Here is a 115,343-nt window from a genome sequence, read left to right as displayed (position 1 = left end):
TACGCACTTCTTCCGCAAAAGCTGCCGTAGTTGGAGGAAGAAGAATATTAGAGGATGCGAGGATTGGCTGACCACCCAAGCAGGTTGCTGCAGTGAGAACTGTGGCAAGTGTGCTCAATGACACCTTGCGCATGGTTGCATACGCAGAAGATGAATCAACGTTTTTAAACGAGCTCTCAACTTGCTCGCGTGCATGCTTTTTGCGGTTGTTATTTGCCATAATAATCCGTAATCCTTTATTCTTGTGCTTTTTAATTTAGCGTTCCCTAATGTGCGTCGTATATAAACGTGTGTCTAGTTCTTCTTCAAATACTAATTCTGTGTTTACATAAAGCAACGGTAGACAATAAGTACGCTTATACACATGCTGCATAATATTATATCGTATTTTTGCTATTTTGTCGTAATTTTTTTATTGTTAAGTATTCCATAACTGTAAAATTTCCTGCCGGGGGGGGGGTGCTCTATGTATAAAATATTGTCATAACGACGAATTATTTAAAATTATCTAAAAGTTTATCGTTTTATAGTAATTTATTCGTATATGAATTAATCACGCTTGTAGCGTTTCTTGTGCACATGCTTAAGCAGGTCGTAGCGTGCGTAATTTTCTGGCGTTTGCTGTCGTTTTTGTAGTTTTGGAAAACATTTGCCGGTGATTTTTCGGCGTTTGCTACTGCAGTAAAAGCGCGTAAGTGATTGTTGATTTAAATATATTTTATATAAGATTTTATATAGTATTTTTGCGTAGAACATAAAAAAGTATGTATATGTACTAAAAGTAGGTGTGTATGATTGCAGGAATAGGGCACGACTTGGTAAACGTTGCGCAGTTTGCTGAGCAGATGCAGGATGGCAATGGTTGGCGTGCGCTGTTTTCTGTGCGAGAGCTTCGACAATGTGATCTTCGTGCGCAAGTGAAGAATGATGAGAGAGCTTTACATATTGCAGCACGCTGGGCTGGCAAAGAAGCTGTGATTAAAGCGTGGTCCGAGGCATTATGCACAATAAATAACCCTTATCCATATACTCTGGATAACATGCCATGGGTGAGTATTGAGATTCTTAACGATTCCCATGGTTGCCCACGCATTATTCTCAGCTCAGATGTGCATTCGCAACTTGTAAAATCGCTTTTCAGTGCGTCCAGCGAGTGTGTAGATAGTAGTGAGTACATAGATAATATTCGTTGGCATATTTCGCTTAGTCATGACGGATTATTAGACGATAATTCAGCTTTTGCATCAGCTGTTGTAATGCTTGAAGTCTTATAAGAAAAGCTACATTATAAGAAAAATATGTTTTGTGCACTTGTGTCGATGTCACAAGCATCTGTATACTTGAACGAGTCGATATTTGTGCGTGAATATTTCGTGCAAATATGGTGCGTAGTTGCGGACGTAGCTCAATGGTAGAGTCTCAGTCTTCCAAACTGATTACGCGGGTTCGATTCCCGTCGTCCGCTCCATTTTTTATTTTTGCTTTACGTTTTGCAATTTTCTTTTTAATGGTTTATTTATTTCAGTTTTTTGTGAAAATCACATGTTTTGCATATTGTTTTCACATTTTCATTGAATTTATGCTTGCTATTAGGGTGCTATTGCTATGGTAATAGCGGAGAGACACGTAAAAAACATGTCTGGAGGACTCGTGGGACAGATTATCGTACGTGTATTAGCTGGATTAGTGTCGGCTGCTACTGCTTTCACTATGAATGTCGTTGCGCCGCAAAAATCTTCATCGATTGAACATGTGCATGCAAATGTGCGTGCTAATGTGTATACCAATGTGCATACTAAAAGTGTTGTTAAACCTATTATTCAATCACATTCTGGCACTGTGTATCAAAGCTCGTTTATTGATAATGAGTATGGTGCGCATTGGAGCGATGCTGATGGCACTACGGCTTTTATTGATGGAAATGATGATGTGTTCGTTAATAACGCTAAGGCGGTTATTGATGTTTCTGAGCATCAAAAAGAAATTGATTGGGATGCTGTAAAAGCTTCTGGAGTAGATGGTGCGATTATTCGTATTAGCTATGGCTGGGATAATGGATATGACAAGCAAGCTTTGCGCAATATTAGCGAATGCAAGCGTCTTGGTATTCCATTCGGCATTTACATGTATTCCTATGCTGAAAAAGCTGAAGATGGTGCTGCTGAAGGTGCCGACATTGTAAATCTTTTGCAGGGTGCTGGAGTAAGTCCTCAAGATTTAACGTATCCTGTTTATTATGATTTGGAAAAGTGGAGCTGGAGTGGTCATAAACCACCAACATCACCATACGTTTACCAGGATATTGTTGCTTCCTGGTGGAATCAGTTAGTTTCTGCAGGCTACCATAAGCTCGGCGTTTACTCTTATGCAAATTATTTGAGAGGACCATTAAATTCTCAGTATATTCACGAGCGTACAAGCTGGGTTGCTAGCTACGGTTCTCGCGTAGGCTTCCCTATTTCTACAGCATTGCGCGGATGGCAGTACACTTCCGACGGCAGCGTTGACGGAATTGATGGTCGCGTCGATTTGAACGCATTCGGCATGGCTGGTGGCGGCGAAATCAATGGTGTTTCTGAGTTTGGTAGCACTATTACTAAGCCTAATTCTTCTAAGCCTTCTGGAGAAACGCGCAACTATGGTAGCTGGACTGTAAAGAGTTCTGGTCGTCGTGAAGTATGGACTAATGGAGACAAGAAGTTTGTGCTCCAGTACGAGCTTCGCGATTCATATTATGCTCATGGCGGTCCTGGTCGTCTTGGTGCTCCTGTTGCTGATGAGGAGAATTTGGGTGCTGGCTGGTGGCGTCAGCACTGCCAGCACGGCGATGTGTTTACGCAGGGTCGAGATAAGAAGTACGTAATCCAGTACGAATTGCGTGACTCCTACTACAAGCATGGTGGTTATGGTCGTCTTGGTGCTCCTGTTGCTGATGAGGAGAATTTGGGTGCTGGCTGGTGGCGTCAGCACTGCCAGCACGGCGATGTGTTTACGCAAGGCCGAGATAAGAAGTACGTAATCCAGTACGAATTGCGCGACTCCTACTACAAGCACGGAAGCTATTCGCGACTTGGCTCGCCTATTTCCGACGAGGAAAACATGGGTGGCGGCTGGTGGCGTCAGCACTGCCAGCACGGCGACGTCTGGACGCATGGCAGAGACATTAAGTACGTGATTCAGTTTGAGTTACGCGACTCTTACCAAGGACATCGTGGTGCTGCTTGGCTTGGTGCTCCTGTTGCCGAAGAGGAAAGCATGGGCGGTGGCTGGTGGCGTCAGCGTTGTCAGAATGGTGATGTTTGGACGCATGGTAAGGATAAGAAGTTTGTTATCATGTTTGCTCTTCGTGATTCTTACTATAGGCATCGCGGTGCTGGTTGGCTTGGTGCTCCTGTTGCTGATGAGGAGAATTTGGGTGCTGGCTGGTGGCGTCAGCGTTGCCAGAATGGTGATGTTTGGACGCATGGCACAGACAAGAAGTTCGTTATCATGTTCAATCTTCGCAAGGATTATTATGCGCGCGGTGACTTTAAGAAGCTCGGCGCGCCTATTGAAGATGAACACAATGATGGCAATGGCTTATGGCATCAAAAGTGCCAGAATGTTGTGTTAGAAGCCCACTGATAGCATTTGGCTCCATGCAATAAAAGCATCTGGATTCGTGTATTGTATTTCATTCGCAGCTTCTGTGTGATTTGCAAATACAAGCAAGAATCCTAATACTATCGTTAATGTAGTGCATGCAACGATTAGAGTTTGAGTAGACATTTGGTTCCTATTCAATTCGATATTGTTGCATGCATTTTCTTTATCTAATTGCAACTGCGCATCTTGATTAGCTGAGCAATTTCTTCTAGCAAAACCAATAGATGCAATAATCATAAGAATTATTATTGAATCGCAATAATAACGGTAAAGGCTGCCGCCTAAGCAGTAGTTTACGTAGATTAACATAATCGAGAATGTTATTCCGCTTAAGCACATTATGTATTCGATTTTTTGCATGTACTTGCGTCTTATTAAGAAAATGCCCCAAATAAGTGGTATTGATAGCAGACCAAATGTCATGTGATTAAAGAAACTATTTCCATAATCCGAAATGTTTGAGCTGTTTATTGTAATATACGGGAATTCCGTATCTATGCTTGGTGGCTTTATAAAGAAGTTTATTAACAAGTCTTTGATTTTTAGAGGGTCAAATGCTATACGATTAAATCGCAAGTCAAAATTTGTTAATTGTTCTTTGTTACCAAAGTTAAAGAATGAACCAAAACGCAAGTAGTTATATACTAAGATTCCGGCAAACCCAGCTATTGCAGGAGTTAGGAAGCTTAAAGCTGCAGATACTTTATTTACTACGCTTCTGGAGTTGTTAAGCAGTAAAGCAATAAACAGTGGAGCTATAAACGCAACTGTGGAAATGCAAGAATTTGGTCTACAACCGCATTGCAAAGCTAAGCTTAATCCAGCTAAAGCAAATAGGGCGTATTGTGCAACGCTGTTTTTAAGTCTTACAGCTTTTAGTGATGCATACACAAATAGTGTTCCAAATAGCATTGCGCTTACCATAGGCATGTAGTAAATCGATGCAGATGCTTGCAGATAAAAAACAAGGCATCCAAATGGTAAGGCTGCTCCTATAAGCAGCATTGAGCAGTAGTTTATTCGTATTTCAAAGAATGTTATTATTTCTTTCCACAATGCAAATAATGCTGGTATTGTAATTGCTGCAAATAATGTTGTGACCATTATTGCGCTCGGCATCCAAGCTGGGAACAAAGCGTTAAACGGCAAATAAGTTAAAATAAACGGTACTATTCCAAAGTAGCAATAATATTTGCCATTATGCAGCACAACATCCCATATTGCAGGAGTTCCCTCGCGCACTAATTGCATTCTTTTGCCAATGCTAAATGGGTTTGTTGAATGCAATAAGCCATTTGGTGGGTCTTGTAGCAAAGATAGCGATCCTTGTTTCCAGGCTTTTAACTGCTCTGTATATGGGTTTCCGTCTATAAAATCGTATTTATCGTAGGAGAGTGGAACGCGTATTCGATTATAAGTGTTTAATCGGAGCCAAATATACAGTGAGAATCCGGTTACTATTGCGCACAAAGCCCAAAAAATTATGGTTTGAGCTCGATCTCCTTGAATATAGGCTATTTTGTGCCATTTTTTCTTACGTATAGTTATAATCGCGGATCCAAAAACGAATAATATAGCCCATTTCGCATAGTTTATGTGCAACTTGTATTTTGGATTAATTGTTATATTTTTAACAACGATTCCGTTTGGCGTTTCATTAAAGTGTAATTTTATTTTGTTTAGTTTTCCGTGACTTTCTAAACGTACTTTAGTTGTATTGAATTTTCCTGTTGTTATTTTAAATTGGCTAGCTAAAGCGTATCCAGGAGCTACACCAAAGTCTTCTAATTCTACGCTTCCAGTTACGTAATAAACTGGTTTTGTTTGTTGTAGCGAAATCTCTAATGTTTTGCTGTACGTGTTTAAGTTTGTGAATTCTACATCTGCGCCATTTTTAGATATATGTACGCCGTCATTTTTGTATTTTGCATATATTTCATCACGGCTTGCGTTTGTAGAGTCTTCTGCTTGTTCAGCTTTTACTTCTTTTACTGTGTTTAAATTTATGCTTTGTGTTTTAAATCCTAATTCGGATGCTTGAAATAAGTTACTAAAAAACATTAGTGTTATTAGTCCGCTTATAACAAAGCACACTATATATGGCAAATAAGTTTTTAGTTTAAGATTGTTTTTTATGACGGCTCGCACAGGTTACTACTTTCTATTTCTTTTTATGTAATCAAAAAGGTTTACTTGTTCTATAAAACGTTTGCGCTCATTTTTGGCTAAAATCTCAAGAATAATTCCGGAAATAAAGAATAGTAATCCTGTAATAATTAGCATTACAGCACCAATTAGAGTAGGGAAGCGTGTTACTAGGTGTGTGCGCCAAAATTCTATGAATGGAAGCATGCATGCTCCTACTCCGCACAGTGTTATTATTACGCCAAGTGTTCCAAAGAAAGGCATTGGTTTGTATTCGCGAATCATGTGAAAAATGGTTGAAAGCACTCGAATACCGTCTCCAACTGTGTCTAGCTTGCTAACTGATCCTTCTGGACGGTCACGATACTGAATTGGCATTTCATACAATTTAACATTGTTGTTGAGTGAATGAATAGTCATTTCTGTTTCAACTTCAAATCCGCGCGAAAGTACAGGATAAGTCTTTACGAATGAAAAAGAAAAAGCGCGGTAGCCTGTCATAATGTCAGTTACTTTTGCGTGGAAAAGCGTGTTGATTGCGTCTCTAACTAAGCGATTTCCAAAATTGTGGAATGGTCGCTTATTCTCTTGGAAATACGTAGAACTTAGACGGTCGCCAATAACCATGTCGTAGCCTTCAATAACTTTGGCGACCATGTTTGGTGCCGCTTCAGCGGGATATGTGTCGTCGCCGTCTGCCATTACGTAAACATCTGCGTCTATGTCTTGGAACATTGCACGAATCACATTGCCTTTGCCTTGTCTAGGTTCTTTGCGAACTACAGCACCTGCTTCTTTGGCTATTTTTGCAGTATTGTCCGTTGAGTTGTTGTCGTACACGTATATTGTTGCTTCTGGAAGTGCCGCCTTAAAGTCTTTAACAACTTTTTCAATGGTGATTGCCTCGTTATAGCACGGCAGCAGCACTGCGACAGAAGTCATAATATGTCCCTTCATAATGGCGAATGGTGCGCATGGAATGAGCAGTAATGTTCTTATACTATGTGCATATCACTGTTATCTTACCTATTGTTGTGGATTGTAGTGCAACAATCTATTTGCGTTTATGTGGCAGTGTGCAGTACTGTGCGTAGTACTTGCGCATATAGTCTGCTATACTGCGTGGCAAGTGTTATGTAATTTTTTCAAGTTATGTAATGAATGTGAGTATTAAGAATAGTTATGGTGCCATGCAATACGTATAAAAGTGTATGCTGCAAACAGTGTCAAATGTTCAAAATAAACTAATAATAATTATTTTTGAACACCTTTGTGCATACTATACTAATGCAACAAAATGTATAGAGTCATCATTATGCACCTCGGCTAGTGCATGGAGACACTGTTATGGAAGCATATTCAGCATTAACTCATAACGAATTTGCTGTAATATCAGCATTGCAACGTTTGCCAGGAAGTAATCAACGTACTATAGCTGAGCATACGAAGCTTTCATTAGGCACAGTAAATAGTGCGTTACGCGATGCTATTCAGCATGGGTTTGTTGTTAATGGTGAAGTTACATCAAAAGGTCTTACCGCACTCGAACCGCATCGCGTCCACAATGCGGTGATTATGGCAGCTGGCCTTTCCTCCCGCTTTTCCCCGATTTCTTACGAATTGCCAAAAGGTTTACTCACTGTGCGCGGCGAAGTGCTTATTGAACGACAAATTCGTCAATTACAAGCGGCAGGAATTAACGATATTAGCGTAGTAGTTGGATACAAGCAGGAACGTTTCTTCTATTTGGAAGACAAGTTTACTAAAGGCGATTTTTGCGTAAAAATCGTGCCAAATAAGGAATATCGTGAGCGCAACAACAACAGTTCAATCATGGCTGTTGCTCACCTTTTAAGTAACACGTATATTTGTTCTTCTGACAATTATTTCGACGAAAATCCTTTTGAACCATACGTGTGGAAGGCTTACTATTCTGCGCAATATCAACGGGGCCGCACTAAAGAGTGGTGTATGAGTGTAGGTGCGCACGATCGCATTACTTCGGTAACTATTGGTGGCAGTGATGCGTGGTACATGATTGGTCACGTATATTTTGACAGCGAATTTTCGGCTAAGTTTGTGCGAATTTTGCATGCTGAATATGATTGGCCGCAGACTGCTGGCAAGCTGTGGGAAGATATTTTGATTGAGCATTTAGATGAGCTTGATATGCGCATGCGTCGCTACGATACGCCGATTATTCACGAGTTCGATTCGTTAGATGAGCTTCGCGAGTTTGATCCGCTGTTTTTGGAAAATGTTGACAGTGAAGTTTTTGACCGCATTGTTAAGGTGCTTGGTTGCAAAAAGTCGGATATTCGAGACGTTTACCCGTTGAAAAATGGTTTGACGAATCTTTCTTGCCATTTTATGGTTGGTTCTAACGAGTATGTGTACCGTCATCCGGGGGTTGGCACGGATGTGTTGGTGAATCGCCAGGCTGAGGATGAGGCTTTGCGTGCGGCGCAGCACCTTGGTTTGGACGGTACGTTGGTTGCGGATGATCCGAAGTATGGCTGGAAAATTTCGCATTTTTTGAAAGGTTGTCGTACCGCTGATTTTCACGATTCTTGCGATTTGCGCGAAGGTATGCGTCTGATTCGTAAGCTTCACAACAGTGGTGCTACGGTGAGTAGATGCTTCGATTTTTATGAGGAATCTCAGCGTTATTTGCGCGATTTGCGCGCTCGCCGTGTTGCGTTGCCTGAGGGTGCTGACGCTTTGCTTCATAAGGTTGATTGTTTGCATGAGTGCGTGAGTAAAGATGCTTGTCAAAAAATTTGCTTGGCGCACAACGATATATTGGGTGCGAATGTGCTTGTGGATGTTGCTGGACGCTACCATCTGATTGATTGGGAGTATGCGGGGATGTCGGATTATGCGCAGGATTTGGGTACGTTGTGCGTGTCTGACGCGCTTAATGAGCAGGAATTTGACGCGGTTCTAGCGGAGTATTTTGAGCGCAATCCTACTTGTGCTGAACGTCGTCATTGCATGGCGTACGTTGGTTTTGCGGGGTGGTGTTGGTATTTGTGGTCGTTGGTAAAAGAGGCTGAGGGGGAGCCTGTAGGCGACTGTCGTTATTTGTATTACCGTTATGCGAAACGTTATGTCGACCGCGCTTCGAGCGAATATGGTGCCGTATCCGCTGAATCCTCTGAATCTGCTGGTTGTGACGGGTCTGCAGGCTCTGTGGCAAAGGCGTGATTTTATGAAATATTCCTTAATAAGCGGACTGTTTTGGGGACTTGATACTGCTTTGCTTGCGGTATTGGTTGCGTTAGCTGTTCATGGCTTAACACCTTCTGCAGTATGGTATGTGGGAGTTGTGGGCGCTTGCGTTCACGACGTTGTGTGTGCTGTAATATTGTGGATTTATATGGCTTGTCGTTCAAAGTTGCGCGAAACTGTTGCTCTTTGCAAACGTACGAAATTGATTGTGCCTATTGTGTTGAGTTCGCTTCTTGGAGGGCCAATCGGTATGACCGGTTACGCTATTGCGGCAAGCAATATTGGTGCCGGTTACGCTGCTGCGATTTCCGCACTGTACCCGGCTTTTGGCATAGTGCTTTCTTCTATTGTGTTGCGCGAACGCTTAAGTGCGTTGAAATATTGTGCTTTTGCTGTAACGCTTATTGCGGTAGGAGTGCTTGGCTACTGTTCTTGCGTGGAATCTTCAACCGCAACTGTCTTCTCTCCGGGCAGCATAGTCTTAGGTTTGATTGCGGCTATTTTCAGTGTTATTGGTTGGGGAAGTGAAGCCGTTACTTGCGCGTGGGCTACCAGAAAGCAAAGCGTGGACGACGAAGTAATGCTGCACGTGCGCGAAACTGTTTCCGCACTGTCGTACGCCTTACTCATTGTGCCGTTGTGTACGATACTGCCGGTTTTTAGCGTAAAGATTATGCAATCAGCCGGCTTTATTGCGTTAGCTATATTTATAGCGTTACTTGGTGCTGCTTCCTACTTGTGCTACTACCGCGGTATTGCTCAGGTTGGTGCGACGCGCGCTATGGCTGGAAATATTACGTACGCGGTATGGAGCATGATTGCAGCAGCGTTACTTTCTCAAACGATTCCGCCGCTTATTGCGTGGGCTTGTTGCGTGGTGATAATTGCGGGGACGGTAGTGGTGGCTTCCGAAAAATAATCGCAACGGAGTATGATAAACCTGTATTGCATTGTGGCAACAGTTTATAGCAGTACGCTATAGCAAGTATGTTTTTAAATAATGAGGGAGTAATGAACTTATGGTTTCGCAGTTACGTCGCATAGTGAGTTGGATAATAGGCAGACTCCCTTCGTCAAAACGCTCTATTGTGGAAGTGCGCGAGCAGCTGAGTGCTATTCAAACGCAAATTTCTCGATTGCAAGAATGTGTCGACGCTCGCTGCGCTCATCTTGAGGTTGGGCAGTATAACGTTGAGAAGTCGTTGCGTGCGGAGATTTTGACGAATCGTGAGCAGTCTTCGATTATGGCTTGGTCAAACTATAGGAAAGATGGCGAAAGTAGCGTGGATGCGCATAAGCGTTTCTTCCTTAGTTTGCCGAAAGCTACAGGTTCTATGCGCGTTATACAACGGGGTTGCGCGTCGCTGCTGAGTGAGTTTGCGCAGATTGCGCAGCAGCATAATCTTCAGTATTGGGCTGATTTTGGTACGCTGCTCGGTTGCGTGCGTCATCGTGGGTTTATTCCTTGGGATGACGATGTTGACTTGGGTATGATGCGAGAGGATATTGATAAGCTGCTGACAATGTTGCGCGAGGATGCCGCGTTGCGCGCGCGCTACCGTGCGGTGCTCGTGTACGATCCGTACGTGTGCTGCCGTCAGTTGCGGTTCCGCTACGCGAATAATAGTAATCCTTGTTTTTTGGATATTTTCTTCTACGATTACGCGCCTGATTTGACGCCTGAACAGCGTCAGAGTTTTGTGTCTTTGCGTAAGGATTTGCAGCAAGAGTTGCGTTCGCAGACTTTTTTCAACGCGTGGCTTGACCGCGGTTATGTTGAGCAGGGCGGCGAATACACTGCTGATATTGAACAGATTTTTCAGAGTTTCCAAAAGAAGGCTGTAAACCAGGGGCTTGTGGTGAGTAAGTCTTGCGCGCGCAACGTGGTGTACGGTTTGGATAATGTTGATGCTGAGAATTTGTACCTTGCGCAATGTAGCGAAATGTTTCCAGTAAAAATGGCAACTTTTGAAGATTTTTCTGTTGCTATACCGCAGTTATCGGAAAATATTTTGGAACGCGTGTATGGTGATATTTATCAGCTGCCGTCGGATATTATTACGCACTTCCGTCATGTCGACTGTGAATCGTTGCATAGCAGTCATACTGACGATGTAATCGAGCAGGATATTCGTTCAAATCCGTATGCTCTCGGTTGCGGCAGGCTTGAGTGAAATTACGTAACTCTACAAAACAGTAACGTTAAGAATGGCAATAGTACGAAGGAATTAACAGGTGTGTATATGGGCGATACGAGCAATAGTAACGGTAATGCGACTGCTGTAAATGATGTGGCGGCAGAAAGAAACGTAACGATGGCTGGTAGTGCAGTAAGTAGCACAATAAGTGGTGCAATAAGCAGTGCGATACAGTGCAGTCGCGATTGTGCTCGCGCTATGCGTTCTGTTTTACGACGCATATCGCTAATTATGCCGCTTATTATTGTGCTTCTGCTGGAACTTGTATGGTTCAACTTTCCGGCAATCGAATCGTCAGGATTCAAGCCAACTCCTGTTCAGAGAGTTTCAACCGGTGCAGGTTTGATGCGTCACGGCGACGTGTACACAGTTACCGGCAAAAACGATCAATACATACAATTGCATTACGCTCAGCCTTCTCAAATAAATAATATTTACGTCGATACGCGTTCGCCTCACACTCGCACACTCGATATTGCTGTGTATGTGTTGGATGGTGGCAACAGTGCTTCTTATATTCAAGTTGCGTCTCAGCCTGTTACGTCGAATGTGAACGATACGAAGTATGTGCGTGTGCATGCGGTTGATAAAGTTGCGGGCTTGCGTTTGAGTACGAAGCTTCAGAAAGGTGATTCTTTTACAATTGCTAATCTTGCGTTGAATCAGCGTAGGCCGTTGCATATTTCGCTTGTTCGCGTCGTGATGTTGTTGCTTATTGCTTATGCGATATACGTGTTGGCTCCGCGTTCGCGCATTTATAAAGAAGCGCTTGATTTGCGCGTGCGTAAGCAGCAGTTGTGGCTTGTTGCGTTAGTGCTAGTGCAGTGCGCAATACTTATTGGAGTAACGAAAGTTACTGGTACTCAACACATGTTTACAGCTGGTGTGTGTAATAACGGCGGCTTTATATGTGACGCCAACCAGTACAATCACCTCGCCAACAGTCTGCTCAAAGGTCACCTGTACTTGGATCTGCCGGTTCCTGACTGGCTGCCGAATATGAGCAACCCTTACGATGCAGGCGCGCGCTACGCCATGTCGATAAAAACTGGTCAACCAACTTACTGGGATTATGCGTTCCACGGAAGCCACTACTTTACTTACTTCGGCGTACTTCCGGCACTGTTACTTTTTGTGCCGTTCAAAGTACTTACCGGTCATGATTTGCGTACAGATTACGCCGTCGCCTTCTTTGCTGTCGCTTTCGCAATTGCTTCTATCTATCTTATGGTGCAATTACTTCGACGCTTCTTCCCAAAGCGATCCTTCGGTTTCCTCGTGCTGTCGCATCTCGTTATGCTCATGTCCAGTGGAGTGCTAATTCAGGCGTATCTGCCGCAAATCTACTCGCTTCCTATGCTGTCATCATTGTGTTTCACCTGCTTAGGACTGGGATTGTGGCTACAGGCGCGAACTACTCAAGATACTCTTTCTAAAACCCCGTACTTACGGAAGTCACTACTCATTCTGGGAGCAGTATGTATTGCACTAAACCTAGGGTGTAGGCCGCAATTTATTCTGGCGTCATTGTTTGCTTTTGTAATTTTTAAGGAAGAAATCGTAAAGTACCGTCTATTTTTTGCCTTCAAACGGAGCAGCGTAATCAATACTATATGCGTAATCGCACCAATGATTCTTATAGGCTTAGCCGCCTGCTGGTACAACTACGCGCGTTTCGGTTCTCCACTCGATTTTGGTGCAACCTACAATCTCACCGGTTTTGACATGGTTCACCGCTCCTACTCTTGGGCGCGAATCCCATGGGGAGTATGGATGTACCTGTTCCAGCCTATTACTATTACGCCAGTTTTTCCGTTTATGGAACAATCCGTGCTGCCGTCAATGTTCCACGGGCAAATCATTATGGAGCCATTCTTTGGAGGCCTACTCGCTTACTCTCCTGTATGCGCAGCCGTAGTACTGTACCCGGTAGTAAAGCAACAATTACGCAAAAAGCAGCTTGCTGGATTCTTTACGCTCGGCTTAACGTTGTCGATACTGCTTATGGTATTAGATGCGGAAGTGGTAGGAATTTCCAGCAGGTACTTTAGTGATTTCGGCTGGCTGCTAGCGTTGTGTGCAATTATGGTGATTGCAAGTCTTATAGACAAAGTCTCGTCTTGTGTGCACATGGTTGACGTTCCTTCTGATTGCGTCAACGAAACAGGCGAGGAGTTGCCTTCTAAAGCCAACCTTAAGTTAATGCACAAAGTTCTGATTATTCTGGTGATTTCCAGCGTGAGCTTGTGTTCCTTAAACCTCCTTGCTAACGGACGATACTCAGACCTTCAAGGTACTAGGCCGAGCATATACAGAAGTATCGAATCCTGGTTCTCGCCACTTACGTAACAGACGAATCAGTTGCAATTTGGTTACTATTAGTAAATTACAATTCAGATAATTTGAAGAAGAAAATTTTGAAGAAGAAAAATATGGTAGTAGAACAGAAACAACCAGCGCAAAAAGTAGCGTGTTCTGCACAAGCTCAAGCGGTATTACAATCGAGCAAAGACCTGCAAAATGGCACGCAAAAAGACCTGCAAGTTGAAGTCTTGCGAATTATTGCAATGCTTATGATTGTGGCCTGCCACATGATCATACATTTGAACATTCGCGAGCACAGTTTCAATATGGAACTTTTGCCGGCTCCAGGCTTGCGTTCAGCACTTAAATTCTTAGTCGTACAATACGGTCAAGTTGGTGTCTCAACCTTCTTTATTATTTCCGGCTACTTTTTATGTCGCAAAACCTTCCGCTACCGACGCGTTTTTGCAGCGTGGGTGCAAATGTTCTTCTACTGCATTATCGTGCTGGCAGTAACCTTCGTAGCAGACTGCTTTGGCTTACTTCCGGAAAATTTGAGCAACTTACTTCACGGAAAAGAACTTGTCTACACGCTGTTGTGGAATGTGACGCCATTTACTTACCGAAGCTATTGGTTCATGAGCGCGTACTTAATCATGCTCATGTTCATGCCTTTTATCAACATTCTTATAAGTCACATGACTCAGCGCAATCATGCTATGCTGCTGGTACTTCTTGCGTCAATCTCACTTATTCCGCTATATTTTGGCAAAAATTATACTTGGAACGATATTATTTACGCAATTTTTGGATATTTAGCCGGAGCTTTTATTGCGCAGTACGGTAGCGGAATAAAAAAACTTACTACGAAGCGACTTTGTGCGTGCGTAGCAATATCTACTGTTCTTATGCTCGCTTTCGACTATGTTGCTTCGTCCGGAAATAAGTTTGTGCGAGTTCTTACGTGGGATCAGCAGGTCCACGGCGGCATTGGAATACTGCCAATGATTATTGCAATGTGTATTTTCATTCTCGTACACCGAATAAATATGTTGCGAATTAAAGGACTAGCAAGAACTGTAATTTTGCGCGTTTCCAAAGCAACTTTCGGAGTGTACCTTCTTCACGAGCACATGTTTATTTTCATAGCGTTGTGGACGTTCGTGGCGTGGATGCTTCCTACAACTTCCTCAAGCGCACTCATAGTGCTACTTTACGCAATTACTTTAATTTGTACGTACGCAGCACTTTCAGTTGTTGCAGTTGTAATAGATCTCGTTATCAAACCAATTTCCAACCGAATTGCGCTAACTTTGGAGCATGTCGCCAATTGCGTATGTTCTGTGCATAAAACGGATTCGCAATCCAAAATGGAGTAAGTAACTGGTAAACTATATATCTTGTGAAAAACATTGTAGATAAGTTGCGCGCAAGATACCACTATTCGTGGGTGGTTCTTAAGGAGCTGGTGAAAACTGATTTCAAATTGCGCTACCAAGGGTCTTTCTTGGGAGTTGCGTGGTCGGTTTTGCGACCGCTTATGCTGTTTTGCGTAATGTATGCAGTGTTTGCAAAGTTTTTGCGAATGTCGGATGGCACGCCCACCTATCCAGTTGTGCTTTTGCTTGGCATTAGCGCATGGCAGTTCTTTGGCGAGGCTACTTCGATTGGTTTACGTGCGGTGGTAGACCGTGGAGATTTGCTGCGTAAAATCCATTTTCCTAACTATATTGTGGTGGTTTCGGCAACTGTTGGCGCGTTAATCAGTTTTGCAATAAATCTTGTGGTAGTAATCATTTTCGCCATCTGCTCAGGCGTGCAATTTACGTGGTGGGTGCTATTAGTTCCTTTGAATTGTATACAGTTGTACGCATTAGCATTAGGCGTAACGCTGCTGCTAGCAACTATGTACGTGTATTTTCGCGACATTGCGCACTTGTGGGATGTTGTTCAACAAGTGCTGTTTTACGCAATGCCAATTATTTACCCTCTAAGCATGGTGATTGGTAATAATTCTTTAGGAAGATGGGGAACGGTTATTGCAAAAGTGCAGTTACTTAACCCTATTGCACAATGTATTCAAGATTTGCGCCACAATCTTGTAGCACCTCTTACTCAGCCTACTGTGTGGAATTTAGTAGGGTCTCCTTTGCTGATGATGGTTCCGGTAGTATTAACCGTAATCTTGTGTGTGCTCGGCGTCGCAGTGTTCCGCAAGTGCAATCGTAAGTTTGCTGAGGTGATGTAATGAGCGAGATTGAGTTGACAAATACTGAAAAAGAAGAGTTGCAACCAGTCGTACTTTCAGTAGAACACGTAGGCAAATACTTTAAGCTACCAACTGAGCAAGCAAGCGGTTTGAAACAAGCGTTTATTAATTGGACACGTGGTATCAAAGGCTACAAAGAACAGCACGTTCTGCGCGATATCAACTTTGAAGTACGCAAAGGCGACTTCTTCGGCATCGTAGGACGCAACGGAAGCGGCAAATCAACCCTACTCAAACTCATCTCTGGAATCTACGTACCAGACTCCGGACGCATACACGTCAACGGAAAACTCGTGCCATTCATTGAGCTTGGCGTAGGCTTCAATCCAGAACTAACCGGTCGCGAAAACGTGTTTTTAAATGGAGCACTATTAGGTTTTACGCGCTCGCAAATTGAAAACATGTATGACGATATAGTGCATTTTGCAGAACTTGAAGAGTTTATGGATCAAAAGCTTAAAAACTACTCTTCTGGTATGCAAGTGCGTCTTGCATTTTCAGTTGCAATTCAAGCTCAGGGAGATATTCTCGTACTTGATGAAGTTCTTGCAGTTGGAGATGAAGCTTTTCAAAGAAAATGCGATGAATATTTTGCAAAGGTTAAAAAAGACGTAAGTAAAACAGTTATTCTTGTTACGCACGATATGAACGCAGTAAAGCGTTATTGCAATAAAGCTGTTCTTATTAAGAATGGCGAAGTGATTGTTAACGGAGATAAAGACGATGTTGCAAATCGTTACACCCTAGAAAATCTTTCTAGCCAAAATGGCGGAGAAAGTGAAGATGGTTATGCTGTTGGTTTGAATGAGCGAGTGCCATTTATGCGCATTGTTCCTTTGAGTAAGCAGTTGCTTAGTTGTAAAGAAAAATTCCGTTTTGCTATTGAATATGAATTCAATGAGCCTGGAAAATATTTTATAGCTGTAGCAATGCACGATATAAAACGTGGAGGAATCACGTATGATTCTGGAGCAGATAAAATTGAGCTAGAAGGAACAGGAAGACAAAAAGTTGAATTTGAAGTGCCTCTTAAAATTTTAAATAATGGCGAATTTAAGCTGGTTGCCTCTCTTCGTACTAGAAGCAAAACTGATCCTGAATTAACAGATATGGTTGCGTTTACTAACGACAGTAATTCGTGCATGTTTGCTGTAAGAGATAGTCGAAACCGTGAGTATGCACTCTTAAATGACAATGCAATGACTTTTACTTGCTTAAAGCATTATAAATGCTAGCTTTATTTATTGCTGGTTTTATATGTGTTAAAGGCTAAAAATAAGGGTGTTTTAGTAATGAATTTCTTTAATCTAGATGTTAATGCAAAAGCTTATATAGACTCTTTAAGCGAGCGTCAACGCAGGCTTATTGTGGGCGCTATAAATTATCATTCCCTAACAGCTCCATCTAGAACTTTGCAATATCAAGTTTACATGGGTCAAAAATGGCAGTATCCGCGATTGGCTGATTTTTCAGTTTTTGACGGTGCTTGTACAAAAAACGAAGGATTAAAACCAATCGCAACTTTTAGTGCACAATCAACTGTTAAAACTAATAGCGAATACACAAAAGAATTTTGGAATGAAGGCAAACTGTTTAAAGATAATGGCGTTAGGTATTTGTTGCTGACACCAGATGATGCAACCGACGATGATGTGATGTCTCACTGGGCTTCTGATACGTTAAAGCAGCACATTTACAAAGAGTGTGAGTTACACGCACCTTCTATGTTTGATGTTGTTAGGGAAGTAATGCGCAAAAAACGCGAGTGTGATTCGAAGAAACTTGTTGAAGCGTATTGTCCTTGGAATAAAAAGAAGTTTGATTATGTTGCAAATGCTCACCAAAGAGAAATTGCAAAACAAGAAAATTGGGATTTATCAAATATAAAAGATGCTAGATTGGACTGTATTTCTCCTGCTAAAAGAGTTGAAGGAGCTAAAAAAGCTATTATTATAGGTTTGCATTGGTTGCAAGCTGGTGGTGCAGAAAGATGGGCTGTAGAAACAATAAAACTTGCCAAAAAAGCTGGTTTTGTGCCAATTGTTATCACAGATAGAGACGGTCACCAGCCGTGGATCACGAAAGATTTCTGTGATGATGCACTTGTGTTACCACTTACTCCACCAATTAGAGAATATTGGGCGGATGTTCCACTTTTAAGATCTTTGTTTGAGCAATTTGACATTAAAGCAATAGCAATACACCATTGCCAATGGCTTTACGACCATATTTGGTGGGTTAAACAATTCTTCCCAGAAACACATATTATTGATTCGCTGCATATTGTTGAATACATAAATTGTGGAGGATATCCGCATGAAGCTGTAACGCACGATAAGTGGATTGATTTGCACCATGTTATTTCTCCACAACTTGAAAATTGGTTGCATGATGTGCATGGTATTGAATCTTCCAAGATTGTTGACGCTCCACTTATTGGTCTTACTGCTGAAATTGGAAACGATTGCGTATCGCCGAGAAAAAATAAAAATGTTCTGAATGTTACTTTTGTTGGAAGGATTGCAAGACAAAAACGTCCAGAAGCGTTTGTTCTTGTTGCAAAAGCTTTAAACAAAAAATATCCAGGAAAATTCCACTTTATTTTGCATGGAGATGGCGAATTAGACACATTTGTTTCAGAACTTATATCTAGGTATGGTCTTGAAAACGTTATTGAGCGCAGATCTATGAAAATTCCAGCTCAAAAAACGTATGATGATGCGGACGTGCTACTTATTAGCTCTGTAAACGAGGGTATTACGCTTACAACTATTGAAGCGCTTTCTAATGGAGTTCCAGTAATTTCATCGGATGTTGGATCGCAAAAAACTGTTATAGCAAAAAGTGCGTTATTGCCAAGAATGACTTCTAGTTTTGTTAAAGCGTCTGTAAAGGAATTGTTTAAGATTATGGAGAATGATTCATATCGTTCATTATTGTTAAAAGAAGAAGTTGAAAAATTGCGCAATTTTGCAAAACTCGAATCTGCAGAAACGTTATTTACTAAGTTATTTGAAGAATGGAGCAAGTAATGTCAAATGCTCAAGTAGTGAATGCTAATAAATCAAAAGATAGCGTTAATGTTGCGGCTGTTGTAGTAACTTTTAACAGGTTAGAGAAACTAAAAACCGTATTGGCTTCGTTAGAATCTCAAACGCGACTTCCAAATCAACTAATCATTGTTAACAATGCCTCAACTGATGGCACAGATAAATATTTGGAAGAGTACACTCGCGATTTTGCGAATGGTCATTTGGGGAATCGAGTAAATCTTACTGTTGTAAATTTGCCAGAAAACGTTGGCGGTGCAGGCGGTTTTAGTGCTGGTATGCGTAAAGGGTACGAGCTTGGCGCAGATTTCGTGTGGATTTTTGACGACGATGGCTACCCTCAGCCACAAGCTTTGGAAAAGCTTCTAGATGGATTTAATGCTGCCGTAGGTGAGCTTGGTGCGGATGTTCCGTATGCTTGCTCAATGGTGAAGTTCGTGGACGGATCGATTTGCGAAATGAACAATCCAGTACCAACGTGGGATTGGGGAAGGCTTATTGCTAAAGGATTTAACAATCTCGTTATGGTTACAAGCTGTTCGTTTGTGTCGGTGCTTATTCCTCGTTGGGTTATAGAAAAGTACGGATTGCCATTTAAAGAATACTTTATTTGGTTCGATGATGCCGAATATACACTTCGTATTACGCGTGTATGCCCGGGCGTGCAGGTTCTCGATAGTGTAATTATGCATGACATGGGAGCAAACAAGGGTGTGAACTTTACAATGATTGACAAAAAGAATGCTTGGAAATTCGCATACGGCGTGCGTAATCAAGCATCTTACCGTTTGCATCACGAAGGTAAAGCAAAATACTTGCTTTTCTGCGCAAATGTAGTTCGTCAAATGCGAAGAGGGCATGTTGAGAGAAAGTTGCGCCGCAAAATGATTGGTCAAATGCTAAAAGCGATTAGATTTAATCCAAAAGTTGATTTTCCTAAAAATAAGTAGCGCAACAAGCGAAATGCTAGGTTAATAACTGGAATAGCTTAATAACGGGAATATATAAAGCATAATTTCAAAATAGACGTATCTTATAAAGGAATAAAATGTACGAAAAAGCAAAATCAGCAACTTACCCAGATTTAGTAGTTGTTGGAGCAGGATTGTTCGGCTTAACTGTAGCTCAGCAAGCAGTGGAGCATACGGGCGCTCGCGTTGAAATTATTGACGTTCGAAATCACATCGGTGGAAACGCTTACTCGTATTTTGACGAGCGCACAGGAATCGAAATTCACAAGTACGGAGCGCATCTTTTCCACACAAGCAACAAGCGCGTGTGGGATTATGTGAATCGTTTTACGTCGTTTACTAACTACGTACATCGCGTGTACGCAACGCACGACGGCGAAGTGTATCCGCTGCCAATCAACTTGGGTACAATTAACCAGTTCTTCCACGCGCACTACACGCCAGAGGAAGCAAAGGCTTTGATTGCAAGCCAAGCGGGGGAGTTGGCTGGCAAAGATCCGCAAAATTTGAACGATAAGGGCATTAGCTTAATTGGTCGTCCGCTTTATGAAGCGTTTATTAAAAACTACACGGCAAAGCAGTGGCAGACGGATCCTTCCGAGCTTCCTGCTGGAATTATTAAGCGCTTGCCTGTGAGATTTAACTATAATAATCGCTACTTTAAGGACACTTGGGAAGGCTTGCCTACGGACGGCTACACGGCTTGGATGCAGCGCATGATTGACGATCCGCGTATTCACGTTTCGCTTGGTGTAGACTTCTTCGACGAATCTCAGCCGTTTAATAAGCGCGCGCTGGCGGAAGCTGGAGTGCCGGTTGTTTATACCGGTCCGGTTGATAGGTATTTTGACTACGCTCTTGGCGAGTTGAAGTGGAGGACTGTGGACTTTAAGGAAGTGCGTTACGAGGAGAGTGACCACTTTGGCTGCCCAGTTATGAACTATTCGGATGCTGACGTGCCGTTTACGCGCGCGATTGAGTTTAAGAACTTTAATCCAGAGCGCGAGGAAGTTGGCGGAGAGGCTAGTGGCGATGCTGACGATTGCGCAACTTTCGTGCCGGGCAAAAGCGTGAAAGCTGGGGAAACTGTAGTGTGGCAGGAGTATTCTCGCGCTGCAACTCGCGACGATGAGCCTTACTATCCTGTGAATACTGATGCAGATAAAGCCTTGTACGCGCGCTATGCGGAGCTTGCTGCGGCTGAGCCTCGCACAGTTTTCGGCGGTCGCTTGGGAACTTACAGCTATTACGACATGCACAACGTAATCGACATGGCTTTGCGCGCTTACGAATCTCAAGTAGCGCCGTTGCTGGCTTAGGTGGTTTGGTGGGCGTTCTTGCGATTAGCCGCCGCGCGCGTAACCTGAAAGCACGTAACCTGAGCGCGCGCTAAAACGGCAATCAGGGACACGGATGCAGTTTGCTGACTGCGCGAGTGTCCTAAAACAAGCAAAATTCGACCCTAATGTAGAACGCAATCTGCGCGAGTGTCCCCAAAAAGGTTGTCGGCGCGCGCGAGTTTGCAATATCCGCGATTCGTGGTATTCTATTTAAGTTGTTTGCTTGGCAAGCAGTTTGATTGCTAAGTTAGCAGTTTGGAGAATTCGCCTAGTGGTCTATGGCGCACGCTTGGAAAGCGTGTTGGTGTAACAGCCTCACGAGTTCGAATCTCGTATTCTCCGCGCCTAGGGTTTCTAGCCAATCGCTAGAAGCCCTTTTTTCATGCCGAAAACCCGATTGCCGCTTACCCGACGTCGCGCATGTTACGCTCTAATCACTCATGCAGGTCGTCGAGCGCAATTTCGTCACGCAAATTCAGTGCCCTAATTCAGCGTAATGCTGCTCGACTTGCGCTTTAATAGGCTTCCATAAATCAGTGTGAGAGTCGTACCACGATATTGTTTCTTGCAATTCTTGCTTCAAATTATCGTGCTTAGGCTCCCATTTTAATTGTGTTCGAATTTTCGTAGTATCTAGTGCGTAACGCCTATCCTCGCCTATTCTGGGATTTACATACGTTATATTTGATTCTGGCACGCCCATGAGTTGCATCAAAATCCGCAAAATATTTATGTTGTTAACTTCACAGTTAGCGCCAATATTATATGTTTCACCGATTGTTCCACGCGTTAGAACATGCCATATTGCGTCGCAATTATCTTCAACGTGAATCCAATCGCGTATCGAATCTCCTACGCCGTACAATTTTGCTGGCATATTGCACATAATATTTGTAATTTGGCGAGGAATAAACTTTTCAATATGCTGTCGTGGCCCGTAATTATTGCTGCTATTCGAAATAGTTGCGCGCAAACCGTAAGTTCTACGCCATGCTTTTACCAAGAGATCGCCTGCAGCTTTGCTTGCAGAATATGGACTAGATGGACAATATGGGCTTGACTCGTTGAATTTAAGCACGCTGTCAATAGGAAAATCTCCGTAAACTTCATCGGTACTTACTTGGTGGAAGCGAATATTATATTTGTGTGCAAATTTAATGAGTGTATGCGTTCCTAAAATATTTGTGCTTATAAACGGGTCAGAAAACTCGATTGCATTATCGTTGTGTGATTCTGCAGCAAAATTTACGATTGCGTCTATAGCAGGAAGTGTTGTTCCTTCTGCAGTTTTAATTGGATTATGCGGATCTAATAGCTGATCAACTATATTTTCGTCTCGAATATCTCCGCGAATAAAAGCGTATCGGTTGTTTGCAAAATCTTGAGGTAAGTCGTAAAGATTTGCCATATTCCCAGCGTAAGTAAGCAAATCAAGTACCGTAACAGCAACCGTTACATGATATTTAGCTATGTAATGCACAAAATTAGATCCAATAAAACCTGCGCCGCCAGTAACTAAAATGTGGTGTGGTTGAAAAATATTACTGTTTGATGCGTAGTTGTGCATGTTTCCGCCTTCATATGACTAGTGCGTTGGTTTATGGCTTAAGTCACGTTGTTATTTTGGTTTATTTCGTTGATTTTATTGTTTAATGCGCGCGTTTTGAATTGTAATTTTTTAATACTATACATTTCTTTCGTGTGTGCAAGTAGAGTATGTTTTTCTAAAGTGTTGTTTACCAGCAAATTAGTTGAGTAGATGTGCAATAATTACTGCATGTTTGCTTGTTTTGGGGATGCGAGGTGAATCTAATAATGGTTAAGTTTTCTTGGCGCAGCAGTGCGCGTGATTTGGATTCATCAAATATTGATTCCTCTTCAACAAAAAAGCAACAATCTTCAAAATTGCAATCAACAGGTTCAAAGACTTTTGACACATCAAAATCTGCAACAAAAGCAATCGAAGGTACTCCAAATAAACCTAATCCAGCGTTAAATCATTCTACAAACGCTATTCTTGTAGGAATATTTTTAACTCTTTTAGGTGGCGCATTTTGGGGTGCAAACGCAACAGTTTCGAAAATCCTCATGTCGACGTATCACGTATCTCCTTTGCAAATCGCTTGCGTTCGTCAAATTGCTGCTGGCATGTTATTTGTCATTACTGCTGCAGCTTGCACTCCTAAGCAGTTAAGTGGTGCTGTGAAAACTGGTCGTACTTGGATTTCAATGGCTATTACGGGAATTGTGTGCGTTCTTCTTACGCAAGTTTCGTATTTATGTACTATTGATTGGACTAATTCTGGCACTGCTACTGTGCTTCAAAGCCTTAACTTACTGTTTGTTTTGGTTTATGCGTGTTTCCACACTCGCCGCGTGCCAACTATGCGCGAAACTATTGGAGTTGTGCTAGCTTTTGCAGGAACTGCTTTAATGGCTACAGGTGGTAATCTTTCTTCACTGTCTTTGCCTGTTATGGGTTTGCTTTGGGGGCTTGCAGATGCTGCGTCTACAGCGGCGCTTGCTATTATGCCTGTGAAATTGATTGCAAAATGGGGAAATCTGACTGTTAATGGCATTACGTTTATTATTTCTGGTTGTATTATGCTCCCGTTTGTGCGACCGTGGGAAACGATGCCTGCATTAGATTTGCGCGCTATGCTGCTTTTTGCTTTTACCGTTATTGCTGGAACTTTTGGAGCATATTGGCTGTTCTTAGAGGGCATTATGCGAGTAGGTTCTGTTCGTGGCACTTTGCTTGGAGCTAGCGAGCCTGTTACTGCTGCAATTACTGCTGTTATGTTTACTGGAGCTGTTTTTTCATGGGCAGATTTTGTGGGATTCGGGCTTATTTTCGTAATGATGATTTTGCTTTGCAAGCGTAGTTCTTAATGATTTTAAAGTAACGCGCTAAAATAAAACGCTTGTTGTGTCGTACGAGGCGCACAAGCTGCTAAAATAGAAAGCGACTATGTCGCGCAACACCAGTTTGCAAACGGGAAGGCAATTATGTCAACAATTCTTGAAGGCAATCCAAAAAAGCAGATGATGTTAGTTACGGGTCGCGCATACCCAGAACTTGCTAATGAGACTGCACAGTATCTTGGTATTGATGTGCTTGAGACTACTGCCTACGATTTTGCGAATGGCGAAATGTATGTGCGCTTTACTCAGCCTGTTCGTGGTTCGGATGTGTTTGTGCTTCAGGCACACACGAATCCTATTAACAATTGGATTATGGAACAGCTGCTTATGGTCGATTCTTTGCGACGCGCATCTGCTCGCAGTATTAACGTGGTTGCACCGTTCTTTGGATATTCTCGCCAAGATAAGAAGCATCAGGGACGTGAGCCTATTACTGCTCGACTCATGTTTGACTTATTCCGCGCTGCTGGTGCCACGCGCATTTTGACTGTTGACATGCACGCAACTCAGGAGCAGGGTTTCTTTGACGGGCCTGTTGACCATTTGACTGCGATGCCTGTGCTTATTGATTATGTGCGAAACTCTATGAAGCTCGATAATGCAACTATTGTGTCTCCTGATGCTGGTCGCATCAAAGTCTCTGAGCAATGGGCTGCAAAACTCGGAGATTTACCTCTTGCTTTTATTCATAAAACGCGCGATATTACGCGCCCTAACCATGCTGAAGCTCACGGCATCATTGGTGAGATTAAAGGACGCGATTGCATTGTTGTAGACGATATGATCGATACTGCTGGCACTATTTGCGAAGCTGTACGTACTTTGCGTGAGGCTGGAGCAAAATCTGTTACTTTGGTTGCAACGCATGCTTTGCTTTCTGGACCTGCTGTTGAGCGTTTGAAAGCTGCTGGAGTTCGCGAGATTATTGTGACGGATACAGTTCCTGTGCCTGAAGAGAAGCGTCTTGATAATATGACGGTTCTTTCGATTGCGCCGCTTCTTGCTGCTGGCATTCGTTCCGTGTTCCGCTCTGGATCGCTTGTGTCGCTTCGCAACGCACTTCCGGAAGATATGAAGCAGCATAATATTTACGCATAAAAAATGTATAAAAGCGCATAAAGCGCATAAAAACGTATGATGTGTAAAATTGAAACAAATAACCGCATAATTTGCGTTAATGCATAAACTTTATGCATTAACATGCGGGTTCAAAACGGCAGGAGGCAAATATGGTCGCCAATAACACAACAGCAGTTGCAGAGAATAATGAATCGCAAGAAGCGTTGCAATCTGATGCTTTCAGGGCGATTATTACCGTTGTCGGCTGCGATACCGTTGGTATTATTGCAAAAGTTACTTCACATGCTGCCGAGCATAATGTAAATATTTTGAATATTTCTCAAACAATTGTCGACGGATTCTTCAACATGATGATGATTGTTGACGTGTCTACTGTTGATTGCGAATTTGGCAATTTTGCTGCAGGATTAGAAACGCTAGGAGACGAAATTGGCGTGCGTATTCGCTGCCAGCGTAGCAATATTTTCACTGCAATGCACAGAATCTAAAATCCGCAGCAATCTAAGTAAACGTAAGGAAGTACATAATGCTCAACCTGATGGAAGTAAGCGAAACTAATTCGATGATTGAGCAAGAACAGCTCGACGTTCGCACAATCACCATGGGAATCAACCTACTAGATTGCGCTTGCGAAAACGTGCAGGACGTTTGTTGTAAAGTTGAAGCAAAAATCACACGTCTTGCGAAAGATTTAGTAAAAACTGGCAACGATATTTCGCGCGACTACGGAATTCCAATTGTAAACAAGCGAATTACTGTAACTCCGATTTCGCTTGTTGGAGCGTCATCTTGTAAAAAGCCTGAAGATTTTGTGCAAATTGCGCACGCATTAGACAGAGCAGCACACACTGTTGGAGTTGATTTAATTGGTGGGTATTCTGCGCTTCCAGCAAAGTCGATGACTGCAGCAGACCGCATGCTTATTGAGTCGCTTCCGCAAGCTTTAAGTGAGACGGAAATTGTGTGCTCGTCTGTGAATGTTGGCTCAACACGAACCGGTATAGACATGGATTGCGTAGAGCTGCTCGGACGTACGATTAAAAAGATTGCTGAAGCTACAGCTGGAAACGATTCTTACGGTTGCGTTAAATTCGTGGCTTTTTGCAATGCTCCGGACGACAACCCGTTCATGGCAGGCGGCTTCCATGGTGTAACTGAAGGCGATGCTGTGATCAATGTTGGCGTGTCTGGTCCTGGCGTTGTTTCGAGTGCACTCGATGCTGCTAGAGGGAAAGACTTTGCTTTTCTGTGCGAAACTATTAAGCGCACTGCGTTTAAAATTACTCGCGTAGGTCAGTTGGTTGCGCAAGAGGCTTCTCGCAGGCTTGGTGTGCCGTTTGGAATTATAGACTTGTCGCTTGCTCCAACTCCTGCAGTTGGCGATTCTGTTGGCGAAGTGCTTGAGAAAATCGGTTTGGATCAGGTTGGTGCTCCCGGCACAACTGCAGCGCTCGCTATGCTGAACGATCAAGTTAAGAAGGGCGGCATTATGGCAAGTAGCTATGTTGGCGGTCTTTCTGGAGCGTTTATACCCGTTTCGGAAGATGCAAATATGATTGCTGCTGCGAAGTCTGGCTGCTTGACTATTGAAAAGCTTGAAGCAATGACTTGCGTTTGCTCAGTCGGTCTTGACATGATTGCAATTCCTGGAAACACTTCCGCTGCAACGATTTCTGGCATGATTGCGGATGAATCTGCAATCGGCATGATTAATCAAAAAACTACCGCTGTGCGAATTATTCCAGTAATTGGAAAAGGTGTAGGCGAAATGGCGAACTTCGGCGGATTAATGGGATATGCGCCGATTATGCCAGTAAACCAAACAAGCTGCGAAGCTTTCGTAACTCGCGGTGGACGTATTCCTGCTCCAGTACACAGCTTCAAGAATTAGCGTGCGCTTTGACCGAGCTTGAAATCACAGGATTTCAAGCTCCTTCAAAGCGGAAACTCGCTTAAGTTGGAAGTCCGGGGGACTTCCAACGCGAGTTTCGTAGCGAGCGCGTTACCCGCGCGAGCGTCACCGTTTTTTCGTTACTGGTGCAGTCGTCAGCGCAAATGCCGGAGAACATGCGCGCAATTGGGGACTTACACCCCACATAAGTCCACAAAAACGAGCGCAGCGCTTCGGCAGGTCGTCGCACGCATAAATCCTACTGCACATTAATGATCACTGGCTCGCTGTGAAGCCCTGGCACGCGCTTATGCTCAAGCCGCGCAACGTATGTGCCGCGATCCACCTTCGGTAAATCGTCATCTGCAACACAGCCTTTTCCGACGGTAGTATTGGTATTCCAAGTGATTTTCTTTTCGAAATGATCACCCTTCGCCATAAGCAGCGGCTTTAATGCAGTGTCACAACTATCAGAACGCCATACTGCATGTGATAAGTAGTCAACGCTCTTACTTGCGTCTTTAAAGTCTTTGTTGTCTTTATTATCTTTCTTTTTATTATCTTTAGTTTCTTGCTTACCTTGCGTAACTTCTTCACTACTATTAATAGTTAGAACAGCATTCATATCCGATGCGTCAATAAGGCAAGAAGAGTTTCCTTCGTGCACAAATCGTTCTGTCAACTCAACACTACCGCCCATAGGAACAGTTTGTGACTTAGTAGAAAGCTCAAGACGAATATCTTTATCAGTGCAATGAGGTGTTAATCCAACAGGACGGGGGTCTGGCACTGAATGACGAACAATGGTAACTTCATGACCAGCAATCGCTTTACTAATAGCGGCAATACCCTTGCTCAAGCTAATAACACAAAATATTGCCAACATAATCAAAAGCAACAAAGCAATACCGACAACAATTCTGCGACGACGATACATTCTTCGTTTTGCTGCGCTCATGTTACGTACGGTCTTACGCACGGGTTTGCGCATCGGGTTGCGAACCGATGTTGCACTCGCATTGCGATGCGGCTCACGTGGTGACGTAGTTGGCATTGACATATTTACCATTGTAATACATAAGTCGATGAGATGAACTGTACTCACTACACAAGGTAGACTCTCATACAAAGTAATTAAGCTGTTAATTAAAGAGTTACAAAAGCAGCGTAATGAGTTAGTTACTTAAGGTAATGCTAAAGTGCCATCTGGCAATATAGTGATAAGACTGTCATGATCGAGCGAAGCAATGCATTCGCCAAGTTGTGTTTGATTCGACCATAAATTATTGATCTCGCAACGTTGCAATACCTGCTGTTTTTTATGTGCTTCACGCAATGCCTGCAAAATAATGCCGCGCACTTGCCGATTAGTGCCGGCAAAATGCTGCTGGGGGCGGGTATGGCGGCCAAGACCTGGAAATCCAGCAGCTTTGAAACGGCACCATGTTTGCAAAGGACATGCAGTGCATTGCGGAGATCGTGCTGTGCAAATGGTAGCACCAATTTCCATAATTGCCTGATTCCAAACGGATGAAGTGCAGGTAGTGTTGGTGGTGTTAGTAGCGTTAGCAGTGGCAGCAGTAACATGATTATCTTCTGGCAATACTGCGGCAGCAAGCTCGCGGTCAGATTGCGTTGTGCTGCCACCATGCGATTCAGTTCCAGTAAAAGCGCGCATAAGTACGCGGCGAATATTTGTATCAATCACCGCAATGTGCTTGCCATAAGCAAAGCTGAGTATTGCACTTGCTGTGTAATCGCCTACACCTGGCAAGGCAATAAGTTCTTCATAGGTGCATGGCAGCTTATTGCGATATCTTGTTGCTACAACTTGAGCACAAGATTGTAAACGTAACGCGCGTCGAGGGTAGCCGAGGCAACCCCAAGCTGTAATAATTTCAGCACTCGTAGCGTGAGCTAGTGATTGTGCATCTGGCCAAGTTTGCATCCAAGTGAGCCAATAGGGTACAACACGGCTCATTTGCGTTTGCTGGCTCATTACTTCACACACAAGCACACCCCAAGGGGTAGTGTGCCCAAACCTCCAAGGCAAATCGCGTGCGCAACTATGCCAAAAAAGTGCAACATTATCGCGCGTAAGTGTTGCCAATTCGCGCAATGGCTGAGAAGTTTCTTCGGTGAGATGTTCTTCGGGGAGAGATTGTGAATCTTGTTGCATGCTTAATTATGTAAACGTCGTATACTTTTGTGATTACTTTCCGCCTGTAAAACCGAGTTGTCTCCACGCTTCATACACTGCAATAGAAGCGCAATTTGTAAGATTCAAACTACGAAGTGACGGGCGCATAGGAAGACGCACCTGCTCTGCCACGTGCGGGCCTGCCATAACATCCATTGGATCAGGAATATCTCCTGGTTCTGGTCCAAAAAGCAGAATATCGTTCGGCTTATATTCAATTTCAGTGTAAAGTTTCGTAGCATTCGCAGTAAACGCAATAATTCGCGAATTTGGCATTGACTCAACTAAATTCTCAAAATTTGGGTGCAAAACAACGTGAGCCATATCGTGATAATCCAAGCCTGCGCGACGTAATTTAGTATCGTGCAAATTAAAACCAAGCGGCTCAACCAAGTGCAAAATAGTGCCAGTTACAGCGCAAAGTCGAATTGCGGAACCTGTATTTCCTGGAATACGAGGGGAGTAGAAGCAAAGGTGAGGAGTGTGCGTTTCTGCGCGCGCTGCGTCGTCGGCGCTGAGCATTGCGTCCATAACGCTAATTGGATTTCCGTGAGCGTCGGTTACAAGCTCGTCTGGGCCATAATTTGATTTGCGGTAGCCGTACTCGTACATTTGCTCTACGCGGCTTGCTGCTGCTTTGTGTGCTTCTGTTTGCTTTTCGGTTTTGGCTGCGGCTTCTTGCGTATTCTCGCTGTTATTCATGCTATTCCTTAGCTTTTTAAGTATCTTTACGTAACTTCGTAATCGTAACGTATTTAGTTTACTCGCAACTTGTATCGTTTGCCGTGGCGCGAGTTTTGGGGGATTTCTCTCCTCGCATGTGCTACGACCTGCTTGAGCGCAGCATTGTGCGCGCGAAAGCAACTCGGAGCGTGAGCTTGCTCAAGTTGAAAGCACGGTGTGCTTTCAACGCAAGCTCAGTAGCGAGCGCGCTTTGCGCGTGAGCGTTCCTTCGTCGCTCTATTCTTAAACTTTTTTAACGATAAGCTCGCGTTTTATTACGCTCGCTTGCGAAACTCGCGTTGGAAGTCCACTGGACTTCCAACTTTAGCGAGTTTCCGCATTGAAGTGCCTCCGCGCACTACGCTTTAAGCGCTCCGGCAAGTCAATGCGCAGTCCTCTTTTAGTGCTCGTAAAGAAATCCCCCAAACTCTGCATGCTAATTCGTTAATAACCGTGCCTTATCGCAGAGATTTTTCGATTTTTCTTCTTCACTCGGCGAATCAGCAGCCTACGGCTCTGACGTTCGCCTCGCTCAGTGCGAAAAATCTCAAATCTCACCACACGAATATTCGTTCCACTGAAGTAGAGAATATTAAGCATCCCAGAAATTGCAAGCGCTAGAGCGGACTTTTTTTATTAATAAGGAAGTCTTTAGTTTTTGGTAAAGTAGAGGTTCTGTGTAAGGTGTGTCATATAGCGGGCATGCTCATGGAACCGAAGAAGGCGCCCGCGCATCGCAACTTGCTTATTTGGCAGTTTCGTTTGCCGCGATTTTCTTTAGTTTTTCAAAGATTAAATAGTTAACTAGCGAGTGATAAAGGAACGTCCATTGGCTGCTGAACAAGCTATGACGAGCACCACGAAAGTCATCGCACGTGCTGACGAACATGATATTAAGTTGCATAAAGCGTCAGATCGTGTGAATTTTGGCTCCATTTGTGAGCCTATTGATGTGCCATACCTCCTCGGCGTGCAAACCGACAGCTTTGATTGGTTGATCGGCTCTGAACGCTGGAAGAAGCGCGTTGCAGAAGATGAAGCAAACGGAACTCACACCGTGCCTCATGTTTCTGGTCTCGATGAAGTCTTCCAGGAGATTTCCCCAATTGAGAACTTTGCTGAGACAATGAGTCTCACATTCTCTGATCCATACTTTGAAGAGCCACGCCACACTGTGCTCGAGTGCAAGGAAAAGGATTACACCTATTCTGCTCCACTTTATGTGAATGCTGAGTTTGAAAACGGCGAAACTGGTGAAATTAAGAGCCAAACTGTTTTCATGGGTGATTTCCCACTTCAAACTCCACACGGTACTTTTATTATTGGCGGCACCGAGCGAGTAATTGTTTCGCAGCTTGTGCGCTCTCCAGGCGTGTATTTTGATCGCACGCAGGATCGCACTTCCGACAAGGATGTTTTCGGTGCGAAGATTATTCCAAGCCGCGGTGCATGGCTGGAATTTGAGATCGACAAGCGTGACGTTTTAGGCGTTCGCGTTGACCGCAAGCGTAAGCAGTCTGCAATCGTATTCCTTATGGCTATTGGCATGACGAAAGACGAAATTGCCGATGCTTTCCAAGGATACCCACTTGTTTTGGATGCGCTCGCAAAAGAGCCTATCGAAACGCAAGACGATGCACTTACCGATTTGTACCGTAAGATTCGCCCTGCAGATACTGCAACTCCAGAAGCTGGTCGCAACCTTCTCGATTCCTTCTACTTCAACACAAAGCGTTACGATTTGGCTCGCGTTGGTCGCTATAAGATCAACCGCAAGCTCGGTATTGAAGCAGATTACAGCGATCGTAGCTTGAACCGCGAAGATATTATCGCAACTATTAAGTACTTGGTAACGTTGCATTCCGGCGAAAAAACCTTCCCAGGTAAGCGCGACGGTCAAGACGTGCAGTTGCGCGTTGACGTTGACGATATCGATCATTTCGGCAACCGTCGTATTCGTCAGGTTGGCGAGCTTGTGCAGAATCAGCTTCGTACCGGCTTAAGCCGCATGGAGCGCGTTGTGCGCGAACGTATGACAACTCAGGATGCAGAGGCAATTACTCCTCAGTCCTTGATTAACATTCGTCCAGTAAACGCAACTATTAAGGAATTCTTCGGAACTTCCCAGCTCAGCCAGTTTATGGATCAAAACAATCCTTTGGCAGGCGTTACGAACAAGCGTCGTCTTTCCGCACTTGGTCCTGGTGGTCTTTCTCGCGATCGCGCTTCTATGGAAGTTCGAGACGTGCACCCATCCCACTTCGGACGTATGTGCCCAATCGAATCCCCAGAAGGTCCAAACATTGGTCTTATCGGTTCTTTGGCAACCTTCGGACGCATCAACCCATTCGGCTTCATCGAAACCCCATACCGCAAGGTTGTGAATGGTCACGTAACTAACGAAGTTGAATACATGACTGCAGACCGCGAAGCCGAGCACGTTATTGCTCAAGCAAACCAGGAACTCGACGAAAACGGCAACTTCGTTGGCACTCAAGCACTTGCTCGCGTGGACGAAGAAGAAGCAGTCGATGTGCCTGTAAGCACTGTAGATTACATGGATGTTTCCCCACGTCAGATGGTTTCCCTTGGTGCTTCCTTGATTCCATTCTTGGAGCACGATGAAGGTCACCGTGCATTGATGGGTACGAACATGCAGCGTCAGGCTGTGCCGCTTATTAAGTCGGAGCGACCACTTGTTGGTACCGGTTCTGAATGGCGTGCAGCAGTTGATTCTGGCGACGTAATCTTGGCTGAAAAGCCGGGCGTAGTAACTTACGTTTCTGCAGATATTATTCGCGTTATGAACGACGATGGAACTCAGTCCAGCTACAAGCTTTCAAAGTTCCAGCGTTCTAACCAGACTACTTGCTACAACCAAGTGCCGCTTATTAAAGATGGCGAGCGTGTTGAAGCTGGTACTGTTTTGGCAGACGGTCCTGCAACCGAAAAGGGCGAACTTGCATTGGGTAAGAACTTGCTCGTTGCATTCATGCCTTGGAACGGTTACAACTACGAGGATGCTGTGATTATTTCCCAGCGTCTTGTGCAAGATGATACGCTTTCTTCTATTCACATTGAAGAATACGAAATCGACGCTCGTGAAACCAAGCTTGGTTCCGAAGAGATTACTCGTGACTTGCCAAACGTTGGTGAAGATGCGATTGCAAATCTTGACGAGCGCGGCATTATTCGCATCGGCGCTGAAGTCGAAGCCGGCGATATTTTGGTTGGTAAGGTAACTCCTAAGGGCGAAACCGAGCTTACTCCAGAAGAGCGTTTGCTTCGTGCAATCTTCGGTGAAAAGAGCCGCGAAGTGCGCGATACTTCTTTGCGCGTGCCACACGGTGAGACTGGTACTGTGATTGCAGTTAAGGAAATCACTCGTGAAGACGCTGAAGACGACGGTGACGAGCTTCCAAACGGCGTGAACCAAATGATTCGCGTTTACATTGCTCAGCATCGTAAGATTACGCAAGGCGATAAGCTTTCCGGTCGTCACGGCAACAAGGGTGTTATTTCCCGCATTTTGCCAGAAGAAGATATGCCATTCTTGGCTGATGGTACTCCAGTTGACATCATGCTTAACCCGTTGGGTGTGCCTTCTCGAATGAACTTGGGTCAGGTGCTCGAGCTTCACTTGGGTTGGATTGCTCACGCTGGCTGGGATATTAACTTGGATCCAGACTTGGAAGCAGCTTGGAAGAAGTACGTGCCGCAAGGTGCTGAGCATGGCGATCCATGCACTCCAGTTGCAACACCAGTATTCGACGGCGTGCGCCCAGAAACTTTGAAGGGCTTGCTTTCTACAACACTCGCAAATCGCGATGGTGACAAGCTTGTTGGCTCCGACGGTAAGGCAACCTTATTCGACGGTCGTACTGGTGAGCCATTCCCGAAGCCAATTTCTGTGGGCTACATGTACATTTTGAAGCTGCATCACTTGGTTGATGATAAGATTCACGCACGTTCCACTGGTCCTTACTCCATGATTACCCAGCAGCCGTTGGGTGGTAAGGCTCAGTTCGGCGGTCAGCGCTTCGGCGAAATGGAAGTGTGGGCGCTCGAGGCTTATGGTGCTGCTTACACATTGCACGAAATGATGACTACGAAGTCTGATGACGTCGACGGTCGCGTGCGCGTGTATGGTGCTATCGTCAAGGGCGATAACCTGCCACCAGCTGGCATTCCTGAATCCTTCAAGGTGTTGCTTAAGGAAATGCAGTCGCTTTCCCTTAATGTTGAAGTGTTGAACGCTGAAGGCGTTGCAATCGACATGAAGGATGAAGAGGACGACCCAGTTTCATCTTCCGACGATCTTGGCTTCAATATTGGCGCTCGACCAGATTCGTCCGCCAAGGAAGATCAGATTGCTGTTGAACCTGAATACCAGTGATTCGGTAACGAACACACTTTAAGAAATTAAGAAACATTAGAAAACAATTTCATGAGACAGGACGATAAGAGTGCTGGACGTCAACGCATTTGACAAACTGAGGATTGGACTGGCCACCGCCGAAGATATCCGTAGCTGGAGCCACGGCGAAGTAAAGAAGCCAGAAACCATTAATTACCGTACCCTAAAGCCAGAGAAGGACGGTCTGTTCGGTGAGCAGATCTTCGGTCCAACTCGCGATTGGGAGTGCGCGTGCGGCAAATATAAGCGCGTGCGCTTTAAGGGAATCGTGTGCGAGCGATGCGGCGTGGAAGTTACCCGCAGCCGCGTTCGCCGCGAACGCATGGGTCATATTGAGCTTGCAGCTCCGGTAACGCACATTTGGTTCTTCAAGGGTGTGCCAAGCCGTTTGGGCTACTTGCTCGACATTGCACCTAAGGATCTTGAAAAAGTAATCTACTTCGCAGCCTACATGGTTACGAAAGTCGACGAAGAACAGCGTCATCAAGATCTTCCAGATTTGCAAGACGAATTCGATACCGAAATCGGCAACCTTCGCAAGCGCCGCGATAACGAAATTGAAGCGCGCGCAAAGAAAGTTGAAGAAGACTTGCACGAGCTGGAAGAATCTGGCGAAAGCAAAGGTGCTGCAAAATCTAAGCTGCGCGCTAGTGCAGAACGCGAAATGTCTGCTATTCGCACCCGTTACGACGAGCAGATTCAGCGTTTGAATGCCGTGTTCGACCGCTTCAAGGGCTTGCGTGCCGGAGACATGGAAGGCGACGTTGACTTGTGGCGCGAGATGGAAGATCGCTACGGTGACTACTTCGAAGGCTGCATGGGTGCTGAAGCTATTAAGAAGCGTTTGCAGGACTTCGATTTGAAGTCTGCCGCAGAGGAGCTTCGCGCAGAAATCGACAACGGAACCGGTCAGCGCAAGGCTCGCGCTTTGAAGCGACTGAAGGTTGTAAACGCATTCTTGACTACTGGAAACAAGCCAGAAGCTATGGTTTTGGACGTAATTCCAGTAATCCCACCAGATTTGCGACCAATGGTTCAGCTCGATGGTGGTCGTTTTGCAACTTCCGATTTGAACGATTTGTACCGTCGCGTAATCAACCGTAACAACCGTTTGAAGCGACTTATTGAGCTCGGCGCTCCTGAAATCATGCTTAATAACGAAAAGCGCATGCTTCAGGAAGCAGTCGATTCGCTCTTCGACAACGGTCGCCGCGGACGCCCAGTAACCGGCGCATCCAACCGACCATTAAAGTCGCTTTCCGACATGCTTAAGGGTAAGCAAGGTCGATTCCGTCAGAACTTGCTCGGTAAGCGTGTTGATTACTCCGGCCGTTCCGTAATCGTCGTTGGTCCAAGCCTTCGCATGCATCAGTGCGGTTTGCCAAAGCCAATGGCATTGGAGCTGTTTAAGCCGTTCGTTATTAAGCGTTTGGTAGATCAGGGCTTCGCTCAGAATATGAAGAGCGCAAAGCGTTTGGTTGACCGCGGCGACTCCGAAGTTTGGGGCGTCTTGGAGGAAGTTATTTCCGAGCATCCTGTGCTTCTTAACCGCGCACCTACACTTCACCGCTTGGGTATTCAAGCATTTGAGCCAATTTTGGTTGAAGGTAAAGCAATCCACCTGCCACCACTTGCCTGCGCAGCATTCAACGCAGACTTCGATGGTGACCAGATGGCAGTGCATCTTCCGCTTTCTGCAGAAGCTCAAGCCGAAGCACGCACTTTGATGATGGCTTCCGACAATATCTTGAAGCCAGCAGACGGTCACACCGTTACAATGCCTTCTCAGGATATGATTCTGGGTCTTTACTACTTGTCTACCGTAATTGACGGAGCAAAGGGTCAGGGTCGTATTTTCTCCTCGCTTGCTGAAGCTGAAATGGCTCTCGACAAGCATGAGATTGACATGCAAGCTAAGGTGCTGATTCGAGTTCCTGCAGACTTCGTATTGCCAAAGAATTGGGAGCCTGCTGAGCTTAAGGTTGTCGACCCTGAGCCAGGCAGCCCGGACGTTGTGCGCGAAGAGCGTTTTAAGGACGGAACTGTACTGTTTGCAACTTCTTGCGGACGCATTTTGTTCAACGGAACTTTGCCAGTCGACTATCCGTTCGTAAACGAGCAGGTGCCAAAGGGCGTACTTTCTAAGATCGTCGACGAAATTGCAACCCGCTATTCTACAGCTCAAGTTGCAGCAACACTCGACGCTTTGAAGGATCTCGGCTTTACTCGCGCTCCTTGGTCTGGCGTAACGATGGCATTCTCCGACATTGTGCTTCCTCCAAATCGCGAACAAATCGCGCAAGATTACGAGGATCAGGCTGCAAAAATCAACTCCCAGTACGATATGGGTCTTCTTACCGACGAAGAACGTCGTCAAGAGTTGATTAACTTGTGGACTGAATGCACCGACAAGGTTGCAGACGCAATGCGCGAAAACTTCCACGACGACAACAACGTGAACATCATGGTTCAGTCAGGCGCACGTGGTAACTGGATGCAGATTCGCCAGATTGCTGGTATGCGAGGCCTCGTGGCAAACCCTAAGGGCGAGATTATTCCTCGACCTGTTAAGTCAAACTACCGCGACGGCTTGTCTGTGTTGGAGTACTTCATCTCCCAGCACGGCGCTCGTAAGGGCCTGGCAGATACCGCACTTCGTACGGCAGAATCTGGCTACTTGACTCGTCGTCTTGTGGACGTTTCGCAGGAAGTAATCGTTCGCGAAGAAGATTGTGGCACTAAGCGCGGTCTTATGATGAAGATTGCTGATCGCGACGAAAACGGCAATTTGACGCTTGTTAAGGCTGCTGATGGCGGTCCATACTCGCGCTTGCTTGCTGCAGACGTGCTCGATCCTGCTGACGGCACTACAGTTTTGGCAAAGTGCGGAGATGCGCTTTCTATGGACGTTTTGCGCGATTTGGTTGCGCACGGCGTTGAGGAAGTTAAGGCGCGTTCTGTGCTTACTTGCGAATCTAAGCGCGGCGTTTGCGCAAAGTGCTACGGATGGTCCTTGGCTACGAGCCGACTCGTGGATGTTGGCGAGGCTGTTGGTATTGTTGCAGCACAGTCCATTGGTGAGCCTGGTACGCAGCTTACGCTTCGTTCCTTCCACTCTGGTGGCGTCGCTTCGGCTTCTGATATTACTCAGGGTCTTCCTCGTGTTACGGAGCTTTTCGAGGCTCGTACTCCTAAGGGTGAGGCTCCAATCGCTGAGTTCCCAGGCGTTGTGAAGGTTGAGGATACTGACCATGGTCGTCAGGTGACTTTGACTCCAGACGACACTACGGTTGAGCCAATCGTTTACCCTGTGACGCGTCGTGCGCCAATGCTGGTAAAGGATGGCGAGCATGTTGACGTTGGTACGCAGCTGATTGAGGGTTCTGTGGATCCTAAGAAGATTTTGCGAATCCTTGGTCCGCGCGCAGCTCAGGTGAATATTGTGGAAGAAGTTCACAACGTTTACCGTTCTCAGGGCGTTGATATTCACGACAAGCACATTGAAGTTATTGTGCACCAGATGCTTCGCCGTATTACGGTGATCGATTCTGGCGATACGGATCTTCTTCCAGGTGAGCTTGTGGATCAGGCAAAGTTCCGTGAGGCAAACTTGGCTGCCGTTAAGAACGGTGGCAAGCCTGCTGCTGGTCGACCAGAGCTTATGGGTATTACCAAGGCTTCTTTGGCTACGGATTCTTGGCTTTCTGCAGCATCGTTCCAGGAGACTACGCGCGTGCTTACTGAGGCCGCCTTAAGCCAGAAGGAAGATGACCTCAAGGGCTTGAAGGAGAACGTGATTATCGGTAAGCTCATCCCAGCTGGTACCGGTTTGGCGCGTTACCGCAACGCTAACGTGGAGCCGGATCCTCAGGTGCGTGACTCTATTTATCCGAACTTTGGTTTGGGTGGTGCAGATAGCACGCCTTCGAACTTCGGTGAGAGCGATATGGGCGATGTTGACTTCTCCAACATTGATTTTGGCGACATGAAGCTCGGCGACGACTTTAATCCAGATGATTACCTTGATGATCAGGGTGGTCAGGGTGATTACGGCGACGAAGCTGAGTGACGCTAGTCTGATATAAAAATGGGGCTTCAAGCTTTCGGGCTTGAAGCCCCATTTTGTTACTGGCACAGTATGCTTTCTGCGTTAATAACGTATAATGCCGTTTTTTCGTTACTGGGCAGCGTGACGACCTGCTTTCGCGCATAGAGCGTAGCGCGCGAAAGCAATTCGGAGCGGAAACTCGCTTAAGTTGAAAGCACAGTGTGCTTTCAACGCGAGTTTCGCAAGCGAGCGCGCAATCTGCGCGAGCATTAACTGCGTGCGTGTCTGATTTTGCTTGTTTTGGGACACTAGTGCAGTACTGTTTCTGCGTGCGTGTCTGATTTTGCTTGTTTTGGGACACTAGTGCAGTACTGTTTCTGCGTGCGTGTCTGATTTTGCCTACTTTCGGACACTGGCGCAGTCGGCTTACTGCATGAGTAACACATGAATCGTACTACAACACCTTTTAACCACAATGTTATAAATTTATTGTCTATTCATCGTATTCTCAAATAACTTCAGTAGTATGCCTAAAACTAACAACGAAATGATACGTATGATAAGAGACGCTGAAATAGAGCATAGATGCATCCTACCTATTAATTCAGCTCAAAAACTAATAAATCTACGCACGATGTTGTTTATTTGTTGCTGGCGCAGTTGATTTAAAAAAGTTACGCAGTAAAAGTTACGCAGTACGTGGCGTATTGGGAAAGATATTTAGATAATGTTGGGGGCATTATGGCAGAAGAGAAGAAAGAGATTGTGATAATAGATGAAACTACGATTAAAAGTAAGATTCACTATATAAGAAATCAAAAAGTTATGCTTGATTCGGATTTAGCTGAAATTTATGGATACTCTACAAAAAGATTTAACGAACAGGTTAAAAGGAATATTGAAAAATTTGATGACGATTTTATGTTTCAATTAACCGGTGAAGAAGTATATGAACTTTCAAGGTACCGTTTTGGCACCTTGAACGATGGGCAAGTATATGAACGTTCAAGGTCGCATTTTGCGACCTTGAACAAAGCGCAAGGCAGAGGCAGTAACATTAAATACAAGCCATATGTTTTCACAGAACAGGGCATCTATATGCTTATGACTGTATTAAGGGGAGAACTGGCAGTTAAACAGAGCAAGGCTTTAATACGAATGTTCAAGCAGATGAAAGACTTCATTGTTGAAAATAGAGACTTTCTTAGTTCAAAAGAAATGACGCAACTGTTATTGCAAACAAGCCAAAATACAAATGATATAATGCAGCATTCAAAAGAAATAGCAAATATAAACGATAAAATTAGCACTTTGGCAACAAAAGAAGATTTGAAAAAGGTAATGGATAATTTTATAGATAGTAACACCTACAAGCATTTTCTTTTGCTGAATGGAGATAAGATAGAAGCAGATGTTGCCTATACAAAAATATATAAGTCAGCAAAGAAAAGCATTTATGTTATAGATAACTATATAGGGCTTAAAACTTTGGAACTTTTAAGGGCTGCAAGAGATAACATACAAATCATAGTTTTTAGCGATAATGTAAGAAATAAAGATATGCTTACAAAAAATATTTTAGATGATTTTAGAAAAGATTATCCTAATATAGACCTGAATCTGAAGGTATCCGATAAAAAATACCACGATAAATATATTGCACTAGATTTTGGGACAGAAAATGAAGTCTTTTATCTTTGTGGAGCATCATCAAAGGATGCGGGAAATAAAATATCAAGTATTACTCAAATAGAAGAATCATCTAAGGATATGTATCATACAATGTTTGCTGGAATGTTAAACAATAAGAATTTGAAAATTTAATACACAAAGAGCAAAGTAGGAAGTTGTATGAACTTTAAAAGGCGGTAGAAGCGAAAATCTATCGTCTTTTTAATTACTGCAAATTAGAGAGCGCGTGTTTTCTGCGTTAGTGTCTGATTTTGCTTGTTTTGGGACACTGGCGCAGTACTGTTTCTGCGTTAGGGTTGCTGGTTGCTTGTTTTGACAAGATGTATACAAGCGATTATGCTATATATAACATAAGCAGGGGGTTGTGGAATTGTTTGATGTGATTTTTTACAGTGATAAGGATGGTGATAAGCCAGTACGCGAGTTTATTAAAAGTTTAGATGTCAAGTTGCGCGCGAAGGTGGTTTCTGATTTGCATCGCTTGGAGATGTTGGGAAACGATGCGAGGGAGCCGCTTAGTAAGCATGTTGGCAACCATATTTTTGAGCTTCGCACTATTTTAGGTAGCAACATAGTGCGTATTTTATACTTTTTTGATGCGGATAAGATCATTGTTGCCACCAACGGATTCGTTAAAAAGCAGCAGAAAACTCCGCGTAGTGAAATATTGGTCGCTATGCAGAGAAGGGCTGAATATTTTAATAGAAAGATGGGCTTGTGATGGAAAAGCAAGAGTTGCAGGGAACGTGCGTAGTGCAGGAAAAGCAAGAGTTGCAGGGAACGTGCGTAGTGCGAGGAACGCGAGTAATGCAGAGAAAGCAAGAGTTGCTGCGAACGTGCGCAGTGCAGGAAATGCACGTAGTGCGGGGAACACGAGTAATGCAGAGAAAGCAAGAGTTGCGGCGAATGCGCGCAGTGCAGGGAGCGCGTGCAGTGCAGGAAACGCGAATGAATGATTTGCATGAACTCACGGACGAGCTTATGAAGGATCCCGAGTTCAAGAAAGAGTATGATGCGCTTCAGCCGGAAAGAGACTTGACTATGTCGCTTGTGATGGCGAGAAAAAGGGCTGGTTTGACTCAGGCTGAGCTGTCGGAGAAGACGGGTATAAGTCAGTCGGATATTAGCAGGTTGGAAAATGGTTCGAGGAATCCGACTATTGCGCTTTTGAATCGTATTGCAAATGCTTTGAACGCGACTTGTAGGATTGAGTTTGTGCCGAATGCGCGTTGACGTGTTTTAGCGCTGCGATTTAGCGCTCAACTTGCCTTGTACTTTCCAAACGAACTTGTTGGAAATTCCGACAGGTTGACTTTTCGTTAGGAATATAAAGAAAGCACAATCGTGTGCGCGCTTGCGTGGAAAGCCCAGCATAATTTCTAAAGCACAGCCACACTAGCCTGCCCTGCCTTCGTCTTTGTTGACGAAGGCAGACCTCGCTTGCGTTGAAAGCACACTGTGCTTTCAACTCTGAGCAAGCTCGGCGTTCCGAGTTGCTTTCGCGCGCTAAATCGCTGCGCTCAAGCAGGTCGTCGCGCGTGGAAAGCCCAGTGGGCTTTCCGCATTATGCAAGCGCTACCGCATTGAGCTTGCTTGAAGCGCGCAATGCAGCTTCAAGCAAGGGCAATGCGACACGCCGATGGTTTGAGTTTTGAGAAAAAATAAAAAACGCAAAAAACAAAAAGAGCTGGTTATTTGACACCCCTCAAACCCGTTGTTTTTCAACGATTTTTGTACCGGGGGGGGGGGGGTAGATGCTCAGAAACATAAACATTTGACTGTGTTATACTACATCTCATTTTTCGTTTAAATATCGATTAATATTATATGTACTCACGGTTGAGCGTTATCGCGCAATTTGCGAAAAATAGCTAAATGATGAAAGTTTGCAGTTGTATTTCTGCGTTCGCATCTGTGTGTTTGCACTGATGCTGTCGTCAATGCAATTGTCAGTATGTCATAACGACACAATTGTTAATATGTCATAACCTTTTGTTTAGCTTGTAACCTGCTGTTGAGCCTAAATAAAGATGTAAGACGATTAGTTTACTTATTGAAGAGAGGAAATATGCGTCTACAGACTTCAAAGTTAAAACGCGCCGTGGCACTCGTAGCTGCCTCCTGCACGCTCGGTACCTGCTGCATCGCTGGATCCATCGCATGGGCGAATAGTGAACAGGGTAAAGATGGTGCAAATGTTGGAAACATCGATGATACTAAAAAAGACAATGGTACTTCTATAACCATTCACAAGTACCAAAGTCCTGCAACTGATACTAGATCTGATGGATCTGATCAGAGTAATCTTGTTAAGGATAAGAAGCCAGTTAAGGGTGTTGAGTTCAAAGTTTGCAAGGTCACTCTTAAGGAAGGCAAAGATGCTGATGCCAAGAAGATTGATTTGTCTACAGCTGAAGGCTGGAAGAAAATCAAAGACATCCAGGAGCTTGACCCTTCTTCTGCTACGAAGAATGCAGCTTCATTCCTCAAAGGTGATAATGCTAAATTCGTAACGGTCGATACTGATTGCAAAAAACAAACAACTGGTGAAGATGGTTCCACAAAGTTTGATAAGCTTGCCGAATCGCTTTACTACGTTGAAGAATCTGACACAAAGGGTGCTCAAATTAAGGATGCTCAGGGAGTGTGGAAGCCTGTAACTGTTACCGGTAAGGTTGATCCATTCTTCATCACAACGCCTTTGCCTCACAAGACTGCAAATACATGGGAATGGTTGTACGACGTCAATGTGTATCCAAAGAACGACACCAGTGACGACGTTGCTCGTAAGACGCCAAAGACTCCAACCAAGCTTTATACTGATGATGGAGACGCTATTATTCCATGGGATATTTCTATGCCTTTGACTCCTCCTTCTGACAATAAAGCTTATAAGAAGATTGGATTCGTCGATTCTCTTCCTGAAGGTTTGACGTATGATAGCTTAGCTGAAGTTAAGCTTGTTAAGAAAGGGAAAGCGACTGGTTCTACAGCAAGTGATGTATCTCTTACCGAAAATACTGACTACAAGGTTGAGACTGGTACCGATAAGAAAAAAGTAACGTTTAGTCTTTCTGACTCTAGGCTGAATACGCTCTCTGAAGATTTCAGTAGAAGTACTTATGTTCTGAAAGTTACTTTAAAGACGAAGGTCGCTAAGGATACCAAGAACGTTACCAACTCGATTAACGGCTGGATTGATGACAGCAAGATTGGTGATGACGGTGATCCGGAGCATCCATGTGTTCCAACTAAGGAAGATCCGAAGAAGTGCGATAAGAACCCTCACGGTACTTCGCATTTTGCTACCTTGAAGATCACCAAGGTTAATGATGCTGCTGATAAAGCTAAGGGCAAGAAGCCATTAAAGGGTGCAGAGTTCACTGTTTACCCAGTTAAAGAAGGTACAAAGTTTACCGATGTTTCAGGTAAAAATGTAACTAAGGAAACTATTGATGGAAAGCTTGATAAAGGTACAAACGATGCCAACGCTATCAAGCTTAAAGCAACTGATGATAATGGTGTAACCACTGCAAACTTGTTCATTGGTACTAATGATGTTGCTTCCAAGATTTACTGCGTTGTTGAGACCAAGGCTCCTGCTGGCTTCAAACTGAATGAAACCCCAACTTGCTACGAGGTTAAAGTAGAAACCAAAGAACAGGCAGCAGCAGGTCTTAATAATAACAACGCTCACGAGATTGTCAACTCCCAGGCAACCGAACTCGACAAAATCCTTAGCAACTTGCCAATGACCGGTGCTCGCGGCTTGGTGATTTTGACAGTTTGCGGCATTGTTGGCATCGCTGGCACGCTCTTCTACGTTGTGATGAAGCGTCGCAAGGAGCAGGAGCAAGAGTAAAACTCGCTCGTTGGCTGAGTGTTTTGAACGATTGTTCCAGCTGATTTGCTCTGCCGGTTGCGCAGTTTGGTTTCGAAACAAGCTGTGCAGCCGGTTTGAGCTGATTAGCTGCGCGGTCAGGTGTAGCGCAAACGCAAGAAATTCTCCGGCAAATGTTCCCAAACAACGCAAAAACGACAACAAACGCCGGAAATTCCTCAGCAAATGTTTCCGAAGCTTTGCATCAGTGCTCTGCTGAAGTTGCTTCTGTAGCTTTGCATCATTGCTTTGCAAACGAAGATTCTGAAGCTTTGCGCCAATGCTTCTGCGAAAAGTGGTTTTGTAGCTTTGCAGTTTTGCTCTGCTGAAGTTGCTTCTGTAGCTTTGCGCCAATGCTTTGCAAACGTCGATTATTTATTGATTAGCGAACTTTAGCATTAATGCTCTGCGGACGTTGAGTATTTATTGCTTAAAGAACACTAGCGTCATTGCTACTGCGCACATCACATCAAACACACTCACCATCAACCCATCCGCAGCTTAATTGCGCGACTCTAGTTGCACTTAGTAAACCACGCAGTTGCGTAACTTTTGCACGAGTCTATGAGTTTTGTGTTGGCATTTAGTATGTTGAGAGGCTGGAAAAATTGTGTTCAGCAATAAAAGAGGACTGAGGAAGCTACGTTCTTTTAAGAACAAAGCAGACAGTAAAGCCTTTAACAGCCAAAGCGACGAAGGACGGGAGCTTGCGCAAACACAAATTTTCCAGCCTCATCAAGCCCAAAGAACAAGAACATCAGCCAAAACTCATAGACGATACCCAAGAATATCGAAAATAAACTCGTGCAACAACGACAAAAACTGGCACTTCTCTAAATCCTGCATAGTCCCTGCTTTGCTGTTGCTTGCATCGTTTGCGTCGCTTATTTATCCGCACGCCGCCATGTGGCTAAGCCAATACCACATGTCGGAAGTTGCTGCTGAGTACGCGAAGCTTATAACTCATGCTGTTCCTGCTCCGCATGAGCAGCTCCGCCGCGCTCGTGAGTATAACAGTCAGCTTTCGTCGGGTGCTATTTACGAAGCAAATACTAACATACCGACTTCTCACGGAGTTACTTCCGATGCGAGTCAGGATTATTGGGATCAGTTGAAAGTGAACGACGACGGGTTGATGGCTCGTTTGCGAATCAAAAAAATTGATCTTGATTTGCCTGTGTATCACGGCACAGAAGATGCCACTCTTCTGAAAGGTCTTGGTCATTTGCGTGGAACTTCGCTTCCGGTTGGCGGCAAGGGCGCGCGCTCTGTGATTACGGGGCATCGCGGTTTGGCAAGTGCGGAAATGTTCACAAGGCTGGACGAAGTTGGAAAAGGTGACACTTTTACAATTGAGGTTTTCGACGAGATTCTCACCTACAAGGTAGTTGACAAAATCGTTGTGAACCCTGATGAGACGAAGAAGATTGCAGCTGTTCCTGGCAAGGATTTGGTGACACTTATTACTTGCACGCCGCTCGGCATTAACACGCAGCGCATTTTGGTGACTGGTGAGCGAGTTGTGCCAACGCCTGCGGCGGATAAGGCACTTCGTGGCAAGAAGCCGGATGTTCCGCGATTTCCGTGGTGGGTTTTGGGCTGCTTTGGTAGTTTGTGCGTTGTGGGCGGCTACGTTTGGTGGGCTGGTCTGCCGGTTAAGAAGAAAAAGAAGGAAGACGAAGAAGATAGTGCGAAAGATAGCGCGAAAGATAGTGCGAAGGATAGCGAGTCAAGTAGTGCTGCAAGTAGCGAAGAAGATAGAGAGTTAAGTAGCGCGAAAGATAGTACTGTACGCAGAGAAGATCTTGCGCGTGAGGAAGCTAAGGCGATTAAAAATCGTCCGAAAAAACGACCGAAAGTCAAAAAGTCTAGTTCACGCAAGAAATGCAAGCGGAGTGGTCACGGCGAAAAGACTTTCGACTGGCTTATAAGCATCCTTGGTTTATGAGCGATTGCTTATAGGCAATAACAAAACTTAATAGAAAAACTTAATAACAAACTTGTGGTGCCGTGGGGGCGACGCAAAGCAGTTTAAAACAATGCAAAACAGGTGGAAACAATGAAGAGTATTTGGACGATTATGCTAAACGTTCTTGTTCGTATAGGTCAATTGACTCAATGCGCAACTCGTGTAGCTAAACGTACGACTCAGAATATGTACCGTGTGGCTAAGAGCGCGGCTGAGCGTTTAGCTAGTCGTGTGTCTAATCGTTTGGATGATCGTATAGCTAATTGCGTGAATAAACGCTCATCTAAACGCGAGTCTGTTTTTGCATATCGTGCGTTCAGTAGCTCTTTTGCCACTGCTCTTAAAACTGTTCTTGTTTGTTCTCTTTCGGTAGCAATGTTGCTACCTATTTGCATTACTGCTGAAACCGCAGTTGCTTTGGATAGTGCTAATAATTCCGCAAATAATTCCACAAAGTCTGATCCAAAGTCTGATTCTAACTCTAATTCTAATAATCCAGACTCTAATCCAGACTTATCTGCATCATCTCAGTCTTCTGCGTTACAGAGTTTCGACAATTCACAAGGATCTGTAGATTCAGGGAATCTACTCTCTCGATCTTTTAATCCTTCTGCAGGCTCTGGCGCAGGCGTGCCGTTTGCTTCTCCGTTTGCTTCTCAATTTGATTCTCCATTTGGTTCTCCATTCGGATCTCAACCGAAGTCACTTTTTGAGCGCGCTGCAGAAGAAGAAAGAGCAAAAGCGCAAAACCGCGACGCTAAGAATTACTCAGCTCGTGAATCTTACGAAGTGTATCGCCCTGGATGTAACAAGGATTACGCTTTAGGCGCATGCATTACTACTGACGGCGATGGTGCTGGTTTGCGCGCTACGAACGGTCACGATTTGGATGTTAATAGCCTTGGATACAACTTGGAATCTAGCGACCAATTTGCTAGTGCAGCAACGAGACCTCGCGGCCACTACGAAAACGGTTCTGTACCTGAAGATCCTTCTGGCACGGATCATTACGGCGCAACTTACTTCACTCCGTATCCTAAGGGCACTTTTATTATGGGTCGTTTACGCAACATGGCCTTTAACTATAAGGGTTCCGGCGTCGACAGAATTAACTTGCCTATAGATGACACTGCAGATTTCGTGTTTGTAAAGCGCACCCCTAAGCTTTCCGGTGGCGGCTTCGTGTGGGATATTATTTTTAACGCTGGCGGCCGCACTCAAGGCGCTGGTGCTGCTCTTGATTACTTTACGATTCCAAAAGGTCAGATTCTAGACAAGGGTAGCGAAGGCGGAAGGCAGTATATTCAGCGTGTTCTTTACAGTGGCAGGGAAGCTACTGCTTTGTATAAGAAGAATCAAGGCAATAATAATCCTCCTCGCGAAACCTGCTCATTCTCGTGGGATAATCCTAACGGTTTATGCAGCATTAAAACTGACGGTAACGATTTTGATTCTGGAGATGACTTAGTCGCAGCTTGGAATAAGATGCGCGGCACTGACGACAGTAAGAATGGCAATTATTCTAGGATCCTTCCGGATGCTGTAACAACTGAGGATTTGGGTAGTTCTGACGCTATTGGTTGGTGCCGTGATGGTCAAGGTTTGGACTGCATTAGATCCAGTAGCTATGGTGCTTTGGATGAAGGCGATCTTAAAGTTGTTCCTAAAGTTGAAGGAAGCTATAACAGAGGCTATAGTCCTGCTTATGTTGCTCTCGTGCAAAATCTTTATAGATCTATAAAAGATGACACGCAGCGCGTATTTAGTTTTGTGAACAATATTAAGTCTGGCGAGATTGCTTATACGTATAAGATTCACTTCACTACTACAACTTCTACGACTAAAAACAACTCATATTGCTCTTCTGATAACGTGGGTGATAGCACGGGTTGCGAAAACTTTTCATTCTTCTACGCTGCAGGATCTTACTATGGTAAGAGACAGAGCAAAGGTTTTTATGGTGCTACTGACCCGTTTGGTGTTACTAAAGCCAGTAAATATTCCATGACTAATTTTGGTCGTGACGCTAACTTCTACATGTACACTGTAATGCATCAGCAGTGGTATGGTGCGCCGCGAATTATGGATATTCAGGCTCCTAGATACCACTTCCTTAAGGGTACTGGTTTGGGTCCGTACAACAGTGACAGTGGTAATTATCTTGAGCACAGGCATATTTCATTCTCTAGTGTGTTGCTTGGAATAGTAAATCAGCCTTTGGGAACTTCATATCTTATGAACGAGAACCAAGATATACGCTTATTGCCTGATTATTATTCCCCGAATAACGGCTATGCTCGAGGTAATCAGTGGTTCCGTAATCCTGGTATGAACGACCATAATACGAAGGATTCAGAGCCTGGTAGGCATAAGCTTGAGCTTAGATATAACGATAGAACGTATCATATGAGTGAAACTCAGGATTTGTGGTATAGGGTTATTACGCAAGCAGACGTGTTTAAGCCTTTGCAAACTGAGGAATATGACGAAAATAACAAGACTCCTAAGTATTATTCTTACGATCAGCCGCTTCCTAATCCTCTTATTATTGATAATCGTGATAATAATGCTGGGTTTGTGAATTTTGTTGGCAAACGTTCTGATTTGTATAGGCAGGTAATGGCTTTCGATCCTAACTTGTTCCCGCCTGTTAATAAAGATGAGTATGGTTCAAGGCATAGGTGTGGTTCCATAAAGCAGAAGAAGGGCTCTAAGACAAACGATTATCCGCTTGATGCTAACTATTTGACTAATAATCCGGATGGAGATTCTAATACTCCGCTTAAGAATCTTGCTGTTTATAAAGCTGAGTGGACGAATAAGTGGGGTGATGAGTCTCGCTCGAACACTCTTCAGGATGCTGATTTAAGCGTTGCTGCTAAAGTGCCTATTGTTAGCGTTGTAAATCCTTGCGGTCATTCTAAGATTCTTGACGAATACAAGGATAAAATTAACGGTCAGTCTAGGTCTTCTATTTCATTTAGATCCATAGATAGTGACGATAATTCCGCTGCAAACAACGATCGTGCAGCTATGGGTGAGGATCGTGAAGACAGCATGCCTGAATGCTGGCCTAAAGCGCAAAATGCTACTAAGCGTAATGTTTGGTTTGTAAAAGATGCTCCTAAGACGGGCGATGACGGTAAGGAGTTGAAGCCTGGAGATCCTGTAAAGAAAGACTTGCAAGACAAAGTCTTGGCTAAAATCAAGCGTATTTACAGAACTTGGATGCGCAACAAGTATAGTGCTCAGCTGCAAGATGGCAAGAATCCTAAAGTTTTGCCAAATTACGTGTTTGTAAAGTACGTAAAGATTACGTTCTGGGATAACTCGACTACTGTTATACCTGTTGTATTCCCGTATGTTGATTACGAGAAGCCAACGTTGGATGTAAAAGTGAGCGTGAATAATGGAAATCCTGTTGATGCTCCAGCTGATGGTTTGAAGATTCCTGTTAATAGCAAAATTAAGTTCTGGGTTAAAGGTCATGACGATAAGAGGATTTTGCTTGGCGTAAAGCCGCAGGAAGCTACCGACTACTTTACTAACGATAAAAATAAGAGATTCTTTGATAGTAAAAAAGTTGTTGTGCGCAATGATTTTGATATGATTACCACTCCGCGTGACAAAAAGAATGATTGCGATACTCGCGGTTGCGGCGATTTTACTACAATAAGCTACGATCAATTCATTCATAAAAATGGTGAATCTGATAGTAAGACGGATCAAGTTGGCTGGGTTACTAACAGCAAAAATTCTAAAGATGATGGTTCTCCTACAGTATTAGTGGGCGATCAGAATAGAAATCACGGTGTGCATGATTTGATATTCCATGGTTGGGATGCTGCAGGTAATTCCGTAATAAAGAAAATTAAGCTGATTATTGTATCTCCTGGCTATGGTTTGCCAAACGTTTGGTGGGATAAGAAGCCGAATGGACATTATGTTGGGCGAGTGAATCCTTGGGATGAAGATAAGCGCGTGCGCTCGATTATGGTTAGGATTTGGGCGCGCGGTAAGGAAAAGCCTAGGAAGGATCATAACTACGATAAGCTGTGTCCAAATGATGGCAGTTGCTACGGCATTGTTATTCAGCGAGACGGTAATAAGAAGACTGATCTTTGGCATCAGGTTAATACTTTTAATCACAATAATGATGCTGCAAGCCCGGATGGGTCTAGAGCTGCTGAGGATAGAGCTGCTTTAGAGGACAGAGATGCAGTTGATGACAAGGCAGCTGACGGCAAGTCGGCTGACGGTAAGGCGGCTGACGGTAAGGCGAAAGTTGACAATAAAGCTAAAGCTGATAGCGAAAAAACTGATAATGCCAAACCAAGGGAGAACTCTACCCAAAATCAGCAGGATGAGCAAGCTAATAAGCCTCAAACTAGCAACAAGCCTGCTTCCTTGAAGATTTCAAAAGCAACCAAGAAGGATACTAAGAAGAATTCTAAGAATAAGACAGCTAAGAATAGTTCTAAGAAGAATTCTAAAAAGCGCAATGCTCCTGGAAAGCGCAGTAAAGTAAGATTTGCTGTGCTAAACGAAGGTGATTCTTCTAAGAATGCGAATACTCAGAAATCTGAAGTACAAAAACCTGAAGTAAGTGATGGTAACAAGCAGAGTGATTCTGCTAATACTGCAGAAAACGGTAGCGCAAGCAAAGATAATAAAGTCAGTAACGATAGCAAGGACTCTAAGAACGTCAAGGATTCTGAAGATGCTAAGTCAGAAGAATCTAAGGGTCAGGATCGAGATGCTGAAGGAGAAGATCGTTCTGCTAAAAAAACTGCGAAAAGTAACGATGATTGGCGTAAAGAATTTAGTAAGCGCATTCTTACAGCAAAGCTTGGAGATCATATCAAGGGTTGCACTGCTAACGGCGGCGACAGGTGCGAAATAACTTTTGATCCTGTAACTGGAAATATTACGATTCCGGAATACTTTGCAGAAATTGGTTCGAGAATTTACGTAGACACTTACTCTGTGCCGGAAAATAATCCAGATTGGCGTCAAGATAAACTTTGGAAGCTTATGGAGCCAGGCAATCTTCAGGATTACGAAGAATCTGACCCGCTTCCGCTCGATATTGCGTGGCCAAACGGCTTAGTGCAAGTGAACCCGTTTGAGCTTAATAATAACGAAATCGTGGCAATGCTTTCTTGGATGAGACACGATAAGCGTAACGAGCGAATTTTCGGTTACCGCAAGGAAGAAATTGGCGTTAAAGGGCAAAAGAAGTACGATACTTACGACCAGTACGACAGTGGCTTTAAGCCGAAAACTACTCAAGCAAAGTATGCTTATGGTGACGATAAGCCTCAATATTCATGCGAGTCGAAGACGGATCAGCAGTGGAAGCTGTGCTTAGATGGCGTTACTGGTATTGGCAAGCTAGATGAGAAACATAAACTTAACGAAATGCTGTACGCTATAAAGACTCTTTCTTTCCAAAAGTTGGAAGCTGATGACGAGACTACGCTTAACCCGATTGAGCATAAGGTGACGCGCTTCGTTGATATGCGCAAGGACTATACGTGGGGATTAGTAGACAACAACAAGAAAAGTGTTGACGGGCGAAACGATCCTGGATTTGACGGGCCGCAAAACGGCTTGCATGGAAATCAGAAGTTTGGCACGCAATACTTTGTGTACAAGTGGAACATAAACTCATACCGTAAGGGCGGCAATGGTAAGGCGTTAAACCTTCAGGATGTGCTAAAGCTTGTAAAAGGTACGCCGAACATAAATACGCAAGAGGAAAGTAAGCCGCAGCCTTCGCTAACTCCTATGAGTGCGGCGGATAATAAGCAATTTGATGCATGGAATGGTTCGTACCCTATGGCTGTTGCTGGTGGATTAGGTTACGCTGTGCGTGACAATACATGCGCTGCGTCTATTGCTGCTCATAACGGTGTTGCGCAAGAAGGTAAGTGTCAGTGGCGAAATAAGCTTAATTTAGTGAAGTACACGCCTAAAGAATTTATTATGGATTCTTCTTCATTCTCTTACAATGCTTCTGTAAATATGAAAAACGGAAGTGAAGTACATATTACAGATAAGCTTATTGAAAATAAGGGTAGCCAGCATGCTGGTGAAGATAAATATGTTAGTGAATATGCTATTCACAAGGACTTCCTGATGCCTGGCGGTGAAGATTTGAACGGTCAAGCAGACGGCGAAAATATTGGCGACATTATAACTAAGAATATTGATGTTGACACTATGAACGACTACGACGCGTACGGTGAGGGTACTTCGAAGCCTGAGGGATACGCAAATAACAGGCCATTCATGCATGCGCAACTTTATGTGAATAATGGTCAGGTTACGAACGATCTTCTGCTTCGTGAGCCTAGTAAGACGCCAGATAACACAACGAACGTGATAAACGTGTGGTTTATGCCGGTTGATAATGAGAAGCCGACGATTAGTGCGAAGAGTTATCAGGAGTGGGACGGTAAGCCATGGGATATTCACGGAAAATGCATGATTAACGGCGATGTGAATAACTGCAATACAGTTGATGATGATGTTATTACTCTTGATAAGAAAATTTATGCAGGTAATAAAGCTTGGTATGAGGCTGATAATGCAACGATTAATTTACCTGCAGCACTAAAACTAGACGATGATTTCAATGCTTACGAATCTGGCAAATGCACAAGAGAGTGGAAACATGGCGGTATATTTAATAAGCAATACGTCACTTTGTGCCCGAATAGTATAAACAGTAAAGTGCTGGTTAATAATCTGAATGTGTATATTCAAGCGAATAATATTCAGGATTCTAGTGGTAAAACTTCTAGTCCGATGGTGAAGTTTGTTAGTAACGGCGTTACAAATAAACATTTGCTTAGAAGGTTTGTTGAAAAATACAGAAGCACAGATTTAGAAAATCCAAGTGTAAATAAGCAAACTGTATTTACAATGTATGCTGAAACTACGGATAGTGCTGGAAAGCAAAGTGCAAAAACTGTTGTTGGATGCTTTAAGGCTACGTGGACAGACATGGTGAAACCATCTGTTGTTGCGTACGATGGTAAAAGCAATGAATTTGCAAAGTATGATGACTGGCTCAGCAAAGATGGTTCTTCACAAAACCGCGATTATAAAGTTGTCGTTAAATCAGGCTATGGAGCTAAAAGAATGGTAGTTTACTATCACCCTGCTTCAGAGCTTGAGAAACCTGTTACTAGTAATGGTCTTTTTGGCTCTGCTGCAAACTCAAATGAGACTAACTTGGAAACCAGCATTGGTAAAACAATTTCCGTATGCTGGAATGGATCGTGGAGTGTATGCGCTGGTACTTTCAAGCCGAATGAAGTAACGCTTAATCACGATAATGATGGTAATGCTGTTATAACATTCCCTAGTGGTTTCTTAGCTCCAGGAAGCGTGGTTCGAGCACGCAGTCGTCTTGAAGTTGGTCCATGGACGTATATGCCTGGTGTTAGAAGCCCTGAAGATCTTTCCGATGATTCGCTTAATAGAGACGGAAATAAGACTGCAAGAAGCGGTGGAAGTAATCGAAGCGGCGGAAATAGCAGAAACAGCGGAAATACGCGTGCTGCAAAAGGTCGCACTGCAAAAGGTAAAAACTCTTACAAAGACGACGCTAGTTCAGAAGATACTCTTGACGTGCTGCCAATGGCTTACGCAAAAGAAAAGCCTAGCGAAGTATGCCGTCCGGATTACTGGAGCGCAGACAACTGGTCTGGTTTGAAGAAGCCGTCCGACTGTGTGTACTTCGGTGTTACTATGAAGCGTCAAATAGTGCAAATACACCCAATGCTGCTAAGCGGTCACGAGGAGCGCGCAATACGAATGGATTTGCACAGTGAAAACAACTTTGCGGGCGAACCAAAGAAGGGAATTTGGCTTCAAAACGATAGCGAAATCGTTACGAATGAGGATCCAAGGCTTGAGCCTGGTAAAACTATGGTGACTTTTAGGAAGTATGACTATAGTGCTATGGACGATGAGCATAAGCCTTTGAATCCGCCTACCTATAGTGGCCGCCAAGTAGGGAATATACAAGACGTAGCTGTTATGACTCGAGGCTGGAGAAGTCGCGTGCTTGTGCCAAATCCGCGAGAAAATAAGATTACGCGATTTGTGCGATTGCGCGCGCCTGAAAACGTAGATAGTGAGCATGGTGGCGATAGTAAGGGTGCTGCAGACTACTTAGCTGATGCGCCTACCAGCTTCGAAGAAACTAAAGATAATAGTAAGGCTCTGCGCGTAGCTGGGCGTTCGTATGATCCAGGATTCGTTCTTTCGAAAGATAAGAAGTCTCTTCTGTATCTGTATAATGCTTCAACTAAGCGCAACTTTACGCTTAATGATTTGCAATATGCGTTGAAGCTTAAGCGTAACAGTACTTTGCACCCAGCAAACGAGTGTGGAAACTATGTTGATGGAAGTCAATGGGCGTTTGCTGATTGTCAGCCATCCTTGCTGCCAGAAGTAAGAGGTAGCGATAAGGTTGATGGTGAGAAAGGTCGAAACGGCTTCAGCTTTGATTGGAATACGCACTTCTATACGTATAATCCGTCTGAAGACCATAGGTCTGGTGCTGCTTCTGCTGCTAACGGCGCTGATAACGACAATGGTGGTACTACTGAAGAAACTTGGTATGTAAACGTCATAGATATGATTTCAAAGGGTGGTACCGGCGGTGGATATTCTATTCCTAATAGCTCTGGCGTAACGTCTGAAAGTAGTAATACTGGTCTTTCGCTTACCGACTTCGCTAATATTGGCGCATGGGGTAGGTCTGGCAGTATTGGATCTGACTTAATTGGTCATAAGGTTCTTAAGAATCCAGATAATGGTTTGTCGGTTATTATGACATATGGCGATAGCTGGGTTGGAGATACTCATAAAACGCGAGGCAAAGAAGGCGGCTGGAATAACGATGCCAACTACGAATTCGTAATGCCTGTGTACCTGGTGCCTGTTGATAACGTTAAGCCAACTTTTGCTGCAACTGCAGGATCGCTTCTCAGTGGTCACGCGGATGCTAATAATCCTTACGTTGTAACGATGGAGGAGAAGGACTACGCTAAGCTCACGGTTAAGGGTAATCCTGTAGAATACAAGGACGGAAAAGTTTCGAAGTCTCAAAGCAAGGAGAGTGGAAAGACTCTGTTTGCGGATGTCCACGACGATTACGACAGTTTCGGTGATCTCAGCAACTTTAGCCTGGTTGCATGCAAAGTCAAGAAGGCTGGCGGCGCAACTGATTTTGACAGCTGTAAGTCAATAATGGGCAAAGATGGCTCCGTGGATACTGCGGCGTTCAAGAAGTTAAAGACTGACGGTGACGGAGTTGAGTACGCTTTGTACGGACGTGCAAAAGATAAGTCCAGCAATGAAAGCGACGGCTTTGGTGATAACGGTAACAGAGGCCACTTAGTCGGATACTTCAGCTTTGGTTACTTGGTTCGTCCGGTTGCTCTGCCTTACAGCGGCGGTCAAGCTGCAATATGGTTCAGCTTCATATTTGGCGTGCTGTTGGCGTTGTTCTTGGCATCCGGCGCGTTCGGTAGGCGCGGATGGCTTGGGTCGGTTCTTAGTGGTCACGGATTCGGCGCACTCACTGACAGCAAGCATTGCGACGCTTCTGCAGAAGTGCTTCGAAGCGGCAAGCCGTTCTTCAAACTCAAGTCAAAGTTCAAGTTCAAGTGGCTTCGACGCTGACGCGTAAAATGCGTATGAGTTTGGACTTATAGCGTTTGCGTAAGTCCAAACTCACCCGCGAAACATATTTGCCTGCGACGCAATAGGTTATATACATCTTAATTGCGCGTTATTCAGTCGCGTGGATATTAGTGTGGTAGAGATTTGAGATTTTTCGCACTGAACGAGGTGAACGTCAGAGCCGCAGGCTGCTGATTCACCGAGTGAAGAAGAAAAATCGAAAAATCTCTGCGATAAGGCACGGTTATTAAACATTAAGCACGCAGAGTTTGGGGGATTTCTCTACGAGCACTAAAAGAGGACTGAGAAGCTACATTCTTTAAAGATAGGCGAACACACTAAACTCTTTTAGCAGCCAGAGCGCACGAAGGACGGGACGTGCGAGGAGAGAAATCCCCCGAAACTCGCGCCACGTTAAACAAAATGTAATATAAACTATACTTTCTCATGAAACTATATTCGCCTGCGACGCAATATAATAAAAGTTATGACGCTAGTATCAAGCAAACAGCATGACTTGCAGCATGCGCAATCGCCTATGCAGCAATCAGACCCAATCATTCCGCGCGTGCTAAGCATAGCTGGCACAGACCCAACAGGTGGAGCCGGAATACAGGCAGATCTCAAGTCAATTATGGCGGCAGGCGGTTATGGCATGTGCATACCAACTAATTTGGTTGCGCAAAACACGTGCGAAGTGCGCGAAGTATTCACGCCGCCAGTAAGCTTTTTCCGCACTCAACTTTCATGCGTGTACGACGACGTTACAGTTGACGCACTAAAAATCGGCATGCTTGGATGCACAGAATATATTGAAGCAATGCGAGACTGGATGTGTGATAACCCGGTTCCTGTAAGTGTTCTAGACCCGGTGATGATATCAACTTCCGGGAAGCGCTTGCTTGAGGCGAGTGCTGAAAATGCGATGCGAAACTTTATAAGCTGCGTTGATGTAGTGACGCCAAACGTGCCGGAATTGGCGGCTTTGTGCGAATCGCGCGTTGCGGAAAACTTTGAGGAAGCTTGCAACCAGGCGCGCAAGTTGGCTGCAAAAAACAGTGTTGTTGTAATCGTAAAAGGTGGGCACTTAACTGGCGAAGACGTTGGAAATACTGCGGTTTTCCCGGATGGTGACGCGCGGCACGTACCAAGCGAACGAGTTGAAACAAGCACAACTCACGGAACTGGTTGCTCGCTTTCTTCTGCGCTTGCTACGAAAATTGGGCTTGCTTTGCGCGAGGAAAAGAATTTGAGCGATCACGATACTGTACTTTGCGCACTTGAATGGTCAACGGCGTGGCTTCGAGAGGCGATTGCGGCTGGAAGTGAATTACATGTTGGGCGCGGCGGCGAGCGCGGTCATGGACCTGTAAACCACTCCGTACGAATCTTGCGGCAAACTGCGTGAGCGCGCGCTTATAGTGCGAGCGTTGTCTCGCGTTGGCGCGACGACATGCTTGAGCGCAGCACAGTGCGCGCGAAAGCAACTCGGAGCGTCCGATTTACTCAGTAATCACGCTTTTAAGCTCGCGCGCAACTTTCCCAGCATCCTCAGCGCACATAAGCGCCGACACTGTGCAAACTCCGTCAAGCTCAAGACCTCGAATAGGGAACACTGTGTTCTCGTGAATTCCGCCAATTGCCAACGTTTTTACGCCCATAGAGTGCGCAACTTTCGCCACTTCGTTCACTCCGTCAACTCCCAACGGCGGCACGTCGTGCGCTTTCGTATGCGTTTCAAAAGCTGCACCAATGCCAATCACATCCGGCAGCGGAACGTCATTTTCTTTGCACTCGCGGTAAGCTTTCTCCATCAAATCCGGTCGAGCGCAAGAAAGCCCAACCATCCACTCTGCCGGCATCGCTTTTCGCGCCTCAACAAACGGCGTATCCTTTTGCCCAACGTGCAAGTTGAAACCAAGCTGAGCTGCGCAATCAACATGATCGTCTATGAATACAGGCACATCGCCGTGCTCAGAATCAATAAGCGCATGACGCAACTTCTTCGCCTTTGCTGAAATTTCAGCGTCGTCGGAATACTTATCGCGCAATTGCACAACTGTAACTCCGCCTTCAACTGACTCTACTGCAACTTCTTCTTCCGGGCGATTTCCCATGCGCGGATCCGTTACCAAATACAGTGTCCAATCAACAGGCTCCACCGTAAACTCAATATTTGTCAAACTAAACATGTCGTTTACGCTAAGAGTTGAAAGCGCATCCATCCACAGTGTGCGGAAAGTGCCGGGAGCTGTGGTTTGACGAGCTGCCCAAGTTCCAGCCGCTGCTGCGTGCACGTGTGCTGCAACAGTTGCTGCGAGCGGACGTTCTGGGTTTGCGCCAACGTATGCTGCAACCAACGCTCCCAAAGCGCAACCGGTTCCAACTACTTTAGTCATAGTTTTATGTCCGCCGGTTACGCGAGCTAAGCAACCGTGAGCGTAAATCGCGTCTTTTTCGCCAGAAATTGCCACTACTGAGCCGTACTTTTTTGCTAATTCGCGCGCGGCTTGAAGAGCATCGTTCACGTTATCGTGAGAATCCACACCTTTGCCGTTGCTTTCTTTGCCTGCAAGTGCCATTATTTCGGAAGCGTTTGCGCGAATTACGGTAGGGTGGTGCTTAATAATTTCGTGTATAAAGCGCGCGCGTGGAGCAAGTGCTGGAACGCCGATTCCAACCGGGTCAAGCACCCACGGAGTATCGGCTTTTTCGCATCCTTCAACAGCTGCGCGCATGTATTCGGAAGTTTCTGGCTGATGGAATGTGCCAACGTTTATGAGCACGCCTGTGGCAATTTGCGCAAGTGCATGCGCTTCTTCTGGGTCGGTTACCATAATCGGCGACGCTCCTGCAGCGAGTAGTGCGTTGGCTGTAATGTCTTGCACGATTACGTTCGTGATGCAATGGGTGAGTGGCTGCTGTGTGCGCACGCGTTCGATGCATTGACGCACGTCGTTAAGAAACATGCGGCGGCGTGCGCGTACAGAGAAGCATGTGTCGACTTGCGTTGTTGAGCTTGTGCAGTATTCGTTTGCTTCGTTGCAGTTAGTTGTTTTTTCAGTGTTGCATGTTGTCATAATGTTTCCCTTCGCTAGCACTATCTAGATCAGGTTTTACGGATGTAATCTCAGCGCCGCCCGCGATTTTGCGGCAAATGCGCACTCCGAACCATCCTTCGACTATATCTTTTGTTCGTGACTTACTTTCTTCTGCGTGAGTGTCTGATTTTGCTTGTTTTGGGACACTGGTGCAGTTTGTGTTCTGCGTTCGTGTCTCTGGTTGGTAGTTTCGTGGAGCATTTGCTGGAAAATTCCCGACGTTTCGCAGCACTTGCAGGAATCTACAAAAATCGCGCCGCATTTTTGCAACTTCTTCTACATATTTTCGCTTGCAACTGTGTAACCATAAGTATGGTAAACATAAATATAAGTAAACAATAAGTAGATTATAGAAGTTACGAAAGCGAGATAACATGGCAAACGATTCCATGCTAGAACAAAAGACTCCGCTCACAGCGCGCGAATACGCGACGCGCACAGCAATACGCACGATTGCAATCATCGCATCTGTTTATGGTATGGCTGCTTCGTGGGAAGGCTTGATGACCTTTACTTATTTTACGAATCTTTCTAACCTTATGATTTGCGTAGCTCTTGCTGGATCGCTTTTGCTTGATACAGCTGCGTTTATGCGTGCTCGTAATTCTGTAGATTCAGCAGCGCAGCAAGATTCCGCAGCATCTTGCGCATGGTTCGACTCAAAATCCAACGCTTGGTACATTTTCAAATTCATGATGACTATCTCAATTGCTGTCACATTCACTTTGTACCTGTGTTTCTTAGCACCTACCAATAAGCTTGGTTTCGTTGGCGCTTACATGAATAACGGATGCAGCAGCCTTTGCGTTCACGCAGTTGCGCCGCTTCTTGCAATCGCTGATTTTGTGCTTTTTGATTATCGTTTCCGCTCTACTCGCGCACATTTGTATGTTTCTACTGTTCCGCCTCTTGCTTATGTTGCTTATGCTGCTATGCTTAGCGAGTTTGCTGGTGTTCGTTGGGGTGTTCATGCAATGCGCGCGCCTTATAATTTCCTCAATTATGGTGCTCCTGCTGGCTGGTTCGGCTTCGCACCGCAAACTTTTAATGCCACTACTTTGGGCGTTGGAGTTGCGTATTTGTTAATTGTGTTTACTCTTATTTTTATTGGTGTCGGCAGTGTATTTCTTGCGCTTAAGGGTGCTCGCGCTCGTGCAATATTAAAAGAATAGTATTGTTGCGCGCCACTATTGCCTAATTGCTAGAATTAAACGTATGAGTGAGGATACTGCATTACAAGCATTATTTGACGGTACGTTACGCAATTCTTCTGGCAATGTGACTAATGCGTTGCTTGTGTATGGTGCGCCGAATACTGGTAAAACGCAGTTTGCTGTGCGCGCAGCAATTTCCGGCTATAAGCGTTGGTCGCATAATGTTACTGCGATGGCTGTGCAAAATCGTGTTCTTGCTTCAAAAATTGACAATATTATTATTCGCCAAATTGGTGTAAGTAAGCAGTCTCGTCCAGTTGGCACTTTGGCTTCTTTGGCTTTTACTATCATTTCTGCTTGCTGTAAGTTAAAGAATAATCCTTCGCCTAAGCTGCTAAATGGTGCTGAGCAGGATTCTTTGCTTCGTAAAGTTTTGCGCGCACACATTGAGCATGTTATGCGTGGAGATAATGGTGATTGCAATATATGCGCGCTTTTTAAGGATTATTTTGAAACGTCTCAATGGGTTGTTCCATTAACTTGCGCAGTTTCCGCCGCTTCAGTGCCTTCTGCGCCTTCCGCAACTCCGGTTGCTCAAGCAGCTTCTTCGTCTCCAGAATTTTTGGCAGATAGATTCGATATTAACAACGCTTTTATGCATCAATTGCGCGATATGCTCGCTCGTTTAGATGAGCTTGGTATTAGCGATTTTGAAAGCGAAAATTCAGTTCTTCGCGCTCTTAGTGACGAGCAATCTTACGCCAATAATAGTGATATTTTACAAACGTCTGTGCTTATTAAACGTAGATTAACTCAATGGCGTTTGGCGTTTGCTTTGCGTGCTGAATATCGAAAAATAATTGCCGACACTTATAAGTATTCTTTCCGACTTGACGCTTCGCAACTGTTGGTTGAGGGTGCAAAATCTGCGCGCGAATTAGGAGAGCATGGTTTAGTAAATTCTTCTGAAATTCCAGCTCTTCTTGTAGTCGATGATTATCAAGATATTACTTTGGCTGGTTTGAGTTTTATTGAGACTTTGTCGAAGATTGGCACGCGTTTAGTTTTGCTTGCGAATCCGGATGAATCTGTGCAATCGTTTAGAGGAGCGTACCCGGATTATGCAATTTCTGCAGCTTTGGATGAGTTGAATGCTGCTGAGCAAACTTTAGAATATACGGGTTTTGCTGATTCTTGCGAAAATTCTTCCGACGATTCTGCCGATTTTTCTAAAAATTATTCTGCAGATCCAACTTTTGCAAATTATACCCAAGCACCTTCGATGCGTGAATTGCTCGCTTCACGCGTTTCTCTTTCGCTTACTTCGCAATATAAAACAGATGTTGCGCTCCCAAATCGCCCTTGGAAAATGCCAAAATTTGTAGGCTCCTTACCGATTGAGCCTATAGAAACCCTCCAAAATTCTAATCTCAATTCAGACGACACTGTTTTTACAGCGTTATATCGTTCACAGCGCGAGGAATTAGATGCTGTTATTTGGCAAATGAAGCAATCTCACGTAAATAATAAGCGCAAGTGGAGCGATATGGCGTTAATTGCGCACGACAATTCTACTGTTCGTCTTTTTGGCGAGCAGCTTCGCGCTTCTGGGGTTCCTGTGCGATATTCGTCAGTGACTCGCCCATTAAAAGATGAGCCGTTTGTGCAAGGTTTATTTGCGCTTATTGAACTTGCTCAATTTGCGCAGCACGGTTTTTCTGGAATTGTTGAGCAAGTAAAACATGGTAGAAGTTTGCAAAATTTGGCTTCGTGGGTGCGTTTGCGAGTTCAGAATATTATGGATAGTCCGCTTTCCGCGATTACTAAAAGTGATTCTGGATTTTACGGTGATTTAGACGTTGAAATACCTGCGAAGTTATATTCTGTAGATTTGCTTATGCGTTCTCTTTCTTCTCTTTCGGCTGTTTTAATTGAGCAAAATGGTGAAAAGAACAAGAACTTTGAATCTAATGCTCCTTTGCGAAATCTTGTTCATAACTGGGATTTGTTGCAAAATTCGCTTCATGATGCGCAAAGCAAGGCGTACGTTGAATCTCAAATTTTGGTTGATAATAGTCGTATTGATGGCAGTTCAAATGATCTTATGCCATTATCTCTCGATGCGTGCTATTTGCTTTGTGTAGCAGATGTTGCACGTTCTATAGATGATGATTCTACAGTGTTGCAAATATTGCAGAATATGGCTCCTCGAAATCCGCACGTTGCAGCTTTTGTAAAACTGTGGAAAAACGTGCAAATTCTCGCTTCTCGTATGCGCAATAATCCTGATTTGAGTAATGCTCAATACGCTCTTGGTGAGGCTTGGAATATTTGTCATGTTGCTGAGCGTTGGCAGCGTATGTCTTTACAGCATAATTCGGAAGGTTATCGAGCTAACGATCGCTTGGATGCTGCAATGCGTCTTTTTGATTATGTTTCTTCATATGTTTCTTCTGATATTTCTTCAATGAATACGTTTGACGATACTTTTAGACAAGAAAATGTTGTAAGTATTGCAGATTTTATAGCTCAAGTTCGTGGCATGGAAATTGAAGCTGATTCTCTTGCTAAAGTAGCACCTGTTCCAGATGCTGTAACGCTTACTACTCCTGCTGGTTCTGTTGGAAAACATTGGAATCTTGTGTGGATGCCTACTTTGCAACAACGTGTGTGGCCAAATCTTGCTTCTCGTAGCACTATGTTTGGCGCAGAAAGTTTAGCGAATATTATTTTGCATTCTAAGATTTCTGCTTCTAAATTGACTGTGAATGCGTCACTTCTTTCGAATAATGATAAATCTGCAGTTTTTGCTTCGGAACAGCGCAGTTTTTTGTTAGCTATTACGCGCGCAACAGAGCGTTTGTATATAAGCGCGCAATATAGCGATAGTGCTGTGCCAAGCGACTTTCTTTATTATTATTTGCCTGAAAGATACTACAATAATGAAAATTCGCGCACGCCTTTTACGGAATTTACTACACCTTTTGCCGGTTTAGATATGGATGTTCGTGGACTAGTGTGTGCTGCTCGTTCGCAAATTTTGCGTGCTTCTTCTATGAAAGAAGAGTTTGGAAATAGTGTAGGTAATGCAGATAGTGCAGATAGTGCAAGTAGTTCCGATAGTGAGAATAGTAAGTCTAGAAATGCGATTATTGATGCTGCTCAAACGTTGCAATTACTTAAAGAAAATGGAGTATTTTGCGCTGATCCTTTTGAGTGGGATTTTATGAGCGATGTAGATGACTATGTTGATGAGAAATCTTCTGTTGAAAAAGACAATGAAAAAAATAATGAAAAATATAATGAAAAAGCTAGCTCTGCTAAAAAAACTAACTCTGTTGTAAGCTTGTCTCCTTCAGCTGTAGATAGTTTGTGGGCATGTCCTGTGTGTGGATTGGTAAATCGTCAGCTTTTAGGTCCTCAACCCGGCAGCGCAGCAACGTATTTTGGCACGCTCATTCACGAAACTGCAAGATGGGCAAGCGAAAATCAGCATTACGATATGCCAGAAACTGAAGTTGATGAAACTGAAACAGCGAATAATTCAGCCGACTATTCTCCCTACTCTCCGCTTGTGCGCCGCAGTAACGCAATCGCAAATCTTATGGAAAAGTATTACCTAAGTATTGCGCCTGAACTTGCAGATATTCGAGATAGTAAGGAGCATTATTCGGCTCTTGCGCGTGAGAAGAATATTAAACGTGCGTTACATGCAATTGCGCAATATTTTGTCACTTCTTACGATCAATCAACATATGCGCTTAACTCAAAAAAGTCAGAAAACGGCATATTAGAATCTCTTACAAAAAGCGAAAAATCTTTAGAAAGTAGCATAGGTAGATTGCAACAAGCGTATTGCGAATTGCAAACAAGCGCGCATTTTGGATTTAATGATATTGCTCGCGTATTGAACAATACTTTTAAGAATGCAAATTTGCAAACCGTTACTACGCATGATTGCTACGAATTGATGGGTGCTTTAGTTGGAGGATGGCCGGATGGCGCAAGTGAAGATATGCAAGTACATATTCACGGTCGAATTGATCGCATGGAAAAGCGCATCAATTCAGATGGTTCTGAGCATATTCGCTTACTGGACTACAAAACAGGAAAGCCTTTAACAGCAAGCGGAGTTTTTAACGATTTGCAGCTAGTTTGTTACCAGCTTGCTTTACTTTTTTCTGATGAAAATCCGCTTATTGATGCATCGAATGCGCCGATTATTTCGCGAAGTATTCTATTTCACGTTGCTAAGAACGATTATCCTGCTCAAGATCATAACGTTGCTGAAAACGTGTATCAGCCGCCGCTTTGCGTAAAAAATGCTTTCAATAATAATCCGCTTGAGTTACGAGTTGGATTCAAAAATATGGCAAGATTGTTAGATTGTCCGCATCTTGACGATATTGCGAAGAATTGTCCAGAAAATGTAAGCGAAAGCGCTTGGCAGTCATTTACATCATTAAACCAAAGTGCAAAATGGTCTCTTACTATGATTTCGCGCGTTTGCTATGCTGCTGCGGCAGTTCGTTCGCATAAGATTATTGCGCACCCAACTTCTGAACACTTAAAGTATTGCAACGGAAAACAAGTATGCCCAGCATGCGCAGGTTGTATAGACACTGTATATGAGGTGTTGTAGTTATGATTGATAAAACAAATAAGCAATTTACTCGCAAGAACACCGATAGCGCGGAGCAAGCTGCAGCAATTCAAGCACCAACAAATAAGAACATGATTATTGTTGCAGGAGCTGGAAGCGGCAAAACGTATACGATGACTCGTCGAGTTATCGACCTTATTGAGCGCGGAGTTGCTCCTGAAAGTATTTTGGGTTTGACTTTTACTAATAAAGCAGCTTCTGAGCTGCTTGCAAGAGTTGCTCAAGCTGTAAGTCAGCATAGTAGCGAAATAAATAAGCTTATCAATAACGGAAATTCCGCATCTTCAAGTGGCTTTTTGAAGCCAGAAGTAATGACATACGATGCTTTTTTCCAGTCAATTGTGCGCCAATATGGTTTGCTTGTTGGATTTGATCAAAATACGCAACCTTTAAGCGATGCAGGTGCGCGCGAATTAATAAAACCGCTAGTAAACGATTATGTTACTAATCATGCGGAAGTGCTGTCTTGGTATAGTTTTGATGCGCTTATTGACGACGTGCTTGCGCTCGCAGCAGATATTTCATGCTCGATGATTGGCATAAATAGCAGGGGAGAGTCTATAGATAGCACGTCTAAAGCTGTTTTAGAAATTCAGAAGTGGAATAACGCTTGGATTGAGCATTTGCAAAAAGCAATTAATTGTGCTGAAACTACTGAAATAATTGCAAAAAAGCCTAGCTCTATTAAATTGCGTCGCGGAAAAAACGATTCAGATGAAAAATATTTCGAAAAGTGCGAAAATTACGGAAAAGAATACGTAGAATACCTGAATATTACATTAAAAAATAAGTGTTATGAATCTTGTAATAACTTGCTTGAAGCTGCTGAGAAGCGCAATGTATTACTTGAATTAGTTTTGGCTTTTGACGCAGCAAAGCAGCGCGCAAATATGGCGCAATTTAGCGATTTTACTATTGCTGCATACCGTTTGGTGACGCATTTTCCTTCTATTGCAGAGCAGTATCGCCGCCAATACAGCCAAGTTTTGCTTGATGAATATCAAGATACTTCTACAACTCAAGCAATGCTGATTGCAACGCTGTTTCATAAAAAAACTAGCGGTGTGGAAGAAGCTAGCGTTGCTGCGAAAACTAGTGAAAATCAAGACTTTTTAACTACTCAACAAACGCATATTGCTGCAGTAGGTGATCCGTTCCAAGCTATTTACTCGTTTAGAGGAGCTAGTTCCGGAGCTTTCAGAAAGCTTGAGCAAGCACTAAATATCGACCAGTCAAGTGAGTTTTCTCTTACTAGAACGCGACGCAATTCGCAGCTTATTTTAAAAGCTGCAAATTCTATTACGAAACCTTTGCGAGTGCCTGCGCTTCGCCATAGTAGTTCACTTGCTACAGAAGTAGAAGTGAAAAACTTGCAATACTTAGATAATGCACCAAAAGGTACTTTTAGTGTGTTAAATATGCCTACGCAATATCAAGAAGTAGAAGCCGTTGTGCGTTTTGTAAAATATGTAAAACATAATGCGCTATCTGAAAACGACGATACTAATTCTGCATCTGCTCGAGTTGCAGTTCTTTTCCGTAGCAAAAATAATATTCCGTTATATGAAGAAGCATTACAAAAAGCAGGTTTACGCACTCTTACTGTTGGGTATTCTGCATTGCTTGAAAAACCAGAAATTCGAGATGTTTTAGCTCTTCTTTCTGTTGTTGCAGATCACACAAATACTCAAGCTTTGATGAGATTGCTTGCAACTCCTCGTTTTGCGCTTAATACTGACGATTTGGCTGCTATAGCTAATATTGCAACATCAAAGAATATCGAATATGTTTTTCGTGCTTTAGTGCAAGCAGGTTTAGTAAACGCTGAAACTCCTCGCTCTAAGTGGTCGCAAGTTGTTCGAGAACAGCAATCTCAAGCTTCGCAAACCAATAGTATTCATGGTGGAGTTTTTGTGGCGGATGTTTTGCTTGAAGCATACGAAACGCAACTAAGCGAAGAAGCAAAAAATAACGACAACAATAACAATAATTTGCTTTTTGAGCTAAAAAATAATTTAAGCTCTAAAGCTTATATAGCAGTGTTAAGAATAGGGCAAATGATTCATGCAATACAACGTGCTCAATCTGGCTCTTTGCAAGATATTATGCGCGTTGCTGTAGAAACGCTTAACGTTGATATTGACGTTGCGCTATCTCGTGCGCTTATGAATGATACTTCCTCTAATGCAACGCTTCTTGACGATATGCACTCTACTGTCGATTCTATTTGTTTACTAGCAGACGCGTATTTGCAAGAAATGAGCGATTTTACAACTCCTACTTTGCATGGGTTTATGTCTTGGATTTTCAATATAGACAAAATTAACGATCAACCTTCTTCAGTGGATGAGGCTGCGGATGTCGTATTGATGACTATTCACCAATCGAAAGGTTTGGAATGGCCTGCTGTAGCGATAGTTGGGCTTAATGAAGGCGCGTTCCCAAGTAATCAAGGCGATAATTTGCGCGTAATAGCAACGCAACAAAGTGGCGTGTACAGGGAAAGGGCATACGCAACGCTCGAAGTTGCTTCAAAAGTGCCTGTTTCTATGAGAGTGGATGCAAACATATTGCCAAGATTCCCTCACGATGTTGATCTTGAAACTAGCATGGAACCTCAAAAATCTTTGAAAAATATGTTAACTGTAGACGATATCGACGCAGAAGTTTATGGATCAAGAGCTAGAGAAATGTTTGATTTGGCAGAAAAATTCCATGAGCATGAGCAGGCTCCAGTAGAAGCGATTCCTTCAGAAGCTAGCAAAGTGTATGACGCTGTGATGAAAACTGGCACATTGCCTCTTTCACAAGTCGAAGAGCGTGGGCGCGCTTTGCATATTGACGAGCGTCACCTTATGTATGTTGCTTTGACGCGTGCTAAATTCGCAGCATTGCTCACTTGCAGCCAGTCTAATGCTATGAGCGTTGTTGAGAATAAAGAAAATTTTGCCAATAGTGCAGCTTCTTCTGTAGATGAATCTTCAAATATTTCAACTTCTAGAGTTAAAAAACCTTCTGTTTTTTGGCAGGAAATGTATGATTCAATGCGCGAATCTGAAGAATCTCCGGTTCAGGCCACAGCTAAGGTTTCAGATTCTTCAAATCAAGTAGGTTATGTTGTAGGGGAGTCAGCTTCGCAACTTGCGCAATTATTTAGCGAGGAAAGCACTATTCCAACTGAAGATAATGAGAAACAATTATCTTGGCCGAGTGCATCTAGTGAAGCTATACGTAGTGTATTGCAAAAATCTGCGCAAGACGTTGTAAATTCAAAAATGAGTAATCAAATTTCTGGTATTTCAAAAGATAATTCTTTGCTTTACAAAGCTCAAGCTTTGCTACAAGATGCAGATTTAATGCCGAAAATTGATTGGTATCACAACATTCAAGAGTTAAAAAACAGAGCAGAGCAGCTTTCTAATGTTGAAAATGTCAATGTGACTGCTGTGCAAAGGCGCGCTATGTTTCGTAGTGATTATTCGCGCGCGAATGAAGATTTTGATGATGCGGATGCTAAGCGTTTGCGGAAGGAATGGATGGCAATTATTCGCCCTATTCCTAGCGTTTCTTCGCCTGCTTCTGATTTGGGAACGCGTTTTCATGCTTGGGCTGAACAGTTTGTAAAAGCTTGTTGCGTGAATAAAAATCCTATTCAGTATGACGTTGATGAAAACGTTGATGAGAATGCTGTTGAGAACGTTGCTGAAACTTGCGAGAATATTTCGCAAAATGCAAAATCTTCGGAGCGCAAATTGTTGATATGGAAGCAGCGTTTAATAACATCAAAATGGGCGCATCGCCGTCCTATAGCAGCAGAGCAGCCGATTGTAGCTCATGTTCCAGAATTAGGCGATCAAATTATTAATGGCAAAATCGACGCAATATTTGCAGGTGGTTTAAATCCAGAAGATCCAAGCAAATTGTACACGATAGTCGATTGGAAAACCGGAAGAAAACCAACCAAACCACAAGATATTGCGCTTAAACTTGGCCAGCTTGACTGGTATCGTCTGCTTTTGTCTCTTATGACTAAGGTTCCGCTTGATGCTATCGATGCCACCCTTTATTATGTGAACATATCGGATGAATGTGAACGGGAAATTCATGCCGAGCAAAAAACGAAAGATGAGATCCTTGCCGAGTTACACTCTGACACGTTAATCTCCCTCGATGATGATGACGCATAAATGTTGCTATTGCAATCATTTTGTCGCAATTTATTTGCTGCAATTTTTGTTTGCTGTAACGTATTTTGCGCCGCGATTGAAACGCATCGTGCATCACTTCGAAAACGTGCAGATTCCTCGTGCAGTGTGTGTGGGCGGGCATACGCACAACATCGATTTGAGTATGAAGTAAGGAAGAATCATGACTGTTGAATTTCGTTCTGTAAAACTCAGTGATATTGATGCAATGGTTAAAGAATATGAACGTACTTGGGGTATTGCGCAAAAAGTTGGGAAAGATGCTTCGTTAAGTCTTTCTCGAAGATGTGTGTTGCATTACTTAGAACCTTCAACGCATGGTACTATTGCTGAAATAGATGGTAAGTTTATGGGTCTGCTTTTGGCGCGAGTTTTTGACGCACCTGTTTTATTTCCAGAAGTAGGGAGAATGCTTCGCGAGCAAGAAGCCACAATGAAAGAAAATTGTGACAAAAACTATGCTCTCGCTTTAGAAGAAGCGTACGGCATGCGCGCGTTGGAAACTAAACTTGAAGCGAAATCTCATATCAATAATTTAACTCAAGCGGAATTGGAGCTTTTCCTTGTTTCTCCAGATGCTCGTGGGCATGGTGTTGGTGGAGGCTTGTGGAAGCGAACAATGCATATGCTAAGAAATAACGGAGTAAATCGTTACTATTTACATACTGATTCAGCGTGTGACGTAAGCTTTTATGATTATCACGGGCTTAGAAGAGATGCTTCTTTTATGCGCTCGGATCATCCTTATGAAGCTAAGAACGTGAAATCTTTGGTGGATGACTTGTATATTTACTCAGGTGAGCCGAGAGTTCGTTCAAAGCAAGCAAATGCTCGTTCTAAAACGCGTTAATAAAAATATGCAAATGTATAACGTTGCGTGACTTGCTTGACAAAAAGGAGCAAAGAAATATATGTCGTCCCAAACGGCAACTAAGAAAGCATCGGTATTTTCTCAATATTCTAGATTATTTTCATTTAATGGAGCTAAAGCGTTTTGTGTAGCAGGCGCGATTGCGCGTTTGCCAATGTCTATGATTGCGTTGGGGATTGTTCTTGCATTAAACCATTTGTATAACAACTGGACTATTGCTGGAGCAATGTCTGCGTCGTATGTGCTTGCACAAGCTGCGGTAACTCCTGTGTATGCTAAGCTTTTTGACCGTTTTGGTCAGCGTAAAGTTGGAGTTATTGCGCTAAGTGCACAAGTAATCGCTATGATTTCTTTTGCATTTGCAGCTTTATTTAAGGTTCCTCTTGTTTTGCTTTTTGTGTTAGCAATTGTGATGGGTGTAACTCAGTTTGCTTTTGGCGCGTTGGTGCGTACTCGTTGGGCTTATACATTGCGTGCAGAAGATGACGATTCTTTATTAAACGTTGCTTATGCGTTGGAATCTGGTATCGATGAAATTGTGTTTATATTAGGACCTATTTTAGCCGCGTGGTTAGCAACTTCTGTGCACCCTGTTTCGCAATTATTCGTGCCAGTATTTGCAAGTGGATTGGGCGGAGCTTGGTTCTTTTCTCTAAAAAATACTCAACCTGCTGTGCTCAAAGTAGTGGAAGTTCCAACTGCTGCAGCTGAAGATGTTGATGTATTAATCGCTTCTCAAAAAGAAGATGAAATTTCCAAAGATTATGTGGCATCTCAAAAGCAAGAAGCGAAACGCTCATTTGTAGACAAATTTAGTCTTAAGCAATTGCATAATCATCGCTCAAAAAAGCGCGGTAAAAACGTGCTGCTTTACCGCGGCATTATCCCGCTTGTGCTCATGTTTGTTGTATTTAATATGAGTTTTAGTGCATTTGACGTGTCTGTAACAGCTGCAATGAAAGCTCAGGGGCTTGATCATTTCATTGGTATGCAGTTGGCATTGTTTGCATGTGGTTCGCTTGTGGGAGCGATTATTTTTGGATCGCATAAATTCCGTGGTTCTGATTGGTCACATCTGATTGTATTTTTGACTGTTCTAACTGTCGGATTTATGCTTATGAGTCTTAATATTGACAGACTTATGTTTATGAGCGTTTTTGAAGTGCTTTCTGGCTTATGCGTTTCGCCAATTTTTGCTACTGGAAATCTTATTGTGAAAGCAACTGTTCCTGAAGAATCGCTTACGGAAGGTCTTTCATGGCTACCAACTGCGTCTGCTGTTGGCTGTTCTTTAGGCTCGATGGCTGCTGGAGCTGCAATCGACTCGTGGAATTCGCATGCCGGAATGATGGTTCCATGGATCTCAACAATGGCAGCTATACCTATCGCCACGCTTGGCTGGTTTATTGTAATGGTGCTTAAAAAGCGACATTAACTGCGCACGTGTGTAAAGTTTCTGCCGTTTTCTCGCTTTAATCCGACCGAAATTTTACAGCTGCGTAAAGTTTCTGCCGCTTCAGTGACAAAAGCTGAGTTGAGTCCTAACGGTACACTAGAAAGAAGTGCGCAATATCGCAAGATGTAGTGAGATGAATATGAAAATAGAATATGATGAACGTACTGAGGAAATTCTTGCTGAAGTAGTACGCGATGCGTTGCAATCTGACGCTGATAATATGCGTTCTCTTAATAACCAAGAATCTTCTGCGTCGTCTAAGCAAATTCGACAGTCGGTGAAAAAAGTGAATAAAAAAATGTCTGCTGATACTTCAACTAAATCAGTATCTACTAAAGATGTAAAAACTGCTAAAACTAAATCAACTAAAAAAGCTAAATTCAACAAAGAAACTAAAACAGAAAATGCAAAGTCATCAACTCGTAGAACAGGAAATGTTCTTCCTCCTGTAGTTAACGATCAAAGAGAAGGTGCTCTTATTGCGCCGCCAAAGTATCGTAAAGGATCAATGCGAATCGTACCGCTTGGCGGTTTGGGTGAAATCGGCCGCAATATGAACGTAATTGAATATAACGGTCATATTTTGCTTATCGATTGCGGTGTGCTATTCCCAGAAGAAGAGCAGCCAGGCGTTGATTTGATTCTCCCAGATTTTCACTACATTCAGGATCGTTTAGACAAAGTTGAGGCATTGGTTTTAACGCACGGTCACGAAGATCATATCGGTGGTGTGCCTTACCTTCTTAAAATGCGTCCTGACATTCCGTTAATTGGTTCTAAGCTTACTTTGGCTTTTGTTGAAGCAAAGTGCCAGGAGCATCATATTGAGCCGAAACTTACTCGCGTTGAAGGCCGCGATAAGATGAAAGTAGGTCCGTTTAATCTTGAGTTTATTACGGTGACGCACTCGATTCCGGACGCGCTTGCTGTTTGTGTTAAAACGCCTGCTGGAACTTTGATTGATACTGGCGATATTAAGCTCGATCAGCTTCCTCTTGACCATCGTATTACTGATTTAGTTGAGTTTGGTCGCTTAGGTGAGCAGGGCATAGATTTGCTTATGGCTGATTCCACTAATGCTGAAGTTCCAGGATTTGTAAAGCCTGAAACTTCGATTGGTCCGGCTTTGGATCGCGCTTTTGCTGAAGCTACGCGCAAGATTATTGTTGCTAGTTTCTCAAGCCACGTGCATCGCGTGCAGCAAGTGGTTGACGCAGCTCACAAGTTTGGCAGAAAAGTTGTGTTCGTTGGCCGTTCGATGGTTCGCAATATGTCAATTGCTGCGGATTTAGGCTACTTGCATATTCCTGAAAACACGGTTGTGGACTTAAAGCAGGCCAAGGATGTTCAAGACGACAAGCTCGTATACATGTGCACTGGTTCACAAGGCGAGCCTATGGCTGCACTCGGGCGTATTGCAGATGGCAATCACCGAGATATTACTGTTAATGAGTTCGACACTGTTATTCTTGCAAGTTCGCTTATTCCAGGAAATGAGCACGAAGTTTATAAGGTTATTAACAAGCTTGTGCAGTTGGGTGCGCGTGTAATCAACAAAGATAACGCTGCAATTCACGTGTCTGGTCATTGCAATGAAGGCGAGTTGCTGTACTTGTACAACATTGTGAAGCCAAAGTGCGCCATGCCAATTCATGGTGAGCATCGTCACTTGGTTGCAAACGGATTGATTGCAGTAAAAACTGGCGTTGAACCAAATAACGTTGTGCTTGCTGAAGACGGCGATGTTGTGGATTTGTATCATGGCAATGCTGCAGTTGTTGGTTCTGTACCATGCGGTTACGTGTATGTTGATGGTGATTCTGTTGGTGAGCTTACAGATGAAGAGCTTGAAAAGCGCAGAATTTTGGGCACGGAAGGTTTCGTATCGAGCTTTGTTGTAGTTGATACAGAGCACGCTGACGTTGTTTCTGGTCCAAAGATTTTCTTGAATGCTGTTGCTGAAGACGAGGCTGATTTTGAGAAGGTTCGTCATCAAATTGTTGAACAGTTGCAGGATGCGATGATGCGCGGTGAGCACGATACTCATAAGTTGCAGCAGATTATGCGACGAACTTTGGGTAGTTGGGTTGCTCGCGCTTTGCGCAGGAAGCCTATGCTCGTGCCGGTAGTTGCGGATATTGCAAAAAATAATCAAGAATAATCAAAAATAAAGAAAATATTCGCAATTATTTGTAAATAGCTAAAAATAATCGTAAATATAATCAAAAATAAGAAAAATATAAGGAAGGTACAAAATATGCCAGGAGCAAATCTGACTCGCGTAGAAGCTCAAGAGCGTTTCGACGCTATCCAAATGCCAATTCACTACGATGTTGCGCTCGATTTAGGAAAAGGCGGACGCGATTTTACTTCGCGCACGAAGATTGAGTTCGATGCTAAAGCTGGTAGCGCAAGCTTCCTCGATTTAATTGCAAACAGCGTAGAATCTGTGGTGTTAAACGGTACCGCTCTTGACGTTTCTAAAGTTTTTGCAGACAGTCGAATTGAGCTTGCAAATTTGCTTGAGCATAATACCGTAGAAGTTGTAGCAAACTGCCAGTATTCCAACACGGGCGAAGGTTTGCACAGAAGCGTGGATCCTTCCGACGGAAACGTTTATTTGTATACTCAGTTCGAAGTGCCGGATGCTCGCCGCGTTTATGCTGTGTTTGATCAGCCGGATTTAAAGGCTGTTTTTGACTTTACGGTGGACGCTCCAGAAAGTTGGATTGTGACTTCCAATATGCCAGTTAAAAGCGAAACCGCGTTGGAAGGCCGCGAAACTGAAGCAGGCACTTTGGAAAATGGCGCTGTAGAAGGCATGAAGCGTTGGGTATTCGAGTCAACTCCAAAGATGAGCTCCTACTTAACTGCTATCTGCGCAGGCCCTTACGCGCAGTGGCACACAACTTACAACAATGAAGACGGTCGCGTAGTTCCAATGGCAATGTACTGCCGTCAGGCACTTAAAGACGCTTTTGCAAAAGACGTTGACTACTTGTTCGATATTACGAAGAAAGGTTTTGCTTTCTACGCTAAGACTTGGGGAGTGCCGTATCCGTACGCAAAGTACGATCAGATTTACGTTCCAGAATATAACGCTGGAGCTATGGAAAACATTGGTATGGTCACGATTCGCGACCAGTACGTGTTTGAATCCAAAGTCACGGACGCTTATGCTGAGCGCCGCGTTGTAACAGTTTTGCATGAGCTTGCACACATGTGGTTCGGCGACTACGTGACCATGAAGTGGTGGAATGATTTGTGGCTTAACGAATCCTTCGCAGAATTCACTTCTACTCTTGCAACTGCTGAAGCAACCGAATGGCATGACGCTTGGAGCACTTTCAATTCCGGCGAAAAAAGCTGGGCACTTAATCAAGATCAGCTTCCAACAACGCACCCAATCGTGGCTCCAATCAACGATTTGAATGACACTTCCGTCAACTTCGACGGCATCACTTATGCAAAGGGTGCTTCTGTATTGAAGCAACTCGTAGCGTATGTTGGTCGCGAAAAGTTCTTTGAAGGAATCCACAACTATTTGAGCAAGCATGCATACAGCAACGCAACTTTGGCTGATTTGTTGCACGAGTTAGAGCTTACAAGCGGACGCGATTTGAAGGCTTGGAGTGCTCAATGGCTTGAAAAGGCTGGAATTAATACGATTTCTACTGAAGTCGAAGAAGCAGGTGACGGCACTATTGCTTCCTTGCGTTTGCATCAGAGCGCGCCAGCTGAGCATCCTGTTCTTCGCGCGCACCGTTTGGCTGTTGGATTCTACAATGTAGACGAAGCAACTGGTGAAATTAAGCGCACAAAGCGAATCGAACTTGACGTTGACGGCGAAGTGACGGAAGTTGTTGAGGTGCGCGGCGAGAAAATGCCTGCGCTTATTCTTGTAAACGACGACGATTTAACTTATACGAAGCTACGTTTTGACGCAAAGTCGCTTGAATTTGCTGCCGAAAACTTGTATCGTTTCAAGGATTCTTTGACTCGCTCGCTTATTTGGCTCGCATTGTGGGATATGACTCGCGACGCAGAATTCCCAGCAGAACGCTTTGTGGAACTCAGCCTTAAAGCTTTGGCAACTGAGCGAGAATCAACTACTTTCCGCTATGCTCTTGGTCAAGTGAAAGTAACTGCAAGCCACTACGTTGTTCCAGAGCGTCAAGCAGAAGTTGCAAAACATGTTGCTCACGAATTGTGGCAGTTGGCTTTGGCAGCTTCGGCTGGTTCCGATGAACAATTCCAGCTCGTTAAGGCTTATCTTGGATACGGCGAAGTTGGAGATGCCGAGTTCTTGCGCGTAGCTAACGGATTACTTGACGGTTCCGTGAATCTGGAAGGCTTGGAAATCGACAACGACTTGCGCTGGAGCATTCTTATTGCACTCGCAGGCGTGAATGCTTTGGACGAAGCTGGAATTGACGCGGAACTTCAAAAGCGCGACACGACTGAGAATCGCGAATACGCTTACCAGGCTCGTGCAGCTCGCTCAACTGCAGAAGCTAAGGATTGGGCTTTTGAACAGGCTTTGCGTAATCTCGATTTGACGAATATGCAAATGGGCGCTGTGGTTGCTGGCTTTGCAAGCACTGCTAAAGGCGATTTGGTTAAGCCTTACGTTGATCGCTACTTTGCTGAAGTTGAGTGGATTTGGAAGAACCGCACCTTCCACATGGCTGAAGCTTTGATCGAAGGCTTGTATCCTGTGTATGCGCCGGTTGAGGAGCTGGTTAAGCACGGTGAAAAGTGGCTTGAGGCTCATGCTGATGCAGATCAGGCTTTGCGTCGCATGGTGCTCGGCAGCCTTGATTCTTCTCGCCGCACGCTTAAGGTACAGCATTACAACGCTTCCTTGTGCTAGTGCCTTAATTAATGTGGCGCGAGTTTTGCGCGACGACCTGCTTTCGCGCAGCATTGTGCGCGCGAAAGCAACTCGGAGCGTGAGCTTGCTCAGGTGGAAAGTCCAGTGGACTTTCCACGCAAGCTCAGCAGCGAGAGCGTTAACCGCGCGAGCGTTGGCCAATTTGTGGAACATTTTCCGGAGTTTTTCCGGCTTTTGTACCACAACCATGTGCGGAGAAATTTTTTATAGCGCGTTATGTAATGTTACGAGTAAGATGGCAAACAGTGTGTGACGCGCTAGTATGCGATGTTGTTTGCTTGCGCGCAGGATGAAGTGATTTTTGCGAAAGAGGCTTTATTATGCCAAGAATGTTTGGTACTGACGGTGTGCGTGGATTGGCGAACCGAGATTTAACAGCGCAACTTGCGTTAGATTTGGGTGATGCTGCAGTGCGCGTTTTAGGGGATAAGCACGCGCCGGTTGCATCTAGCTCTAATGAAAGCGAGACTTCCTCTCACGCTCGCCGTCGCGCGCTTATTGGCAGAGATACGCGTGTTTCTGGTGATTTTCTAGCTTCTGCTCTCGCTGCTGGCATGAGTGCTGGCGGTTTTGATGTTATTGATGCTGGAATTATCCCAACTCCTGGCGTTGCTTTCCTCACTTCCGTGCTTAACGTTGAAATGGGTGCTGTTATTTCTGCGTCGCATAATCCTATGCCAGATAACGGTATTAAATTCTTTGCGCGCGGAGGTTTTAAGCTTCCAGATAGCAAGGAAGATGAGATTGAGACTGTGCTTGGTCAAGATTGGGAGCGTCCAACTGGTGCTGGTGTAGGTCGAGTCAGCCATGATACTACTACAGCTACTAACTTGTATATTGATCATTTAGTTTCTGCTGTTGCGCCTTTAAGCAATGGTTCTACTACGCGTCCAAAGCCTCTTGCAGGCTTGCGTGTTGTAGCAGATTGCGCGAATGGTGCTACTTCTGTTGTTGCTCCTGAAGCTCTTCGTCGCGCTGGTGCGGAAGTAATCGTAATTAACGCTTCTCCTGACGGCTACAATATTAACGATCACGCAGGCTCGACTCATCCTGAGCAGCTGCAAGCCATGGTTAAAGCTTCTAAGGCTGATTTAGGCGTGGCTTTTGACGGTGACGCCGACCGCTGCTTAGCTGTTGACGAGAACGGCAATATGGTTAATGGCGATCAAATTATGGGTATTCTTGCTCGCGCAAAGCAGGCTGAAGGTAAGCTGAATCACGATACGCTCGTTGTAACTGTAATGAGCAATCTTGGCTTAAAGCTTGCGCTCAAAGATATGGGCATTTCAACAGTGCAAACAAACGTCGGCGATCGCTACGTTCTTGAAGAAATGCTTAAGCATGATTATTCACTCGGCGGCGAGCAGTCTGGTCACGTTATTAATCGCGAATTTGCAACAACCGGTGACGGTACGCTTACTGCTTTGACTTTGTGCCGTGAAGTTGTTCGTTCAGGCAAGAAACTTTCGCAAATGGCTGCAGACTTCCCGCAGCTTCCGCAAGCTCTTGTAAATGTGCCAAATGTAGATAAAATGGCTTCGAAAACTAACGCAGCTGTGCTTGCAGCTGTTGAGAAAGAATCGAAGCTTCTTAGAGATACAGGTCGCGTGCTTTTGCGTCCTAGTGGCACAGAGCCGCTTGTGCGCGTTATGTGCGAGGCTGCAACTCAAACTCAGGCAGATGAGGTTTGTGCTCGTCTTGCTCAAGTTGTGGTCGATAATCTGAAGCTATAAGCTTACTTATTTTTTGCGCCTGCTATTTGCTTACATTTCAGTCGGCTCTAGCAGTGCGCAAATAATTTTGATACACTTATATCTTTAGTGCGGCTTTCAAATTCTGCTCGCAGCATGTAGATTTTGTATGTTTTCGCGTTACTGTGCGCGTTACTTAAAACGGTGAAAAGGAGTCCTATGTTTACGCATCACGCAAGTGTTGATACTAAGCTCAGTCGCGCTGTTGAGCGCTTGCTTGATTCCGCTACAGAAGACGGCATTTTGCCGATTGTGCAAGCAGGTGAGCCTGTTCTTCGCCAGCGCACTGTGGCATATGACGGCCAGCTTACACGTGCTACTCTCACAAAACTTATTTCTCTTATGCACAGCACAATGCTGGAGGCTCCAGGCGTAGGTTTGGCTGCTCCACAGATTGGTTTAGGTCTTGCGATTGCTGTTATTGAAGATCATGTTCGTGACGATGAGGATGATCCTCGTGACATTGCAGAGCTTCCGTTTAGAGCTATTATTAATCCTCATTATGAGCCTATTGGTACGCAAACTCGTAGTTTTTATGAAGGTTGCTTAAGTGTTTCCGGCTATCAGGCTGTACGTCAGCGTTGGCTTGATATTCAGGCTACTTGGCAGGATGAGGACGGCAAACAACATTCCGAGCGTTTGCATGGTTGGCCTGCGCGTATTTTCCAGCACGAAACTGATCATCTTCGCGGCGAACTTTATATTGATCGTGCGGAAATGCGTTCACTTTCTACCGACGAAAATCTTGAAGATTATTGGGCAGATGAAGCAGTTCCTGTAGCTGCTGCTCGCACTCTCGGTTTTGCAATATGATTTTAAAGTTTTAAAAATTATTGCAGTGTCGTTTTGTGCATTTCAATAGTAGTAATAGAATACTCATGTGTGTTTTTGTAATTTACTACTTGAACGCGAGTATTTACTACATTGAATAAAGGAGAGACAAATGAAGGTTTGTTCTCAATGCGGTACAGCAAACAACGATTCCGCAAAGTTCTGTAAGGGTTGCGGTAATAATGTTGAATCCGCTCAACCAGTAGCTCAGCCTGTACAACCTGTGTCTCAGGCTCAGCCAATGGCTCAACCAATGCAGCAGCAGCCTGTTCATATGGCTCAGCCTATGTTTGCAAATTCTCAGCCGGCTCAGCAGTTTGCGTCTCAACCGGCTCAACCGCAGCCAACTCAGCCAATGCAACCTGCGTACCAGCAGCCAGCTCAGCCAATGTTTGTTCAGCAGAATCCGCAAATGACTCACCCAACTCAACCGGCTCAACCGATGATGCAGCAGGCTCCAGCAATGCAAGGTGCTCCTCACTATACTCAGCCAATGAATCAGATTAATTCTGAACAGATGGTGGACTTCTTCCATTGGCTTCTTAGCGCAATTAAGAAGCCTTCTCAGAGTTACCATGTATCTAGCTTGTACGCTGTGCTTGTGTTTGTAATTAGTGCTCTTGTATCTGCAATCCAAACTTATTCCACGGTTCAATCTGGTGCCAACATTTTCAACTCTTTTACTAAGGTTGGCACTAACTTACTTTCGTCAATGTGGGAGCGTTCTATTTCTGCTCCACGAGTTTCCGTGCCTATTTCCGTATTCATTGCCGCTTTCTTCGCAGCAATGATTAGCGTTTACATGACATTCGTTGTGGCTTTGATTGGTGCAAAGATGTTTGGTGACCCAATGTCTGCCAGCCAGTTGCATGTTCAGTTCGCTCAGAAGATGGTTCCGATTGTAACAATTCAGATTTGCGCAGCATTGCTTGGCATTCTTACTCTTTCGACTCCGTCTGTGTTCTTGCAAATCTTTGCAGGATTCTTGACATTGCTTCTTCCATTCTCCTTCGTATCTCACGCTGAATGCACGCGTAAGATAGATCGCGAATGGTTGTGGGTTATTTACGTGTTAGTAGCTGCGATAATTCTTATTATCGTATTCTGCGTCACTATGGGAATCGTAACAAGTGCTATTTCTTCCGCAATATACGGAGCTTTATTGCACTAAAAGAATTTTGCTAATCTAATTAAATAATTCTATAAAAGCTTTTTAATAGAGTGTTTTTCGTAAAATTTGCGTCAGTTTAGCAAAATAACTTAAAAATAAAAATAACTTGGAAAAATTTTATTTCAAAAGTGCTTAGCGTATGAATAATATGCTAAGCACTTTTGTGAAATATTAGGAGTTAATATGAATTGCACTCAATGTGGAAGCCCTATAGATAGTGTCTCAACGTAGTGCTCAAATTGTGGCGCAAAAGTAGAGGATAATACACAGCAGCCAGTGGCGCAATTTAATCAGCATGAATCTCAAGCGCAGCAGTTTGCTGTAAATACGTATCAGACGCAAACTAATAACACCGTTTTGCCAAATAACGTAAATAACGTAAATAATGCGAATTTCTCAAATAACTCTGATATAGCTTCAGTAAAGATGAGCAAAAAGAATAAAATCATCCTTATCATAATTGGAGTTTTAGTGGTAGCTCTTGGTACTGCATATTATGCAATTCAGAACTATGTTTATTCTCCAGAAGCTACAATTAAACAATACGTGAACGCTCTGGAAAGCGGAAACTTTACAGAAGCAAGCAAACTTGTTGACTGGTCTCCTAACGATATTCAAGAAGGTTCTCGCATCCTTTTGACTAATGAAGTTGGCAGCAAAGCTAAAAATCATATTGAAAATCCAGTAATTACCAACATTAGCTTTGATTCCAGTGTAGTCTCCTACAGAATTAATGGGAAAGAGAATAAAATGTCGCTTCAAGTCTCTTATCCTAAAACTGAGTGGCTTATATTTAAGTCATATAAGCTGTATCCTCGTGTAAACATTATGTATTTAGATATTCCAAACAGGATTAAAAAATCAAAGTTAACGTGCTAGCAAGAAGCTAGAGAAGAAAATTACCAGTGCTGTTAAAAAGCAAATTAAGCAGTGCATTAGTGCATCAAATGGATCAGCAGTCCCTGCAAAGATTTGTGTTTTTGGCACCTCCTTGCGTAAGAAGAACTTAGGATTCTTTACATCCTACGACTATTCATATTCAGATGTTAAGAGAAGTGTTAACGGATATCCTAAACTTACATCCATTGATCCAGAAAGTGGAAGTTTCTCTACAGAAGGATTTGAAGAAACTGTAGAGTTCCGTCGTAAGGCTAGTAACGAAGACGAATGGCATGATGGTAATTCTGTAAGCAGATTCTATATCAACGAATCATTTAAAATCAAAGGCAACGACGTAAATATTAAGTTTGAGAACAATACATATCAAGAACAAGATTATTAAGGATAAGTATTAAATAAAACTCGTTGCCGCTTTGGACACTCGTGCAGCGCTCCGACCTGCCTGAGTGCTGTGTTAGTAACGAAAAGCCGACCCCGCAAAATCGTAGGGTTGGCTTTTCGTATGTCGATTATAAGTGCGTATATGCTATACTGGCATATCGTATGTTCGCATACTATATAAAGTTATTTTTCAATGAAGAAAGGTAGTCGATGACGTTTATCTCTCGTGCAATACGCTACATTCTGAGGAAACGAATAAAAACAGCGATAGTTTTCATTATTGTATTTCTTATTTCGACATTGTTATTTTCTACTTCTGCAGTTTCAAGTGCTGCAGGTAGAGAAGGAGAAAAAGTTGAAGCGCAAGCAGAGTCTAGTTTTGTGCTCGCAAATAACCCTCAAATAAACCCTGGAACTCCTAGAGGAGCTGGAACTGTAAAACCTAAAGATGTACAGGCAATTGCAAAATTAAATGGAATTGCTTCCTACGTTGTTCGACAAAATGTAACAGCGGATTTAGTTAATGCTAAAGCGGCAAGAATTCCAGGCGTTCAGGATTATGATCAAAAGCGCGAGCAGCAGTTTGGAAATGCCGTTAATATTGAAGGGACGAATGACTCTACTGGTTTAAATACTTTTAAAACAAAAGCAATAACTATGTCTAAAGGCAAGCATCTTATTGCTAATAACGTTCATGCATCACTGATTCATGAAGATCTCGCTAAAGCTAACGGATTACATGTAGGAGATACTCTTACGCTTCGCGCTAATCCTTACGATGCTGACAATATTCAACAATCAACAGCAACAGTAAAAACTCGTATTGTTGGAATTTATGCCGGAGCAAATAAGCGTCAAGTCGCAACTAGGGCGGAATTGACAGCTAATACCGTGTATACGGATTTGCAAACTACTCGCGAATTATACAAATATGAGCCTGGAAAAGAAATATATCAGGATGCAAGTTTTAGAATAAAGCGCGGCGAGGATGTGGATAATATTATGGCTCAAGCTGCGAAATTGCCTATTGATTTGCAAAACTATCAACTAACTCGTGACGATCAGTTCGTTTCTGGTTTGTTGAAAGCAGCAAAGGGAGTGCGCTCAATAATGACTGTTACAACAATTGCTGTTGTATCATTCGCTATTATTGCTTTGGCATTAGTGCTTTTGCTGTGGATGAATGAGCGACGTAATGAAATTGGTGTTTTTGTTGCAATTGGCACTGGCAAATTATCTATAGTTGGTCAATATCTTGCTGAGATTGTGCTTATTTCAATACCTTCGTTGATTGTGGGTTACCTTTTTGCAAAAGTTATAGCTCCGTTGATGGCTAATGTTGCTCTTGGCTCTGTGCAATCATCAGCGGCCCGTGAATTGAGTAATATGGGTCAAGCTGGTGGAAATCTTGAATCAACTTTGGCAACAAAAACTTTGGAAACACTTAGCGTACAAGTAGACGCTCAGTGTTTTGTCGGAGTTTCTACAATTGTTGGTGCAGTAATCGTTATTGCAGTTGTGTTGTCTTATTTGCCAATTATATGCAAATCTCCTCGTGAGCTCCTCGGATTGCAAAAGTAAAACTATGCTGTTTGGCGGCATAGTTTTCATAATTCGTCGTATGAAAGTTATTTGAAAAGTTAGTGAGTAACATTATGAATGGTGAAGTAATTTCTTTATGTGCTCGAGCGAAACTTGCAATATTGCGCAAACCTCGACGTAACGCAATAATTGTGCTGATTATGACTCTTGTTTTAAGTGCGCTAGTTTCACAAGCTGGTATCAGTGCTTCTGTTGAGGGTGTTAGGGATCGTATTCAATCCAGTATTGGTTTAGGTTTTACTGTACGAGCAAAAACTCGAGGTGAAACTCTTCCAGAGCAAAGTAATACAAATTCTAATTCTGTTGCTACGTCTAATTCTCCAATTCCACAAGATTTGGCCGCGAATGAAGGAATTGACTCTAGTCAAATTCGTAAATTTGCTGCGATTTCGGGCGTAAAAACTGTAGTGGAAGAGCGCGATGTTTTAGCTACGCCTGTTGGAAAGCAACTTGTGCTTCCTGCGCAGGGTCCAAGACTAGACGATGATGTTTTGGCTCATGCTGCTGGAATTACTGGCACAACAGATTCTCGATTGTCTCAGGGTTTTCAAGAGGGATTATACCGTTTAGAGCAGGGTGAGCATATTACTAATCGTTCTTCTGGTAGAGCAATAGTGCATCGTGATTTTGCTAAGAAGAATAATCTTAATATTGGTTCTACTATAATTCTTAAGCAGGGGTTTAATGTAAAAGTTCGTGTTGTTGGCATCTTTGCCGGCAAATTGCAAACTAAAGGAGCACTTCCTTCGGATGCGTCAGAAAATCGCATATTTACTGACTTAAGTTCGGCGTTGTCTTTGGCTGGTTCTTCTAAGCGAGGTGTTTTGCGTTGTGTTGTTGAGCGTTCTGATTTATTAGCTAATGCAATACGGCAGGCTAAAACTATTGCTGGCAAGTGGGCGGATGTAGAGCAGAATGCTTCGCAATTGTCTGATGTAATAAGCTCGGTTAACTCTGTGCAACAACTTGTGCGAATGATTTTTGTGGCACTAAGTTTTGTCGGTATTTTAGTGCTTGGACTTGTATTAGTGTTCTGGGTTAGAGGACGTATGCACGAGATTGGCGTACTTATGTCTATTGGATTATCTAGAGCAATAATAGTTAGTCAATTGCTTGTTGAAATAACGATACTCAACATTGTGTCATTCGTCATTTCGCTAGGCTTCGGTGCTGCTTTTTCTGGCGTTATTGGTTCTGCGATTTTGCATAGTGCTGATTCGTCATTTATTGCGGATGGTATGCCAGTATTGCCATTGTTGCAAACTCTTGCTGCTTTTGTTATTGGTTTGCTTATTTCAATAGTTGCGTTGATTGTTGCAGTGCTGCCAATATTAATAAAGAAGCCTCGGCAAATACTAAGTGCTATGAGTTAGCAGAAATGTAGTTGCGTATGTGAATTTTCTACTAAAAACACAATCACAAACAGCGCAATCGTATAAATGAAACAAATCTTATAAATCATATTTAAATTATGTAAAAATAAGGAGCTTATTATGTCGGCTTTATTGCAATTAAAAAATGTGAAGTACACTTACGGACCTGCAAATATTGCGGTACTAAATGACGTGAATGCTGAGTTTGAAGCTGGCACTATGTACAGTATCATGGGAGCTTCTGGAGCCGGAAAGTCTACTATGCTCTCACTTTTAGCTGGATTAGATACTCCGTATAGTGGCGAAGTGCTTTTTAATGGTGAAAATATTGCAAAAACAGGATATGTTGAGCATCGCAAAAAACATATTTCACTTGTTTTCCAGAATTTTAATCTTATTGACTATTTGACGCCATTAGAAAATTTGCGATTAGTAAATTCACATGCTGATGTTCAAGTGCTAATAGATCTTGGATTAACTGAAGAAGAAGCAAATCGTAACGTCACTAAACTTTCTGGTGGTCAACAGCAGCGTGTTGCAATTGGACGAGCTTTAGTATCTTCTGCTCCGGTAATTTTAGCTGATGAGCCTACTGGAAGTCTTGACCCTGCTACTACTAAAGAAGTTATTGCAATATTAAAAAATGCTGCTAGAGAGCATGGCAAATGTGTGATTGTTGTTACTCATGATTCGAAGGTCGCCTCTCAAGCTGATGTAAAATACGTGCTGAAAAATAAACAGCTAACGCGACAATCTGCTTGAGCGCCAAAACAGGCGATTTTGGGACACTAGTGCAGTACGCTTACTGCGCGAGTGTCTCTGTTTGGTGATTTTGGGACACTAGTGCAGTTGAGTTACTGCGCGCGTGTCCGATTTCGCTTGTTTTGGGACACTCGTGCAGCGCGCTTACTGCGTTAGTGTCTGAAAACTGTCGTTATGGGACACTCGTGCAGATTGCGCTCGCGCTATAAGCGCTCGCTTACGAAACTCGCGTTGGAAGTCCACTGGACTTCCAACGCGAGCGAGTTTCCGCTCCGAGTTGCTTTCGCGCGCGCTTTGAAGGAGCTTGAACTCAACAGGATTTCAAGCTCCTTCAAAGCGTGATTTGGCTCAATTGTGAAGCACGGTGTGCTTCACATGCCAAATCAGCCGAACGGCTATGCCGTGAGGAATAAGCGCTCAAGCAGGTCGTCGCGCAAAACAAAAAGCCGACTCTGCGAAATCGTAGAGCCGGCTTATTGCTAGAATAACTTAACTACAAATCAGATGTGGAAGTAAAGCTCATACTCGAGTGGAGTTGGAGCCAAGCGAGCCATATCCATTTCCTCATGCTTCAAATTCAGCCAAGTTTCAATCAAGTCGCTAGTAAATACGTCGCCTTGCATAAGGAAGTCGTGATCCTCTTCCAAAGATTGCAAAGCTTCACCAAGCGAAGAAGGAACTTGCTTAATGCCGTCATGCTCCTCTGGAGGAAGCTCGTACAAATCTTTATCAACAGGGGCAGGAGGCTCAATATGGTTAATAACACCATCCAAACCTGCCATAAGCTGAGCGGAGAATGCTAAGAATGGGTTGCATGAAGGATCCGGTGCACGGAACTCAATACGCTTAGCAGCAGGTTCTGTACCAGCAAGAGGGATACGAATAGCTGCAGAACGGTTACGAGCAGAGTAAACCAAGTTGACTGGAGCTTCGTATCCTGGAACCAAGCGATGGTAAGAGTTAAGCGAAGGATTCGTAAATGCAAGCACAGAAGAAGCGTGCTTAATCAAGCCGCCAATGTACCAACGTGCAATATCAGAAAGTTGAGCGTAGCCAGTTTCCGCATAGAACAATGGCTTGCCATCTTTCCAAAGCGACTGATGGCAGTGCATGCCAGTGCCGTTATCTCCAGCAATTGGCTTTGGCATAAATGTTGCAGCCTTACCAGCTAAAGCAGCAGTTTCATGAACCACATACTTGTATTTCATCAAATCATCGCCAGCATGAACAAGCGTATTGTAACGGTAGTTGATTTCCTGCTGACCTGCGCCGCCGACTTCGTGGTGAGAACGCTCAAGAATCAAACCAACTTTTTGCAAGTTGTAAACCATGTCATCGCGCAAATCCTGATTGTGATCTACTGGTGGCACAGGGAAGTAGCCGTGCTTTACGCGATTCTTAAAACCAATATTGTTGCTACCGTCATCTTCAGTGTCGATGCCAGAATTCCAAGGAGCTTCGTTAGAATCAACCTCATAGAAGGAGCGCTGCATGTCGTTAGCAAAACGCACCTTGTCAAAGATGAAGAACTCAGCTTCAGGGGCAAAGCTTGCAGTGTCAGCAATGCCAGTTGATTTCAAATAGGATTCTGCTTTAATAGCGACCTGACGAGGATCCCTAGAATATGGCTCATCTGTTACAGGGTCAACAATAGAGAAAGCAACATTCAGAGTCTTATGCTTACGGAATGGGTCAATATAAGCAGTGTCAACATCTGGAATAAGCTTCATATCTGATTCGTTAATAGCCTGGAAGCCTTGCATTGAAGAACCATCGAACGCCATTCCATCAGTGAAAGCGCTGTGTAAGAACTCGTCAGCAGGAACAGTAAAGTGCTGCTGAACGCCAATTAAATCAGTAAATCGTACGGATACGTACTCAATGCCTTCCTTTTCAATAAGGGCTGCGGCATCTTCTTTAGTTTGCAAAGTGGTCATGGTCACCATTCCTTTCTTAAAAAACCCAGTAATGAGTTTATGACTATGAATGCCATTTTGGATTTCAGCGACTCGAATATCTCGTTACGTTTGTGTTACATAATGTTACGTGTAGTTGCGTAGATGCGCATAATTGCAATCGTTTAGTAGGAAATAGTAGAAAATTGTAATAAATAGTAATAAATAGCGTAACTATTAAGTATTACAAAAATAGTTACCATTACATGCCGCTAATTCGCATTCATCAGTTCGCGCAGTTACAATAGTACCTATGAATTACCAAGAGCAAGAAATGCATGAATATAAGATGCATGAGCATATTAAGGAAAGTGAAAATAAGCTAGATTTAGCTTCACTTTTCCCAGCTAAAGGCGATGACAGAAGGCCGCCAGATTGGCTAGGTCGTGCACTTATTTACGTTGCAATTATTACTTTTGTGTCTATCTTCCTATGGTTCGCTTGGAATAGCATTTCATTCATTGTTTTCGATGTTGTGATTTCTATTTTTATTGCGCTCGCAATGGAACCGCTTGTTGTTCGGTTAATTAAGCATGGTTGGAGGCGAGGAGTTGCTTCTGGCTTTACGCTAACGGGCTTGCTTGTTGTAATTAGCTTGCTACTTGCTTTGTTTGGTAATTTATTTGCTCAGCAGGTTGTTTCAATGGTTATGGGCTTGCCTGATTTATACAATCAATTTGCAAATTTTGTGCTTCACTATACCGGTTTTAAAATGCCTAATATTGAGCAGCTTGGCATGGAAATTTTGAAGCATGTGCAAACATCTTGGGTTGTTGATTTTGCTGGCCAAGCACTTAACACAACATGGGGATTGATGACTGTTCTGCTTGATTTACTTACCATTATTATGGTTACGTATTACATTTCTGCAGCAGGTCCGGCTATGCGTCGTAGCATGTGCCGTTGGATGAATCCGCAATCTCAGCGTCGTTTCCTATTTATTTGGTCAGTTGTTCAAGAGCAGATTTCGAGCTTCTTATTTTCGCGAATTATTTTGGCAGCGATTAACGCAGTGGGTACCGCAATTTTTCTTATTGTAATGAATATACCGTATTGGCTTCCGCTATCCTTATTCTGCGGAATTGTTTCGCAGTTTGTGCCTACAATTGGTGGCTATTTGGGTGGAGCTTTGCCTATCTTGGTTGCATGGGGTTCCAATGGTTTTGGTGCGGCTGTTGCAACATTAATTTTTATTACGATTTATCAGCAAATTGAGAACATGGTTATTTCGCCGAAGATTTCCGAGAAGACTATGGATCTGAATCCTGCAGTAGCTTTTATTTCAGTTCTTGTAATGGGCGCTGTATTTGGTGCTCTTGGAGCATTTTTGGCTTTGCCTGTGACTGCAAGTTTGCAAGCAATTTTTAGAGTATGCACGAAGCAATATAGTTTAGTTTCTTCTCCGCTTATGAACGATCCTCACCCTGATCATACTTCTATTATTGTTCGTTGCGTTGAAGCGATTGGCCGTAAGTTCATGAATCCAATGAGTGAAAGTGTTCATCGTGTAATGAAAGGCACAAGCTCTCGCATTTCTCTGAACGAGGATATCCTATATTGGTATAAGCAAGCTTATGTGTCAGACTCTGACGATGCGAATGGTAGCAAAGTTTCTTCTATCGATTCTGATCAAACTGACGTATTGGCAACAATGCCAATTTCGCGCGAAATATTAGATGCCGTAAATAAAGATATTGCAAAGCGTGAAGTAGATTCTGAAAATAAGGATTCTTCTAAAGCAAAATTGCAAGTAGGCGAGTCTAAAATAGTAAAAAATACAAAAAATAATAAAAGTAACGTAAAAAATAATCCACGGAGCGGATGGAAGCGATGATTCTTCTATCAATATTTGATGTACTAGTAATACTTATTGGCATAAGCGGTGTTGTGTATCAAGGTGTTTGTGCTGTTGCATCTTTATTCGCTAAGCCTATTGTTTTTCCTGAAGCACCAATGGATAAGCATTATGCTGTGCTTATTTCTGCGCGCAATGAGGAAGCTGTTATAGGTAATCTTATTCATTGCATTCAAACTCAAACATATAGACAAGATTTTATTGATATTTGGCTTGTTGCAGATAATTGCACTGATTCTACTGCGCAGGTTGGCCGCAATTGCGGATGCAACGTAATTGAACGTTTTGATAAAGAGCATATTGGTAAAGGTTATGCGCTCAGCTATCTTCTCGATCATATTATGAAAATTGGTGCGGATAAAGTTTATGACGCATACTTTGTTTTCGATGCAGACAATAAACTTGATCCGCATTATTTTGAGGAAATGAATAAAGGTTTCCACGCAGGATATCAAATTTTAACCAGCTATCGTAATTCCGTGAATCTTTCAGATAATTGGGTTTCGTCTGGCTCTGCACTTTGGTTTATTCGAGAATCGCGATTTACTAACAACTCTCGAATGCTATTCGGTTCGAGTTGCCATGCTGGTGGAACTGGATTCATGTTCTCGCGTGAGATTATGCACAGAAATAGCGGATGGAAATTCCATCTTCTTACTGAGGATCTTGAATTTACTATGGATGCTATTCTTCACGGAGACAAAGTTGGATATTGCGGTTCTGCAGTATTGTATGATGAACAACCTGTGTCGTTTAGGCAGAGCTGGAGGCAGCGTCTTCGTTGGAGCAAGGGATTCTTGCAGGTATTTCGTTACTATGGAGCAGCTCTTATTCGACATGGTATTCGCGAAAGAGATTTTTCGTCGGTTGATTTTACGCTTATGCTTTTCCCATTTATGGTTTTGGCTGTTGCAAGAATAATACTTGGGTTTATTTTTGCTGCATTTGGATTTGTAACATGGATGAGTCAAATCTATTCAATGATTAACTTCATTACAACTACTGTTACAAGTGTTTTAGGCATGATGATATTTGTGTCGCTCACTATTTTAGTTGAACACGATAAGCTTGGTGCAACGAATAAGGAGCTGTTTGCGTACGCTCTTAGCTTCCCGATTTTTATGCTTTCGTACGTGCCTATTGCGTTCCAAGCTATTTTCTCAAAGAGCGAGTGGAAGCCGATTCAGCACACTGGTCGCTGAGTGCTCTTGCTTATTGTGGCGCGAGTTTTGGGCTGGTGTTTGGTTGGCGTGTTTCTGAAGTGGCTGTGAGTGGTGGGTGTTACTAGCGCGACGACATGCTTGAGCGTAGCATTGTACGCGCGAGAGCAATTCGGAGCGTGAGCTTGCTCAAGTTGAAAGCACGGTGTGCTTTCAACGCAAGCTCAGCCGAACGGCGATTAGCCGTAAGGACAGCGCTCCACTCTTATACCTTATTTGGACTTAGCGGTTGCGTAGTTAAGTTTAGTTTTTTACTTACTTTTTCTGCAGAAATAGTATTCGTCAACGAGATTATTACTATCGTTCCGCTTTTATATTGCTCGACCAAGCAACGCCCACCCCTCACTACTAATAAAGCCGCTAGTGTTTTTTGGTGTGGTAGGTGCGTCTGGTGTGGCGTGCGCAGCAGCAATGACGCTAGTGTTCGCTATGAATAAATACTCAACGTCTGCAGAGCACAACTGCAAAACTTCATAAGCATGCAAACATTCAATCAGTGCGAAAAATCTCAAATCTCTACCACACGAATATGAAGGTAGCGTGCGGATAGTGCTGGCATTGCGATTGCGCAAAAATTGCGGGTATGAGATAATAGAAGCCTTGATATAAGCGTGTGATTGCGCAATTAATGTAGTGCAATGCGTGCGTTTATCTGTATACTGCGAGGTTTCTATGGTAGATTCTATTCCGTCTGAATATCCGTCCGAGTATCCGTCCGGAAATACTTTTGCTAGCAGCGTTCCAGTTTTTGGCGCAAACACTTACGACGCTACTAACGAAGATGTTCCAGCGGTTTCTATTAGCGGATTTGTTAAGACTTTTGGCAAGAAAGTTGCTGTAGATAATCTTTCGTTGAGCATTCCAGCAGGCTCTTTCTATGGATTAGTCGGCCCGAATGGTGCTGGCAAAACTACTACGATTAAAATGCTTACGGGCTTGCTTATGCCAGATGCTGGCTCGGCTTCGATTTTTGGCAACGATGTTTGGAGTGACGTAAATCGCGCTAAGCGCGCAATCGGTTTAATGCCTCAGGCCGACGAGATTTTTAAGACGATTACTGGCCTTCAGCTTTTAACTTACGCTGGCATGCTTCGCGAGATGAGCCGCGCTGAGGCTGTTCGTCGCGCGAACGATTTGCTTTCTGCATTCGACTTAACAGAAGCTGCAAACACTATGGTTTCGGACTATTCAACTGGTATGACTAAGAAGATTTGCCTTGCAACAGCTATGATTCACAGCCCTCGCGTACTTGTGTTGGACGAGCCTTTTGAGGCAGTGGATCCTGTTTCTAGCGCAAATTTGAAGGATATTCTTGCCGAGTATGTTTCTACTGGCGGCACGGTGATTATTTCTTCGCACGTTATGGAATTGGTTGAAAAAATGTGCTCGCACGTGGCGATTATTAACGAAGGTCATGTTGCGGCTGCTGGCACTCTTGAAGAGGTGGCTCAGGGCAAAGATCTTGAAGATCGCTTTATGGAGCTTGTTGGCGGACGTCACGCAGCTGCGCGCATCGACTGGCTTAACGGCGGCAAATCTGATAACGCTCCTGCATCTTCCACCAATCTCAACGCTTAAAAGGGAAAACCGTAATGTCTATGATTTTTACCATGGTTCGCCTTCGCTGGGCGCTTACTTTTTCTGTTATGCGAAAGTCAATTTGGCAAAAAATTGGCTTTGCTATAGCAATTGTTTTTGGACTTGCGCTTATATGCGCTCTTGGTTTTGCTGGCTGGGAAACTGGCAAGTACATTAATCCAGGAATGCTTGCAGATACTAAAAATTGGCAGGAATTCCAATTGGCTCCAATAATGGTTGCGTCGATTGCGTCAATTTTTACGCTGTTTATAAACGTGTTTATGTTTGGCAGCGACACAACACTAAAATCGCGTAGTTTTGCGCTTTACGGCATTCCTTACGTAAAGCAGCAAGCTGGCATGCTTCTTGGCTCTCTTTTTGGAGCGCTTTCAGTAAGCTGCACAATCGCGCTTGCTTTGTGGTCTTTAGCGTACAGAAGCTTTGGAATTGTGCCGGTTTTAGTCAGCGTAATTGCAGCTCCGCTTTACGTTGCAACAATCGTGTCTTTAAGCAAAATGCTTATTGAGCTTTTGGATACTATTTTAATAAACAAGCGTTCAAGAAACATTTTTTACTTTGCCATTTTTATAGCGTACATGATTTTTGTTTCATCAATGAATACGCATAGCCCTTCGCCAAATGGAATTGCGCTAGGCACAAGTTTCTGTGCTGCGTCCGCTTTTACACCATTAAGTGCAGCTATGGCTTTGCCGCTCGATGCTATTAATGGCAATTGGCTTGCTCTTGCTATTCGCTTCCTTATTTGCGTTGTAACGATTGCTGCTTGCTTTGCAATCTCTGTATTTTGCGCAAAATTAGAGCCGAAGTTGCTTCGTGGTGAGCAAAAAACAGTTGTTAAAACTAAGGGAATCGGCTTGTTTGCAGCAGTTCCAGACAACACAGTTGGTGCGATTATTGCGCGAATTATTAGCGTTATGAGAAGAGATATGCGTCAGCTATTTTTGCTTATTGCGCCGCTTTTTATGCTGGTAGTTGCAGGAGGAAGTAGTTTTAAGGCTAAAGGATTTGATTCTCTAACAGATAACTTAGGTGTTTCTGGATGGATGATGTATGCTGCTTTGCTTATGGGCATGGTTGTTGGAAACAATATTGCTTACGATGGCACAGCTTTTACTATGCATGTGATTATTGGAGTAAAAGGTTTGCACGATCGCTTAGCGAACGCAATAGTTTGGTCAGTGATTTGCGCTGTTTATTTTGCGATTATTGGAGTAGGGGTTTACGTTTTCCTTTTCTTTGTAGCAAATGTTAAGCAAAATGTGAATGCAGTTATGTTCCAGATTCTTTCGCCAATTGGAATAGCTTTTGCTTCCATAGGCATTGGCTTAATTTCTTCGTGCATTGCAATGTACCCTGTGGCATCAATCGAAAAGCCATTTTCTAGGCCGCAAGGAAGTGCTGGCGGGCGAAGTTTTGCAGCTATAGGCTTTATGCTTCTTTCTGTAGTTTGCATGATTCCTTCGTTTGCGGCTGCGATTGCGTTTATGATTCTTAACCCGAATCTTTTGTGGATTGCAAGCATTCTGTTCATAGTAAACGGCTTGATTGTGCTGGTTGTTGGCGTGATTCTTGGTGGCAAAGTAATGGATAAGCGCATGATTCGCATTGTAGAAAACTTGCGCAGATTCGCGTCTATTACTGCGTAACTTACGCACGCTTTGTTGCAAGCGCAATGTATAGTTAAGCGCGGTATTTGCAATCGATTTAAAGGTGTGCTCGCATGGAAAGTAATAAAGGCTTAAACGATGCCTTAAATATTCCTAATGCGAGCACGCCAGCGCAAAGCGGCGAACCCAACAAAAGTATCGAGCCTAAACCAAGCAGTGAACAAAAACTAAGTAGTGAATCTAAATCAAGCAGTGAGATTAAACCAAGTAGCGCACAGAAGAAAAGTAAATACGCTGCTATGGTTTTAAGAAGCCAATATCCTTCTCGTTGGCGATTGCTTATTGCATTTATAGCAGTTATAGTTAGTGCAGCAATTATTTTTACTTATTTTTTGCTTGACGTATACGATATTCTTCCTGGTCCTTTGACGTTGCGAAAACAACATTATGCTGTAACTGTTTCTTCTCCTAAATCACTTTTGCGAGTTAAATCACTAGCTAAAGGCGTGACTTATGGTAAAGAAATAAATCATTCGCAAGCTCAAAAACTTATTAACGAGTTGGTTTCCGATGCTTCTATGAGTAGCAGCACTTCAGCAGTAATTATGGATGCTAATGGGCGAGTAGTTGCTTCGCATGAGCCAAATGCTTTAAGAGAGCCAGCGTCAACGCTTAAAACTTTAACTGCTAGCGTAGCTTCTCGCACTCTTGACATGGGTTCAACTCTTGATACTCAAGTATTTTTGTTGCCTAAAACAGGCGGTGAACCAGAACGAGCTTCTAGTACGAATGCTAGAAAGCTTGTGCTTCGCGGCAATGGTGACATGCTTCTTGGCGTTGGAGAAAACGATTGGCACCATGTCAATGGCAGAGCAGGTTTAACGACATTAGCGAGAAGAACAGCCAACGCGTTGAAGCTTGAAAATATTCACACAGTTTCTTTAGCTGTTGATGACTCATTGTTTGGCGCAAAACGTGCTCCTGATTTGATTTATGAAACAGATGTTGAACGCCGCTTTTATGCTCAAACGTCATCTTTGGCTATAGATGATGCTCGTCAGCGTGACCTTTCAGTGCAAGGTGTTGACGCTGACGCTATGACAGATTTTCCGCTTTCTGATCCTCATCCTGCTTTAAGTGTCGGTCATGTTTTTGCTAAATTATTAAGCAAACAAGGAATAGTTATAAGTAATTATTCTAATAAAACCGCTTCTGATGAAAAAAATTCCGGTTCAGGCTCGTCTGCAGATGATTCTTCTGAAAACAATAAAGATTCTGAAAATGAAGATAAATCTGCACAGTCTGAAAATCTTGTCATACCAGTAAGCGAAACTCAATCGTTAATATCATCTAATTCGCGTTTAATTGCACAAGTTTCTTCTGCACCATTAAACGAAATAATGGCATATACGCTTCGTATTTCAGACAACACATTGGCGGAAGAGTTTGGTCGTTTGACTGCGCTTGCAACTCACAAATCCAACTCTCCGGAGGGTGCAGTTCAGGCAGTAAAAGAGGGATTGCGCAAGCTCAATATCGATATACGTGGTTTGCACATGTCTGATTGCTCAGGCTTGTCTCCAAAATCAAGGTTGCGCGCAACAACGCTAGCTCAAGTACAAGTGCTTAATATTAAAGCCGATTCTGGAGGTGCTGCAGCTGCTGAAGGATTGTCTCTTCCTGGTTTAGTTGGAACAGCAAGAAAGCGTTTAGCGGATGAATCTTCTGCCGGCATGCTTCGCGTAAAGACTGGTTCTTTAAGTGAAGTTACTTCTATGGTTGGTAATGTATCTAGGAAAAGTGGTGGAGTGCTAACTTTCGCTGTTGTTGCGAACCAGCCAGCTGATATTTGGGGAGCGTTCGTAGCGATTAATAAGTTTATGGCAGAATTGCCAAAACTATGATTTATGAGTTGCAATTTAGCGTTATTGGCGCGCTACACTAGAAGCTATGGTGTATTCTTCTCGCATACGCGCAGGAATTGGCGCAATCAAGCATTGTTTTGACGAACTTTCATTATGTGCACAAGACGCGCGTTTTTCCGAACATGGCAATCACGCGACAGATGTTGATGCTCCTTTGGTTCTTATTGCGTGCTCTGGAGGTAGAGATTCTCTTGCACTTACAGCATTGAGCGTGATTGTGTGCGCAAGTAGGGGTATTCGTTGCGGTGTCGTAATAGTAGATCACCATTTGCAGCCACACTCAACTGAAATTGCCAATACTGCTGCTAAACATTGTTTGCAATCTGGAATAGATGAAAAGTACGTGTATATTCAATCTGTGAACGTTGAAGATTCGGGAGAAGGCGAAGAATCTGCTGCTAGAAATGCTAGGTATCAAGCAATTATTGAGGTCGCTAAAAAGCAGCAAGCTGCAGCCGTGCTTCTAGCTCATACTGCAAATGATCAAGCAGAAACTGTAATGATGGGGCTAAAAGATTCTGCAGGTTTAGAAGCAGTTGCTGGCATGAAAGCAGTGACATTGCGTCAAAACGTGCTTTTTGCGAGGCCTCTTATTAAGCTTAGTAGAGAAGATACTACTGGTATTTGCGAGGATTTAGGCATTTCATGGTGGGATGATCCTACAAATGGTGACGATATTTCGCAAAATGAGGAACTTTCAGAAAATTATCCATTGAGATCTCGAGTTAGACACACGTTAATGCCTTATATTTCGCGATTTTTTAATGCAAATATGGTTACTTTGCTTTCTCGTGGAGCTGAAATAGCTAGAGACGATCTTGACTATATTAATTCTCAAGTTGACGAAGCTAGTTCACAAGTGATGGAATTTGATAAAAATGCGAAAACTGTTAGGTTAAAAGCTGAGAAGTTAGCGCAATATCATCCATCAATTCGTAGACGGATTATAGTGCGTGCGTTAAGTGAGCTTGGTCTGCGTTTCTCGTCAAGTCACATATCGGCAGTGGACGAACTATGTACAAAATGGCATGGTCAGAAGCCTTTTTCGCTGCCAAATTATTACGAAGCGACTCGGCTCTCGCGCAATATCGTCATTCGCTTATGCAAAGATAGTGAACATGCAAATTGCAGATATACGAGATGACATCGACTATGAATTAATTAGCCACGAAGACCTTATGAAGCGTATTCGTGAAGTTGCTAAACAAGTAAGTGAAGATTACAAAAACCGTAATGTTTTGCTTGTTGCAGTTCTCAAAGGTGCTGTAAATACTCTTGCTGTATTTTCGCAAGAATTAAGCATTAACGCATCAATGGACTTTATGAGCTTGTCTAGTTACGGCAGTGGCACTCAAACTAGCGGACAAATCACTGTTCGCGAAGATTTAAGTACTGATGTGCGTGGTCGAGATGTGCTTATTGTAGAAGACATTGTTGATTCCGGTCGCACGCTAGCTTGGCTTGTAGATGAGCTAAAAGGTCGTGGTGCTGCAAGTGTAAAAGTTTTTGCATTGCTCAGTAAGCCTGCACGTCGCGAAGTAGACGTACAAATCGACTACTCGGGCTTTGAAATTCCTGATGCATTTGTCGTTGGTTTCGGAATGGACTACGACGAACGCTACCGCAATCTCAATAGTATTGCGGTATTAAAGCCATCAGTGTATGGTGCTTGATTTTATAGATTCTATTCAGAATTTTTATATAAATTGAGGAGTTTGAAAGGAGCCTTATTACATGGGCGCTTCTCCTATGACACCGCAAGGCCCAATGGGCGGTCCTGGGCGTGGAAATAACGGGAATAATCCGTTTTTAAATCCACGCAACCCTAGGAATCAGCGAAACAACGGTCAACAGGGCAAGAATAATAAAAATAACGAGAACAACCATAACAATCGTCGTTCCTTCTGGCAGTCGCCATGGACGTGGATTGTGCTTCTTGTGTTGCTTTCAGTTGTCGGATTCCAAATGTTTGTTCATAACGGATCGCAAACTATCGATACTCAGGATGGTATTGAGTTAGTGCGATCTCATAAAGCAAGTTATGTGGAAATTATTGACAATAAACAGTTAGTTAAGCTTACGCTTGATAGTCCGTTTAAGAAGTTCGATAAACGAAGTAAGCAAAAGCGTGACTTTGGCAAGGATGTGCAATTCTACTACGCGTATGCACAAGGTAGGTCAATTGTACAAGAAGTCGAAAAGGCGAAGCCTTCTAACGGCTGGACTGCTAGCTTACAGTCATCTAGCATTATTTCGTATTTGATTACTTCGCTTGCTCCGATATTGTTCTTCCTTGGCATGATTTGGTTCATGTTTAGCAGAATAGGCGGTGCCGGTGGAAGTATGCTTGGCATGGGTGGCGGACGTGGCCGTGGCAAGCTGCTTGAAGGTCAGACTCCTAAAACTAAGTTTGCTGACGTTGCTGGCGAACAAGCTGCTGTTGAAGAAGTTGAAGAGATTAAAGACTTCTTGAAGGATCCTTCGCGCTACAAGGCTTTGGGTGCTCGCATTCCGCGCGGTGTGCTGCTTTATGGTCCTCCAGGAACTGGTAAGACTTTGTTGGCTCGTGCTATTGCAGGCGAAGCTGGTGTGCCGTTCTATGCAATGGCTGGCTCTGACTTCGTGGAAATGTTCGTAGGCTTGGGCGCGTCTCGTGTTCGTGAACTTTTTGACGAAGCTAAGAAGAATGCTCCTGCCATCATCTTTATCGATGAGATTGATGCTGTTGGTCGTCGCCGCGGAAGTGGCATGACTGGCGGTCATGATGAGCGCGAGCAGACACTTAATCAGCTGCTTGTTGAGATGGACGGCTTCGACAACGACACTAATTTGATTATTATTGCCGCAACAAACCGTCCAGATGTGCTTGATTCCGCACTTCTTCGTCCTGGTCGTTTTGACCGTCAGGTGGCTGTTGAGGCTCCTGATTTGGAAGGTCGCGAGGCAATTTTGAAGGTTCACGCTAAGGGTAAGCCTTTTGTGCCGGATGTTGATCTTCATATGGTTGCTGTGCGCACTCCTGGTTTTACTGGTGCAGACTTAGCTAACGTGCTTAACGAAGCTGCGTTGCTTTGCGCTCGCTCTGGTGCTCAATATATCGATAATCGCGCTATTGATGAGGCAATTGATCGTGTTCAAGCAGGACCTCGACGTAAGTCTAAGGGTATGGCTTTGGATGAATTGCGTAACACTGCTTACCATGAGGGTGGTCATGCGCTTGTTGCTGCTGCGTTGCACCACACGGATCCTGTTACTAAAGTAACGATTTTGCCGCGAGGTCACGCACTTGGCTACACTGCTGTGATGCCAACAAGCGACCGTTACTCGCAGTCTCGCAACGAATTGCTGGATCAAATGGCATATGCTATGGGCGGACGCACAGCAGAGGAAGTTGTGTTCCATGATCCAACAACTGGTGCTTCTAACGACATTGAGAAAGCTACTGCTATTGCTCGTAAGATGGTTGTTGAATATGGTTTCTCAGCGAAGCTTGGAGCTGTTAAGTGGATGGATACTGACGAAGATTCTTCCGGTTCACTCGATTCTTTGCAACCTCGTAAGTTCTCGAATCGTACTGCTGAAGTAATCGATGAAGAAGTTCATAAGCTTATCGAAACTGCTCATACTGAAGCGTGGGAGATTATTAACAATAATCGTGACGTATTAGATGAGCTGGTTCGTCAGTTGCTCGCTAAGGAAACTCTTAACGAGAAGGAACTTAAGGAAATCTTCAGTAAGATTCGTAAGGCTCCTGAGCGTACTCTTTGGCTTTCGGACGATAGAAGACCAGATTCTGATCTTCCTCCTGTTGAAATTCCAGAAAGTTTAAAGCGCAACGTTGAAGGTAAGAATGAGCAGAGTGAAGCTTCTGAACTTTCTGAATCTTCCAATAACGCAACTTCACAAAACCAGCAGTCTGATCAGATGCCTGTTGATACGTCTATTCAGACTACTGCACCTGCTCCTCGAACTGTTATTGGAACTGTTAAACCACCAGTTAATCCATCTACTAATCAAAATGACGGCACTCAATTTGGTGCTTAATAGTGTAAATACAGTGCTAAGAAGCAGATAAAATACAATCATTAATAAACGCTGATAACAATATAATTTATTGCTGTCAGCGTTTATTTTTATTTTTCTAAGAATTTAATAATAAAAATTAGTGTTATATGCAAAAAATTACGCATGTTGATTTATATCGAGTACAATGTATCGAAATATTAATTTTGCGTATTATAGGTAAGAGTAAAAGATAAATAAACAAATAATTGGAATTTTAAATTGTTTTTATTAGAGAGTAGAAGATGAAATTATGAATACGACCATAAGTTTGAAGGGTATTCGCCCAAGCGGTGACTCAATAGTCATTGGATTATATTCTTCTATTTACATAGATGCTGTTTTAAAAGTTAATTTGAGTAATGCATTAGACGGAGATGAGACTAACGCAATAGATATTCCTCAAATTGCTGAGCGTCTTGCTTTTATGCTTAAACGTTGCGAAAAAGATAGCGAAATTGAGGAGCATCCTGCTATAGCTTTAGAACTTATTGCTAAATCTGTTTTAAATTCTGCTATGCACACTTGGCAAATTAGTGAGGCTGATATTACTGTTCATGCTGCTTTAAGAAGCGAATATTACGGCATGAAAAGCACTGTTGACGATATTTGTGTTACTTTGAATAGTGTTTCTAGAGAAGAGTTAAATTATTCGGAACGGCGTGTAATTCCTGATTCTCTTGCGCATGTTGCTGTTCGTAGTGGAAGCGTATCAGTTGACGATCTTGAGGAAGGCGAAATAGCAGATTACTATCGTTCTCTTATTGAGGAAGATAGAAAAGAAAAGCAGCGCAAAGAAGACGAGGACGCTGCTGCAGCTGCTAAAGCTGCCGTTGATATCGCAAATTCTTTCGCGGATGATTATGAAAATAATGGAGATTCAGAGTGCTCTTGTGTCGATGAATCTAAAAGTGTCAATTATGGCAGTGAGCTTGTTAAAAGAGAAACTAAGTCTCCTTTGTTCCGTATATGTCCGACTCCGTTACAGACAACTGCAGTAATTTCTATGAAGGGTGTCGCGAAACAAGACACGCGTTCTGCTATGCTGAGAATAGTTGCAATGCTTGAGCAGGATAGAGAATCTCGCGTAGATGGCGTATCGGCACTATATGTTGCCAATATGCTTGAAGGTGATTATTACGCGGCTGTATTTATTCTGTCTTCGGGCGGTGACGAGTATGAACTGCTTCGCTTGCTTCGCGCTGTTGCTACTTTGTATAAAGATAAGGTGACTGTGCGAGTGTTGGGTACGCGTTCATATGGTGCTTCTGCTGCTGATACAAGAACTGTTGATGCAGAAAAATTGCCGCAACAACTAGCGGAAATGGTGATGGTTGACCCTAAGTCGCCTGAACTTATGCCGTGGCTGCAGATAGAGTCGGATGCTGCTTTGGATGACAACTCAGTTTCGTACTCATTAGCGTTTGCTTTTGATGCTCAAACTGTTGGGGTATACTCAGAGCAATGGCTTATAGGGGATGGTTGTTAATGAAAGCGTATCGCACACCTTGGTGGTATCTGGTACTAGGGTTACTGTTTGGCTTTGTGCTGGGCGCATTTCTAGTGTCGTCAACAGAGTCTAGTGCTATGTCGTTAGCAGGAGCTCCGTGGGTTGTTGTTGCAATTATGGTGATTGCTGGCTTAATAACTTTTGTTATGGCGTTGCAAACTCATCAAAGTGTTGCTAACAAAGATAAAAATAAGAAGCCTGTAAGTTCTCAATTTGCTGTTGCAGCTCTTATGCTGTCTAAGGCATTGGGAATGGCAGGTGCTATTTTGTCTGGCTGGTACGTTGGGCAGTTGTTAATGAGTCTGCCACACAGTGAAATAATTCTGTATAACTCTGTTGTGCGTGAATGCTCTATTGCTGGCTTGGTGTGCTTTATTGATATGGTCGTTGGGATTTTGGGCGAGTGGCTCTGCCAGATTCCGCCTGAAGATGATTCTGAGTCTGTCAATAAGTCAAATCGTACGCCAGCAACGTGCTAGTATTTGCTAGCTATTAGTTTGCGTAGTTTTATGTAAGTTGCATCTTGCTTGAATTAAGTAGGTAAAAGTACTAAACGCTTTTTACGCAAGTTGCAACAAACGCTGGAATTTCAACGTTTGTAAGGATGGTATATTACTTTGGCTGAATTTATCTATCAGATGATTAAGGCGCGTAAATCGTACGGAGATCGTGTAATTCTCGACGATGTTACTTTAAGCTTCCTTCCGGGCGCAAAAATTGGTGTTGTGGGTCCGAACGGCATGGGTAAGTCGACGCTGCTGAAAATTATGGCCGGTTTGGAAAATGTGACCAATGGTGAAGCTTCTTTGACTCCTGGCTATACGGTAGGTATTTTGCAGCAGGAACCACCTCTTGATGACACTAAGACGGTTGGCGAAAACATTAAGATGGCTTTTGGTGAGATTGCGCAAAAAGTGGCGCGTTTTAACCAAATCGGCGAAGAAATGGCTAATCCAGACGCTGATTTTGATGCGTTAATGGAAGAAATGGGTAAGCTTCAGACTGAAATTGACGCTGCAAACGGTTGGGATTTGGATTCGCAGCTTGAGCAGGCTATGGATGCTTTGCAATGCCCAGATCCGGATTCGCCTGTTTCTGTGTGCTCTGGTGGTGAAAGGCGTCGAGTTGCATTGTGTAAGCTTCTTCTTGAAGCTCCAGATTTGCTGCTTTTGGATGAGCCTACTAACCATTTGGATGCGGAATCTATTTTGTGGCTTGAACAGTTCTTGCACAAGTACGAGGGTGCTGTTATTGCTGTTACGCACGACCGCTACTTTATGGATAACGTAGCGGAGTGGATTTGCGAAGTTGACCGTGGTCAGCTTTATCCATATAAGGGAAATTACTCAACGTATTTGGAAACTAAAGCAAAGCGTATGGAAATCCAGGGTGCCAAGGATGCCAAGCTTGCTAAGCGTTTGAAGAATGAGCTTGATTGGGTGCGTAGCTCGCCGAAAGCTCGCCAAGCTAAGAACAAGGCTCGTTTGGAACGCTACGACCAAATGGAGCAAGAGGCACGTAATTCCAAGAAGCTTGACTTCTCTGAAATTCAAATTCCAGCAGGTCCACGTTTGGGCTCGCAAGTTTTGGAAGCAAAGCATATTCACAAGGCTTTTGGCGACCGTGTACTTATCGACGACTTGTCGTTTACGCTGCCTCGTAACGGTATTGTTGGCGTGATTGGTCCAAACGGCGTTGGTAAGTCTACGCTGTTCAAGACGATTGTGGGCTTGGAGCCTCTTTCTGGCGGAGAGCTTATTGTTGGCGATACTGTGAAGATTTCTTACGTGGATCAGAATCGTGCAGGATTGGATCCTAATAAGAACTTGTGGGAAGCTGTTTCCGGCGGACTTGATTTTATTGAGGTTGCAGGCGTTGAGATTCCTACTCGCGCATATGTTGCAAGCTTTGGATTTAAAGGTTCGGATCAGCAGAAGCTTACTGGTGTGCTTTCCGGCGGTGAGCGTAACCGTTTGAACTTGGCTTTGACTCTTAAGCAGGGTGGAAACTTGCTTCTTCTCGATGAGCCTACTAACGATTTGGATGTTGAGACTTTGGAAAGCTTGGAAAACGCTTTACTTGATTTCCCAGGCTGCGCTGTTGTGGTTTCGCACGATCGCTGGTTCCTCGACCGAGTTGCAACGCATATTCTTGCTTGGGAAGGCGACGACGAGAATCCTGCAAAGTGGTACTGGTTCGAAGGTAACTTCCAAGCTTACGAAGAAAATAAGATTGCGCGCTTGGGTGAGGAAGCTGCTCGTCCGCATCGCTTGCACCGTAAGCTCACTCGCTAGTTGAGTTTTGTTTTCATTTCTTGGTGGAAACATTTGCTGGTGATTTTTCCGGCGTTTGCGCGACGACCTGCTTTCGCGCTTGGAGCGTAGTGCGCGAAAGTAACTCGGAGCGTGAGCTTGCATGGAAAGTCCAGTGGACTTTTTTCCATGCAAGCTCAGAAGCGAGCACTTATAGTGCGAGCGTCTTGGCGCTTTTTTGACAACATTTGCCGTGATTGTGCCAGGCGTGTGCTAGGCTCGATTAGTTCACGTTTTGAAATTTAAATTTTGAATACACATATTTTACGAAAGGCTATTGTGCCGCATACTCATCATGCTGCGTTCGCCCAAAAGCGAGGCGCGAAGAATACCAAAAACGTCAAAAATACTAGGAAATCAGCTGAAAAACGCAATCCTTTTGAATATCAGGGTAGTCATAAAAATTACGGTTCTAATCATGAGTTCAATTCGCGCAGGGAGCGCAATCGCAAAGCAGAAAAAGCTCGTCAAAAAGCGCGCGAAAAAGCTTTGCGTTATGAAGAAGTAGCTATTGCGGATGCTGAACAAGATTTTGCTAAAAATAATTTTGTTAAGCATAATATTGATAAAAATAATGTTGTTAAAAATGATATTGCAAAATCTCATAATACAAAACAAAATTCTGCAATATCTTTGCGTCCTACTTCAAACAAGCAAAATCAAGATTCTCATAACGCAACAATTATTCCAGACTCTGCTATTGAATCTTGTGAAAATTACCGTGACGATGTCACTTTTGCGCAACTTGGAGTCCCAGAGCCCTTGGTAGAAGTGTTGCGTGCTGATGGGAAAACTACTGCATTCCCAATTCAGCAAGCAACGCTTCCTGATTCATTACAAGGTGCAAATATCCTAGGGCGAGGTCGCACAGGAAGTGGTAAAACATTAGCATTTTCTATTCCACTTGTTGCGCGTTTAGCTGAGAATTTTGTTGATTTAATTCATTCTGATAAAAACCGTAAGTCACGCGAGTCTAGTGAAATTCCTGCTCCTAGAGCAATAATTCTTGCTCCAACTCGCGAGCTTGTGCATCAAATTGATGACGTAATAGCGCCGCTTGCTGCAGCTTATGGCATGCGTACTGTGACAGTGTATGGAGGTGTGAGATACCAGCGTCAGGTATCGCAACTTAAGCAGGGTGCGCAGATTGTGCTTGCTTGCCCTGGTCGTTTGGAAGATTTGCTGCGTCAGGGAGCACTTACGCTTGAAAAAGTGATGGTTAGTGTGCTTGATGAAGCAGATGAAATGGCGGATATGGGATTCCTTCCTGCTGTTACTAGACTTCTTGAGCAAGTTGCGCCAGATGGTCAACGCATGCTGTTTTCTGCAACGCTTGATAAGCAAGTTTCTACATTGGTTGAGCGTTTCCTTCCAAATGCTGTTGTTCATGCTGTGGATGATGCTGATTGCCAAGTTGACACTATGACGCATCATATTTTTGCTGTGTCTGCAGGGGATAAATACGAAGTTTTGCGAAAGCTTGCTTCTGGAAAGAAACGTTCTATATTCTTTACGCGCACGAAATATCAAGCGAAGAATATGGCGAAAAAATTTGTGCAGCAAGGTATTCCTGCAGTTGATTTGCAAGGTAATTTGTCGCAGAATCAGCGAGATCGTCATTTGGCTGTGTTCGCTGAAGGCTTGGTGCGCGTGCTGGTTGCTACGGACGTTGCTGCGCGAGGTATTGATATTAGCGACGTTGCATTAGTTGTGCAAACTGAGCCTCCTGAGGATCCTAAGTCTTTCTTGCATCGTTCGGGGCGCACTGCTCGAGCTGGTGAAGAAGGCGATGTCGTAACACTTGTGCTTCCTAATCAGAAGCGCGCTGCTCATATGATGCTTCGTAAGGCTGGAATTCATGCGAAAGCTGAGGATGTGAGTCCTTCTTCATCAGTTCTAGATGAGATTGTTGGTGAAGCTGCCGAGCTTCAAGAAGGCTGGAGTATGCCGGAGCCGGAACAGCAGAAGCGTAAAGGTCGCGGTCGTGGACGCGGTGGGCGCGGGCGCGTACGTGGGCAACGTGGTGAGCGCAGTGAACGTGGTGAACGTGGTGAACGCAGCGAACGTCGTTGGCACGGTAAACGTGGCGAACGTGGTAGTCGTGTTCATCGCTTCGGTCGTGAGTTTTAGAAACAAATGCTGTGTGTTTTACAGCATTTGTTTTCGTTTTCACTACTTTTGATAACATTCGCCAGTGATTTTCCGGCTTTTGTTTTCGCTTTAGTTTTCTTGTCTGTTGTGGTGCGAGGCTGTGATATTTTTCTCCTCGCGCTTTTTATTTGCGTTATTCTTGTATTTTTGTCTATTTCGCCGAATGATTATGTGTTTTCGACAGAATTGCCCTATGTTTTATACATAACATCAACTGGTTTGGTGTTTTCGACAAAACAGCAGCAATACTACAAAAGTAAGTAGCAAGTTGGCAAGCAATAAGCAACTTAGTAATCAGTTAATCAGCCTGTTAAGCAAGTCAACAGTCGGTTGAACTAGTTAAGCCAATTAGCAAATACTTATTTAGATTGACCTTTACCAAATGCGCGCAGTTGAACGCCGTTCCAGTCAGTGCTTACGGTTAACGGAGTGGCTGCGTTCATGCCAGCTGTTTTTGCTGCAGATTGAACGGTACTAGAACTTGGGGAACCTTCGCGACCTGGTTTTGGAGTAAGAACCCACATAGGAGCGTCATTGTCAAGCATATTTGTGGCATCCATAATAGTGTCTGCGAGCTCATCTTCGTCGTCGCCGTCGCGCCACCAAATAATCACACCATCAACAGCAGCGTCGTAATCCTCATCTACCAACTCTTCGCCGGTAAGTTTCTCGATGCTTTCGCAAATTGTTTCGTCAACATCGTCATCCCAGAGCCATTGTTGGACAATATCTCCTGGTTGGAATCCGAATTCCTGTGCATGCTGAAAAGCTATCTGTTCCACGTGATTTAATATATCAAAGCGTCACGAAGTGCGCACATTTAACGGCGTGTATTCAGTAATTTATCGTTTATCAATTACGACACACCAGGACACGCCGCAAAAATCGCGATTGTGACATAAATCACTATATATAGGTGGTTATCTTTGCGTCTTGCCCTAGATATTGTGCATGAGTTGGGTTATAGTAGAGCGAGTTGTTAGAAATAGTTCCCATGTTTGCAACGAGAGATTTTGCTAGAAGGAACAGTGTTTGAGAAAGGTCTGTACCGATGCAGGTTTTGGAAGAAACTGCTGTCACAAGCGCAGAAAATTGTACGGATGATGTAGTTGAAGTTCCAGTTTCTCGCGTGCAGGTCGAAAAGCGCGATGGTCGCGTAGTTGATTTTGATCCGCTGAATATCATTATGGCAATCAAGGCTGCTTTTAAGGATTTGGGCAAGGAAGTCGGTCCGCAAGAAGAGCAGTTGATTCGTAATATTTCTGATCATATTGAGGCTGAAATTCAAGATCGTTACAATGGTCCGGCGAAGATTGAAGATATTCAGACCTTGGTTGAGCATAGTCTTATTGAAAATCACCTTTATGAGGTTGCTCGTTGCTACACGAGCTACCGACTGAACCGAGATATAGACCGCGCTAGAGCTACTGATATCAACGAGGCTGTTAACCGTCTTGTAAATCGTGATGAGTCTCTTGTTCGTGAAAACGCAAATAAGGATTCTAATGTTTATGCAACTCAGCGTGATCTTCTTGCAGGTGCTGTTTCTAAAGCTTCTGCGTTCTCTATGCTTCCTCACGCAGTTTCTAACGCTCATATGAAGGGTGATATTCACTTCCATGACGCTGATTATTCGCCATTTACTTGCATGAGCAACTGCTCGCTTCCTGATTTTGGCGATATGCTTGCTAAGGGATTTGCTCTTGGTAATGCAATGATGGATAGTCCAAAGTCTATTGGTACTGCTGCAACTCAGGTTACGCAAATTATTAAGGATATTGCTGGCGCGCAATACGGTGGTCAGACTGTTAATCGCGCTGACGAAATGCTTGAGCCTTACGCTAAGTGCGATTACGACAAGAATCTTGCTATGGCACACGCAATGATTCCTGATTCCACGCCAATTCAAGTCGCAAAAGATATGATTAACGGCTTGAAGGCTCAGGAGCCTAAGAATCTCCACTGCTTGGACAGGGATCCACTGCCTGCTGATACTCCTTTTGATGAAAATTTGAGCGAGCTTGATCAGCTTCGTGAAGTTTACGCAAAGATTATGACGCGTAAGGCTATTTACGACGCTATGCAAACTATGGAATATCAAATTAATTCCAACCGCGTTTCTAACGGTCAGACTCCGTTCGTAACTGTTGGCTTTGGCTTGGGTACTTCTTGGTTTGCTCGTGAAATTCAGCGCGCTATTTTGCTTAACCGTATTCGTGGTCTCGGCAAGGATCGTCATACTGCAATCTTCCCTAAGCTTGTGTTTACTATTAAGCACGGTGTTAACGCGGACGCTGGCGACCCGAACTACGATTTGAAGCAGCTTGCGCTTGAGTGCTCTACTAAGCGCATGTATCCAGACGTTGTGTTCTATGAGAATATTGTTAAGATTACTGGCTCCTTCAAGGCTCCTATGGGTTGCCGTTCGTTCCTTCAGGGTTGGATTGATCCAAAGACCGGCAAGGACGTTGAAGATGGCCGTATGAATCTTGGCGTTGTAACTGTTAACATGCCACGTATTGCTCTTGAATCTCACGGCGATGTGACTCGCTTCTGGAAGCTTTTCGACGAGCGTATGGAAGTAGCTCACCAAGCTTTGCGATTCCGTATTATGCGTTGCAAGCAGGCAACTCCTGTAAATGCTCCAACGCTGTTCCGTTACGGTGCTTTTGGTCGTTTGGAAGCTAACGAGAGTGTGGATCAGTTGTTCCGTAATGAGCGCGCAACTGTTTCTCTTGGCTACATTGGTTTGTACGAAACTACGGCCGTGTTCTTCGGCAAGGATTGGATGCAAGATCACAGCTGGAATGAGGAAGGCAAGGAATTTGCGCTTTCTTTGGTTCGCCGCATGAATAAGCTTTGCCAGCAGTGGTCAAAGGCTGAAGGCTATCATTACTCCGTTTACTCAACTCCTGCTGAGTCTTTGACTGATCGCTTTAACCGCATGGATCGCCAGAAGTTCGGTCGCATTGAAGGCGTTACTGATCACGACTTCTACACTAATTCCTTCCATTACCCGGTTTGGTTGCAGCCAACTCCTATGGAGAAGCTTCGCTACGAGGTTGACTTCCCGTATCTTGCTTCCGGCGGCTTTATTAACTACTGCGAGTTCCCATGCTTGCAGGCAAATCCTAAGGCTTTGGAAGCTGTTTGGGATTACGCTTACAAGATTGGCATCGGCTACTTGGGTACGAATACGCCAATCGATCACTGCTTCGTTTGTGGATTCCAGGGTGATTTCGAGCCGACTAAAGAAGGCTTCCGTTGCCCGGAGTGCGGCAATAGTGACCCGGATAAGTGCAATGTGACTAAGCGCACTTGCGGCTACTTGGGCAATCCTGTTCAGCGTCCAATGGTTCACGGTCGTCACGAAGAAATCGCTCACCGCGTAAAGCACATGTCTGGCGAAACTGGTCACGTGACTCTTAACAACGGTGAGTCTCGCGAATGGTATGAGGAAACAAAATAAACTTAGCTAATTAACTATGTTGAAACTTAGTAAAATAAGTATGACTAGATAATTTAGCTAAATCAATAGCTTTTCTTGTGTTTGTTGTTTGGTGATAATCTGGCCGTTAGAAATGTATTGCATTTTGTGATTGTACTTTCTAATGGCTGGATTTATTTTATTTTCGCAAATTTGGTTGTTTATTTTTTAGTTGCTTATTCGGTTTGGAAGGGGGTTGGATATGGCTCGCATGAGTTTGCATGATTTTGCGCCTGCAGACGTTAACCGCGGGCCTTGGATTCCAACCTCCCTTTCTAATAATCCTCGCGCTGGCCAATGGTCTAGCGAACGCATGAGTCAGGGCATGGTTGCCGATTACAAGCGTTTTTTGATGACGGACGGCGAGGGTATTCGCTGCTCGCTTTACGTTTCCGGCTGCCCGTTCCATTGCGTTGAATGCTATAACGAGTCGATTTGGGATTTTCGCGCTGGCCACCCGTATACTCAAAAGCTTGAAGACCAGATTATGTCGGATTTGGCGGAGCCTTATGTGCAAGGATTGACTTTGCTTGGCGGCGAGCCGCTGCTTAATACTGGTATTTTGCTGCCTTTGTGCAAGCGCATTCGAAAAGAGTTTGGCAATACAAAAGATATTTGGAGTTGGACTGGATACACTTGGGAAGAGCTTATGCGCCCAGGGGAGACGCCTGATAAGCTTGAGCTTTTGCGTTACATTGATATTCTTGTTGACGGCCGTTATATGAAAGATTTGCACGATTCGCTTTTGCAATTTCGTGGCTCTAGTAATCAACGAATTATCGATGTGCCAAAGTCTCTGGAAAATCCGCAAAATCCTCCTGTAATCTGGGAAAAGCTTCACGATCAGGAGCGTTTTATTCCGTCGATTTACGGAAAAGACCGCGCGCAAGGCGAAGGCGACGCTTCGTAATCCTATTGAATGCGCCACTCATACGATATATTTAACAATGTTTGTGGACGATTATAAGAATGCATACATATACACATGTTAAGCTAAATATAATTAACCTAGTAACATCTGTATTGCAAACTGTCAAAAGAATTATGCTAACTATGCTCATAAATACTGTAACTAAACGATATACAGTTGGGTATGTTTTTTCTTTGCATAAATATAAAAGATAGATTAGTAATATTAATAGGACGAATGCTTGAATGGTGAGACTAACAGTATTAATACAAGTGTTATCGTCTTTTAAGTCCTTCAATTGTTTAAAGAAATAAATAGCTGACGAAATATAACAAAGCAGCGTTATTGGCAGTAGAACTATGTGTTTGCTGTTCATATTGTTCCTCACATAATTGTTGATATTAATGTGGAAATTCTCACTGCAAGTCGACACGAATGCCTTTCTGCTGTGCTACAGCGCCAACTATCTTTGTGTTACTCATAAGTTTCTTCTTGGGTGTTGGCTTGAACTTGCAATGATAGTAAAAAAGACATGGATAATGCTACTGAGCAAGTAAGTATTCTATTAATAGCTTTTTTATATTCATGACAGTACCTCTTTATACATGCGAATATACACTTTTTCATTATATAATTTTTTATAAGATGAAATCAATCGTTGTTTATAATTTGAATGTGTAGAAGCACTTTTTCGTATGTGATTTGTCTGTATACTACTATGTCAAAGATTCATCTATTTATGCATTTGGTAATGAAGTAACTCAATACGGAAATGCGCCATGCGCAATAATTCAAATATGTATTTGAAGAAGTGATATTATTAAACCTACACATTACATTATATATGGGGAGGAGCACAATGGCGGGGAATTTGAAGGACAATTCGCGAAAAATTAAAAATAATCCTCCTCGCGCATTGCGTACGATTCTGTCATCTTTAAAAAGGTATCGTTTTCTTGGCGTCTTAACAGCTGTTACTATTCTCGTTGAAGCTGCTATGCAAATTGAGATCCCTACAGTAATGTCAAATCTTATTGATTTTGGCATTATGTCACGTTCTCAAGAAGCTGTGCAATATTATGGTTTGCAATTGCTTATTTTTGCTGCAATTGCAATGATTGCAGGCGTTATTTCTGGTATTTGTTGCGCGCATTCTAGTGCTGGTTTCGGTAAAAATTTACGTCACAACATGTTTTCACGCTTACAAAGTTTAAGTTTTTCTGATTTAGATAAGTTTTCTAGCGGCACTGTTGTTACGCGTATGACTAGCGATGTGTCAAATGTGCAATTTGCTTACCAAATGATTATTCGCTCTGGTGTTCGCAGCGTTATGATTATCATCACTGCTTGGTGGTTTACTTTTTCAATTAGCCCTGCTATCTCGTGGGTTTTTCTTTCATTCGTGCCTATTATTGGTGCAATTGGCGCTGTTGGAGCTAGTATAGTTGCTCCAGCATTTTCTCGAATTTATCGAATGATTGACGAGATGAATAATAGAGTTGGCGAGAATTTGCATAATATTCGCATCGTAAAGTCTTATGTGCGTTCTGATTATGAAATAAGTCGTTTTACGCGTATTTCACATAAAATCTATGATTATTTTATTAAAGCTGAGTATGTGTTAAATTGTAGTATTCCTTTGTTTAACTTATGTTTTTATTCTGGCATGCTACTTATTGCGTGGTTGGCTTCACGTGAAATTGTGGCTTCGGGGAATAATCCTGCTTTTGGTTTAACAACAGGAAATCTTGCTGCATTAGTAGTGTATGCTTTGCAAATTTTGTTTGCTTTAGCGAATTTAGTTGCAGTTTTTGTAATGTCGTTAACAGCTCGAGCTTCGATGCATCGTATTTCACATGTTTTGCAATCTCGAAATACTGAAGTTGTTTCCAAGCATCCGCTGACAAAGCTTTCTGACGCTTCTGTGCGTTTTGAAAATGTTTCGTTACGCTATCCTCAATCAGATAATACAGATGAATCTGCTCCAGCAGAACAGGAAATTTTACATGATATAAATATATCTATTCCTTCTGGAGCAACTGTTGGTGTTGTTGGTGCAACGGGATCTGGAAAATCAAGTTTAGTGCAATTAATTGCAAGACTTTATGACGTAACTTCTGGCACTCTTTTTGTAGGTGGAAAAGATATTCGCGATTATGATTCTTCTAGTTTGCGTGGAGAAGTTGGCGTTGTCCTACAAAAAAATATTTTGTTTAGTGGCACAATTGCAGAAAATCTTCGCTGGGGTAGAGCGGAAGCAAGCGATGATGATTTGCGTCAAGCTTGCGAAATTGCTTGTGCTGATGAGTTTATTAAAGATTTACCAGATGGCTACAATACGCATATTGATCAGGGCGGTAAGAATGTTTCCGGTGGTCAACGACAGCGTTTGTGTATCGCGCGCGCACTTTTGAGGAAGCCGAAAATTTTAATCCTTGACGACTCGATGAGTGCAGTTGATATGAAAACTGATAGTAAAATTCGCGATGGCTTGAAAAAGTTTATGCCTGATTCTACGCAAATTATCGTTGCTCAGCGCATATCTTCAATCGAACATGCAGATATTATTGTTGTTCTTAAAGATGGTCGTGTTGTTGCTAACGGTTCGCATGATGAATTATTTAAGTCTTGTGAATTTTACAGAAATATGGCGATTTCTCAAGAAAAAAGTAGCATAACTGGCGCAACTAAAGAAGAAGGAGCTAAATAACAATGACTAAGAATAAAACGGCTCACTCTTCTAAAAATGATTCAGCTATTAGTTGGGAAACTCTTAGCAGACTTGCCTCTTATGTGCTGGTGTATCGAGTTAAAATTTACGTAATTATTGCATCAATAATAGTTAGCGCAATTGTGCAAGCTGCAAGTGCAGTGTTTTTGCAATCTCTTGTGGACTCGTATATTCTTCCGCTTGTTGGTAAGCATAATCAGGATTGGACGCCTCTTGTTCGCATGATTATTCTGATGGCAAGTGTTTACGCTGTTGGTGTGTTTTGTTCTTGGCTTTGGAGCAGACTTGTTGCGAATATATCTGAAAGTGTTATGCGTGATTTGCGAGATTCTATGTTTAAGCATCAGCAGAAGCTTTCATTGCGTTACTTAGATTCTCAAGGTTACGGCGATATTATGAGTCGTTACACAAACGATACTGAGGTTCTTCGTGAGGCAATTTCGTGGGCATTTCCGGACTCTTTTTCTGCACTAATGTCAATTTTGGCAGCGTTTATATCTATTATGTGCCTATCGCTTCCGGTTGCAGTTTTTGTAGCTATATTTACTGCAATATTGCTTTATTTAGTGCGTTTTATGCTAAAGAAATCTGGCAGTCTATTTGAGCAATTCCAGCATGCATTAGGTGAGCTAAATGAGTTTGTTGAAGAATCTGCAACAGGCAGCAAAGTGATTAAAATTTTTAATCATGAGGCAGATTCTATTGAAAAATTAGATAATTGCATAGAAAAAGTGCAAAAAATTTCTGCAAGTGCAAATTCTTATGCAAATAATGTAATGCCTGTTATTAGTAATGCAAGCTATTTGCTTTATGTATTAATTGCTTTACTCGGTGCGTGGGCTGCTTCAGCAGGTCTGCCAACGCTGGGATTAGCTGGATCTAGTACTCTTACATTGGGTACACTTATATCTTTGCTGGCACTTTCGCGCGCATTTATTAACCCTATTGGCGAAATTACAATGCAAGCTAACGCACTTATGATGGCTCTTGCAGGAGCTTCTCGTATTTTTGAGTTACTTGATGAAAAGCCAGAACTTGATTCTGGCAGTGTGCAATTAGTTAAAGTGCGTGTACTTCAGTCTGATGAAGATCTTGGAGAAAAATCAGCATTTGATGTGCTTGAAGAAGTAGATGAACAATCTGAAGGAAGCAATATTTATTGGGCTTGGAAAAGATCAAAGCAAGATAATGGTACTAAAGCTAAAAAGCGCGCTCAAAACTTAAGTGAAATGGCTCAAGAGATTGTGTGCCATGCAAAGCGAGATGCTCGCACTTCTAAGGATGGCCGCTATACTTTGCTTCGAGGCGACGTGCGTTTTACGGATGTTGTGTTTGGTTACAAAGAAAATCATCCTGTTTTACACGATATTACGTGGTTTGCAAAACCTGGTCAAAAAGTTGCTCTTGTTGGAGCTACAGGTGCTGGAAAAACTACTATTGCTAACCTTCTTACGCGTTTTTACGACATCGATGATGGGCAAATTTTGTATGATGGCATTGACGTGCGCGATATTTGCAAAACGGATTTGCGCCACGCTATTGGCACTGTTTTGCAAGATGTGAATTTATTTACAGGCACAATAATGGACAATATTCGTTATGGAAATCTTGATGCTAGCGACGAAGATTGTATTCAAGCTGCAAAATTAGCTCATGCTGACGCGTTTATTTCTCATCTTCCTGACGGATACAATACGCAGCTTAACAATGGTGGTGAAGGGCTTTCTCAAGGTCAGAAGCAGCTTATTTCTATTGCTCGTGCTGCAGTAGAAAATCCGCCTGTGTTGATTCTCGATGAAGCAACTTCATCGATTGACACGCATACTGAAGAGTTAGTTCAGCATGGAATGGATTCTTTGATGGAAAGGCGTACTGTGTTTGTAATCGCTCACAGACTGTCTACAGTGCGCAATGCTGATGTGATTATGGTGCTGGATCACGGTCGCATTATTGAGCGCGGTTCACATGAGGAATTATTGGCAAAACGTGGGGAGTATTATCAGCTTTGCACTGGAGCTGTTGAGCTTGAATAATAGCTTGATTTTGTGCGGCAACACGCCGAACACGCGCGGCACTTGCATTTTGCTAAGGATTCTGTAAGATAGTGACTCGGCTGTTCGAGAGAACAAAGCCACGGCCCCGTAGCTCAGTTGGTTAGAGCGCCGCCCTGTCACGGCGGAGGTCACCGGTTCAAGTCCGGCCGGGGTCGCGATTAATAGAATACCCGGTTCGCCGGGTTTTTTATTCGTCATGGCTCTGTAGCTCAGTTGGTAGAGCGAACGACTGAAAATCGTTAGGTCAGCGGATCGATCCCGCTCGGAGCCACAACAAAAACGCGCGACACGATTTGTGCCGCGCGTTTTGTTTTATTCGCTAGTCAAGCTGCTTCCACGAATCAACATCAATATGATGCTCAGGATTTGCCTGCCAAGCTGCCCAAGCAGATTCTACGATATCCTTAACGTCGTAGCGAGCATGCCATCCCATTTCTTCGTTAATTCGCTTCGTGCTGCCAATAAGCTGTGGAGGATCTCCAGCTCTGCGATCAAGAACAGTTTCTTTAAATGGTAAACCGGTAACTCTGCGCACTTCGTCAACAATTTCGCGCACAGACGTGCCCTTACCAGTTCCTACGTTAAAAGCATCGTACTTGCGCTCGTCGCGATCCAAATACGTGAGTGCCGCAATATGCGCGTCTGCTAAATCAGAAACGTGAATATAGTCGCGAATGCAAGTGCCATCAGCAGTAGGATAGTCGTCGCCAAAAATAGCAGGTGCTTTTCCTCGCTGTAGTCTGTCAAGAAGCATAGGAATTAAGTTCAAAATCGCAGGATCTTCCAATTCCACCGGACCGCATCCAGCTACGTTGAAGTAACGCAGTGCGCAGAAGCGAATTCCGTATGTGTGCTCGCAAGCACGTGCCATCCACTCGCCAAAAAGCTTGGTTTGACCATAAGGGTTAATTGGCAACATTGGCACAACATCTTCTGGTACAACTTCAACAGGAGGCACTCCATAAGTTGCTGCAGAAGAAGAAAATACGAGCTTCTTAACTCCGCTATCTTTCATGCCTTCAAGCACATTAAGCATGCCGTTAATATTCTGTTGATAATACCAAAGTGGCTTTTCTACGGACTCTCCAACTTGCTTTCTAGCAGCAAAGTGAATTACAGCATCGACGTGCTCATCTTTCATAATTTGCGCAAGTCGCTTTCCTGCAT

The 115,343-nt window shown here is 43.6% G+C and carries 68 protein-coding genes, 4 tRNA genes and 1 riboswitch (2 of these 73 only partly in view); of the genes, 61 read left to right on the top strand and 11 right to left on the bottom strand.

Annotated features, from left to right (window positions below):
- Window positions 1-220 carry the start of a Rib/alpha-like domain-containing protein gene (locus HXT57_RS05440; protein WP_421783502.1) on the bottom strand. Its footprint begins 8,954 nt before the window's first position, so only the first 220 of its 9,174 coding nucleotides appear in the window; it begins with the start codon at window positions 218-220; its stop codon lies beyond the left edge, outside the window.
- Window positions 221-791: 571 nt separating this feature from the next.
- On the opposite strand from HXT57_RS05440, the gene HXT57_RS05435 reads away from it, so the two are divergent.
- The 3 genes from HXT57_RS05435 (at window position 792) to HXT57_RS05425 (ending at window position 3,624) form a co-directional block, all read left to right on the top strand.
- The gene (locus tag HXT57_RS05435) at window positions 792-1,274 is read left to right on the top strand and encodes a holo-ACP synthase (protein WP_415697822.1); all 483 of its coding nucleotides are present in this window, start codon (window positions 792-794) and stop codon (window positions 1,272-1,274) included.
- Window positions 1,275-1,394: 120 nt separating this feature from the next.
- Window positions 1,395-1,468 (top strand) — tRNA-Gly (locus HXT57_RS05430).
- Window positions 1,469-1,605: 137 nt separating this feature from the next.
- Window positions 1,606-3,624, top strand: a complete 2,019-nt coding sequence (locus HXT57_RS05425) for a GH25 family lysozyme (protein WP_421783500.1) — start codon at window positions 1,606-1,608, stop codon at window positions 3,622-3,624.
- Here the strand turns inward: HXT57_RS05425 and HXT57_RS05420 are convergent.
- Both HXT57_RS05420 and HXT57_RS05415 read right to left on the bottom strand, forming a co-directional pair.
- Window positions 3,610-5,706 carry a hypothetical protein gene (locus tag HXT57_RS05420; RefSeq protein ID WP_415697825.1) on the bottom strand — a complete coding sequence of 699 codons (2,097 nt, stop codon included), beginning with the start codon at window positions 5,704-5,706 and terminating at the stop codon, window positions 3,610-3,612. The genes HXT57_RS05425 and HXT57_RS05420 overlap by 15 nt on opposite strands.
- A gap of 93 nt (window positions 5,707-5,799) precedes the next feature.
- Complete coding sequence (locus HXT57_RS05415) at window positions 5,800-6,732, bottom strand: glycosyltransferase family 2 protein (protein ID WP_415697826.1); 933 nt, start codon at window positions 6,730-6,732, stop codon at window positions 5,800-5,802.
- A gap of 405 nt (window positions 6,733-7,137) precedes the next feature.
- Between HXT57_RS05415 and HXT57_RS05410 the strand changes: the two genes are divergently transcribed.
- From HXT57_RS05410 to HXT57_RS05360, 11 genes are all read left to right on the top strand, one after another.
- Complete coding sequence (locus HXT57_RS05410) at window positions 7,138-8,997, top strand: phosphotransferase (RefSeq protein ID WP_415697827.1); 1,860 nt, start codon at window positions 7,138-7,140, stop codon at window positions 8,995-8,997.
- A gap of 4 nt (window positions 8,998-9,001) precedes the next feature.
- Entirely contained in the window at window positions 9,002-9,940 is a 939-nt protein-coding gene (locus HXT57_RS05405) for a DMT family transporter (RefSeq protein WP_415697828.1), read from the top strand.
- A gap of 100 nt (window positions 9,941-10,040) precedes the next feature.
- On the top strand, window positions 10,041-11,195 hold the full coding sequence (locus tag HXT57_RS05400; protein ID WP_415697829.1) for a LicD family protein: 1,155 nt from the start codon (window positions 10,041-10,043) through the stop codon (window positions 11,193-11,195).
- A gap of 69 nt (window positions 11,196-11,264) precedes the next feature.
- A complete protein-coding gene (locus tag HXT57_RS05395) occupies window positions 11,265-13,568 on the top strand; it encodes a hypothetical protein (RefSeq protein WP_415697830.1) in 2,304 nt (767 codons plus the stop codon).
- Between the two features lie 83 nt (window positions 13,569-13,651).
- A complete protein-coding gene (locus tag HXT57_RS05390; RefSeq protein ID WP_415697831.1) occupies window positions 13,652-14,902 on the top strand; it encodes an acyltransferase family protein in 1,251 nt (416 codons plus the stop codon).
- A 23-nt stretch (window positions 14,903-14,925) separates the two neighbouring features.
- Window positions 14,926-15,771, top strand: a complete 846-nt coding sequence (locus HXT57_RS05385; RefSeq protein WP_012914456.1) for an ABC transporter permease — start codon at window positions 14,926-14,928, stop codon at window positions 15,769-15,771.
- Window positions 15,771-17,027 carry an ABC transporter ATP-binding protein gene (locus HXT57_RS05380; RefSeq protein ID WP_012914455.1) on the top strand — a complete coding sequence of 419 codons (1,257 nt, stop codon included), beginning with the start codon at window positions 15,771-15,773 and terminating at the stop codon, window positions 17,025-17,027. Before HXT57_RS05385 ends, HXT57_RS05380 begins: the two co-directional genes overlap by 1 nt.
- Window positions 17,028-17,084: 57 nt before the next feature.
- Window positions 17,085-18,824 (top strand): glycosyltransferase, encoded by a 1,740-nt coding sequence (locus tag HXT57_RS05375; protein ID WP_415697833.1) that lies wholly within the window; start codon window positions 17,085-17,087, stop codon window positions 18,822-18,824.
- Window positions 18,824-19,792 (top strand): glycosyltransferase family 2 protein, encoded by a 969-nt coding sequence (locus tag HXT57_RS05370; RefSeq protein WP_248893508.1) that lies wholly within the window; start codon window positions 18,824-18,826, stop codon window positions 19,790-19,792. The genes HXT57_RS05375 and HXT57_RS05370 overlap by 1 nt, the downstream gene beginning before the upstream one ends.
- Window positions 19,793-19,890: 98 nt before the next feature.
- Window positions 19,891-21,132 carry a UDP-galactopyranose/dTDP-fucopyranose mutase family protein gene (locus HXT57_RS05365; RefSeq protein ID WP_076003055.1) on the top strand — a complete coding sequence of 414 codons (1,242 nt, stop codon included), beginning with the start codon at window positions 19,891-19,893 and terminating at the stop codon, window positions 21,130-21,132.
- A 278-nt stretch (window positions 21,133-21,410) separates the two neighbouring features.
- Window positions 21,411-21,495: transfer RNA gene (locus HXT57_RS05360), tRNA-Ser, on the top strand.
- Window positions 21,496-21,628: 133 nt separating this feature from the next.
- Here HXT57_RS05360 and rfbB read toward each other — a convergent pair.
- Window positions 21,629-22,720, bottom strand: coding sequence for a dTDP-glucose 4,6-dehydratase (gene rfbB, locus HXT57_RS05355; protein ID WP_415697834.1), 1,092 nt, complete (start codon window positions 22,718-22,720; stop codon window positions 21,629-21,631).
- A gap of 248 nt (window positions 22,721-22,968) precedes the next feature.
- Here rfbB and HXT57_RS05350 point away from each other — a divergent pair, with 248 nt between their 5' ends.
- The 4 genes from HXT57_RS05350 to HXT57_RS05335 all read left to right on the top strand — a co-directional run bounded on the left by HXT57_RS05350 (window position 22,969) and on the right by HXT57_RS05335 (window position 27,049).
- Window positions 22,969-24,045 (top strand): DMT family transporter, encoded by a 1,077-nt coding sequence (locus HXT57_RS05350; protein WP_415697835.1) that lies wholly within the window; start codon window positions 22,969-22,971, stop codon window positions 24,043-24,045.
- Between the two features lie 117 nt (window positions 24,046-24,162).
- Window positions 24,163-25,176: a ribose-phosphate diphosphokinase gene (locus tag HXT57_RS05345; protein ID WP_012914450.1), complete on the top strand. Its 1,014-nt coding sequence runs from the start codon at window positions 24,163-24,165 to the stop codon at window positions 25,174-25,176.
- Between the two features lie 131 nt (window positions 25,177-25,307).
- Window positions 25,308-25,646, top strand: coding sequence for an ACT domain-containing protein (locus HXT57_RS05340; RefSeq protein ID WP_102155642.1), 339 nt, complete (start codon window positions 25,308-25,310; stop codon window positions 25,644-25,646).
- Between the two features lie 38 nt (window positions 25,647-25,684).
- Window positions 25,685-27,049 carry a PFL family protein gene (locus HXT57_RS05335; RefSeq protein ID WP_012914448.1) on the top strand — a complete coding sequence of 455 codons (1,365 nt, stop codon included), beginning with the start codon at window positions 25,685-25,687 and terminating at the stop codon, window positions 27,047-27,049.
- Window positions 27,050-27,308: 259 nt separating this feature from the next.
- Here the strand turns inward: HXT57_RS05335 and HXT57_RS05330 are convergent, their stop codons facing one another.
- From HXT57_RS05330 to HXT57_RS05320, 3 genes are all read right to left on the bottom strand, one after another.
- A complete protein-coding gene (locus HXT57_RS05330; RefSeq protein ID WP_219705480.1) occupies window positions 27,309-28,118 on the bottom strand; it encodes a hypothetical protein in 810 nt (269 codons plus the stop codon).
- A 114-nt stretch (window positions 28,119-28,232) separates the two neighbouring features.
- Window positions 28,233-29,228, bottom strand: a complete 996-nt coding sequence (locus HXT57_RS05325; RefSeq protein ID WP_421783493.1) for an A/G-specific adenine glycosylase — start codon at window positions 29,226-29,228, stop codon at window positions 28,233-28,235.
- A gap of 33 nt (window positions 29,229-29,261) precedes the next feature.
- Window positions 29,262-29,951 carry a tRNA (cytidine(34)-2'-O)-methyltransferase gene (locus HXT57_RS05320; RefSeq protein ID WP_012914445.1) on the bottom strand — a complete coding sequence of 230 codons (690 nt, stop codon included), beginning with the start codon at window positions 29,949-29,951 and terminating at the stop codon, window positions 29,262-29,264.
- Between the two features lie 868 nt (window positions 29,952-30,819).
- On the opposite strand from HXT57_RS05320, the gene rpoB reads away from it, so the two are divergent.
- From rpoB to thiD, 10 genes are all read left to right on the top strand, one after another.
- Window positions 30,820-34,368 (top strand): DNA-directed RNA polymerase subunit beta, encoded by a 3,549-nt coding sequence (gene rpoB / locus HXT57_RS05315; RefSeq protein WP_033888523.1) that lies wholly within the window; start codon window positions 30,820-30,822, stop codon window positions 34,366-34,368.
- Window positions 34,369-34,438: 70 nt separating this feature from the next.
- Window positions 34,439-38,458, top strand: a complete 4,020-nt coding sequence (locus tag HXT57_RS05310; protein WP_103013812.1) for a DNA-directed RNA polymerase subunit beta' — start codon at window positions 34,439-34,441, stop codon at window positions 38,456-38,458.
- 720 nt (window positions 38,459-39,178) lie between these two features.
- Window positions 39,179-40,261, top strand: a complete 1,083-nt coding sequence (locus HXT57_RS05305; protein WP_116440671.1) for an ORF6N domain-containing protein — start codon at window positions 39,179-39,181, stop codon at window positions 40,259-40,261.
- Between the two features lie 232 nt (window positions 40,262-40,493).
- On the top strand, window positions 40,494-40,850 hold the full coding sequence (locus tag HXT57_RS05300; RefSeq protein ID WP_004109288.1) for a type II toxin-antitoxin system RelE/ParE family toxin: 357 nt from the start codon (window positions 40,494-40,496) through the stop codon (window positions 40,848-40,850).
- A 185-nt stretch (window positions 40,851-41,035) separates the two neighbouring features.
- The gene (locus tag HXT57_RS05295) at window positions 41,036-41,362 is read left to right on the top strand and encodes a helix-turn-helix domain-containing protein (RefSeq protein WP_205411954.1); all 327 of its coding nucleotides are present in this window, start codon (window positions 41,036-41,038) and stop codon (window positions 41,360-41,362) included.
- An 835-nt stretch (window positions 41,363-42,197) separates the two neighbouring features.
- Window positions 42,198-43,991 carry a SpaH/EbpB family LPXTG-anchored major pilin gene (locus HXT57_RS05290; RefSeq protein ID WP_116994621.1) on the top strand — a complete coding sequence of 598 codons (1,794 nt, stop codon included), beginning with the start codon at window positions 42,198-42,200 and terminating at the stop codon, window positions 43,989-43,991.
- A 152-nt stretch (window positions 43,992-44,143) separates the two neighbouring features.
- Complete coding sequence (locus HXT57_RS05285; protein WP_116994622.1) at window positions 44,144-44,338, top strand: hypothetical protein; 195 nt, start codon at window positions 44,144-44,146, stop codon at window positions 44,336-44,338.
- A gap of 458 nt (window positions 44,339-44,796) precedes the next feature.
- Window positions 44,797-45,957, top strand: a complete 1,161-nt coding sequence (locus tag HXT57_RS05280) for a class C sortase (protein WP_205411955.1) — start codon at window positions 44,797-44,799, stop codon at window positions 45,955-45,957.
- Window positions 45,958-46,068: 111 nt separating this feature from the next.
- Complete coding sequence (locus HXT57_RS05275) at window positions 46,069-55,683, top strand: hypothetical protein (RefSeq protein ID WP_421783490.1); 9,615 nt, start codon at window positions 46,069-46,071, stop codon at window positions 55,681-55,683.
- Between the two features lie 487 nt (window positions 55,684-56,170).
- Window positions 56,171-57,091, top strand: a complete 921-nt coding sequence (gene thiD, locus HXT57_RS05270; protein ID WP_421783488.1) for a bifunctional hydroxymethylpyrimidine kinase/phosphomethylpyrimidine kinase — start codon at window positions 56,171-56,173, stop codon at window positions 57,089-57,091.
- A gap of 94 nt (window positions 57,092-57,185) precedes the next feature.
- On the opposite strand, the gene thiM is transcribed toward thiD, so the two are convergent.
- A complete protein-coding gene (gene thiM, locus HXT57_RS05265; RefSeq protein ID WP_033888471.1) occupies window positions 57,186-58,763 on the bottom strand; it encodes a hydroxyethylthiazole kinase in 1,578 nt (525 codons plus the stop codon).
- Window positions 58,753-58,862, bottom strand: a riboswitch (TPP riboswitch). Its footprint overlaps the gene before it by 11 nt.
- Before the next feature lie 296 nt (window positions 58,863-59,158).
- Here thiM and HXT57_RS05260 point away from each other — a divergent pair.
- The 15 genes from HXT57_RS05260 to HXT57_RS05190 all read left to right on the top strand — a co-directional run bounded on the left by HXT57_RS05260 (window position 59,159) and on the right by HXT57_RS05190 (window position 84,798).
- On the top strand, window positions 59,159-59,956 hold the full coding sequence (locus HXT57_RS05260; RefSeq protein ID WP_288231205.1) for a hypothetical protein: 798 nt from the start codon (window positions 59,159-59,161) through the stop codon (window positions 59,954-59,956).
- Window positions 59,957-59,999: 43 nt separating this feature from the next.
- Entirely contained in the window at window positions 60,000-64,580 is a 4,581-nt protein-coding gene (locus HXT57_RS05255; protein WP_288231206.1) for a PD-(D/E)XK nuclease family protein, read from the top strand.
- 2 nt (window positions 64,581-64,582) lie between these two features.
- Window positions 64,583-68,788 (top strand): ATP-dependent DNA helicase, encoded by a 4,206-nt coding sequence (locus tag HXT57_RS05250; RefSeq protein WP_421783485.1) that lies wholly within the window; start codon window positions 64,583-64,585, stop codon window positions 68,786-68,788.
- A 181-nt stretch (window positions 68,789-68,969) separates the two neighbouring features.
- Window positions 68,970-69,656, top strand: a complete 687-nt coding sequence (locus HXT57_RS05245) for a GNAT family N-acetyltransferase (protein ID WP_102703231.1) — start codon at window positions 68,970-68,972, stop codon at window positions 69,654-69,656.
- Window positions 69,657-69,717: 61 nt separating this feature from the next.
- Window positions 69,718-71,112 (top strand): MFS transporter, encoded by a 1,395-nt coding sequence (locus HXT57_RS05240; RefSeq protein ID WP_102703230.1) that lies wholly within the window; start codon window positions 69,718-69,720, stop codon window positions 71,110-71,112.
- Between the two features lie 154 nt (window positions 71,113-71,266).
- Window positions 71,267-73,294, top strand: a complete 2,028-nt coding sequence (locus tag HXT57_RS05235; RefSeq protein WP_102703229.1) for a ribonuclease J — start codon at window positions 71,267-71,269, stop codon at window positions 73,292-73,294.
- A 96-nt stretch (window positions 73,295-73,390) separates the two neighbouring features.
- A complete protein-coding gene (pepN, locus tag HXT57_RS05230) occupies window positions 73,391-76,006 on the top strand; it encodes an aminopeptidase N (protein WP_288231208.1) in 2,616 nt (871 codons plus the stop codon).
- Window positions 76,007-76,347: 341 nt separating this feature from the next.
- Window positions 76,348-77,760 (top strand): phosphoglucosamine mutase, encoded by a 1,413-nt coding sequence (gene glmM / locus HXT57_RS05225; RefSeq protein ID WP_012914425.1) that lies wholly within the window; start codon window positions 76,348-76,350, stop codon window positions 77,758-77,760.
- Window positions 77,761-77,937: 177 nt separating this feature from the next.
- Window positions 77,938-78,591, top strand: a complete 654-nt coding sequence (locus HXT57_RS05220) for a peptide deformylase (protein WP_004107289.1) — start codon at window positions 77,938-77,940, stop codon at window positions 78,589-78,591.
- A 130-nt stretch (window positions 78,592-78,721) separates the two neighbouring features.
- Window positions 78,722-79,780, top strand: coding sequence for a DUF6574 domain-containing protein (locus HXT57_RS05215; RefSeq protein ID WP_119504515.1), 1,059 nt, complete (start codon window positions 78,722-78,724; stop codon window positions 79,778-79,780).
- Window positions 79,781-80,056: 276 nt separating this feature from the next.
- Window positions 80,057-80,659: a hypothetical protein gene (locus HXT57_RS05210; RefSeq protein WP_285089289.1), complete on the top strand. Its 603-nt coding sequence runs from the start codon at window positions 80,057-80,059 to the stop codon at window positions 80,657-80,659.
- 112 nt (window positions 80,660-80,771) lie between these two features.
- Complete coding sequence (locus HXT57_RS05205) at window positions 80,772-81,062, top strand: hypothetical protein (RefSeq protein WP_102703226.1); 291 nt, start codon at window positions 80,772-80,774, stop codon at window positions 81,060-81,062.
- 209 nt (window positions 81,063-81,271) lie between these two features.
- Window positions 81,272-82,642 (top strand): ABC transporter permease, encoded by a 1,371-nt coding sequence (locus HXT57_RS05200; protein WP_119504513.1) that lies wholly within the window; start codon window positions 81,272-81,274, stop codon window positions 82,640-82,642.
- Window positions 82,643-82,716: 74 nt separating this feature from the next.
- A complete protein-coding gene (locus HXT57_RS05195; RefSeq protein ID WP_119504512.1) occupies window positions 82,717-84,036 on the top strand; it encodes an ABC transporter permease in 1,320 nt (439 codons plus the stop codon).
- A 120-nt stretch (window positions 84,037-84,156) separates the two neighbouring features.
- Entirely contained in the window at window positions 84,157-84,798 is a 642-nt protein-coding gene (locus tag HXT57_RS05190) for an ABC transporter ATP-binding protein (RefSeq protein WP_116994626.1), read from the top strand.
- Between the two features lie 500 nt (window positions 84,799-85,298).
- Here HXT57_RS05190 and glnA read toward each other — a convergent pair whose 3' ends face one another.
- Window positions 85,299-86,735, bottom strand: a complete 1,437-nt coding sequence (gene glnA / locus HXT57_RS05185; RefSeq protein WP_004109385.1) for a type I glutamate--ammonia ligase — start codon at window positions 86,733-86,735, stop codon at window positions 85,299-85,301.
- 271 nt (window positions 86,736-87,006) lie between these two features.
- On the opposite strand from glnA, the gene HXT57_RS05180 reads away from it, so the two are divergent.
- From HXT57_RS05180 to HXT57_RS05125, 12 genes are all read left to right on the top strand, one after another.
- Window positions 87,007-88,587, top strand: coding sequence for an AI-2E family transporter (locus tag HXT57_RS05180; protein ID WP_415697838.1), 1,581 nt, complete (start codon window positions 87,007-87,009; stop codon window positions 88,585-88,587).
- Window positions 88,584-89,810 carry a glycosyltransferase family 2 protein gene (locus HXT57_RS05175; protein ID WP_033888470.1) on the top strand — a complete coding sequence of 409 codons (1,227 nt, stop codon included), beginning with the start codon at window positions 88,584-88,586 and terminating at the stop codon, window positions 89,808-89,810. Before HXT57_RS05180 ends, HXT57_RS05175 begins: the two co-directional genes overlap by 4 nt.
- Window positions 89,811-90,500: 690 nt before the next feature.
- Window positions 90,501-91,406, top strand: coding sequence for an ABC transporter ATP-binding protein (locus HXT57_RS05170; protein ID WP_116994628.1), 906 nt, complete (start codon window positions 90,501-90,503; stop codon window positions 91,404-91,406).
- Between the two features lie 14 nt (window positions 91,407-91,420).
- Window positions 91,421-93,073 carry a hypothetical protein gene (locus HXT57_RS05165; RefSeq protein ID WP_174182525.1) on the top strand — a complete coding sequence of 551 codons (1,653 nt, stop codon included), beginning with the start codon at window positions 91,421-91,423 and terminating at the stop codon, window positions 93,071-93,073.
- A 74-nt stretch (window positions 93,074-93,147) separates the two neighbouring features.
- Window positions 93,148-94,938, top strand: coding sequence for a D-alanyl-D-alanine carboxypeptidase (locus tag HXT57_RS05160; RefSeq protein WP_288231342.1), 1,791 nt, complete (start codon window positions 93,148-93,150; stop codon window positions 94,936-94,938).
- A 46-nt stretch (window positions 94,939-94,984) separates the two neighbouring features.
- Window positions 94,985-96,103: a tRNA lysidine(34) synthetase TilS gene (gene tilS / locus HXT57_RS05155; protein ID WP_102703222.1), complete on the top strand. Its 1,119-nt coding sequence runs from the start codon at window positions 94,985-94,987 to the stop codon at window positions 96,101-96,103.
- Window positions 96,078-96,632: a hypoxanthine phosphoribosyltransferase gene (gene hpt, locus HXT57_RS05150; protein WP_101886119.1), complete on the top strand. Its 555-nt coding sequence runs from the start codon at window positions 96,078-96,080 to the stop codon at window positions 96,630-96,632. The genes tilS and hpt overlap by 26 nt, the downstream gene beginning before the upstream one ends.
- A 61-nt stretch (window positions 96,633-96,693) precedes the next feature.
- The gene (gene ftsH / locus HXT57_RS05145; protein ID WP_116431567.1) at window positions 96,694-99,003 is read left to right on the top strand and encodes an ATP-dependent zinc metalloprotease FtsH; all 2,310 of its coding nucleotides are present in this window, start codon (window positions 96,694-96,696) and stop codon (window positions 99,001-99,003) included.
- A gap of 271 nt (window positions 99,004-99,274) precedes the next feature.
- A complete protein-coding gene (locus tag HXT57_RS05140) occupies window positions 99,275-100,510 on the top strand; it encodes a dihydroneopterin aldolase (RefSeq protein WP_102703220.1) in 1,236 nt (411 codons plus the stop codon).
- A complete protein-coding gene (locus HXT57_RS05135) occupies window positions 100,510-101,010 on the top strand; it encodes a DUF3180 domain-containing protein (RefSeq protein ID WP_102703219.1) in 501 nt (166 codons plus the stop codon). Before HXT57_RS05140 ends, HXT57_RS05135 begins: the two co-directional genes overlap by 1 nt.
- Before the next feature lie 138 nt (window positions 101,011-101,148).
- Window positions 101,149-102,825: an energy-dependent translational throttle protein EttA gene (gene ettA, locus HXT57_RS05130; protein ID WP_004118724.1), complete on the top strand. Its 1,677-nt coding sequence runs from the start codon at window positions 101,149-101,151 to the stop codon at window positions 102,823-102,825.
- Window positions 102,826-103,122: 297 nt separating this feature from the next.
- Complete coding sequence (locus HXT57_RS05125) at window positions 103,123-104,973, top strand: DEAD/DEAH box helicase (protein WP_421783758.1); 1,851 nt, start codon at window positions 103,123-103,125, stop codon at window positions 104,971-104,973.
- A 380-nt stretch (window positions 104,974-105,353) separates the two neighbouring features.
- On the opposite strand, the gene HXT57_RS05120 is transcribed toward HXT57_RS05125, so the two are convergent.
- The gene (locus tag HXT57_RS05120; RefSeq protein WP_012914411.1) at window positions 105,354-105,776 is read right to left on the bottom strand and encodes a DUF3052 domain-containing protein; all 423 of its coding nucleotides are present in this window, start codon (window positions 105,774-105,776) and stop codon (window positions 105,354-105,356) included.
- Window positions 105,777-106,045: 269 nt separating this feature from the next.
- Between HXT57_RS05120 and nrdD the strand changes: the two genes are divergently transcribed.
- The 6 genes from nrdD to HXT57_RS05090 all read left to right on the top strand — a co-directional run bounded on the left by nrdD (window position 106,046) and on the right by HXT57_RS05090 (window position 114,447).
- Window positions 106,046-108,463, top strand: coding sequence for an anaerobic ribonucleoside-triphosphate reductase (gene nrdD, locus HXT57_RS05115; protein ID WP_119504508.1), 2,418 nt, complete (start codon window positions 106,046-106,048; stop codon window positions 108,461-108,463).
- Between the two features lie 220 nt (window positions 108,464-108,683).
- Window positions 108,684-109,391, top strand: coding sequence for an anaerobic ribonucleoside-triphosphate reductase activating protein (gene nrdG, locus HXT57_RS05110; RefSeq protein ID WP_421783480.1), 708 nt, complete (start codon window positions 108,684-108,686; stop codon window positions 109,389-109,391).
- 859 nt (window positions 109,392-110,250) lie between these two features.
- The gene (locus HXT57_RS05105; RefSeq protein ID WP_415697840.1) at window positions 110,251-112,101 is read left to right on the top strand and encodes an ABC transporter ATP-binding protein; all 1,851 of its coding nucleotides are present in this window, start codon (window positions 110,251-110,253) and stop codon (window positions 112,099-112,101) included.
- 2 nt (window positions 112,102-112,103) lie between these two features.
- A complete protein-coding gene (locus HXT57_RS05100; RefSeq protein WP_421783478.1) occupies window positions 112,104-114,155 on the top strand; it encodes an ABC transporter ATP-binding protein in 2,052 nt (683 codons plus the stop codon).
- Window positions 114,156-114,257: 102 nt separating this feature from the next.
- Window positions 114,258-114,331 (top strand) — tRNA-Asp (locus tag HXT57_RS05095).
- Window positions 114,332-114,374: 43 nt separating this feature from the next.
- Window positions 114,375-114,447, top strand: a tRNA-Phe gene (locus tag HXT57_RS05090).
- Window positions 114,448-114,495: 48 nt separating this feature from the next.
- On the opposite strand, the gene galE is transcribed toward HXT57_RS05090, so the two are convergent.
- Window positions 114,496-115,343 carry the 3' portion of a UDP-glucose 4-epimerase GalE gene (gene galE, locus HXT57_RS05085; RefSeq protein WP_004108540.1) on the bottom strand. It continues 163 nt past the right edge of the window, so the window shows 848 of its 1,011 coding nt (coding positions 164-1,011); its start codon lies off the right edge, out of view — the gene reads right to left on this strand; its stop codon occupies window positions 114,496-114,498.

Source organism: Gardnerella sp. KA00771 (assembly GCF_049244045.1).
GTDB lineage: Bacteria > Actinomycetota > Actinomycetes > Actinomycetales > Bifidobacteriaceae > Bifidobacterium > Bifidobacterium swidsinskii.
The sequence above is the reverse complement of the archived record's forward strand: the minus strand, read 5'-3'. Positions and strand labels throughout refer to the sequence as shown.

Excerpts from the sequence above, each read along its gene's own strand:
- HXT57_RS05435 (WP_415697822.1), top strand. The coding sequence starts at position 792 with ATGATTGCAGGAATAGGGCACGACTTGGTAAACGTTGCGCAGTTTGCT.
- HXT57_RS05425 (WP_421783500.1), top strand. The coding sequence starts at position 1,606 with ATGGTAATAGCGGAGAGACACGTAAAAAACATGTCTGGAGGACTCGTG.
- HXT57_RS05420 (WP_415697825.1), bottom strand. The coding sequence starts at position 5,706 with ATGTTTTTTAGTAACTTATTTCAAGCATCCGAATTAGGATTTAAAACA.
- HXT57_RS05415 (WP_415697826.1), bottom strand. The coding sequence starts at position 6,732 with ATGACTTCTGTCGCAGTGCTGCTGCCGTGCTATAACGAGGCAATCACC.
- HXT57_RS05410 (WP_415697827.1), top strand. The coding sequence starts at position 7,138 with ATGGAAGCATATTCAGCATTAACTCATAACGAATTTGCTGTAATATCA.
- HXT57_RS05405 (WP_415697828.1), top strand. The coding sequence starts at position 9,002 with ATGAAATATTCCTTAATAAGCGGACTGTTTTGGGGACTTGATACTGCT.
- HXT57_RS05400 (WP_415697829.1), top strand. The coding sequence starts at position 10,041 with ATGGTTTCGCAGTTACGTCGCATAGTGAGTTGGATAATAGGCAGACTC.
- HXT57_RS05395 (WP_415697830.1), top strand. The coding sequence starts at position 11,265 with ATGGGCGATACGAGCAATAGTAACGGTAATGCGACTGCTGTAAATGAT.
- HXT57_RS05390 (WP_415697831.1), top strand. The coding sequence starts at position 13,652 with ATGGTAGTAGAACAGAAACAACCAGCGCAAAAAGTAGCGTGTTCTGCA.
- HXT57_RS05380 (WP_012914455.1), top strand. The coding sequence starts at position 15,771 with ATGAGCGAGATTGAGTTGACAAATACTGAAAAAGAAGAGTTGCAACCA.
- HXT57_RS05375 (WP_415697833.1), top strand. The coding sequence starts at position 17,085 with ATGAATTTCTTTAATCTAGATGTTAATGCAAAAGCTTATATAGACTCT.
- HXT57_RS05370 (WP_248893508.1), top strand. The coding sequence starts at position 18,824 with ATGTCAAATGCTCAAGTAGTGAATGCTAATAAATCAAAAGATAGCGTT.
- HXT57_RS05365 (WP_076003055.1), top strand. The coding sequence starts at position 19,891 with ATGTACGAAAAAGCAAAATCAGCAACTTACCCAGATTTAGTAGTTGTT.
- rfbB (WP_415697834.1), bottom strand. The coding sequence starts at position 22,720 with ATGCACAACTACGCATCAAACAGTAATATTTTTCAACCACACCACATT.
- HXT57_RS05350 (WP_415697835.1), top strand. The coding sequence starts at position 22,969 with ATGGTTAAGTTTTCTTGGCGCAGCAGTGCGCGTGATTTGGATTCATCA.
- HXT57_RS05345 (WP_012914450.1), top strand. The coding sequence starts at position 24,163 with ATGTCAACAATTCTTGAAGGCAATCCAAAAAAGCAGATGATGTTAGTT.
- HXT57_RS05340 (WP_102155642.1), top strand. The coding sequence starts at position 25,308 with ATGGTCGCCAATAACACAACAGCAGTTGCAGAGAATAATGAATCGCAA.
- HXT57_RS05335 (WP_012914448.1), top strand. The coding sequence starts at position 25,685 with ATGCTCAACCTGATGGAAGTAAGCGAAACTAATTCGATGATTGAGCAA.
- HXT57_RS05330 (WP_219705480.1), bottom strand. The coding sequence starts at position 28,118 with ATGGTAAATATGTCAATGCCAACTACGTCACCACGTGAGCCGCATCGC.
- HXT57_RS05325 (WP_421783493.1), bottom strand. The coding sequence starts at position 29,228 with ATGCAACAAGATTCACAATCTCTCCCCGAAGAACATCTCACCGAAGAA.
- HXT57_RS05320 (WP_012914445.1), bottom strand. The coding sequence starts at position 29,951 with ATGAATAACAGCGAGAATACGCAAGAAGCCGCAGCCAAAACCGAAAAG.
- rpoB (WP_033888523.1), top strand. The coding sequence starts at position 30,820 with ATGACGAGCACCACGAAAGTCATCGCACGTGCTGACGAACATGATATT.
- HXT57_RS05305 (WP_116440671.1), top strand. The coding sequence starts at position 39,179 with ATGGCAGAAGAGAAGAAAGAGATTGTGATAATAGATGAAACTACGATT.
- HXT57_RS05295 (WP_205411954.1), top strand. The coding sequence starts at position 41,036 with ATGCGCGCAGTGCAGGGAGCGCGTGCAGTGCAGGAAACGCGAATGAAT.
- HXT57_RS05290 (WP_116994621.1), top strand. The coding sequence starts at position 42,198 with ATGCGTCTACAGACTTCAAAGTTAAAACGCGCCGTGGCACTCGTAGCT.
- HXT57_RS05285 (WP_116994622.1), top strand. The coding sequence starts at position 44,144 with ATGTTCCCAAACAACGCAAAAACGACAACAAACGCCGGAAATTCCTCA.
- HXT57_RS05275 (WP_421783490.1), top strand. The coding sequence starts at position 46,069 with ATGAAGAGTATTTGGACGATTATGCTAAACGTTCTTGTTCGTATAGGT.
- thiD (WP_421783488.1), top strand. The coding sequence starts at position 56,171 with ATGACGCTAGTATCAAGCAAACAGCATGACTTGCAGCATGCGCAATCG.
- thiM (WP_033888471.1), bottom strand. The coding sequence starts at position 58,763 with ATGACAACATGCAACACTGAAAAAACAACTAACTGCAACGAAGCAAAC.
- HXT57_RS05260 (WP_288231205.1), top strand. The coding sequence starts at position 59,159 with ATGGCAAACGATTCCATGCTAGAACAAAAGACTCCGCTCACAGCGCGC.
- HXT57_RS05255 (WP_288231206.1), top strand. The coding sequence starts at position 60,000 with ATGAGTGAGGATACTGCATTACAAGCATTATTTGACGGTACGTTACGC.
- HXT57_RS05250 (WP_421783485.1), top strand. The coding sequence starts at position 64,583 with ATGATTGATAAAACAAATAAGCAATTTACTCGCAAGAACACCGATAGC.
- HXT57_RS05245 (WP_102703231.1), top strand. The coding sequence starts at position 68,970 with ATGACTGTTGAATTTCGTTCTGTAAAACTCAGTGATATTGATGCAATG.
- HXT57_RS05240 (WP_102703230.1), top strand. The coding sequence starts at position 69,718 with ATGTCGTCCCAAACGGCAACTAAGAAAGCATCGGTATTTTCTCAATAT.
- HXT57_RS05235 (WP_102703229.1), top strand. The coding sequence starts at position 71,267 with ATGAATATGAAAATAGAATATGATGAACGTACTGAGGAAATTCTTGCT.
- pepN (WP_288231208.1), top strand. The coding sequence starts at position 73,391 with ATGCCAGGAGCAAATCTGACTCGCGTAGAAGCTCAAGAGCGTTTCGAC.
- glmM (WP_012914425.1), top strand. The coding sequence starts at position 76,348 with ATGCCAAGAATGTTTGGTACTGACGGTGTGCGTGGATTGGCGAACCGA.
- HXT57_RS05220 (WP_004107289.1), top strand. The coding sequence starts at position 77,938 with ATGTTTACGCATCACGCAAGTGTTGATACTAAGCTCAGTCGCGCTGTT.
- HXT57_RS05215 (WP_119504515.1), top strand. The coding sequence starts at position 78,722 with ATGAAGGTTTGTTCTCAATGCGGTACAGCAAACAACGATTCCGCAAAG.
- HXT57_RS05200 (WP_119504513.1), top strand. The coding sequence starts at position 81,272 with ATGACGTTTATCTCTCGTGCAATACGCTACATTCTGAGGAAACGAATA.
- HXT57_RS05195 (WP_119504512.1), top strand. The coding sequence starts at position 82,717 with ATGAATGGTGAAGTAATTTCTTTATGTGCTCGAGCGAAACTTGCAATA.
- HXT57_RS05190 (WP_116994626.1), top strand. The coding sequence starts at position 84,157 with ATGTCGGCTTTATTGCAATTAAAAAATGTGAAGTACACTTACGGACCT.
- glnA (WP_004109385.1), bottom strand. The coding sequence starts at position 86,735 with ATGACCACTTTGCAAACTAAAGAAGATGCCGCAGCCCTTATTGAAAAG.
- HXT57_RS05180 (WP_415697838.1), top strand. The coding sequence starts at position 87,007 with ATGAATTACCAAGAGCAAGAAATGCATGAATATAAGATGCATGAGCAT.
- HXT57_RS05175 (WP_033888470.1), top strand. The coding sequence starts at position 88,584 with ATGATTCTTCTATCAATATTTGATGTACTAGTAATACTTATTGGCATA.
- HXT57_RS05170 (WP_116994628.1), top strand. The coding sequence starts at position 90,501 with ATGGTAGATTCTATTCCGTCTGAATATCCGTCCGAGTATCCGTCCGGA.
- HXT57_RS05165 (WP_174182525.1), top strand. The coding sequence starts at position 91,421 with ATGTCTATGATTTTTACCATGGTTCGCCTTCGCTGGGCGCTTACTTTT.
- HXT57_RS05160 (WP_288231342.1), top strand. The coding sequence starts at position 93,148 with ATGGAAAGTAATAAAGGCTTAAACGATGCCTTAAATATTCCTAATGCG.
- tilS (WP_102703222.1), top strand. The coding sequence starts at position 94,985 with ATGGTGTATTCTTCTCGCATACGCGCAGGAATTGGCGCAATCAAGCAT.
- hpt (WP_101886119.1), top strand. The coding sequence starts at position 96,078 with ATGCAAATTGCAGATATACGAGATGACATCGACTATGAATTAATTAGC.
- ftsH (WP_116431567.1), top strand. The coding sequence starts at position 96,694 with ATGGGCGCTTCTCCTATGACACCGCAAGGCCCAATGGGCGGTCCTGGG.
- HXT57_RS05140 (WP_102703220.1), top strand. The coding sequence starts at position 99,275 with ATGAATACGACCATAAGTTTGAAGGGTATTCGCCCAAGCGGTGACTCA.
- HXT57_RS05135 (WP_102703219.1), top strand. The coding sequence starts at position 100,510 with ATGAAAGCGTATCGCACACCTTGGTGGTATCTGGTACTAGGGTTACTG.
- nrdD (WP_119504508.1), top strand. The coding sequence starts at position 106,046 with ATGCAGGTTTTGGAAGAAACTGCTGTCACAAGCGCAGAAAATTGTACG.
- nrdG (WP_421783480.1), top strand. The coding sequence starts at position 108,684 with ATGGCTCGCATGAGTTTGCATGATTTTGCGCCTGCAGACGTTAACCGC.
- HXT57_RS05105 (WP_415697840.1), top strand. The coding sequence starts at position 110,251 with ATGGCGGGGAATTTGAAGGACAATTCGCGAAAAATTAAAAATAATCCT.
- HXT57_RS05100 (WP_421783478.1), top strand. The coding sequence starts at position 112,104 with ATGACTAAGAATAAAACGGCTCACTCTTCTAAAAATGATTCAGCTATT.